This is a genomic window from Paraburkholderia caledonica NBRC 102488, assembly GCF_000685095.1.
Lineage (GTDB): Bacteria > Pseudomonadota > Gammaproteobacteria > Burkholderiales > Burkholderiaceae > Paraburkholderia > Paraburkholderia caledonica.
On record NZ_BAYE01000012.1, the window covers coordinates 113,228 to 223,340 of the forward strand.

Sequence of the window (110,113 nt, forward strand, 5' to 3'; positions counted from 1 at the left end):
CTGCACCATCGAAATCTGAGAGAGCGCCTTGACATGACCGGATGCGTATCCGATCATTCGATCACAAACAGAGCAATTGATCGCGCAATGAGCGTTCGCTCACTGCGCCTCCAAAAAGCGAAACGAATCGGAGACAAAGCGTGTCGGCACGATTGCAAGACAAGGTGGCCATCCTGACAGGCGCAGCAAGCGGAATCGGCGAAGCCGTGGCGCGGCGCTATCTGGACGAAGGCGCGCAATGCGTGCTGGTGGACGTGAAGGCGGCTGACAGTTTCGGCGACACGCTGCGCGCCGCCTACGGCGAGCGCGTGCTCACGGTCAGTGCGGATGTCACTCGCCGCGAGGACATCGAGCGCATCGTGGCGAGCACGCTGGAGCGCTTCGGTCACGTGGATATCCTGTTCAACAATGCGGCGCTGTTCGATATGCGCCCGATCCTCGAAGAATCGTGGGACGTGTTCGACCGCCTCTTTGCGGTCAACGTGAAGGGCATGTTCTTCCTCATGCAAGCCGTCGCACGGCAGATGGTCGAGCAAGGCCGCGGCGGCAAGATCATCAATATGTCGTCGCAAGCGGGGCGGCGCGGAGAAGCGCTCGTGTCGCATTACTGCGCGACGAAGGCGGCCGTCCTCAGCTACACGCAATCTGCTGCATTGGCGCTCGCGCCGCACAAGATCAACGTGAACGGCATCGCGCCGGGTGTCGTCGATACGCCGATGTGGAAAGAAGTGGACGCGCTTTTCGCCCGCTATGAGAACCGGCCGCTTGGCGAGAAGAAGCGCCTCGTCGGCGAAGCGGTGCCGCTTGGGCGCATGGGCGTTCCCGACGATCTGACCGGAGCGGCACTGTTCCTCGCATCCGCGGATGCAGACTACATCACTGCGCAAACCCTGAACGTCGACGGCGGGAACTGGATGAGTTGAGCGGCTGAACCCGCGTTATCCAGCGTCATTTTCGTAGAACAAACGCAGCATCACATAACGCACGAGAAAGGAGACAACACATGAAACCAGCCCTCAAATCCGCGCTCAAGGCGGTTAGCGCAGGCGCCGCTGCATGCTTCGCGCTGAGTGCGTCGGCGGCCACGGTGACGATCGCGACGCTGAACAATCCGGACATGATCGAGCTGAAGAAGCTGTCGCCCGAATTCGAAAAGGCGAATCCGGACATCAAGCTGAACTGGGTGATTCTCGAAGAAAACGTGCTGCGTCAGCGCGCCACGACGGACATCACGACCGGCAGCGGCCAGTTCGACGTGATGACGATCGGCGCGTATGAAACGCCGCAGTGGGGCAAGCGCGGCTGGCTCACGCCGCTCACGAACCTGCCCGCTGATTACGATCTGAACGACGTCGTGAAGACGGCCCGCGACGGCCTCTCTGCCGGCGGCCAGTTGTATGCGCTGCCGTTTTACGTCGAAAGCTCGATGACGTATTACCGCAAGGACCTGTTTGCGGCGAAGGGCCTGAAAATGCCTGATCAGCCGACTTACGATCAGATTGCGCAGTTCGCCGAGAAGCTCACCGACAAAGCCAACGGCATGTACGGCATCTGCTTGCGCGGCAAGGCGGGCTGGGGCGAAAACATGGCGTATGGCACGACCGTGGTGAACACGTTCGGCGGCCGCTGGTTCGACGAAAAGTGGCACGCGCAACTCACTTCGCCGGAATGGAAGAAAGCGATCACGTTCTATGTGGATCTGTTGAAGAAGAACGGCCCGCCGGGAGCGAGTTCGAACGGCTTCAACGAAAACCTGACGCTGATGTCCTCGGGCAAGTGCGCAATGTGGATCGACGCGACGGTGGCGGCGGGCATGCTGTACAACAAACAGCAGTCGCAGATCGCGGACAAGGTCGGTTTTGCCGCGGCGCCCATTGCGGTTACGCCGAAGGGTTCGCACTGGCTGTGGGCGTGGGCGCTCGCGATTCCGAAGTCCTCCAAACAGGCTGACGCAGCGAAGAAGTTCATTACGTGGGCCACGTCGAAGCAGTACATCGAGCTCGTCGCGAAAGATGAAGGCTGGGCATCGGTGCCACCAGGAACGCGCCAATCGACGTATGCACGTCCCGAGTACAAGCAGGCCGCGCCGTTCGGCGACTTCGTGCTCAAGGCGATCGAAACGGCCGATCCGGAGCATCCGACGGCGAAGCCCGTGCCGTACACCGGTGTGCAATTCGTTGGGATACCTGAATTCCAGTCGTTCGGCACCGTGGTCGGTCAAAGCATCTCTGGCGCAATTGCCGGTCAGATGACGGTCGACCAGGCGCTGGCAGCAGGCCAGGCCACCGCGGATCGCGCGGTGAAGCAGGCCGGGTATCAGAAGTAACGAAGAGTAGATCGGAAAGCTCGCCACTGGAGTTACGTGGCGCGTGCCGGCTGACGCCCGTCAGCCGGCTCACGCAGCACAGCGGGCCGTCACGGCCGCGCATACGCCGCAACGCCGCCTCGTCTTCATAGCGATATGGCGATTCATGCGGTTCGTGCCGCCCGCGCATTACCGAACAGGTGGTCAATCATGCGTCCTCTGCGCCTGCCTCTCATGCATGCCCATCCCCAGACAGAAAAAGAACGCGAAGTCCGCAAAGCCAATTCCGCGCGCTGGCTCGTGTCGCCGTCGGTCGCGGTGCTGTTGCTGTGGATGACGATTCCGCTCGCGATGACGATCTGGTTCTCGTTCTCGCGCTACAACCTGCTGAATCCCGACCTGAAGGGTTTCGCCGGTTTCGACAACTACCAGTTCCTTGCCAGCGATCCGTCGTTCGGCCCGTCGATCGGCCATACGTTGCAACTGATCGTGTCGGTGCTGGTGATCACGGTGGTTGGCGGCGTGCTGATGGCGATCCTGTTCGACCGCAAGTTCTACGGGCAGGGCGTCGCGCGGCTGCTGGCCATCGCGCCGTTCTTCGTGATGCCTACGGTGAGCGCGCTGATCTGGAAGAACATGATCCTGCATCCGGTCTACGGCCTCGTCGCAAGCGGCATGCGCGCAATCGGCATGCAGCCGATCGACTGGTTCGCCGAGTATCCGTTGACTGCGGTCATCATGATCGTCGCGTGGCAATGGCTGCCGTTCGCGTTTCTGATTCTCTTCACGGCGATCCAGTCGCTCGATCAGGAGCAGAAGGAGGCGGCGCGGATCGACGGAGCGGGTCCATTCTCCATGTTCTTCTACATCACGCTGCCGCACCTGAAACGCGCGATTGCCGTGGTGGTGATGATGGAGACGATTTTCCTGCTGTCCATCTTCGCGGAAATCTATACGACGACCGGCGGCGGTCCCGGCACCGCGACCACCAACCTGTCGTACCTGATCTATTCGCTCGGCCTGCAACAGTTCGACGTCGGTCTCGCCTCGGCGGGCGGCATTCTCGCTGTCGTGCTGGCCAATATCGTGTCGTTCTTCCTCGTGCGGATGCTCGCGAAGAACCTCAAAGGGGAGTACGAAAAATGAGCCAGGTTGCCTCTACTCCGGCGTCGACCACGGCGCCCATGACCGTGCCGGCGAAGTCGCCGTTCGCCGCGATCCGTCGCGGCATTCCCGGCGTGCTCGCCTGGTTTGTCGCGCTGCTATTGTTCTTCCCGATCTTCTGGATGACGATCACCGCATTCAAGACGGAACAGCAGGCGTACTCGTCGTCGCTATTTTTTACGCCGACGTTCGACAGTTTTCGCGAAGTATTCGCGCGCAGCAATTACTTTTCGTTCGCGTGGAATTCGATCCTGATCTCGGTCGGCGTGACGGTGCTATGCCTGATTCTCGCCGTGCCGGCCGCATACGCAATGGCGTTTTTTCCGACACGTCGCACGCAAAAAGTGCTGCTGTGGATGTTGTCGACCAAGATGATGCCCTCGGTCGGTGTTCTCGTGCCGATCTATCTGCTGTGGAAAAACAGCGGCTTGCTCGATACGGTTTCCGGTCTCGTGATCGTCTACACGCTGATCAACCTGCCGATTGCGGTGTGGATGTCTTTCACGTACTTCGCGGAAATTCCACGCGACATTCTGGAAGCTGGCCGTATCGACGGCGCGGCGACCTGGCAGGAAATCGTCTATCTGCTGATGCCGATGGCGCTGCCGGGGCTCGCTTCCACCGCGCTACTGCTCGTGATCCTTTCGTGGAACGAAGCATTCTGGAGCATCAACCTGTCGAGTTCCAACGCAGCGCCGCTCACGGTTTTCATCGCGTCGTACTCCAGTCCTGAGGGCCTGTTCTGGGCCAAGCTGTCCGCGGCTTCGCTGCTTGCGGTGGCGCCAATCCTGATCGTCGGCTGGCTTTCGCAGAAGCAACTCGTGCGAGGCCTCACGTTCGGGGCGGTCAAATGACGGCAGGCACCAGTGCAGGAAATTTCGCGCTGATCTGCGATTGCGACGGTGTATTGATCGACAGCGAGGCGGTGGCTGCGCGCATGCTAGTGCATGAGCTTGAAGCGCGCTGGCCAGGCGCGGATATCGAACCGGTCGTGCTGCCGTTACTTGGATTGCGCATCGAAAAAGTGCTGGAAGGCACGGCGATGCAACTCGGCAAAAGCCTCGGTCTGGACGACATCGACGCGATCCGCCGGTCAGTGGAGGCGGCGGCGATGCAGGCGCCGGCAGTGCAGGGCATCGAGCAGGCGCTGGCGCAGGTCCCGCTCATCAAAGGCTGCGCGAGCAATAGTTTTCGGCCTTACGTGCAGACCGTTCTTGCGCGTACGGGGCTCGTGAGGTTTTTCGGCGACCGTCTGTTTTGCGCCGACAGCGTGCCCAATCCGAAGCCCGCACCCGACGTCTATCTGGCAGCGGCGAAAGGTTTGCGGCTCGCGCCGTCTGGATGCCTCGTGGTCGAGGACAGCGTGACCGGCGTCACCGCGGCGAGCGCTGCGGGAATGACGGTGCTGGGCTTCATCGGCGGCGGTCATGCGAGCGACGCGCAGATCGACAAATTGCATGCGGCCGGTGCCCGGCATGTATTCGACGACATGCATCAGCTGCCGGAACTGGTCGCGCAGTGGACGTTGAGCGCGACGGCCGCGGCGCCGTAAGCGCGGGCGGCTCGGCGCACGACGAACGTGCGACCAGCACAGCCGCAACGCGCAAATGCAACGCAAGCGCAAACGCAACGTGGCAACACACAAGCAACACACAGCATTACACGGAGACACATCATGGCAAGCGTAACTCTGCGCAATATCCGGAAGGCCTACGACGACACCGAAGTGATGCGCGACATCAACCTCGACATCGCGGACGGCGAATTCGTCGTGTTCGTAGGTCCGAGCGGTTGCGGTAAATCGACGCTGATGCGGATGATCGCCGGCCTCGAAGATATCAGCGGTGGCGACCTCACCATCGACGGCATGCGCATGAACGATGTGCCGCCCGCGAAGCGCGGCATTGCGATGGTGTTCCAGTCGTATGCGCTATATCCGCACATGACGCTGTACGACAACATGGCGTTCGGCCTGAAGCTCGCCGGCACGAAGAAGCCGGAGATCGACGCGGCCGTGCGCAACGCGGCAAAGATCCTGCATATCGATCATCTATTGGACCGTAAGCCCAAGCAGCTATCGGGCGGTCAGCGCCAGCGCGTCGCAATCGGCCGCGCGATCACCCGCAAGCCGAAAGTGTTTCTGTTCGACGAACCGCTGTCGAATCTCGACGCCGCATTGCGCGTGAAAATGCGGCTGGAATTTGCGCGCCTGCATGACGAGCTGAAGACCACGATGATCTACGTGACGCACGATCAGGTCGAAGCGATGACCCTCGCCGACAAGATCGTCGTGCTGTCTGCGGGCAATCTCGAACAGGTCGGCAGTCCGACCATGTTGTATCACGCGCCGGCCAATCGTTTCGTCGCGGGTTTCATCGGCTCGCCCAAAATGAACTTCATGGAAGGCGTCGTGCAATCGGTCACGCACGACGGCGTGACGGTGCGCTATGAAACCGGCGAGACACAGCGCGTCGCGGTAGAGCCTGGCTCGGTCAAGCAGGGCGACAAAGTGACCGTGGGCATCCGCCCCGAGCACTTGCATGTCGGTATGACGGACGACGGTGTATCGGCCCGCACGATGGCCGTCGAATCGCTCGGCGACGCAGCGTATCTGTATGCGGAGTCGAGCGTCGCGCCGGACGGTCTGATTGCACGCATCCCGCCGCTTGAACGTCATGCGAAGGGTGAGACGCAAAAGCTCGGCGCGACGCCCGAGCATTGCCATCTGTTCGATAGCGAAGGCAAGGCGTTCCAACGCAAGATCGTCGAAGTATTGGCGGCTTGACGTGGCGGGAAGGCGCGAGTGCGACCTTCCCGCTGTTCGTTTCAATGACGCAGTGGCCTGCTCGTGTGGGGCCGCGGTGAGCGAGCCCCTCGCTTAAATACGTCGGGCGCTCTTTAAGCTTCGAGAGCAGCCCGCGCGCACAGTTCGTCGGTAACGAGCCCCGACAGCCAGCCACCCTTGAGCACTGCGATCAGTGCTTCACGCTTGCGCTTGCCGCCCGCGAAACCAATGGTCGGCCGCAGCGGGGGCGAATCGATTTCGATGCTGGTCACGCGCCGGCCCGTCGGCGATTCAACGCGGGCACCGGCTGCGTCGATGGGCAGTCCGAGCATTTCGGCCACCGCGCCGTTCTGCACCAGTTCCTTCACTTCCGCCGACGTAATGAAGCCGTCCTCGTGCAGCGGGCATTTCGGCCCAATATTGCCGATGCCGACGAACGCGACGTCCGCCTGCGCCGACAGCGACTCGACGATCCGATAGAGCCGGTGATTGCACCACTGCGCGCGTTCGGCCTCGCTATCGGCAATCAACGGCGCGGGCAGCAGAAAATGCTTGCCTCCGGTTTTCTCCGATATGTGCAGCGCGACGTCATAGCGGTTCGAGGAGCCGTCCTGAGCGATGGCCCCGACCATCGATACCAGCCGGTGCTGCGGACGGTCTAGCTGCGCGATCTGATCGACCGCGGCTTTGAGTGTCCGGCCGCTGCTCACCGCGACCACCATCGGCTTTTCTTCGGCGAGGTAACGTTCCATGACCTGCGCGCCCGCGACCGCGAGCTTGCGATCGACTTCATCGGGCGTGTCGCTGTCGATCGGCACCACCTCGCACATGGCGAGACCGTAGCGTTTCGACAGCTGATCGGCGAGCGACAAACAGTCCGCCAACTGGTGATCGACACGCACGCGGATCAGATTTTTTTCCACCGCGAACGCGACGAGCCGTTGCGCGACCGGGCGCGACACCTGCAGCTTCTCGGCGATCTCGTTCTGGGTATTGCCCGCGACGTAGTAGAGCCACGCGGCGCGAGTAGCAAGATCTAGTTTTTCTGTGGACTTGGGCACGGTGACGATTCGCTTGAAGGGCGCCGATAGTGGCAGCCGGCGCTCGCCATCAGGCGCCGCCGGTTGCGGATTGCGCTGTTGCCATGGGTTCAGGCGAGCCGCTCGCGCGCGGGGTCGAATAGCGGCCGCACATGACGGTACAGCGCACGATATGCGTCGAGCCGCGTCCGCAATTCAGCGTGACGGCGCGGGTTCGGCGTGAACTCCTTTTCGATCGGCGGTTTGCTGAGTACGGTGGCCGGATCGCCGCCCGCCGCGAGCCAGCCGAGACGCGCCGCGCCGAGCGCCGCACCGGTCTCGCCGCCGCCGTGCTTGCGCGTGGCGGTGTCGAGCGCGTCGGCGAGCAACTGTGCCCAGTAATCGCTGCGTGCGCCGCCGCCGAGCAGCGACAGTGCCTTTGCTTCGGTGCCGGCTGCGCGCAGCGCGTCGAGACCGTCGGTGAGTGCGAGCGTCACACCTTCGAGCACCGCGTAGCCGAGCAGCGCACGATCCGTTGCGTGATTCATACCGAAGAACACGCCCTGCGCATACGGGTCGTTGTGCGGCGTGCGCTCGCCGGACAAGTACGGCAAGAAGAGCGGTGCGGTGGTAAGTGCGTCTGCGGGCAGTGCTTCTATTTCAGCGAGCAGCGTGGGTTCGTCGGTCGAGGTGAGCTTGCAGACCCAACGCAAACAGCTTGCCGCCGACAAGACCACGCTCATCTGATGCCAGCGGTCTGGAATCGCGTGGCAGAACGCGTGCACAGCGGAAGCAGGATTCGGCCGGAAGCTGTCGCCGACCACGCACAACACGCCGGACGTGCCGAGCGACACGAAGCCGTCACCCGGCTGCGTCGCGCCGATGCCGATCGCGCTGGTTGCGTTGTCGCCGCCGCCAGCCGCGACGATCACGCCGTCGGCGAGACCATATTGGCGCGCGAGTTCCGGCAACAACGTGCCGGACGGCGCACTGCCTTCGGCGAGGCTCGGCATCTGCTTGCGCGTCATGTTGCAGGCCGCAAGCAGCGAATCGGACCAGTCGCGTTTTGCGACGTCGAGCCACAGCGTGCCGGCCGCATCCGACGGGTCCGAGACCTTGCCGCCCGTCAGCTGCAAACGCAGGTAGTCTTTCGGCAGGAGCACACAGGCAGTGCGCGCAAAGATGTCGGGTTCGTGACGCGCGACCCACAACAGTTTCGGCGCGGTGAAGCCCGGCATGGCGAGATTGCCCGCGACGCTATGCAGGTCTGGCGCGCGCTCCGTGAGTTCGGCGCACTCCTTGTCGCTGCGCATGTCGTTCCAGAGAATCGCGGGCCGCAACACGCGGTCTTCGGCATCCAGCAGCACGGCGCCGTGCATCTGCCCGGAGAGGCCGATGCCGCGAATCTGCGCGAACTCGTCCGGATGTTTCGCGCGCAATGCGGCGAGCGCACTCTGCGTGCCGGCCCACCAGTCTTCGGGATTCTGTTCCGCCCAGCGCTGATGCGGACGGGAAACCGTGAACGGAGAGCCCGCGGTGCCGATCACGCGTCCGTTGGAGGCGAGCAGCAGGACTTTCACTTCGGACGTGCCGAGGTCGATGCCGAGATACATGGGCGGAAAACCTTCGTCGTTAGAGATGCGCTACTTTAGCCGCACACGACGCGCGGTGCCATGCGCATTAAGCCTGGCACCGCGCGTGAAATCGAACGTGGATGTACGGTGTTTCTTACGCGTGCGCACGTTTGGCGAGCCACACGTCGACACGCGCCAATGCCCCGGCCAAAGCGGATTCCAGCTCCGGCGTCTGCGCCATACTGCCCCACAGCAGACGGTCCGCCGCGAATGCCTGCAAAGGATCGGGCGCGGCGAAGAAGCCGCGCGCGACGCGCTCGTCCATCACGCCGTCCTGATACGTGTAAGGCAGCGTGCCTGCCTGCCAGCGTTCCAGGAAGCGAAAGAACAGAGCCGGCAGCATCGCGGTGGCTGCGGGCGTTACGCCGCGCTCGAAACATTCGGCGAGCGTCGGCGCGATGAAGCCAGGCAGTTTGGAAAAGCCGTCGGCGGCGACGCGCTGGTTGGTGTCCTGGATATAAGGATTGCCGAAGCGTTCGAGCACGACATCGCGATAACGCTCCAGGTCGAGCGGACTCGGCGACAGGCAGGGGATCACGTCTTCGGTCACGTAGTCGAACGCGAACTTGCGAATGTCTGCGTCTTGTGTGCCTTCGTGGATGTAGTCCAGGCCCACCAGCGTCCCCGCCCACGCGATACAGCTATGCGTCGCGTTGAGTATGCGGATCTTCGCTTCTTCGTACGGCAGTACCGAGTCGACCAGTTCCGCACCGACTTTCTCCCATGCCGGACGGCCCGCTATGAAGCGCTCTTCGATTACCCATTGAATGAACGCTTCGCCCATTACCGGGCACGCGTCGTCCACGCCCGTCGCGGCCTTCACACGTTCGCTCACGTCAGGTGTCGGTCGCGGCGTGATGCGGTCGACCATCGAGCTTGGACACGCGGTATTGTCGTCGAACCATCGCGCCAGTTCGCCCGCGCCGCGCAGTTCGAGAAATGCGCTCATGCCCGCATGAAAACGCTCGCCGTTGCGTCGCAGGTTGTCGCAGGTTTGCAGCGTGACCGGACCCGCGCCGTTTTTCATGCGCGCATCGAGAATCGCCGCGAGCGCGCCGTAGATAGTGGTATGTCCGCCTTTGAGGTCGGTCGAGAGATCGGGGTTGGCCGTGTCGAGCTGGTCATGTTCGTCGAGGTAGTAGCCGCCTTCGGTCACCGTGAACGAGATGATCTTGCAGGCCGGATCGGCGCCGGCTTCGATCAGCGCGTCGAGGCTTTCTGTCCACGGCACGACGCGCTCAATCGAGCGGATTGTCTCGTACGCGCGTTCGCCCTGAGGCGTGACGGTCTCGAGCGTATAGACGCCATCTTGGGCTGCGAGCGCTTCGAGCACCGCGTTCATGTCGCTGCGGATATTGCCCACGGTGAGTGACCAGTGCGGTTCGCCCGGCAACTTCGCTTCGTTCAACCTGTGGAGATACCACGCCTGATGCGCGCGATGAAACGATCCCGCGCCGATATGCAGGATTACGTGTGCGGCCGCGCCGCTATCTTGCCCGCTGCTCATGTGCGTCTCCATGTATCTGGCTCGCGCGGCTTGTCGCGCGCGTCTTTTCTTCAGTTAGAGCATTTGCTCTGTATGTGAGCGAATGATCGTACCCGGCGAAATGAAAGTCAAGGCGGCTGCACAGGGTTTTCGTGGCGCAGCGCGGCGGCGCGTGGTGGCCTGACACGTTGAATGACCGGGCGACGCGCTTCGTCGCACGTTTTTGCATTGCATCATTCTTGACGTTGAAGCCGCCAGGACTTACCCGAATGCAAAAAAGTATCGGTCCGCAGTCTCATTTTTAGTGGTGGCTTACGCGTTTGGAGGCTACTTTTCGCTGTACACGAAGAAGACGAGCGGCATCCTTGTGAGCCGCATCATGGAGGCAGACAGTGCAACCCGATCTGGAGATCGTGGCCGTACGCCGCGACGAGTCGTTCAAAGTGTGGTCGCACGGCTATCCGTATCGCACGGTACGCTGGCACTTTCACCCGGAGTACGAGATTCATCTGATCGTGGCGACCACCGGCAAGATGTTCGTCGGCGATCACATCAGCAGCTTCGCGCCGGGCAACCTCGTGTTGATGGGCCCGAACTTGCCGCACAACTGGGTGAGCGACGTGCCCGAAGGCGAGAGCATCGCGCAGCGCAATCTCGTCGTGCAGTTCGGCCAGGAGTTCGTGTCGAGCTGCCTCGAAAGTTTCCCCGAGTGGCGTCAGGTCGAGGCGCTGCTCGCCGACTCGCGCCGAGGCGTGTCGTTCGGCGCCCGCACGAGCGCCGCGATCCAGCCGCTCTTCCTTGAATTGCTGGCGGCGCGCGGACTCCGCCGTCTCGTGCTCTTCATGTCGATGCTCGAAATCCTGATGAGCGCCGAAGACCGCGAGACGCTCGCGAGTCCCGCGTATCAGGCCGACTCAACGGGCTTTGCATCGACGCGCATCAATCATGTGCTCTCGTATATCGGCAAGAACCTCGCAAACGAGTTGCGGGAATCGGATCTCGCACAACTGGCCGGTCAGAGCGTGAGCGCCTTTTCGCGCTATTTTCGCCGGCATACGGGCTTGCCCTTCGTGCAATACGTGAACCGCATGCGCATCAATCTTGCATGCCAGTTGCTCACCGATAGCGAACTCAGCGTCACCGACATCTGCTTCAAAGCGGGCTTTAACAACCTGTCGAATTTCAACCGGCAGTTTCTCGCGGTGAAAGGCATGGCGCCTTCGAGATTCCGCCGCTATCAGCAACTGAACGACGCGAGCCGCGATGCATCGGAAGAAGCTGCGGCACGCGGCGCGGGCATCGACGATGCGCCCGCCATCGTGCTCGCGCCGGGTCTGCCGCGACCAGCAGCCTCTGCGTATCCGCCAACGTAACGCCTACGTTGTTCATACGCCTCGCTTGCCGGCAAGGCGTTCTGCTTCACCTGTGTTTCAACACGTATCGCGCTGTCCGACGGCAGCGTGACGGACGTGCTCACTTCAAGAACGGAGACAACCATGACGCACACCACCTTCAAATACGCATCGTTGAATACTTTCGCGCGGCGCGGCGCGTTGTTCGCGAGCCTCGCATTCAGCCTGTCCGTGATCGCGGCGCCTGCTGCGCAGGCCGCGCCGCTAAGAATCGGCATGACGTTTCAGGAACTGAATAACCCGTACTTCGTGACGATGCAGAAGGCGCTCAACGACGCGGCCGCGTCGACCGGTGCAACGGTGATCGTGACCGATGCGCATCACGACGTGAGCAAACAGGTGAGCGACGTCGAAGACATGCTGCAGAAGAAGATCGACATTCTGCTCGTGAATCCGACCGATTCGACCGGCATTCAATCGGCGGTGACGTCGGCGAAGAAAGCGGGCGTCGTGGTCGTCGCGGTGGATGCGAACGCGAATGGTCCGGTCGACTCGTTCGTCGGCTCGAAGAACTTCGACGCCGGACAGATGGCCTGCGAGTATCTGTCGAAGTCGATCGGCGGCAGCGGCGAAGTGGCGATTCTCGACGGCATTCCGGTCGTGCCGATTCTCGAGCGCGTGCGCGGCTGCAAGGCCGCGCTTGCGAAGTCGCCCGGCGTAAAGCTCGTGGACACGCAGAACGGCAAGCAGGAACGCGCGACGGCGCTCTCGGTGACCGAAAACATGATCCAGGCGCATCCGAATCTGAAGGGCGTGTTCAGCGTGAACGACGGCGGATCGATGGGCGCGTTATCGGCGATCGAGTCGTCGGGTAAAGACATCAAGCTGACGAGCGTCGACGGTGCGCCCGAAGCGATTGCCGCGATCCAGAAGCCGAATTCGAAATTCATCGAGACCTCCGCGCAATTTCCTGCTGACCAGGTGCGTATCGCACTGGGCATCGCGTACGCGAAGAAGTGGGGCGCCAATGTGCCGAAAGCGATTCCCGTCGACGTGAAGATGATCGACAAGAGCAATGCCAAGGGTTTTAGCTGGTAAGCCGAATGCCCGCTGCCGCGCTTCGATTCCTGATGCGCGCGGCGGCGGGCAGTGATGGAGCACCCGATGGACACGATACTCAAGCTCGACAACATCACCAAGAGCTTTCCCGGCGTGAAGGCGTTGCAAGGCATTCACCTCGAGATCGCACGCGGCGAGATTCATGCGCTGCTCGGCGAGAACGGCGCGGGCAAATCGACGTTGATGAAAATCTTGTGCGGCATTTATCAGCCGGACGAAGGCACGATCACGATCGAAGGCGAACCGCGCCACTTCGCGAACTATCACGATGCGGTGGCTGCGGGCGTCGGCATCGTATTTCAGGAATTCAGTCTGATCCCGTATTTGAACGCCGTGGAGAACATGTTCCTGGGCCGCGAAATGAAGAATGGCCTGGGCCTGCTCAATCGAGGCGGGATGCGGCGCGCGGCTGCGGAGATCTTCGGGCGGCTTGGCGTTTCGATTGACCTGTCGGTGCCCGTTCGCGAGCTCTCGGTCGCGCAGCAGCAATTCGTCGAAATCGGCAAGGCGTTGTCGCTCGAAGCGCGCATTCTGATTCTCGATGAACCGACTGCGACGCTCACGCCTGCCGAAGCGGAGCATCTGTTTGCAATCATGCGCGACCTGAAAAAGCAGGGCGTCGCGATGATTTTCATCTCTCACCACCTCGAAGAAATTTTCGAAGTATGCGACCGCATCACGGTGTTGCGCGACGGCCAGTATGTCGGCATGACGGAAGTTGCGCAGTCCGACGTGGGCCGCCTCGTCGAGATGATGGTGGGGCGCCGCATTGAAAGCAGCTTTCCGCCGAAGCCGCCGCTGCGGCCCGACGCGAAAATCGTGCTGGACGTGCAGAAGCTGCAACTGCTGAAAGACAGCCCGATGCTGCAATTCACGCTGCGCGAAGGCGAGATTCTCGGCTTCGCCGGACTGGTCGGTTCGGGCCGCACCGAAACCGCGCTTGCCGTGATCGGCGCAGATCCGGCCTATGTGAAGGAGGTTCGCATCAACGGCGAGGCTGCCAATCTGTCCGATCCGGCCGACGCGCTGCGCGCGGGCGTGGGGATTCTTCCTGAAAGCCGCAAGACGGAAGGGTTGATCACGGACTTCTCGATCAAGCAGAACATCTCGATCAACAACCTCGGCAAGTATCGCTCGCTGCGGTTCTTCATCGATCAACGCAGCGAAGCGCGCGCCACCGCCGACATCATGAAGCGCGTGGGTGTGAAAGCGCCGACCATGCACACCGAAGTCGCCACGCTGTCGGGTGGCAATCAGCAGAAAGTGGTGATTGCGCGTTGGCTGAACCATCACACCAACATCCTGATCTTCGACGAACCGACGCGCGGTATCGACGTCGGCGCGAAGGCGGAGATCTATTTGCTGATGCGCGAACTCACTGCGCGCGGCTATTCGATCATCATGATTTCGTCCGAACTACCGGAGATCGTCGGCATGTGCGACCGCGTCGCCGTGTTCCGCCAGGGGCGCATCGAAGCGCTGCTCGAAGGCGACCAGATCGACTCTAACGCCGTGATGACCTATGCAACCGCCGGCACTCGTGGAGCCCAGCATGAACACGCCTAATCCTTCTTCTTCGCCGAAAACATCGACCGTCAGTAGTGACACGCCCGGCGCGCCGGTGCGCTTCACATGGGCCGCGTTGAAGCGCTCCACGCTGTTCTATCCGTTCATCGGCCTACTCGTTGTCTGCATCGTCATGGTCTTCGCGAGCGACAGCTTCCTCTCCGGCGCGAACATCGAAAACGTGCTGCGTCAGGTGTCGATCAACGCGATTATCGCGGTCGGCATGACATGCGTGATTCTGACTGGCGGCATCGATCTGTCTGTGGGCTCCGTGATGGCTCTGGCCGGCACGCTCGCCGCCGGTTTGATGGTGGCCGGCATGAATGCGCTTGCTGCGTTGGCGGTGGGCGTTGCCGTCGGCCTTGGCTTCGGCGCGGCCAACGGTTTCTTCGTCGCGTTCGCCGGCATGCCGCCGATCATCGTGACGCTCGCCACCATGGGCATCGCGCGCGGTCTGGCGCTGATCTATACAGGCGGTTATCCGATCGACGGTTTGCCCGACTGGGTCAGCTTTTTCGGCAGCGGCAAGATTCTCGGCATTCAGGCGCCGGTCGTGATCATGGCGGTGATCTATGTCATCGCGTGGGTGTTGCTGGAGCGCATGCCGTTTGGCCGGTACGTGTATGCGATCGGCGGCAATGAACAGGCGACGCGTCTATCCGGCGTGCGCGTGGCGCGCGTGAAGCTGATCGTCTACACGATTGCAGGGTTGACGTCCTCGTTCGCCGCCATCGTATTGACCGCACGTTTGATGAGCGGCCAGCCGAATGCGGGCGTGGGTTTCGAACTCGACGCCATTGCCGCCGTGGTAATGGGCGGTACCTCGATTTCCGGCGGACGCGGCTCGATCATCGGCACGTTGATCGGCGCGCTGCTGCTCGGCGTGTTGAACAACGGGCTGAACATGGTCGGCGTGAATCCGTATGTGCAGAACGTGATCAAGGGCGGAATCATTCTGCTCGCGATTTACATCAGCCGTGACCGTAGAAAGTAAGGCTCAATTCCCCATCTGATCTCCACTTCAGGCAGGATTTGCAATGACGAATCAATCCACTTCATCCGACAAGCAGAACATGACCGCGATTGTTTGCCACGCACCGAAAGACTACCGCGTGGAACAGGTAGCGAAACCGCGTGCGGGAGCGCACGAACTGGTGATTCGCATCGCCGCATGCGGGATCTGCGCGAGCGATTGCAAATGCCATTCGGGCGCGAAGATGTTCTGGGGCGGGCCAAGCCCGTGGGTCAAGGCGCCAGTGATTCCAGGCCACGAGTTCTTCGGCTTCGTGCAGGAACTCGGAGACGGCGCGGCCGAGCACTTCGGCGTTAAGGTGGGCGACCGTGTGATCGCGGAACAGATCGTGCCGTGCGCAAAGTGCCGCTATTGCAAGTCGGGCCAATACTGGATGTGCGAAGTGCACAACATCTTCGGGTTCCAGCGCGAAGTCGCGGACGGCGGCATGGCCGAGTACATGCGTATTCCGCCGACTGCAATCGTCCACAAGATTCCCGACGGTATTTCACTGGAAGACGCTGCGATCATCGAGCCGCTCGCGTGCGCGATTCACACCGTCAATCGCGGCGATGTGCAGTTGGACGACGTCGTCGTGATTGCAGGCGCAGGTCCGCTCGGTTTGATGATGACGCAAGTCGCGCATCTGAAAACGCCGAAGAAACTCGTCGTGATCGATCTGGTGGAAGAGCGCCTCGCACTCGCGCGCGAGTATGGCGCGGACGTGACGATCAACCCGAAACAGGACGACGCGCTCGCGATCATCCATTCGCTCACTGACGGCTACGGCTGCGACGTCTATATTGAAACGACCGGCGCGCCAGTCGGCGTCAATCAGGGCATGGATCTGATCCGCAAGCTCGGGCGCTTCGTCGAGTTCTCGGTGTTTGGCGCGGATACTACGCTCGACTGGTCGGTGATCGGCGATCGCAAGGAACTCGACGTGCGCGGCGCGCATCTCGGGCCGTATTGCTATCCGATTGCGATCGATCTGCTCGCGCGCGGGCTCGTTACGTCGAAAGGGATTGTCACGCACGGCTTTTCGCTGGAAGAATGGGATGAGGCGATCAAGATCGCCAATTCGCTCGATTCGATCAAAGTACTCATGAAGCCGCGCGCCTGAGCCTGCGCATGGGCGGAAACCGGAGCGGCATATAAACGGAGACTGTATGGATTACGTCATCGGCGTGGATATCGGCACGCAGAGCACGAAGGCGCTGCTCGTGGATCAGCATGGCGCCATCGTCGCGCACCATGCGTCGAGCTATCAGCCGGATACGCCCAGGCCGCTATGGGCGGAACAGTGGCCCGCCGTGTGGTTCAAGGCGGTCACGGAATGCATTGCCGCGTGCGTTGGCAAGGCAAAGGAAGCGGGCGTCGCGGCAAATTCCATCAAGGCCGTGTGCGTGAGCAGTCTGTATGGCGGCTCGGGCATTCCTGTCGATAGCGATATGCGCCCCCTTTATCCTTGCCTGATATGGATGGACCGGCGTGCGACCGATCAGGTCGAGTGGGTGCGCAACAACGTCGACCTCGATCGGCTTTATACGATCACCGGCAACGGCGTGGACAGCTACTACGGCTACACGAAGATGTTGTGGCTGCGCGATCACGAGCCGGACGTATGGGCGAAAACGCTTTATTTCCTCCCGCCGAATGCGTATGTGATCTACATGCTGACCGGCGAGATTGCAGTCGATCACAGTTCCGCGGGCAATATCGGCGGCATTTACGACATTGCGAAGCGCGACTGGTCGGACGAGGCGCTCGACATGCTCGGCATTCCCGCAACGATGATGCCGGAGCGCCTCGTTGAATCGTCCGAAGTCGTGGGCAGCCTGCTATCGCAGTGGACCGAAGAATTGGGGCTCGCCGCAGGCACGGCGATCGTCGCGGGCGGTGTGGACGCGGCCGTCGCAACGTTCGCGGCCGGCGTGAGCCGCGCCGGGCAGCATGTGGCGATGATCGGCACGAGCATGTGCTGGGGATACATCAATCAGACGGTGGACGCCCGCCACGGATTGATCAGCATGCCTCACGTTTTCAATGGCCAGCGCGACATTTATATATTCGGTGGTGCGATTACCGCCGGGGCGTCCGTGACCTGGTATCGCGATCAGTTCTGCCATGCGGAAGTCGAAGCCGCGCGCGCGACGCCTCATGGCGATCCGCATCGGCTGCTTGAAGACAACGCCGCGAAGGTGCCCGCCGGGTCCGATGGCGTGATGTTTTTGCCGTATCTGATGGGCGAACGCAGTCCGGTCTGGGACGCGAAGGCGAGCGGCGCATTCGTTGGCCTGAGTCTGTTCCATACGCGCGCGCATCTTTATCGCGCGGTACTCGAGGGCGTGTCATTCGCGTTGAAGCACAACATAGAGGCGGGCCGCAAAGGCGCGCAGTCGCTGGAAGACAAGCTGGTGGTGGTCGGCGGCGCGGCGCATTCCGACTTGTGGATGCAGATCATCGCCGACATCACCGGCTATCCGGTCTACACCATCGAGCAGGAAGTGGAGGCGGCAATGGGCGCCGCATTGCTCGCGGCGCTGGGCGTCGGACTGATTTCGCAGGAAGCGGCGCAGGGAGGATGGGTCACGCTGGTCGAGCGTGCGCAACCGGACGCCGCGAGAATGGCGCTTTACGAACAGCGTTTCGGCATCTACACGGATCTCTATCCGGCATTGAAGCCGGCCATGCATCGCTTGCAAACATCATGAATGCTACTTTCGATTTTTCCGGCCGCTCGATACTGGTGACGGGCGCTTCGAGCGGAATCGGCCGCGCGACGGTCGAGATGTTGTGCGTTTGCGGCGCGAACGTCGTGGCGGCGGCGCGCGGTGTCAACGAGCTTGCGCGCCTCGCCGAAGAGACCGGTTGCGAGCCGTTGATGCTCGACGTAAGCGATGAAGCTGCAATCGACGATGCGTTTGCGTCGCTCGGTCCTTTCGACGGTCTCGTGAATTGCGCAGGAATCGCGTTGCTCGAGCGAGCAGTGGATACCACCGCCGCGAGTTTCGATCGCGTGATGGCAGTGAATACGCGCGGCGCAGTGCTGGTTGCGAAGCATGTGGCGCGAGGAATGATCGAGGCGAAGCGGGCTGGCAGCATCGTCAACGTGTCGAGTCAGGCGGCGCTCGTGGCGCTCGACGATCACCTGAGCTATTCGGCTTCAAAAGCGGCAATGGATGCGGTGACGCGGGCCTTGTGTATCGAATTGGGACCGTTCGGGATTCGGGCTAACAGCGTTAATCCCACTGTCACGTTGACACCTATGGCGGTGCAGGCCTGGAGCGATCCTGTGAAGCGCGAGCCTGCTCTCAAGGCGATTCCGCTCGGGCGATTCGCCGAGCCCGTCGAAGTGGCTTCGGTTGTGGCGTTCTTGTTGAGTGATGCGGCTTCTATGGTGAGTGGAGTTTCGTTGGCTGTCGATGGGGGATTTACTGCGAGGTGATTTTTTGGGCGTGTGGTGATTGTTGTTCTTCAGCCCTTGGCCTTTCCTTGATGTCACCGTGGTTTATGCGCGCTGCCCCCGTGCGGGGCAGCGCGCAGCAACTACAACACAACTACAACATAGTCCTGACATGCCAAAGCTCAGGAAACAGCACCACGTCGAGCATCTTGCGCAGATACGGCGCTCCACTAGTCCCGCCCGTGCCCTGCTTGAACCCAATGATCCGCTCCACAGTAGTCACATGCCTGAACCGCCACTGCCGGAAAGCATCCTCGAGATCGACCAGTTCTTCGGCCATCTCGTACAACTCCCAGTGCTTCGAAGGATTGCGATAAACCTCCAGCCAGGCCGCTTCAACGGAAGCATCATGAACCGTCGGCTGCGTCCAGTCGCGCGTGAGCCTCGAAGGTGAGATCGCAAACCCGCGACGCGCCAGCAGCTTCACTACTTCATCGTAGAAAGACGGGGACTCGAGAGAAGCCTTCACCTCGGCGAGCACTTCAGCACGGTGCGCATGCGGCTTTAACATCTGCTCGTTCTTGTTGCCAAGCAGAAACTCGATCTGCCGATACTGGTAGGACTGAAACCCCGACGAACCGCCCAGATAAGGACGCATCGACGTGTACTCGGAAGGCGTCATCGTTGCGAGTACGTTCCAGGCTTGCACCAGTTGCTCCATGATCCGCGAGACGCGGGCAAGCATCTTGAACGCCGGAGGCAACTCATCGCGATGCACGGCGCCCAGCGCGGCGCGCAACTCGTAGAGCGCGAGCTTCATCCACAATTCGCTTGTCTGATGCTGAATGATGAACAGCATCTCGTTGTGATCGGGCGACAAGGGATGTTGCGCATCCAGCACGGTGCCGAGCGACAGGTAATCGCCGTAACTCATCGACTCGGAGAAGTCGAGTTGTGCGTCGTGCCAGCCATCGGCTGAAGCAGCGTTTGTAGCCGGCGCGTCAGCGGAAGCGGGCGCAGCGCGCCCATGACCGAACGGGCAACCTTGCGCGGGCTTTTCTTCGGGCAAGCCCGGCGTTTGCATGTGATCGTTCATCGCGCGCTCCTCAGGTCACTGCGCCGCGCGCGGCGAATTCGGGTGCTCGCCAGATCTCGCGCACGAGCACCTCGCGCAACGTTTCCACGGCATCCCATACATCGACGAAGCGCGTATACAGCGGCGTGAAGCCGAAGCGCAATACGTGCGGCTCGCGATAATCGCCGATCACGCCGCGCGCGATCAACGCCTGCATGACCTCGTAGCCATGCGGATGTTCGAAGCTCGCATGCGAGCCGCGCTGTGAATGTGCGCGCGGCGTGACGAGCTTCAACGGAAATTCGCTGCAACGTGTCTCGACCAGTTCGATGAACAGATCGGTCAGCGCGAGCGACTTGCGGCGAATCGCCTGCATGTCGGTCTGCAGGAAAACGTCGACTCCGCATTCGACGAGCGCCATCGAGACCATCGGCTGCGTGCCGCACAGAAAGCGGCCGATGCCGTCGTCGGGCTGATACGCGGGGTCCATCTTGAACGGCGCGCGATGCCCCCACCAGCCGGAAAGCGGTTGCGCAAAATCGTTCTGATGACGCTGCGGCACCCAGACGAATGCGGGCGAGCCCGGGCCGCCGTTCAGGTACTTGTACGTGCAACCCACCGCATAGTCGGCACCCACGCCATTCAGATCGACCGGCACGGCGCCGGCCGAATGCGCGAGATCCCACAGAGCCAGCGCGCCCTTGTCGTGAATCAGTCTGGTCAACGCGGTCATGTCGTGCATGTAGCCGGTGCGGTAGTTGACGTGCGTGATCATCGCGATCGCGGTGTCTTCGCCGATTGCCTCGGGCAACTCGGACGGATCGTCGACGAGTCGAAGTTCATAGCCGCGGTCGAGTTGCTCGATCAAGCCCTGCGCGATGTAGAGGTCCGTCGGAAAGTTAGAACGCTCCGAGACGATCACGCGGCGCTTCGGGTCGCGTGCGTTCGCGAGCCGCAGCGCGGCGGACAACAGCTTGAACAGATTGATCGAAATCGTATCGGTGACGACCACCTCGTTTTCAGCCGCGCCGATCAACGGCGCAAGCTTGTTGCCGAGGCGGCGCGGCAACGCGAACCAGCCCGCGGCGTTCCAGCTGCGGATCAAGCCCTCGCCCCATTCGGCGGCGATCACGGTTTGTGCGCGTTGGGCAGCAGCGGCTGGCGGCACGCCGAGCGAATTGCCGTCGAGGTAAATAGTGGTCGGCGACAACGCGAACTGGTCGCGTAATGTCGCGAGCGGGTCGGCGCTATCGAGCGCCAATGCTTCTTCGCGGTGTTTCATGGTGGTCTCGTTCAGTCGGATGATGCGGATTCAACAATCAGTGCGCGTCCGGGAGCGCGCGGAGCACTGCGCGCACGGGGCTTGCGTCGAGCGTGGTCAGTTTCAGCGGCAGCGCGATCAGTTCGTAGTCGCCGGGAGCGACGTCGTCGAGCACGATGCCTTCAAGAATGGCCATGCCGTGCGCGCGAACGCGGTGATGCGCGTCCATCGTTTTCGATTCCTGTGGATCGAGCGAAGGCGTGTCGATGCCGATCAGCTTCACGCCGTTCGCCGCCAGCAGGTCGATCGTTTCAGGCGCGACGGCGCAGAAGCCGCTGTCCCACGCCGCAGTCGGCGCATTTCTGTAAGTTCGCAGTAAGACTCGCGGTGGCAAGTCGCCCTGCAAACCATCCAGGTGTTGTGGCCTCACAACAGGCGAGGCGCCGATGCAATGAATCACGCGGCATCGTCCGAGGTAGATGTCGAGCGGTACATGGCCAATCGCGGCGCCTGCTGCGTCGTAGTGCAAGGGGGCGTCGGTATGGGCGCCGGTATGCGGCGAGAGAGTCAGCCGTGCGACGTTCACGGGCGACCCGGCCTCGATGCGCCAGACGCGCTCGATGCCCACGGGCGTGTCGCCAGGCCAGACCGGCGTCGCCGTATCGACGGCGGGGGTAATGTCCCAGAGTGTCTGCATGTCTCCATCTGCGGTTGATGTCTATAGGGAATGATAGGTGTCTGACCGCGAAATGTGATTGCGAAAAAATCTCCTTCCGAGCCGTGTCTTGGAACATAATTTGAGACAAATGGGAAAGGGAGACCGAATATGAACGCGATCTCGCTCGACGCCACCGATTGCCGTATTTTGGCGGTGCTCCAGCAAGAAGGACGAATCAGCAATCTCGATCTCGCGGAGCGCATCTCGCTGTCGCCGTCGGCATGCCTGCGGCGGTTGCGTCTACTTGAAGAGCAGGGTGTCATCGAGCACTACCGCGCGTGTCTGAACCGCGAGGTGTTGGGATTCGAACTGGAAGCATTCGTGCAGGTGTCGATGCGCAACGACCAGCAGAACTGGCACGAGCGCTTTGCCGATGCGCTGCGCGATTGGCCGGAAGTGGTCGGCGCCTTTGTCGTGACGGGCGAGACGCATTACCTGCTGCGCGTTCTTGCGCACAACCTCAAGCACTATTCGGATTTCGTGCTGGAGCGTCTCTACAAGGCGCCGGGAGTGATGGATATTCGCTCGAATATCGTGCTGCAGACTTTGAAGGAAGATTCGGGCGTGCCGGTGTCGCTGGTCACGAAAACCGGCGGCCACGGCGCGCCGCACAACGACCGTTGAGGCGCTGCCTCGCGTTGGAGCCGTTGCGGGCGCCAAACACGGTTACAGCGGTTTGAGCCCGTGAAACTGGCCGTTCTGAAACACGAGCGGCGCGATCTCCGCCGCATTCTCATGCACGCCGCAACGCTCCACCTCGCCGACGAAAATCACGTGGTCGCCTTCTTCGTAACGGCTGCGGTTATGGCACTCGAACCAGGCCAGCGCGCCGTCGAGTACGGGCATGCCCGTGTCGCCCGCCGCGTGCGATACGCCTTCGAACCGATCGCCTTTGACCGTGGCAAAGCGCTTGCATAGATCGAGTTGCGACGAGGCCAGCACATTGACGACGTAATGGCTGTTCGTGCGGAACACCGGCATGGACGCCGAGCGCGTTGCCAGGCTCCACAGCACCAGCGGCGGGTCGAGCGAAACCGAATTAAACGAACTGGCGGTGATGCCGATCAACTGCCCGGACGCCGCACGCGTTGTGATCACGGTGACGCCGGTAGCAAACTGGCTGAGCGCCTGCCGGAAGGCGGCCTGGTCGAAATTGGGCGGGCTGGCTTGCTTCATTGAGCGCAGGCCGTGGATGCACGTGAACGGGAAGCCGCGGTAAAGCGCTTGCCCGCACAGCGGGAAACAGATAATTCGAAAGTCATAGTGAAAATCGTCGATTTGCCCCAATTTTAACTGCAATCGCGATGCATCGGCCGGACGCAGAACGGCGCATCGCAAAACCCGCTAAGCTGAGCACTGTGCAGGCGACATAAGCGCTGTGGCGAAGCGGAAGCGGCATAGGCCGATCACGAGCTTGAAGGAGCGAGCAGCATGAGTCAGACAGGCGAAGTCGCCACCTTGGGTGGCGGGTGTTTCTGGTGCCTCGAAGCGGTTTATCTGGGCGTCGAGGGAGTGAACTCCGTGGAGTCGGGCTATGCAGGCGGCGAGACGCAGCGTCCGACGTATGAGCAGGTGTGCGACGGCGCGACGGGCCACGCCGAGGTCGTCAAGGTGGACTTCGATCCGGCAAAGATCGGCTATCGCGAGATTCTGGATATTTTCTTCGCGATCCACGATCCGACGCAGCTGAACCGTCAAGGTAACGACGTCGGCACGCAATACCGTTCAGTGATCTTCACGCACTCCGACGCGCAGCGCGAGACGGCTTTGCAGGCAATCCGCGAAATCGGCGAGCAGGGCATCTACGACGGCCAGATCGTCACGCAGGTACTGCCGCTCGACGGCAACTACTGGCCCGCCGAGGCCTATCATCAGAACTATTTTGCGCAGCATCCGAATCAGGGCTACTGCTCGTTCGTGGTCGCGCCGAAGGTAGCGAAGTTCCGTCAGAAGTTCGCGCACCGCATCAAGGCGAGTTGACGGGAAGGGCGCCGACATCTTCGTGCTCGTGTGCAAGCCGCGCACAGGCTTCGACGATCTCGCGCGCCAGTTCCACACAACTGAGCGGCGCCGAGCCTTCAGCCTTGTTGTTGACCGCGATCATCACCGGCTGGCCGGCAAGCGCATAGCGCGCGGCCAGTTCGGCGAGCGACGCGCGCGTCGCCGGGTCCTGGTCGACGAGCCGGTCGAACGGCTCGTACTTCGCCTTCGCCTGCTCGTACTTGAAGCCGCCATGCAGGCTCCAGCGAACGATTAGCGGCCCGGCCGGTTCGCCGTCCAGCAGCGCGAGCGCCGCCGCCTGCCGCAGAGGGTCGGGCATCCGCGCATGGATGCCCACGCAGTAGCGCACGCCCGCCGCTTTGAGCGTACGAATGAAGCGCGGCGTGAGCAGACTGGCGTCGCGGATTTCGATCGCATAGCAGGTGCCTTGCGGCAGCTTCGGCAACGCCATCAGAAAGTCGCCGAGCCGTTCTATGAACGCGGCCGGCTGCGCGAGCATCCGGTCGGGCAGCGGCGACAGCTGGAACACCAGCGCCCCGGCCTTTTCGCCGAGACCTTCCAGACACGGCGTGACGAAGTCGTCGATCGCCATCTGCGCGTTGAGGAAGCACGGGTTCAGCGACACCGGCTCGCCGCGTTCGGCGCGCACGGTTGCGTCGGTGATCGTCATCGGCGCTTTCACGATAAAGCGGAAATGCTCGGGCACCTGCTGTGCGTAGCGCAGATATTCGGTGACCGTGAGCGCCTGATAGAACGACCGGTCGATGCTGACCGTCTTCAGCAGCGGATGCGCGCCGTAGGCGTTGAGGCCGTCGCGCGAGAGCTTGCTGTTGCTGTACTCATCGCCGTAGACGATGCCGTTCCAGCCGGGAAACGACCATGTCGATGTGCCGAGGTGCACGTGCGGCGGCAGTTGCGCGGCGAGCGCGACTACATCGGGCGAGGGCGGGGCGGCGAGCATTTCCCGCGTGCGGCGCTTTTTTGGCGTATCGGCCGGCGGCGGGGCTGCTGCGGCGGACGCCGGCGCTTCGTCCTGCTGCCCGTCCTGCTGCCAGAGCGACGCGGCGGCGGCTTTCTCGTGCGCACCGCGCCGGCTCGCGGGCTTCGACACGGGCGCGGGGCTGGCGGGCGAGGACTCAGAGGCGGCCTCCTGCGCGTGCGGCAATGGATCGCCGGACACAGTGCGCGAGGGCCCCGCGCGCGCTTCGGTTTCCGCCGATGCAATCGCCGGTTCCACCGGCATTCCGAACAGATCGAACTGTACCGCTTCGCTTTGCACGTCCGTTTGGAGTGGCGCTTCCGGCTCGCCCAGCGCCTGTTCCACTTCGCTTGTCCCGCTCTGGCCCATCGAGATTCGACCTGCTGTTCAGTAGTTTGCGCCGCGGCGGCACGCTAGTGCACGACGCCGCGGCGCTCCCGTCACAGCGGCTTCTCGTACATGTAGCGGCGCGACCACGGCAGGGTTTTTGCGCTGCGGCCGGCCTTCCGGCATACGACCTGATAGATGGAGACGTCGTCGTTTTCGAATGCGTACGCGCAGCCGGCCAGATATACGCGCCAGATGCGGAATTTTTCGTCGTCGACGAGCTTGCGGGCTTCTTCCGCATGCGCCTCGAAATTCTCCGCCCAGATGTCGAGCGTGTGCGCATAGTGACGGCGCAGGCTTTCGACGTCAACCGCTTCGAGCCCGCCGCGCTGCATCGATTCGAGCGCGAGGCTGATGTGCGGCAACTCGCCGTCGGGAAACACATAGCGGTCGATGAACTCGCCGCCGCCAAGCGCGGTTTCGCCACTATCCGAGTCGCTCGACGTGATGCCGTGGTTCATCGCGACGCCGTCGTCGGCGAGCAGGTCGTGCATTTTCCGGAAGTAACCCGGCAGATTTTTGCGGCCGACGTGCTCGAACATGCCCACGCTCGTGATGCGGTCGAATTGTCCCTCGACGTCGCGGTAATCCTGCAGACGAATCTCGATCTGATTTTCGAGGCCCGCAGCTTTCACACGCGCCGTGGCGAGATCGAACTGGTTCTGCGACAGCGTCACGCCCACGCATTGCGCACCGAATTTCTGCGCCGCGCGCAGCACCAGCGCGCCCCAGCCGCAGCCGATGTCGAGCAGGCGCTGCCCCGGCTGCAACTGGATCTTGGTGAGGATGTGGTCGATTTTCTTGATCTGCGCGGTCGCCAGATCTTCGTTGCCGTTCTCGAAGTACGCGCACGAGTACACCATGTTCTCGTCGAGCCACAGCTTGTAGAACTCGTTCGAGACGTCGTAGTGATACTGGATCGCCTTCCGGTCCGACGCTTTCGAATGCTGGAAATAGCGCCGCATGCGCGCGAGTTTGCTCGCACTGGTGACGGTATTGCGCGCGAGCTGATAGCCCACGTTGATGATGTCCGAGAGCTTGCCCTCGATGTCGATCTTGCCCTTGACGTACGCCTCGCCCAGATTGTCGAGGCTCGGTTCGAGCAGGTAAGGCAGCGCCGTCGCGCTTTTCACATGCAACGTGACCTGAGGCGCGGCGAACCGCCCGAAGTCGTGTTGCTGGCCGTCCCACAGCACGAGACGTGCTGGTAAGTCAGCCTTGGTTTTTACTTCTTCCACCCACTGCGCCAGCTTTTTCTCCCAGAACATGCGATCTCTCCGTGTCCGTTGAACTAAAGCGAAGCTTGTGTGGAGCGCAAATCAATGCGGCGCGACTCCCATGCCGCGAGATGCGATCCGTGCGCCGCGCGCTGCTGCGTTGGCTGCGGGCTGGCGGCATTGTTTGTGTCGATTCACGGCGAGAGACGGGAGATCTGCCAGTCGCTGTTCTCGCTTACGCGCGTGTAAAGCAGGCGGTCATGCAGACGCGACGGCCGACCCTGCCAGAATTCGATTGCTTCGGGCACCAAACGATAACCGCCCCAATGCGGCGGACGCGGAGGTTCATCGCCATATTGCAGGCGCATTTCGCGTTCGCGCGTTTCGAGCTGCGAGCGGCTTTCAATCACCTGACTCTGATTCGATGCCCATGCGCCGATTCGTGAACCGGCCGGACGCGACGCGAAATACGCGTCGCTTTCTTCCGCGCTCGTTTTGACGACGCGCCCCTCGATGCGCACCTGGCGCTCGAGCTCGATCCAGTAGAACAGCAGGCTCGCGTAGGGATTGGTGGCTAGCTCGCGGCCTTTGCGGCTTTCGTAGTTGGTGAAGAACACGAAGCCCCGTTCGTCGACGCCCTTGATCAACACGATGCGCGCCGAAGGCCGGCCGCGCGAGTCGACAGTGGCGAGCGTCATCGTATTCGGTTCGGGCAGCTTCGCGTCGACAGCCTGTTGAAACCAGACGTCGAATTGCCGGAACGGGTTGCGATCTACGTCGCCGATGTCCAGAGAACCCAGCGAATAGTTTTTTCGAAGTTCGGCGAGTGAGGTCATGTTGTTATGCGAACGCTACAGTCAGGGCAGTATAGCTAAGGCATTAATTTTTTGCGCGCGACTGGATCAAGCGCGACGCAGGCCCGGCGTGCATGATCGGGTAATGCCCCGGAGCGCGACAGGGTGATTGCGGCGGCAATGCTCATTCAGGCGTTCAGGCAAAATACGGCTGCGCGAACTAAAAGCGCGTCCGTTTCCTGCCTGTTCAATGAGTCCCATCATGTCGACCACCGCGCAATCCGATCTTACTACCAGCCTCGACGGGAGTGAAACCGCCGACCGTGCGCGGCGCTTCGGCGGCATTGCGCGTCTTTACGGCGCACCGGCGCTCGCCGCTTTCGAAAGCGCGCATGTCGCGGTGATCGGCATCGGCGGAGTCGGGTCGTGGGTGGCCGAGGCGTTGGCGCGCAGCGCTGTCGGCACACTGACGCTGATCGATCTCGACAATGTCGCCGAGAGCAACACGAACCGGCAGATTCACGCACTCGACGGCAACTACGGAAAACCGAAAGTCGAAGCAATGGCCGAGCGCATCGCGGCAATCAATCCTTTCTGCGACGTGCGCCTCGTGGAAGACTTCGTCGAGCCCGACAATTTCGCGGCGACGCTCGGCGGCGGCTTCGACTATGTGATCGACGCTATCGACAGCGTGCGCACCAAAACCGCGCTGATCGCGTGGTGCGTCGAGCGCAAGCAGCCGTTGATCACGATTGGCGGCGCGGGCGGCCAACTGGATCCGACGCGCATTCGCATCGACGATCTTGCGTTGACGATTCAGGACCCGTTGCTGTCAAAGGTGCGGGGGCAGTTGCGGAAGCAGCACGGGTTTCCGCGCGGGCCGAAAGCGAAATTCAAGGTGAGCGCGGTGTATTCGGACGAGCCGCTCATTTACCCGGAGGCGGCGGTCTGCGATATCGATGCCGAAGCGGAGCACGTCACCACGTCGCCCGGTCATACGGGGCCGATCGGCCTGAACTGTGCGGGCTTCGGTTCGAGCGTTTGCGTGACGGCGAGTTTTGGTTTCGCCGCCGCCGCGCATGTGCTGCGCGCTTTGGCGAAACAGGCGGGGTGATGCGTTTCTGGCGCGGCAAGCGGCGTGCGGGACGAGCCGGAATTCAGCCCGACGCCGCACGCGAGGTGCGGGTGCCTAGACTCGCTTCAGTACAGCGCCGCGCTTAGCTTGCGCCGCCATTGCGACACCAGTTCCGGCTGATGCGCGGCGAGATCGAACACGGAGAGCATGGTCTTACGGCCAATGTCGTCGCGGAACGTGCGGTCGCGCTGCACGATGCCCAGCAGATGTTCCAGCGCGCCCTCGTATTTGCGGCGTGCGATCAGCGCGCTTGCCAGATCGAAACGCGCCTCCAGATCGTCCGGATGACTTGCGACGCGCGCTTCCAGTGCGTCGGTGGGCGGCAGGTCGGCGGCGGCATCCACGGCGTCGAGCCGCGTCTTGATCGCGTTGAAGCGCGCGTCGATGCCTTGCGTGGTTTTCGGCGACAGCAGATCGACTTCGTTGCGCGCCTCGTCGATGCGGTTGTCGTCGAGCAGCATCTCGATGCGATCCATGCGTGCTTCGTCGAAGCCCGGGTCGTAGGCGAGCGCGGATTCCAGCGCATCGTAAGCGTCTTCGCGGCGACCTTCCTCGAGCGCGGTCTGCGCCTCGAGACGCGCGGCATCCGCGCCTTGCGGCAAGAGCCGCTCGATGAATTCGCGCAGCTGGCCCTCAGGCAGCACGCCGATGAACTGATCCACCGGTTGGCCGTCGGCAAACGCCATGACGTGCGGGATGCTGCGCACCTGGAAGTGCGCGGCGAGTTCCTGATTCTCGTCTACGTTCACCTTGACGAGCTTCCATTTGCCGGCGGCTTCGGCTTCGAGCTTTTCCAGCATCGGGCCAAGCGTCTTGCAGGGGCCGCACCACGGCGCCCAGAAATCGACCAGCACAGGGGCCAGTGTCGACGCCGTGATGACGTCCTTTTCAAATGTGGCCAAAGTGGTGTCCATTGCGTCCTCGTCGATAAAAACGGTTTGTCTGCTAGTTGGGGCCGAACGGCGTGGATTCAATGTTCAATGCGCGCCGCGCTGTCGCCGGGACTGGCCGTCATTGCTTTTGCGGCAGCGGAATCCATTCGGTTTCGCCCGGCACTTTGCCCATCTCCTGATTGGTCCATGCCACTTTCGCGGCTTCGATCTTCTCGCGCGAACTCGCGACGAAATTCCATTCGATAAAGCGTTCACCGTCGAGTTTCTCGCCGCCCAACACCATCACGCGCGCACCGTGCGTGCTCGCGAGGGTGACGGTCTCGTCGAGCGCGAGCACTGCCATCTGGCCGACTTCGAGCGGCGTGCCGTCGATTTCCAGATCGCCGTCGACAAGATACACGCCGCGTTCCTCATGCTCCGGTTCCAGCGCGAAGGCGCTGCCCGGCGCGAACTCGCCGGCGACATAGAGCGTGCCGGAAAACGTCGTGACAGGCGAGGTTTCGCCGAAGGCCGTGCCGGCGATCACGCGCAGCGTGACGCCGTTGCGCTCGACCACGGGCAGCGTGTCGGCGGCGTGATGCGCGAACGACGGCTCCGCCTCTTCGTCTTCGAGCGGCAGCGCGACCCACGTCTGAATGCCGTGGATGGTCTGGCCGTTCGCGCGGTCCTCGGCGGGCGTGCGCTCGGAGTGGACGATGCCGCGCCCGGCCGTCATCCAGTTGACGTCGCCAGGGATGATTTTCTGCTCGGAGCCGAGACTGTCGCGATGCATGATCGCGCCTTCGAACAGGAAGGTCACCGTGGCAAGGCCGATATGCGGATGCGGACGAACGTCGAGGCCGACGCCCGGTTCCAGCGTCGCCGGTCCCATGTGGTCGAAAAAGATGAACGGTCCAATCAGCCGTGCGGCCATTGCAGGCAGCACGCGCCGCACAGTCAGACTGCCGACATCGCGCAGATGCGGTTTGAGAACTGCTTTGATCGAAGAGGACATGGGCGGGCTCGGCTGAATAAGGAAGGAGAAATTTCTCAATGGACGATTCTACTGCGGAGGGCGCAACGACGACGTTTCGCAGCACAGTCCTGCTCCGAAAATCCGTAGCACGAACAATCACGTGCCCTGCCACCCTCCGCTAAACTGGCAGGTTCAATAATCAATTGGAGACTGGGATGTCACCCAGGGACCTGCTGCTCGCACTGATCGTGGTGATCGCGTGGGGCGTCAATTTCGTTGTGATCAAGGTGGGCTTGCATGGCGTGCCGCCCATGCTGCTAGGCGCGCTGCGCTTCATGCTCGCCGCGTTTCCGGCGGTATTTTTCGTCAAGCGTCCGCAATTGCCTTGGCGCTGGCTGCTGGCATACGGCGTGACGATCTCCTTGGGGCAGTTCGCCTTCCTGTTTTCGGCCATGTACGTCGGCATGCCTGCGGGGCTCGCGTCGCTCGTATTGCAGGCGCAGGCTTTTTTCACGCTGATCTTTGCGGCGTTTTTTCTGCACGAACGCTTCCGCTTGCCGAACGTCGCCGGTTTGCTGATTGCAGCCGCCGGGCTCGCCGTCATAGGCATGCAAGGCGGTCACGCCATGACGCTCGCCGGTTTCCTTCTCACGCTGTGCGCCGCGTGTTCGTGGGCGCTCGGCAACATCGTCACGAAGAAAGTCGGCAAGGTGGATCTGGTCGGCCTCGTGGTGTGGGGCAGTCTGATTCCGCCGCTGCCGTTCCTGGCGCTGTCGTATGCGTTTGAGGGTCCGCAGCGAATCGCTGCAGCGCTGTCGGGTATCAGCGCGATGTCGATCTTCGCGATCGTTTATCTCGCGTTCATCGCCACGCTGATCGGCTACGGTTTGTGGAGCCGTCTGCTGTCGCGCTATCCGGCGAGCCAGGTCGCACCGTTTTCGCTGCTCGTGCCGATCGTCGGCCTGGCGTCTGCATCTCTCTTTCTCGACGAGCAGCTTTCCGGCGCGCAGGTCGCCGGGGCGGTACTGGTGATGGCCGGGCTCGCGGTCAACGTGTTCGGCGGATGGGTCGCTCAGCGCCTGTCACCGGCGCGTTGAATCGCGCTACTGAACGAAAAGGGAAGGAAAAACGGCCGCATTGCTGCGGCCGTTTTTTGCATCGTCGTATGCGTCGTCGTATGACAACGCGCTATACGCGCATTACGTCATGCGGTTCTTCGCGAGCGGCGGGTTCGCCGCGAAGTAACGCTTGATGCCCGTCATGATGGCGTCCGCCATCTTGTCGCGGTACGCGTCGTCGTTCAGGCGGCGTTCTTCGTCCGGGTTGCTGATGAACGCAGTTTCCACGAGGATCGACGGAATATCCGGCGCCTTCAGCACCGCAAACCCCGCCTGTTCGACCGAGCCCTTGTGCAGCTTGTTGATTCCGCCAATCTCCTTCAGCACGAAGTTGCCGTAGCGCATAGAGTCCCGAATCTGCGCGGTGGTGGACATGTCGAACAGTGCGCGGTTGACGGTCGCGTCGGCGGACTTGATGTTGATGCCGCCAATCTGATCCGACGAGTTCTCCTTGTTCGCCATCCAGCGCGCAGCGGCGCTCGACGCGCCGTGCTCCGACAGCGCAAACACCGACGAGCCCCGCGCCTCGGGCGTGGTGAACGCGTCCGCGTGGATCGACACGAACAGGTCTGCGCCAACGCGCCGCGCCTTTTGCACGCGCACGTTGAGCGGCACGAAGAAGTCGGCGTCGCGAGTCATCATGGAGCGCATGTTCGGCTGCGCGTCGATCTTCGCGCGCAGCTTCTTCGCGATGTCGAGCGCGACGTGCTTTTCATAAGTGCCCGAGCCGCCGATTGCGCCCGGATCTTCGCCGCCATGCCCTGGATCGATCGCGACCGTGAGAAGGCGGACCGTGTTGCTCTTGCCTGGCTTCGGCGTGGTGAACGCGTAGGTGTCGTCGCTCGCGTCGTCGTCGTTGCCCAGGCTGTTAGCGTTATTGCCACCGTTACTACCGCTGCCTTTATTGCGCGCGATTGCGCTGGGCGGCGACGCGGGAGCGCCCGGTGTCGCCGGCTTTGCGATGATCGGCGGGATCGGCGGCAGTGGCGTGGGTGCGCCGTGCGCGGGCGGACGTGGCACGCTCGGCGCCGACCCGCTGCCGCCGTTTTGCGCATAACGCTCGAAGAACGCTTCGCTGTTGTCGGCGACCGGCGGCGTCGTGCCCGGGCCGCTCAATGTGGCCGGCGGCGCGCTGTTTTCTTCGTTCAGCGTTTGCTGCTTGCGCTCGCTCTGCGCGAGCAGTTCCATCAGCGGATCGGGTGCGACGGCGGGGTACAGGTCGAACACCAGCCGGTACTTGTATGCGCCGACAGGCGGCAGTGCGAACACCTGCGGCTTCACCGAGCCCTTCAGGTCGAACACCATACGCACGACGTGCGGCTGAAACTGGCCGACTCGCACCGACTGAATCTGCGGATCGTTCGGCGTGATCTTAGAGACGAGGTCCTTCAGCGCCTGGTCGAGATCGAGGCCGCTGAGATCGACCACGAGCCGGTCCGGACCTTGAAGCAACTGCTGCGCATTTTGCAGCGGCTGATCGGATTCGATCGTCACCCGTGTGTAGTCGCGCGCGGGCCACACACGCACGCCGAGCACCGAGCTGGCGAGTGCAAGACGCGGTGCGACGAGACCGAGCACAAGCGTGGATGCGCCCGCGCACAGAATCTGCCGGCGCCGCCAGTTATGCGTTGCGGTGGCCGCCGATTCGATCGAGCGGAACGGTTTGATCAACATCTTTCGAGACATGCCTTTCCTGTTTCGCTGTATGCCCGTGCGACGAGTACGCGGCCGTCGCCCTCGCTATCCAGGTCGAGCGAGAAGACGAGATCCGGCACGCCGAGAAGACGCCCCGCGCGCTGTGGCCATTCGACGAGGCAGACCGCGCCGCTGTCGAAATACTCGCGAAAGCCGGCGTCGGCCCATTCGGCCGGATCGGTGAATCTGTACAGATCGAAGTGATAAAGCGCAAGTTCCCCGGTGGGTCGCTCAAGCACATAGGGCTCGACGAGCGTGTACGTGGGACTGCGCACGCGGCCCGTGTGACCGAGGCCGCGCAACGTGGCGCGCACGAGTGTGGTTTTGCCGGCGCCGAGATCGCCGACCAGTTGTACTTGTAGACCGTGGAATGCCTGAGCACCTTGGCCGCTGCCCTGGCCTTGTGCTGCGACGGCGACGCTTTCGATGGCCCGTGCGAAGCGCTCGCCGAATGCGAGCGTGGCGGCTTCGTCCGCGAACGTGAAGGCGCGTTCGAGCAGGACTTCGGCGGGCGGCGCGATCGCGCGATCGGGATGGTCAGGCATTCTCGTAAAATGGCGTGATGAACCGAAGTCCGGAGTCTCCCGTGTCCCCTGCGCCCAATGCGCCAACGTCTTCCGACGAGGCGCGCGCCGAGCGTCAATTCGATGAAGCGGCGCTGCATGCGCTCGCGCGAAACATCAAGACGTGGGGCCGTGAACTGGGTTTCGGGGCGATCGGCATTAGCGATACCGATCTCTCCGCTGCCGAAGCGCCGCTTGCAGCATGGCTGGAAGCGGGGTGCCACGGCGAGATGGATTATATGGCGAAACACGGTATGAAACGCGCGCGGCCTGCCGAGCTTGTGGCCGGCACGCTACGTGTGATTACCGCTCGCATCGCCTATTTGCCCGCCCATGCAATGAGCGGAAAGCCAGGCGAAAGCGAACCGCAGGAAGCGCCGCCCAGCGAGGACTGGCGGGCTGTCGAGCATGCGCGCCTGGCCGATCCGTCGGCCGCGGTGGTGTCGATTTATGCACGCGGCCGCGACTATCACAAGGTGATGCGTAACCGTCTGCAACATCTGTCAGAGAAAATTCAGGCGGAGATCGGCGCGTTCGGTTATCGCGTGTTCACCGACTCCGCGCCGGTGCTCGAAGTGGAGCTTGCGCAAAAGGCCGGCATCGGCTGGCGCGGCAAACATACGCTGCTGCTGCAACGCGATGCGGGTTCGCTGTTCTTCCTTGGCGAAATATATGTCGACGTGCCTTTGCCGACCGACGCGGAGACGTCGCCCGAGCGCGCGCCCGAAACACCGGGCTCGCATTGCGGCAGTTGCGCGCGCTGCATCGGCGCGTGTCCGACAGGCGCGATCGTCGCGCCTTACAAGGTGGATGCCCGTTTGTGCATCTCTTATCTGACCATCGAACTGAAGGGCAGCATTCCCGTCGACATGCGTCCGCTGATCGGCAATCGCGTTTACGGCTGCGACGATTGCCAGCTCGTGTGTCCGTGGAACAAGTTTGCGCAGGCTGCGCCGGTCGCCGATTTCGACGTGCGGCACGGGCTTGATCGCGCGTCGCTGGTGGAACTGTTCGGCTGGAGCGCGGACGAGTTCGACACGCGCATGCAGGGCAGTGCGATCCGCCGTATCGGCTACGAAAGCTGGCTGCGCAATCTTGCCGTCGGCATGGGCAATGCGCTGCGTGCGCCGCGCGAGAGTTTGAGTGCGGACGCCCGCAAGGCGATTGTAGAGGCGCTCGAGCGCCGCGCCGACGACTCTTCTCACGTGGTCCGGGAGCACGTGCAATGGGCGCTCGAAGCGGCATGAAAAGCGGCGTAAAGTATCGGCAATCCGCGAGTCTGTTGTATGTCTCGAATCATCGTCGCGCGAGTCAGGAGGCGCCATGTTCAACGCAGTGATCGACGCGCCGTTCGGCAAGGTCGGCATTCGCCTGGAAGGCGAGGCCGTGCGCGAGATCGTCTATTTGCCCGAGTCGATGCAGAACGTCGCGCCTGACACGCCGTTGGCGCGACAGGCGGTCGAGCAGATCGAGCGGTATTTCAGCGAGGCGTCGGCGACATTCGAACTGCCGCTCGCGCCGGTCGGCACCGCTTTCCAGCGGCGCGTGTGGCAAGCAATCTGCGAGATTCCGCCGGGTGCCGTGCTGACCTACGGCCAGCTCGCCCGGCAGCTTGGCAGCGTGCCGCGCGCGGTCGGTCAGGCGTGCGGCGCCAATTACTTTCCCATTGTCATTCCGTGTCATCGGGTGGTGAGTTCGAGCGGCATCGGCGGATTCGCGCATCACGCCGAAGACGGTTTCTTTCGCAACGTCAAGCGTTGGCTGCTGACGCATGAAGGCCTTCCCTACGCATGAGCGATACCCTGGTTGAAGACGCGAGCGCGCAATCGCCTCCGCCGTCGCCGCTATCGTCGCCTTTGTTCGCGACGAGTTCCGCGTCGATCGACGCATTCTGCGACGCGCTCTGGCTCGAACACGGTCTGTCGCGCAACACGCTCGACGCATACCGCCGCGACCTGCGTCTCTTTAGCGAATGGCTCGCGCAAACGCGCAACGCATCGCTCGACACCGTTAGCGAGGCCGATCTGAACGCATACAGCGCCGCGCGTCAGAAAGACAAATCGACGTCCGCGAATCGGCGCCTCTCGGTGTTTCGCCGCTACTACGGTTGGGCCGTGCGCGAGCATCGCGCGAAAGTCGATCCGACGTTGCGCATCCGTTCGGCTAAGCAACCGCCGCGTTTTCCGTCGACGCTCAGCGAAGCGCAAGTCGAGGCGTTGCTCGGCGCGCCCGACATCGAGACCGCCCTGGGTCTGCGCGATCGCACGATGCTCGAACTCATGTACGCGAGCGGCCTGCGTGTTACCGAACTCGTCACGCTGAAGACGGTGGAAGTCGGTCTGAACGAAGGCGTGGTTCGCGTAATGGGTAAGGGCTCGAAAGAGCGGCTGATTCCTTTCGGCGAAGAGGCGCACGGCTGGATCGAGCGCTACTTGCGCGAAGCACGCCCGGCGCTGCTCGGCGCGCGCGCGGCAGACGCGCTGTTTGTCACGAGCCGTGCCGAGGGTATGACGCGCCAGCAGTTCTGGAACATCATCAAGCGACATGCGGCGGTGGCCGGCGTGCACGCGCCGTTGTCGCCGCACACATTGCGGCATGCGTTCGCAACGCATCTGCTCAATCACGGCGCCGACTTGCGCGTGGTGCAATTGCTGCTTGGGCACACCGATATTTCGACCACGCAAATCTACACGCACGTGGCGCGCGAGCGGCTGAAGTCGCTGCATGCGCAGCATCATCCGCGTGGGTGAACGTGGTTTATGAGCTAACCGCTGTCGCTGTCGTCATGTTGCGGCTTCAGAGGAATTCGCGCAGCCGGTGCTTGAGAATCTTTCCCGTCGATGCAGCGGGTAACGCGGCAAGCACCTTCACTTCCGCGGGCCGCTTGTAGGGCGCGAGGCGCTCGACGCACCAGGCAACCAGTTCGGCCGGCGTCACGCTTGCATTAGCCGCCAGCTCGACGAACGCGATAACCTCTTCGTTGCCCTCGACGGGGCGTCCAATCACCGCCGACTGAACGACCTGCGGATGCGCGTTGAGCACGTGCTCGACCTCGGCGGGATACACGTTGAAGCCGGAGCGAATGATCAGATCCTTGCTGCGTCCGACGATATGCAGCGCGCCGTCGGCGTCTTGCCTCGCCAGGTCGCCGGTTTTCAGCCAGCCGTCCTGGGTCACGGCGGCGCGCGTTTGCTGCGGGTTGCGATAGTAGCCGAGCATCACGTTCGGGCCGCGCACCCATAGCTCGCCGGTCTCGCCGACCGCGACATCGGCGCCGTCCAGGCCGACGAAACGCACTTCGACGCCCGGAATAACTTCGCCCACCGAGCAGTCGCGGCGCGGCGCGTCGAGCATGGTCTGGGAAACCGTGGGACTGCTCTCCGTCATGCCATAGCCGTTATGCAGCGGCAGACCGTAGACGCTTTCGACGTGCGCTTTCAGCGCGGCGTCGAGCGGCGAGCCCCCCGAATAGATGAAGCGCAGATGCGGCGCGCGCCACGGATGCCCGCGCGTCTGCAAATGTTCGATCAATTTCGCGTGCATGGCCGGCACGCCCTGAAAAATCGACACGCGTTCGTCGGCGAGCGCGCGCCGCACTCCTTCCGGCGCGAAGCGCGGCGCGAGGCGCAAGGTCGCACCAGCGTACAGGCTGCCGAGACACACAGACGCAAAGCCGTAGACATGCGAGATCGGCAGCACGGCGTAGACGACATCGTCAGGACGGACCTGGCGCAGACGGCTCGATGCCGCGGCGATGAACAGCAGATTGCGATGCGACAGCATCACGCCCTTTGGCGCGCCGGTCGTGCCGGTCGTGTAAATGAGCGCCGCGCATTGTCGGTCGTTCGCAGCTTCCACCGGTTCGGCTTGCGCGGACGTGTCCACCGTGTAGGACCACGCGCCGATACCCGGCGCGACGTCTGGCGCTGTGCTCGCTCGATGACGCTGCGCGTGCTGACCGGCATCGACTGAGCTTTCGACCGCGTAGGCCGTCACGCGCGGCTGTGCGTGCGCGCGAATCGCATCAAGCTCGGACGCCGACAGGCGCGCATTCGACACGAGAGCCCAGGCGTCGAGCCGCGCGGTCGCGAAGAGCAGCACGATCTGCGCGATGCTGTTTTCCGCCACGATCATGACCCGGTCGCCGCCACGCACGCCCCAATCGTGAAGCAACGCAGCGGTGGCCTCGACGGCCTGAACCAGTTGGGCGTTGGTGAGACGGCGTCCGTCTTCGATCAACGCGACGTGTTGCGGATCGCGTCCGGCCGCTAGCGCGGGAATATCGGAGATGCGCGCGGGCAGGGCGGCCAGCAGCGCGGGAACGTCGATCGTGGAGCGTAAAGGCGAAGCGGTGCTCAAGAGCGTCTCCTGAATGCGATTGCGTGCCCGGCGTGCATCGCGCCGGAAGATTTTCGAACGATCGTGCCACAATGCATCGAGCCGCACAATTGACCATTCGGCAAATAGCCGTTGCGCAAACTCGCCATTACAATGCGCCGATGAGCAAATCCAGACACGTATCCGAAACGCCGGCCACGCAGTTCCTGCGCCGTCATGGCGTCGTTTTCGGCGAGCATCCATACGATTATGTCGAGCATGGCGGCACGGGCGAATCGGCGCGCCAGCTGGGTGTGGACGAACATCATGTGGTGAAGACGCTCGTCATGGAAGACGAGCATGCCAAGCCACTCATCGTCCTCATGCATGGCGACCGTACTGTCAGTACCAAGAACCTCGCACGGCAGATTGGCGCGAAGCGCGTCGAGCCTTGCAAGCCCGACGTGGCGAATCGTCATTCCGGCTATCTGATCGGCGGAACCTCGCCGTTCGGCACGCGCAAGCAGATGCCGGTGTACGTGGAGTCGAGCATTCTCGAGATGGACAGAATCTGGCTGAACGGCGGCCGGCGCGGCTTTCTCGTCAGCATCGAGCCGAAGGTGCTCACCGACCTGCTGGCAGCGAAGCCGGTGCAGTGCGCGAGCGTCGATTGACGTTTGCTTGAATGTTCGTAGCAGGCGCGCGTTCGGTAGAATGTGCGCCGCTCGGTCCGCCTCTGTGCCCCGCCGCATTGCGTCGCGTTCCGTTGCGATTTTCGTTCCCCGAGCGGTTGAGGTATCCAGTTGCAGACCGCCGATCCTTTTAAGAGTCACAGATGCAAAACCTGATCGTTGCTGTCGTTGCCTACCTGATCGGTTCGGTGTCGTTCGCCGTGATCGTGAGCGCCGCGATGGGGCTCGACGACCCGCGCTCCTACGGCTCGGGCAACCCCGGTGCGACGAATGTGTTGCGCAGCGGCAGCAAGAAGGCCGCGATCCTGACGTTGATCGGCGACGCCTTCAAGGGCTGGCTGCCGGTGTGGTTCGTCGTGCATTTCGGCGCCCATTACGGGCTCGACGATACGTCGGTGGCGATTGCGTGCGTCGCCGTGTTTCTGGGCCACCTGTACCCGGTGTTCTTCCGCTTCAAGGGCGGCAAGGGCGTGGCAACGGCGGCCGGTGTGCTGCTCGCGATCAACCCGATCCTCGGTGTGGCGACGTTGCTGACGTGGCTGATCGTGGCGTTCTTCACGCGCTATTCGTCGCTCGCCGCGTTGGCGGCGGCAGTATTCGCGCCGATCTTCGACGGCTTCCTGTTCGGGCCGCACATCATTGCGCTGGCCATCGTCGTGATGAGCTCGCTGCTCGTGTGGCGTCATCGCGGCAACATCGCCAAGCTGATGCGCGGCGAGGAAAGCCGCATCGGCGACAAGAAAAAGGCGGCTGCGGCCGCGAGCGCGGGGGCAGGCGAGGATCGTTGAGCGGCTGGGTTCCGGCCGCGTGCGGCTGCATGCTGCGGCCGCCATGCCTTTGGAACTGTTGCTTGCGTTTGCAATTGCGCTCGCCGCAGCAGGGCCCGTCATGGCTTACGCGCTGTAACGCTTGAGCAAACGCTCAGTCGCGGAAGTTGTTGAAGTCTAGCGGCGTGTCGGTCACATCCTTGCGCAGCATCGCAATCACGCTTTGCAAATCGTCGCGCTTTGTTCCGGTGACGCGAACCGCGTCGCCCTGGATGCTCGCCTGAACCTTGATCTTGCTGTCTTTCACGAGTCGCACGATTTTCTTCGACAGATCGCCGGACACGCCTTTCTTGATCTTGATGACCTGCTTCACCTTGTCGCCGCCGATCTTCTCGATCTTGCCGTAGTCGAGAAAGCGTACGTCCACGTTGCGCTTCGCCATTTTCGACAGCAGCACGTCTTTCACCTGGCCGAGCTTGAAGTCATCGTCGGCGTAGGCGGTGATTTCGTTTTCCTTGTGTTCGACGCGCGCGTCGGACCCTTTGAAGTCGAAGCGGGTTGAGATTTCCTTGTTGGACTGCTCGATCGCGTTCTTGACTTCGATCATGTTCGCTTCGCAGACGACGTCAAACGATGGCATTGCATTCTCCCAATAGTGCGGCGGTGCGTGACGCAGCCGGTCGGCTCGTCGTGAGGCACTCGCTATAATCACGGACCGGTGTCATTTTACCGACGCCGCCCCCATTTGCCTAAGGCCGCCGCGCGGCCGCAGCCCGAAGCCGTTTTGGCTCGTCGCCCGATAGTTCTCATCCAATGTCTCACACCGATTCCGCCGAGTTCGTTGCCGGCTATCCGCTCAAGGCCCACAACACTTTCGGCTTCGATGTCCGCTCGCAGTGGGCTTGCCGCATTGAGCGCGAAGCGCAATTGCTCGCCGCGGTGCGCGATCCGCGCGCGGCCGGCTTGCCGCGTCTCGTGCTCGGCGGCGGCAGCAATGTCGTGCTGACAGGCGACTTCGCTGGACTGGTGTTGCTCGTGGCCTTGCGCGGGCGTCGGATCGTGCGCGAAGACGCCGACGCCGTGTATGTCGAAGCGGCCGCGGGCGAACCGTGGCACGACTTCGTTGCGTGGACTCTCGCTCAAGGGCTACCCGGTCTCGAAAATCTTGCGCTGATTCCCGGGACGGTGGGCGCGGCGCCGATCCAGAACATCGGCGCGTACGGCCTCGAGATGTGCGAGCGCTTCGCGTCGCTGCGGGCCGTCGAGCTTGCGTCCGGTAAGACGGTCGAGTTCGATGCGCACGCTTGCGCGTTCGGCTACCGCGACAGCTTTTTCAAGCGCGAAGGGCGCGATCGTTTCGTGATCACGTCGGTCGTTTTCCGTTTGCCGAAGGCGTGGCAACCGCGCGCGGGTTATGCGGACCTGGCGCGTGAACTCGCCGCGAACGGCTATGCCGCCAATGGCGGGCAGCCCGACGCGCAGGCGATCTTCGACGCCGTCGTCGCTGTGCGGCGCGCCAAATTGCCCGATCCGCTTGAACTGGGTAACGCGGGGAGCTTCTTCAAGAATCCGGTGATAGACGCCGCGCAGTTCGAAGCGCTGAAAAGCCGCGAGCCGGACGTGATTTCGTACGCGCAGCCCGATGGAAGCGTGAAACTTGCGGCAGGCTGGCTGATCGACCGTTGCGGGTGGAAGGGCCGTGCGCTGGGCGCCGCCGGCGTTCACGAGCGCCAGGCGCTGGTGCTGGTCAATCGTGGCGGTGCGAGCGGGGCTGATGTGCTGGCGCTTGCACGAGCAATTCAACGCGATGTGCAGGCGAGATTTGGCGTCGAACTGGAAGCCGAGCCCGTTTGCGTGTGATTACAGGCGGCGCGTCGCCGAACCTAAGTGGCCGCCGTGAGCCGGTCTGACAAGCCGCTGACTGTCTGACGGTAAGGAAAAAATAAAGGCGCCGGGGCTTTTTGGCCCCGGCGCCTTTTTGTATGCCTGCGTTGCGGCGTCAGCCGCGCTTTCGGCGCATCACGCGTCGGTCGCGGCTCAGGTCGTCGCCGTCCGCTACCGTGCGCCGCGCCGAGTGCATGTGTCGGCGCAGAACTTCACACGGCGCGAAGTGGCCCTCGCCGAAGCTTCTGGCTTAGCCACGCTGACGGCGGGCGTTCTCCGCGATGCGCATACGCAAAGCGTTCAGCTTGATGAAGCCGCCGGCGTCGGCCTGGTTGTAGGCGCCGCCGTCGTCGTCGAACGTTGCAATGGTCTTGTCGAACAGCGTTTCCTTGGAATCGCGAGCGACCACCGACACGCTGCCCTTGTACAGCTTCACGCGCACCCAGCCGTTGACTTTCTCCTGCGTGTGGTCGATCAGCACCTGAATCGCGCGACGCTCCGGGCTCCACCAGTAGCCGTTATAAATCAGCGACGCGTAGCGGGCCATCAGATCGTCTTTCAGGTGCGCGACTTCACGGTCGAGCGTAATCGACTCGATGCCGCGGTGCGCCTTCAACATGATCGTGCCGCCCGGCGTTTCATAGCAGCCGCGCGACTTCATGCCTACATAGCGGTTTTCCACCAGGTCGAGACGGCCGATGCCGTGCTTGCCGCCAAGACGGTTCAACTCGGTGAGCATTTCCGCTGCCGAGAGGCGCTTGCCGTTCAGCGCGACCGGGTCGCCGTGCTCGTATTCGATATCGACGTATTCGGCCTGATCCGGCGCCTGTTCGGGCGACACGGTCCAACGCCACATGTCGGCTTCGGCTTCCGCTTTCGGGTCTTCCAGATGACGGCCTTCGAACGAGATGTGCAACAGGTTCGCGTCCATCGAATACGGCGCGCCGCCTTGCTTGTGCTTCATCTCGATCGGAATGCCAGCTTTTTCCGCATAGGCGAGCAGCTTTTCGCGTGACAACAGATCCCATTCACGCCACGGCGCGATCACCTTGATGCCCGGCTCGAGCGCGTAATAGCCAAGTTCGAACCGAACCTGGTCGTTGCCCTTTCCAGTTGCGCCGTGCGACACCGCCTCCGCGCCGGTAGCGCGCGCGATTTCGATCTGACGCTTGGCAATCAGCGGACGCGCGATCGACGTGCCCAGCAGGTACTCGCCTTCGTAAATCGTGTTGGCGCGGAACATCGGGAACACGAAGTCGCGCACGAATTCTTCGCGCAGGTCTTCAATGAAGATGTTTTCCTGCTTGATGCCGAGTTGCAGTGCCTTCTTGCGCGCCGGTTCCAGCTCCTCGCCCTGGCCGATGTCGGCCGTGAACGTGACGACTTCGGCGTCGTAGTTGTCCTGCAACCACTTCAGGATGACGGAGGTGTCGAGGCCGCCCGAATAGGCGAGCACGACTTTCTTGATATCGCTCATGGTGAACTCGTAGCTGGAAAAAGCGGGAAAACAAGGCGCGCCGGCGGGTCCCGGAGCGCGGAAAACAACTATTTTGACACTAAACGGCAGTGTGGCCGCATTTTGCGGCTTCTGCGACCGGGTGACGGCGCATTTGCGCGCTCACTTGCGGCCCGATTGTCGACTGGAAGTGCAGCGGCGCATTGGGTGCTGTGCGAGGCCCCGGCGCCGATGCCTTGCCGCTCAGTCGACGCCCGGCCGCGCCTCACGCAGTGGCTGCAAAGCGGTCGGCTCAGTGATTGAGCTTGCCCAGCAGCAGATATTCCATCAACGCCTTCTGCACGTGGAGACGGTTTTCGGCCTCGTCCCACACGACGCTTTGCGGGCCGTCGATCACTTCCGCGCTCACCTCTTCGCCGCGGTGGGCTGGCAGGCAGTGCATGAAGAGGGCGTCCGCATTGGCGCGCGACATCATCTCCGCGTCGACGCACCAGTCGGCAAAGGCCTTCTTGCGCGCTTCGTTTTCCGCTTCGAAGCCCATGCTGGTCCACACGTCGGTGGTGACGAGATCGGCGCCTGCACAAGCTTCGTTCGGATCGTCGAACTCCTCGAAGAACGGCGCGCTCTCCGCTGCGACCAACGCGCGGTCGAGCTTGTAGCCTGGCGGCGTGGACAGGCGCAGCCTGAAGCCGAGAATCTGCGCGGCTTCAATCCATGTGTACAGCATGTTATTGGCGTCCCCGACCCACGCAACCGCTTTTCCGCGAATCGGACCGCGATGCTCGAAGTACGTGAAAATGTCGGCCAGCACCTGGCACGGGTGATACTCGTTTGTGAGGCCGTTGATGACCGGCACGCGCGAATTTTCGGCAAAGCGCTGAATAATGTCCTGTCCGAAGGTGCGGATCATGATGATGTCGACCATGCGCGAGATCACCTGCGCTGCGTCTTCGATCGGTTCGCCGCGACCCAATTGCGTGTCGCGCGTGCTCATGAAGACGGCATGGCCGCCCAACTGGAAAATACCGGCTTCGAACGAGAGGCGTGTGCGCGTCGAATTCTTTTCGAAGATCATCGCCAGCGTGCGGTCGTGCAGCGGATGGTAAGTCTCGTAGTTCTTGAACTTGCGCTTCAGAATTCGCGCGCGCTCCAGCACGTACTCGTAGTCGTCTAGCGAGAAATCCTTGAACTGCAGATAGTGGCGAATTTTCTTGGCGGTCATGAAACAAATACGGCGGTCTCACCCGGCAGGATTGCCGGACGGCGCCGCCGTCGTTATGTGGTAACTCAATGCAGCATAAAGGATTTCGCCTCATTTGACGAGTCGGCGAAAAGGCCGGAAAAGCGCTTTGAAAGCCTCGTTGTGCGGTCGAACCGAGCTTGTGTGCAGTGCGGAAAAAGGCCTGCTGCGCTATAATCTGCGGGTTATTCCAAGGCCCAGCAGGCCGGTGCTTCGCTTCGGCGGGGGCACGGCTCGTATGGCTCGCGCGGTTCGGAAGGGCAGTTCGCGGTGCGCCGTCTCCACGTGCGTCACAGCGGCTCAGCCCGCCTCACGGTCTCCGTCGGCGCGGCGCTCTGGAGCGGCTCACACGCGACGCTCAGGGTTTCGAAATCCGTTTTATCGCTTGCTGTCGCCGTCGTCCGCTGGGCAGTCACACAGGTATTCCTACATGGCCGAAGCAGCTCCAACCGAATATTTCATTCAGGGCATCACGTCGACGGGAAAGAAATTCCGGCCGAGCGACTGGTCGGAGCGGCTCGCGGGTGTGATGTCATCTTTCGGGCCGGGTGCGCGGAGAGGTCCGCACGCCTACATGCAGTACTCGGTGTACGTCCGGCCAACCATGATTGGCGACCTCAAGTGCGTGATTCTCGATTCGCGCTTGCGGGACATCGAGCCGATGGCGTTCGACTTCGTCATGAACTTCGCGAAAGACAACGACCTTGTGGTGACCGAAGCGTGCGAACTCGAACTCGAGCATGCTCCGCCGCCGCAAGCTAAACGACACATCATTTAAGGCGCGCTGCGCTGGACTTTCAGAATGAAAAAAACCCGCTGATCGCGGGTTTTTTTGTGCCGGCGTGGCGGCGGATCGGCGAGCCACTTCTCAAGTCTTACGCAGAAAACAAAAAAGCCCGCCAAAGCGGGCTTTCATGCGCAGCGGAAACAGGAGGCAGCCCGCCGAAGCGGGCTGACCGGAATTACTGTGCTGCGGACGCCTGCAGACCCTTGATGGCTGCGGCGAGGCGGCTCTTATGGCGAGCTGCCTTGTTTTTGTGAACGATTTTCTTGTCGGCGATGATGTCGATGGTCTTCGACGATGCCTGGAAGATTTCAGCGGCCTTAGCCTTGTCGCCGGCGTCGATCGCCTTGCGCACTGCCTTGATAGCCGTGCGGAACTTCGAGCGCAGTGCCGAGTTGTGCGAGTTTGCCTTGGCGGCCTGGCGGGCGCGCTTGCGTGCTTGTGCGGAGTTAGCCATGACGGTTCCTTATCCTGTTCCTGTTTCCAGTACCTGACCTTCAAGTGGTGAGGCGCTGCTTTTAGATCCGAACTCTTGGAAGCGATTGCCCAAGAGCGCAAAAGTGTCGAAAAACGATCGAACTACGCGAAGGCGGGCCCGTGTTTGCGGCGCCATGTTCCGGCGTATTGCAGACCGGCGGCAGGCAACCTGGTGCCAGCCTCAGCCCTATCCGGAAGCCGTCCGAGAACTGAGCGAGCTTCGAAACCGGCGATTATAGCAACAAAATCATGGGCGTGGCAACGGGAATGCGCTGCCGGCGTGCCGCGTCTGGTCGACGGGAATCTCCTCACCTGAGGGGCCAACGCTGTCCGCGGACGCAAGTCATCTTCAACCGTCCGTGCGCGAGGCAACAAAAACGACGCAATTCGCCAACGCGCCGCGAACGTCTGCCGGGTAAATCGGTCCGAATCGCTTCCGGCTCGTCGTCCGCATCTGCGTCACCTTTATAATAAGCGCCCCATGAATCTATTCCGAGCCCTGCTGACGGTCAGCGGCTTCACGCTGTTGTCGCGCGTGACCGGACTGGCCCGCGAAACGCTGATCGCCCGCGCGTTCGGCGCCAGTCAATACACCGACGCGTTTTACGTCGCCTTCCGAATTCCGAATCTGCTGCGCCGCATTTCCGCGGAAGGCGCATTCTCCCAGGCCTTCGTGCCGATCCTCGCCGAGTTCAAAAACCAGCAGGGGCACGACGCCACCAAGGCGCTCGTCGACGCCACTTCGACGGTGCTCGCCTGGGCTCTCGCGGTGCTGTCGCTGATCGGCGTCCTGGGCGCGTCGGGCGTGGTGTTCGTGGTTGCCTCGGGTCTCGCCCACGAAGGCCAGGCCTACGCGCTCGCGGTCACGATGACCCGCATCATGTTCCCGTACATCATCTTCATTTCGCTCACGTCTCTCGCGTCGAGCGTTCTGAACACGTACAAGAACTTTTCGCTGCCCGCGTTCGCGCCGGTTTTGCTCAACGTCGCGTTCATCGTCGCCGCGGTGTTCTTTGCGCCGCGAATGCACACGCCGGTCTATGCGCTCGCGTGGGCCGTGATCGTGGGCGGCCTGTTGCAGTTCCTCGTGCAACTGCCGGGTCTGAAGAAGATCGACATGGTGCCGCGCATCGGCCTCAATCCGGTTCGCGCGCTCGCGCATCGCGGCGTGAAGCGCGTGCTTTCGAAGATGGTGCCGGCTATGTTCGCCGTGTCCGTCGCGCAAATCAGCCTCATCATCAACACGAACATCGCGTCGCGCATCGGGCCGGGCGCTGTGTCGTGGATCAACTACGCCGACCGGCTGATGGAGTTCCCGACCGCGTTGCTCGGGGTGGCGCTTGGCACGATCCTGCTGCCGAGTCTCTCGAAGGCGCATGTCGACGCCGACCCTCACGAATATTCGTCGCTGCTCGACTGGGGCTTGCGCGTCACGTTCCTGCTGGCCGCGCCAAGCGCAGTCGCGCTCTTCTTTTTCGCCGAGCCGTTGACGGCCACGCTGTTTCACTATGGCAAGTTCGACGGCCACTCGGTCGTCATGGTGGGGCGTGCGCTCGCCGCCTACGGCGTCGGCCTGATTGGCCTGATTCTGATCAAGATTCTCGCCCCGGGCTTTTACGCGAAGCAGGACATCAAGACGCCGGTGAAAATCGGCATCGGCGTGCTCGTCCTCACGCAGTTGAGCAACTACGTGTTCGTGCCGATCTTCGCGCATGCGGGGCTCACGCTGAGTGTCGGGCTCGGGGCTTGCGGCAACGCGCTGTTGCTGTTTCTCGGGTTGCGCAAGCGCGGTATCTATACGCCGTCGAGCGGCTGGCTCAAGTTTTTCGTGCAGTTGCTTGGTGCGTGCCTCGTGCTGGCCGGCCTGATGCATTGGCTCGCTCAGAGCTTCGACTGGATCGGCATGCATGACCGGCCGATTGACCGTATCGCGCTGCTGGGCGCCTGCCTCGTGCTGTTCGCCGCGCTATATTTCGGTATGCTTTGGCTGATGGGCTTCAAATACGCGTATTTCAAAAGGCGAGTGAAGTGATTACGATGACGCGGGTTCTCGACTATTTCAGCACGCTCGTCGCCGAAGACGAAAGCTTGCCGCTGACCGAGGCGGCGCTCTCGCTCGCGCAAGATGCTTACCCCGACCTCGACTTGCAAGGCACGCTGGCCGAGATCGACGAACTGGTGGTGCGCCTGCAGCGCCGTATGCCGGAGGACGCCGACATCCGTCAGAAGGTCGGCGTGCTCAACCGGTTTTTCTTCCGCGAGCTCGGATTCGCGAGCAATCTGAACGACTATTACGACCCGGACAACAGCCACCTGAACGCGGTGCTCAAGCGTCGCCGCGGCATTCCGATTTCTCTTGCCGTCCTGTATCTGGAGATGGCGGAGCAGGTTGGCATCCCGGCGCGCGGCGTGTCGTTTCCCGGACACTTCCTGTTACGCGTAACCACACCTGACGGCGACGTGATGCTCGATCCGACTAGCGGACATTCGCTGTCGGAGTCGGAAATGGTCGACATGCTGGAGCCGTATGTCGCGTCGGCTGGAGAATCGGTGAGCAGGGCGCTGCGCATGCTGCTGCAGCCGGCCACGCGACGCGAAATCATCGCGCGTATGTTACGCAATCTGAAGTCCACGTATCTGCAGACGGAGCGCTGGCAGCGCCTGCTTGCCGTCCAGCAGCGCCTCGCAATATTGCTCCCCGAGAGTATCGAAGAGATTCGCGACCGCGGATTCGCGTACGCCCGCCTCGACTATCTGCGCCCGGCGCTCGAAGACCTCGAACGCTATCTGGGCGAGCGTCCGGATGCCGAAGACGCGACGGTCGTCGAGTCGCAGTTGCAGGAACTGCGTCAGCGCACGCAGCATAACGATCGCGACTAGCAGCTAGCGAATAGCGAACGGCGCTCGCGAGCGCTTCAAAATAAAACGCCTGCACATGTGTCATGTGCAGGCGTTTTTCGTTGTCGCCGCCGGAATTCGCGGCGCGGGCGGTTGTTACTTCGGCTGCATGCGAATGGCGCCGTCAAGACGGATCACTTCGCCATTGAGCATCGGATTATCGAAAATCTGCTTGGCAAGCATTGCGTATTCCGCCGGCTTTCCGAGGCGCGGCGGGAACGGCACCATTGCGCCGAGCGCGTCTTGCACCTCTTGCGGCATGCCGAGCAGCATCGGGGTTTCGAAGATGCCCGGCGCGATCGTCATGACGCGGATTGCATTGCGCGACAGGTCGCGCGCGATAGGCAAGGTCATGCCGACCACGCCGCCCTTCGACGCCGCGTAAGCCGCCTGGCCGATCTGACCGTCGTATGCGGCGACCGAGGCGGTATTGATGATCACGCCGCGTTCGCCGTTCGCGTTCGGCTCGTTCTTCGACATGGCCGTAGCCGCGAGCCGGATCATGTTGAACGTGCCGATCAGGTTGATCGAGATCGTGCGCGTGAACGAGTCGAGCGGATGCGGGCCATCTTTGCCGACCGTTTTGACGGCGGGCGCAACGCCCGCGCAATTCACGAGGCCGCGCAGCGTGCCCAGCTTCGTTGCAGCGGCAACTGCTTGCGTCGCGTCGTCTTCGCGGCTCACGTCGCATTTGACGAAAATGCCGCCGAGTTCTTTGGCAAGTGCGTCGCCGGCATCCTGGTTGAGGTCGGCCAGCACGACCTTGCCGCCGTTCTCCGCGAGAAGGCGCGCGGTGGCGGCCCCGAGACCCGATGCACCGCCGGTGATCAGGAATACGTTGTCGCGAATCTCCATGTTTCCTCCTTTGCTCGATATGGTAGGTAAGTCAGATTGAATCGGCTTTCAATTATTGATAATCCCACAACGCAATGGGCGGAGATCAAATAAAAACGTCCGTGCGGAAACGCAATAAAAAACCCGCCGAAAAGGGCGGGTTTTTCTTGTCAGCGAATGCTAAGGGGCCGATTACTTCAGCGCGTCGAACACGCGGTCGCGGATTTCCTCGACCGTGCCGAGGCCCGAAATGCGACGGTATTGCGGCGCCCGCAGCGGCGTGGTGACATCGCCGTTTTTCGCCCAACCGTTGTAATAGTCGATCAACGGCTTGGTCTGCGCTTCATACACTTGCAGACGCTTCTTGACCGTTTCTTCCTTGTCGTCCTCGCGCTGGATCAGCGGCTCGCCGGTGACGTCGTCGATTCCTTCGACCTTCGGCGGGTTGAACTTGACATGATATGTACGGCCCGACGCCGCGTGCGAGCGGCGGCCGCTCATACGTACGATGATCTCGTCGAACGGCACGTCGATTTCCAGCACGTAGTCGATCGCGACGCCCGCCTGCTTCATCGCCTCAGCTTGCGGAATGGTGCGCGGAAAACCGTCGAACAGATAGCCGTTGGCGCAGTCCGGTTGTTGCAGACGCTCTTTCACCAGGTTGATGATCAGTTCGTCTGTGACCAGTTCACCAGCGTCCATGAAGCGCTTTGCTTCCAGGCCGAGCGGCGTGCCAGCTTTGACGGCCGCGCGCAGCATGTCACCGGTGGAAATTTGCGGAATGCCGAATTTTTCCTTGATGAAGTTTGCCTGAGTGCCTTTACCCGCGCCGGGCGCACCCAAAAGGATCAAACGCATGTGTATCTCCAGATCTATGTGAATTCTTTGGGGCGCTGCAGGCATCCCACGAGGGCGAGGGACCCGCGTCGGCTACCGTCTGGTCTCGCGCTGCACGTCGAATACGGCGCTTCAAGACACACACGGCGCGACCGGGCAAACCCAGGCTCTCGCGAATAACGGGAGGCGCGCACAAGCGTCCGATTATGCCATGGGTTTTTGGGCTCAAGACCCGAATAAAGCCCGCACGCGCGCCAGATCTGCGGGCGTGTCCACGCCCGGAAGCGGCACCTCGCGCGTGATCAGGACCGCGATACGCTCGCCGTGCCACATCGCGCGCAATTGCTCGAGCGCTTCGACCTGTTCGATAGGCGAGATCGCGAGATCGGGATACGTGCGCAGGAACTTGGCGCGATAAGCATACAGCCCGATGTGCCGATGAACCACCGCGGGCGCGGGCGGCACGGGCATCGACGCGACGTCGGGCCAGTGCGGCTGATACGCGTCGCGCGCCCAGGGAATCGGCGCGCGTGAGAAATACAGTGCCACGCCGCGCGCATCGAGCACGACCTTGACCACGTTTGGATTGAAAATCTCCGCCGCGTCGACGATCGGATGCGCGGCAGTAGCGATCGCGCAGTCGTTTCTTGCGGCGAGGTGCGACGCGACGCCGCACACGAGAGCCGGATCGATCAGCGGTTCATCGCCTTGCACATTGACGACGATCGTCTCGTCGCTCCAGCCGAATTGCGACGCAACCTCGGCAAGGCGGTCCGTGCCCGACGGATGGTCGGCGCGCGTCAACACGGAGTCGAACCCATGCTCGCTGGCCGCATCGAGCACCGACTGCGCGTCCGACGCGATCAACACCTGCTGCGCGCCCGACTCGCGTGCGCGTTCGGCGACCCGCACCACCATCGGCTTACCACCAATATCGGCGAGCGGCTTGTTGGGTAATCGGCTCGACGCCAGACGCGCGGGCACGACGGCGATGAACGGGGGCGTGGCGGGGTTGGTGTGATTCATCGGAGAGATGCGCGCAAGGTGGAGAGGACGGGAGCAGGGACGCGGTGGGAGTGAGCCAGCAAACGCGGCTTGTGAAGGAGATAAAGCCCAAGACAAGGCCGATAACGCGTAGTCGACATCGCCGGCGGCAGATCAACAATGCAACGGGCACAGAGACCAGCCCGCCATGCATCCGCAGTCACGACGCGGTTTGCGCTACCTGCTGCCTGGCATTACCCGAAAACGCGGTCTGCGTGATATGCCCTGCGCTAGCCTGACCCGCGTTAGGCGACCGAACCCGGATTCAGGTCGACCGGCGTGCCTTCGACAGTTTGACGCGCCTCGTCGACCAGCATCACGGGGATGCCGTCGCGGATCGGATACGCGAGCTTGTCGGCGTTGCAGATCAGTTCCTGCGCGGCACGGTCGTAGCTGAGCGGGCCCTTGCAGATCGGGCAGACGAGAATTTCAAGCAGGCGAGCGTCCACGGACTTTCTCCACAACTAATGCAATGAGGCGATGATCGAGCGCGGCTTCCACGGGAACGACCCAGATGCGCGCGTCGCGCCAGGACCCTAATTTTACCGCATCCTTTTCGGTTATCAGGATGGCATCGGCGTCAGCGTCGGTAAAAGGATTGCGCTCGAAAGCATAGTGATCCGGCAGCGCGCGAGTTTCAGGCGCAAGGCCCGCGGCGCGCAGCGTAGCGAAGAAACGTTCCGGCGCACCGATGCCCGCGGCGGCCAGCACCCGCTCGCCGCTGAACTGCGCGAGCGGCCGGCGCAGCGCGGGATTCTCGAGATGCCACGCGTCGGCGGGTGCGAGTTGCAGCGAGAAGGTGTTCGGCCACGCAGGCAGCGTTTTCGCGTACGGGTCGTTGATTAGCGTAGCGTCGCGACGACGCGAGAGCGGCTCGCGCAGTGGCCCTGCCGGCAGAAGAAAACCGTTGCCGCCGAGCCGGTGATCGAATACGACCAGTTCGGCGTCGCGTGCGAGACGGTAGTGCTGGAGGCCGTCGTCGCTGACAATCACGTCGACGTCCCGGTGCGCCGCGCACAGCGCCTGTGCAGCCGCCACGCGGTCCGGGCACACCCAGACCGGCGCGCCGGTGCGGCGCGAGATCAGCACTGGCTCGTCGCCGCCGACACTTGCTGCCGATGCAGGCGTCACCGGCGTCGGCGTCTTCACGCGTGCGCCGTAACCGCGCGACACGACACCAGGATTGAAGCCGACGCCGCGCAACGCTTCGACCAGCGCAATCACGGTCGGCGTCTTGCCGGTGCCGCCGACGGTCACGTTGCCGACCACCACTACGGGCACACCCACGCGCACCGACTTCAGCCAGCCGAGCGAGAATGCGGCGCGGCGCATCGCGGCGACTGCGCCGAACAGGCAGGCAAGAGGCGTCAGCGACCATGCGAGCGGTCCGCGGTGTTGCCACTCGCGGGCAACTCGCGTTTCCAGGCGATCGAGAATTCCGCTCATCGGCAAAGCGGGCGAGCGAGCGGCGCACCGCTCGCGGGTCGGTTCAGGTGCAGCGGCGTGGAGGCGCCAGGGGCAATGCGCGGGACAGGCATGAACGCGATTCTCCGGACGATCGAAGTGTGGAGCACGAGTTGAGCACAGGTTGAGCACGAAAGGGCGCAGGCGGGTCGACATCGCGCCCAAGCGCCGCTCGGCTTTGCTGTGCTGTGCAACCCGCCACTCTAGCGCGCACGCGTCCCGGCCCGCAAGTCGCGGGCACTACATCCTATGCCTCGGTTTGGTTTCGCCGGTTATTTGCGGCCTGTGGATAACTTTGTGGAGAACTGCCCCGCCATTGTGCCGCGAGGGCCGGTGCAAGCGCTTCGCATCGGCAATCATTCTCATTGCCCATCACTAAAATTCATATAAATCAACGAGATGGTTCGGATTTCCGTACCGCTGCGGCCTCTTTGGCGGCATCGGCCTGGTAAGTCCCGACATGTGGACACTTTTGACAATTTGCGCGGCCTGCTGGACGCCGATGGCTGCTCGGTCTATCGTCTGTCCGGCCAGTCCCAACAGGTTTCCTTGCATGAATTCCGATAGTTCTTTCAATTCGCCGACGCTGCCCGGCGGCGAAGTCGTCGTTCCGGTTTCCGCTTTGAACCGAGCGATCGGCAGCATGCTCGAACGCTCGTTTCCGCTCGTGTGGGTCGCGGGAGAGGTGTCGAATTTCACACGGGCTGCGAGCGGTCACTGGTACTTTTCAATCAAGGACGCGCAGGCGCAAATGCGTTGTGTGATGTTCCGCGGCCGTGCGCAGTACGCGGAGTTCATGCCAAAGGAGGGTGACCGTATCGAAGTGCGGGCCCTCGTCACGATGTACGAGCCGCGCGGCGAGTTGCAGCTCAATGTGGAAGCGGTTCGGCGGACCGGGCAGGGGCGTCTTTACGAAGCGTTTTTGCGGCTCAAGGCGCAGCTGGAGGCCGAAGGACTCTTCGCCGCAGAGCGCAAGCGCGCGTTGCCTTCGCATCCGCGTGCAATAGGCATTGTCACTTCGTTGCAGGCGGCGGCGCTGCGCGATGTCCTTACAACGCTGTTACGTCGCGCGCCGCATATTCCGGTGATCGTCTATCCGGCACCGGTGCAAGGCGTGGGCGCGAGCGCAAAACTGGCGGCGATGGTCGATGCGGCCAGCGCGCGGCGCGAGGTGGACGTGTTGATCGTATGCCGTGGCGGCGGTTCGATAGAAGATCTCTGGGCCTTCAACGAAGAAGTGCTGGCTCGCGCGATTGCGGAAAGCGCGGTGCCGGTGGTCAGTGGCGTCGGTCACGAGACCGATTTCACGATTGCCGATTTCGCCGCCGATATGCGTGCGCCGACACCCACGGGCGCCGCCGAACTGGTAAGCCCGCAACGCGTGCTGTTGTTGCGCGAACTCGATCATCGGCACGCCGCGCTCGCTCGCGGCTTCGGCCGGATGATGGAGCGGCGCGCCCAGCAACTCGACTGGCTCGCGCGCCGGCTCGTGTCGCCGGCCGAGCGTCTTGCGCGGCAACGCATGCACCTTCAGCAGTTGAGCGCGCGGCTCTCGTCGGCGGGTGCGCGACCAGTGCGTGACGCTCGAGCGCGTTTTTCGTTGCTGCAGATGCGTTGGCAGCGCTGGCGTCCCGACCTTGCCGCGCATCAGGCGAAACTCGACAATCTCACGCAACGACTCGATGCCGCGCTGTTACGCCAGCATGAGCGTCAGGCCGCGCGCATCTCGACCCTGGCCGCCCGGCTCGAAGTGCTGAGTCCGCAGCGCACGCTCGAACGCGGCTATGCCGCGGTGCTCGATGCGCAAACCGGTCGTGCGGTGCGTGCGCCATCGTCGTTAAAACCGGGCCGCCGCCTGACCGTGCATCTCGCAGAAGGCGCCGCTGACGTCGCGCTCGCGGATGTGCAACCACGTCTTGCGGACGGTTTCTGACATTGCGCTGACACCATGCCGTGCGCGTACTTTTGACTGTGCGTTGTAGCGGATTCAGGTCGAACGCGAGCAGTAATTACGCGGTTTTTGCGGGCAATTCGCCGATGCCGGACATAAAGTCCGTTCGTTTGCGGGGTTATTCCAAGTCGCCTACAATCGAGTGCTCTGAAGCGTTATCCGCAGACTCCCCACAACAGATACAGACTGAAGGAAAGCACCATGGAACATACGCTCCCGCCGCTGCCGTTCGCGAAAAACGCACTCGCTCCGCACATGTCGGAAGAGACGCTCGAGTTTCACTATGGCAAGCACCACCAGACCTATGTGACCAACCTGAACAATCTGATCAAGGGCACGGAGTTCGAGAACCTGTCGCTCGAAGAAATCGTGAAGAAGTCGTCGGGCGGCGTGTTCAATAACGCGGCTCAAGTGTGGAATCACACGTTCTTCTGGAACAGCCTGTCGCCGCAAGGTGGCGGCGCTCCGACCGGCGCGCTGGCCGACGCGATCAACGCCAAGTGGGGTTCGTTCGACAAATTCAAGGAAGAGTTCGCGAAGACCGCTATCGGCACGTTCGGCTCCGGCTGGGCATGGCTCGTGAAGAAGGCAGACGGTTCGCTCGACCTCGTCTCGACAAGCAACGCAGCTACGCCGCTGACCACGGACGCTAAAGCGCTGATCACGATCGACGTGTGGGAACACGCGTACTACATCGACTACCGCAACGCACGTCCGAAGTTCGTTGAAGCTTACTGGAACATCGTCAACTGGGAATTCGCGTCAAAGAACTTCGCGTGAGTCGACGGTGAGCCTAGCAACGATCCCGCGGCTTAGTTAATGAACGGCGGTGTCGTTGTGCTCAGGCTCTGAGCTGGTTGCGATTTGAGCCTTAAGCGTAAGCAGAAATAGAAGCCCTCCATGTGAGGGCTTTTGTTTTTTTCGCGTTAGCTGATATTTACGGCTCGCTTGCTTACAGCAACTTTGTCACCGTTCGTAACCGCGCGAATATTAAAGGGGCGCTGCTTAGGCCGCTTGCGCGGCTTTGTGTGTTAGCGCAAAACATACGGTAACTGTTCGGTAAACATAGCGTGCGCCGATTGGTCTAACGTGTGTTCTCCCAATTCCCTGCTACTCGCGCCATCATGATTTCAAGTCTAAAACCGGTGCGCGCCGCGCTGCCTCTCGGGGCCGTTGCGCTCGCGCTGCTGGGCGGCTGCGCCGTTGTGCCGCCGAGCGGTCCCTCGGTGGTGGCTCTGCCGCGCAGTGGCGAGCCGCTCAGTCAGTTCCAGCAAGACGATTACACTTGCCGTGACTATGCGTTCCATTCGTCCGATGTAGCCGGCGCCTCGCAGAGCGCAACCACGAGCAGTGTCAACAGCGCAGCGGTCGGCACGTTCGGCGGCGCGGCAGTCGGCGCGCTTTTGGGCGCGGCGGCGGGCAACCCCGGCGCGGGCGCGGCCATCGGCGCGGGCAGCGGTTTGCTGATCGGCGGTGCTGCTGGCGCGAATGGCGCACAGTACTCGGCGAACAGCCTCCAGGCACGGTATGACGCAGCCTACGCGCAGTGCATGACATCGAAAGGCAACACCATCTCGCAGCCGCAAGTGCCGGTCTACGCGCCGCAGCCCGTGTATGCGCCGCAGCCTGTCTATGTCGCTCCGCCGCCGCGTTATTACGGGCCGCCGCCGGTCATGTACTCTCCTTATCCGTACTACTGACTGTACGTCATTCATACGCGCGCATGAGCCACGTCCGGCACATGCGCAGATGGATGAATGGCGCGACCTATTCGGCGTCGCTGCCTCCCGCCGTCTTGCGCGGCCGGCGGTTGCGTGACGACGCTGTCTTTCGTGTGGCTCTCTTCTTTGGGGCCGGCGTTTGCTCCGCGACGGCTGACGATTCTGCAACTGGCGCCGCAGTTTCCGCGGCGCTGTCCGATTTTTGTGCTGCAGTCTTTCTCGCTTTCTTCGCGGCTGGTTTGCGCGGTTCGCGCGGCCTACGACGTTGAGTCTGCGTGTCGTCTGCCTGCTCCGCCTCGGCACTCGCGACTGCGTCAGCTTCACTAGTCGTCACGTTCTCGGGGTGCGCGGCAGGTGCCTGAAGCAACTCCGACGAAAAATCCGCGGGTGCCTGCCTCAATCCAGTGTCCGGATCGCTTTGACTGGCCGCGCCGTAGTCGTCTTGTCGATCGGCGGTTCCGGCGGATTCGTATGGGCTTTCCTGGGCGACTTCGCGAGTGACTTGCTGGCTCGCACCTCCTTTCCGATTGCCACGGCCCCGACGACGCTGATCATGCTTACCGCCTGTCTCGGCTGCCACCGTTTCAGCCGCTTTAGGCTCAACAAGCTGTTCAGCTACCTGTGCGGTATCGGCACGTTCGCTCGCATGTTCGGTCGCCTGCTCGCCCGCACTTTCTCCGAGCACGTTCGAGACCGTGCTCCGGTACACATAGGCGCCTGACTTCTCGTCGCGGCCGAATTCCAGCAGTCCGCGCGCGTGCGCCTCCTCGAGCAGATTGCCGAACGCGCGAAAGCCATAATAGGTCTCGTTGAAATCAGGCTTACGACGCTTGATGGCGTTTTTCAACACTGACGCCCAGATTTTTCCGCTGTCGCCGCGCTCGGAAGCGAGCGCGTCGAACGTTTGCACTGCAATCTCGACGGCTTTAGTGCGACGCTTTTCGAGGTCTTCCTTGCTGCGGCTTTTATCTTCTTCCTGCGATGGCTTGCCGGTCGGCTGAGTCGCCTTCTGCGGCCGCGACGACTCCCGCTTCGCAACCGTCCGTTGACTTTCCCGGACGAGGTCGTCGTAAAAAAAGAACTCGTCGCAGTTTGCGATTAGGAGGTCTGACGTGGATTGCTGCACGCCGACGCCAATCACCTGTTTCGCGTTTTCGCGCAGTTTCGACACAAGCGGTGAAAAGTCCGAGTCGCCGCTGATGATCACAAACGTATTGACGTGTGATTTGGTGTAGCAAAGGTCGAGCGCGTCGACGACCAGCCGGATATCCGCGGAGTTCTTACCCGATTGGCGCACGTGCGGAATTTCGATCAATTCGAAGTTGGCCTCGTGCATTGCCCCTTTGAAACTCTTATAGCGATCCCAGTCGCAATACGCTTTCTTTACGACGATGCTGCCCTTGAGTAGCAGACGTTCGAGCACCAGCTTGATATCGAACTTGTCGTACTTCGCGTCGCGCACGCCCAGCGCGACATTTTCGAAGTCGCAGAAGAGCGCCATGCTGACGGTTTCATTGGATGACGCCATGTAAATCTCCATTGAAGCGCTCGTCGATGTCGACGAATCGCGACCATGATAGCGATTCCAGCGAAGCTGATCAGCTTTTGTCGAGACAACGCAGTTCAACGCGCCGACCTACAGATCGTGACGCTTGTCTGGCGCGGCAGGAAACGGGCTTAGTGCCGCCCGCGTTTCCAATACCTCGTCCACTAGGCCATAGGTTTTTGCCGCGAGGGCTGACATGAAATTGTCGCGGTCTGTGTCGCGCGCGATTTCCTCGATGCTTCGCCCCGTCCGTTCGGCCATCATCGCGTTCAGGCGTTCGCGCAGATAGAGCACTTCCTTAGCCTGAATGTCTATATCTGCCGCCGTGCCTTGGCTACCACCCGAGGGCTGATGGATCATGATGCGTGCGTTAGGCAACGCGTACCGTTTGCCGCGTTGGCCGGCGCACAGCAGGAACGTGCCCATGCTTGCAGCAAAGCCGGTGCATAACGTCGACACCTCCGGCTTGATGAACTGCATGGTGTCGTAAATGGCGAGGCCGTCGTAAACCGAGCCGCCCGGCGAATTGATGTAAAACGAAATATCCTTGTCGGGGTTCTCAGATTCGAGGAATAGCAGTTGCGCCACGATAAGACTGGCCGACTGCTCGTTCACGGGCCCCACTAGAAACACGATGCGCTCGCGCAACAAACGAGAATAGATGTCGTAGGCGCGCTCACCGCGACCGGACTGCTCTATGACGGTTGGGACAAGCCCGAGACCCGTGACGGATGGGTAATTGGAATGCATTTTTGCCTCGCGGAAGTGGGCTGCTGTCCCTATGACGATCCCGCTGTCGGCCGCGTGACATAAATATTTTTTTGCGCGCCTGTCACGCAACGGATTGCCCAAGCGTCAAGCTGCAATGGATGGCTTTTGCGGTGCGCCGCCGGAGCATCCTGCATATCAGCGCACGCGCTTTTCATCACGCACGATCTGGAGGTCAACGCATGACAGAACACGAAATCGACAAGGCATCCAGCTTCGGTGCGGTGCGCGCCCGGCTTATCGCGTTGGCGTACCGCATGCTGGGCAGTCGCGCGGAGGCAGAAGACATCGTGCAGGACGTTTGGCTGAAGTGGCATCTTGCCGACACGCGTGAAGTGCAAACGCCGGCGGCCTGGCTGACCACACTGACCACGCGCACGGCGATCGACCGTCTGAGAAATGTGCAGCGCGAGCGGGAATCGCAGGCCACCGGCTGGTTGCCGGAGCCTTGGCTGGACGAAGTCGCGCCATCGGCCGAAGAACTCGCCTTACGCGCCGCGGAAATGTCGTATGGCGTGATGCTGTTGCTTGAGCGTCTCAAACCGGATGAGCGCGCGGCGTTCGTGCTGCACGAAGCGTTTGATTGTGACTATGCCGAGATCGGCAAGATCCTGGAGCGTACGCCTGCAAGTTGCAGGCAGATAGTCCATCGAGCAAGAGTTCGTTTGCAGCGTGCGGGCGCGCCGTTGCAAAGGCCCGACGCCCAGGCTCACGCGCGGATCGTCGAGCGTTTGCGCAGCGCGTTGGAGGCGCAAGACCGGGCAAGCTTGCTCGACCTGTTTAGCGACACGCCGGTAGTAGTTAGCGACGAGCCGGAGTTCGGGGCGCTGAATGTTGTGGCAAGTTCGCCCGCACCTTTGGTTACACCCTTAGTCGCACCTTCAGTCACACCTTCAGTCACACGTGGCGGTGCGGAAGCGGTAACAAACTTGCCGGGAATACGGGCACAGGCGGTTGCCCAAGCAACTGCCTGCGAGCACGAATCTACATTTGGCTCTACATTCGGCAATTGGATCGACAAGGTGACGTCGCTGGCGGGGCAGGCGAGCCATGTCGAACTGGTGTCGGTGGGCGGAGCGCCGTCCATCGCTTTCCTTATCGAAGGCGAGGTCGTCGCGTTGATCGACGTCTCTACAGAAGGCCCGTACAACCGCCTCACAAGCGGCCAGAAGCGCAGTCGGACACACGGCCCGGTCTGCAACGCGGCCAACGGCGCTCAGAAGATCGTTTCGTTGCGAGCGGTAACGAGCGCTTCGCGGCTTCAGGCCGCCAACCGCGCTTTTGGCCGCGCAGCGGTCACTGAGTTGCTGGCGCGGATTACGCGCAACCCGGCGCAGTCAGTTGCGATGAGCCGCGACTTCCCAGTTGATGTCTACGCATAGCACTTGTGTACCCCTCGGCGTATGCGCGGCGATTGAGGCAGTCACACACAAATGCGCTTCGTTGATCGAAAGATAGGGGGGGGTTAGATGCACCTGACCCGGCACACGCATTGCCTGGATGAAATACGGCCGCCGCTCCCAGCTTGCGCCCTCGGAATGCAACAGTGGTCGGAAGCGCTTGGCGCGTTGCGAGGCGCGCCCCGGAGGCAGCACGTTGTCGCCGATCTGCCGTCCAGAGCCGTCCAGAATGAAGCAGCGTGCTGTCTCGCCGAGTTTCAGCAGCGGGGCAGTCGCCTCGGCAGCAGGCCGCCCGGCTACAAGTTCTGCGGCTGCCGTTTGGAGCGCAGTCACGTACGGCGCCAGCCGCGTCGCCTGCGCGCGCTCACGCGCTGCAACCCGCTCACGCAACGCCGCCGAAAGGGAGTCCATCAAACCAGCAGCGGTTTGTGGCTTGACCGCATCGACGCTCGGACCTGCAAAGAAGGCGCCCTGCACGAAATCGACGTTGCATTCGAGAGCGATCAGCGCATCGCGTTCAGTAGTGAGGCCACCCATCAGCACTAATTGGCCGGACTCATGCAGCAGCGAGACGAGGCCGGGCAGCACGCGTTCAATGTGCGAATGCTCGCTGGCTTGCGCGAGAATGCAGCGATCGAGCGTGACAATGTCGGGGCGCAGGTTCCAGACGCGGTCAATGTTCGAATGCTTGGCGCCAAAGCCAGCGAGCGCAATCAGGAAGCCGGACTTGCGGAGTGCGTCGATGATCTCCGCAAAACGGGTTGTTTCGCCGCCCGCCTGTTCGGACACTTCCAGGACCACGCGTTGTGGCGGCAAACCCAACGCCTTGAGGCCGGCCAGGAGTGCGTCGCCATAACTGGTGTCCATCAGTGCGGCCGGGTGAAGGCTTAGGAAGAGCCATTCATCGTGACTGTCGAACGCGTTGAAGTTGCCAAGGTGAAGTGATTCGGCCAGCCGACCCAGTTCCAGCAAGTCGCCGCGCCGCGCGGCCTGGGTGAAGACCTCGTGCGAGGGCACTTGCGCCGCGTGCTCGTCGTGGGCGCGCAGCGACGCGTGATAACCGATTGCGCGCCGGTGCGATACCGAGAAAACCGGCTGGAACACGCTGAAGACGGTGTAGCCGCCGTAAAGAACGGTGCGCCGGGAGCCTTCGTCGCCGGCCATCGGGCGGGGAGGCTGGAAACCGGGGGGATCGAGTTCGATCATGCTCATCATGTCAGTCTTGTGAAGGGCGGCGCGATCGCATGCTCGATGTGAGTGTGCATGCGCGATACGTAAGTTTACAGGATAGAAGAGCAAGATCTATGCACGTGCAGAGATGCTGCGTGCGCTCGCGATTGCCACGAGGGATCGCGAACATTGTGCGCCAACCCGGGCGCTCGCGCGGTCATTCGCACTTTGCTGGTGCGGGCAGCGCCCTGCGGCAGAGCCAAAGTTTGCAGCCACGCTGCCGCGGAGAGAGCAATGGCAGGCGCTCTGCGTGGAGTTGTGTCCGGTGCTCGGACTGCTGCCGACGACTAACAGCTAACGTCCTTGACTAGCGTCCACTATCGCCCCGACGACAGCCAACGCCCGGACCACGCCTGGACGAACGTCCGACCAACACCCAACCCCACCCACACCGCCGCAATTCAACCTAAAAAACTCACGTACGCTCAGAAGGATCGGTCTTTTTCGCGGGCGTCCGGATATCAGGTGACAACTGCGCGAAGATCCACGCCGACCCTGCGGTGATAATGCCGACGCACAGGAAAGTCGCATGAAACGCAGGCAATGAGTTTGCGGCCGTCACGCGTGGCAAGAGGCCCGTGAACGTGGCGAGCAAGGCGCCGGCCACCGTCACGCCGAGGCTCATCGACAGCATCTGGACAAGGGAGAACAAACTGTTGCCGCTGCTTGCGCCGCCGGTCCCGAGGTCCTTGAGCGTCAAGGTATTCATCGCGGTGAATTGCATCGAGTTGACTGCACCGAACAATGCCAGTTGCACAAGCCTCAACCATAACGGCTGGCCCGCGCTGGTGAGCGAGAAGCTCGCCATCGTCAAGCCGACAAGAATCGTGTTGGTCATTAATACGCGGCGATAGCTGTACTTAATGATCAGCGTGGTCACGAGGCGCTTGGACGCCATGCCCGCAGCCGCGACGGGCAGCATCATCATGCCGGCTTCAAACGCGCTATAGCCGAGGCTCACCTGCAATAGCAAAGGAATCAGATACGGCATCGCGCCGCTGCCTATCCGCGCGAATAGATTGCCGAGCAGTCCAACGCTGAAAGTGTGGATCTTGAACAGATCGAGCGGAAAAATAGGCGACGGCTCACGCACCGCGTGCAAACCGTAGGCGACAAAACACGCGAGGCTCAGGATCAGCAGCACGAGCACGGTCGCGTGTTGAATGCCGAATTCGGTACGCCCGTCGAGCGCGGACGAAATAGCCACCATGCCGGCCACGAGCAGAAGGTAGCCTTTGACGTCGAACTTGCCGACCTGTTCATTACGGCTATCCGGCATGAATATGAATGTGGCGATGCATCCGGCGATGCCCACGGGCACGTTGATCAGAAAGATCCAGTGCCAGGATGCGATCTTCACCAGCCAGCCGCCAAGCGTCGGGCCAATCAACGGACCGATCAGTCCGGGGATGGCGACGAATGACAGCGCCGGCAAATAGCGCTCGGCCGGAAACGTCCGCAGCACGGCGAGCCGCCCGACCGGCAGCAGCATCGCGCCGCCCACGCCCTGCACGATGCGGAACACCACCAGTTGGTTCAGCGTTTGAGCGTTCGCGCATAGCAACGAGCCGACCGCGAAGACCAGGATTGCGCTGAAGAACACGCGCCGCGTGCCCAGTTTGTCGGCGAGCCAGCCGGACACGGGAATCATCACGGCCATCGTCAGTGAATAGGCGATGACGACCGACTGCATGCGCAACGGGAGTTCGCCGAGGCTCGTTGCCATCGCTGGCAGGGCGGTGTTGACGATCGTCGAATCGAGCGTCTGCATGAAGAAGCCGGTCGCGACGAGCCACAGCATCACCGTCAGTGAGCGGGCGGAAGGGGTGCTGGCTGCGACGGTTGCCGAGGCAGGCGGAGTTGGCGGCGTGGACATGAAGTAGCGGCTAGGCGCAAGGACGGCAAGGACCCGCTATTCTAGGGAAAAGCAGCCGACGACGCAGGAAGGGCAAAGCCCGAGCCAGGCAAGGAAGACAGGTCATGATGTGCTGATGTGCGCGTCGGGCTTACGTCGCAAGGCGGTACGGCCGCGAAGCCGGGCGCGACAGAATCACGCCAACGAACCCCAACCCCGCAACCGCCCCCTCTACCCCCGCAACGCCGCCGCCGCTCGAAAAAACGCTTGCGCCCTCGGCTCGTTTCCGAACGCGGCGTGAATCCGGATCCACGGACTCTGTTCCATCCCCGGCCGGAAATAGCTGCCCGGCGCAACGGTCACGCCCAAAGGCGCACCGCACTCCACCAGCCGCTCCGCATTGTCCACATGCGGCACGCGAGCCCACAGAAATTTGCCTCCGACCGGTTTCTCGAACACCTCCCAGCCGGCATCTTCGAGCGTTTGTATCGTAGAGCCCAGCGCATCGCGCATACGACGCCGCAGTCGCTCGAGATATTTGCGGTATGCGCCGCGCTCGAGTAGCGATGCCGTCACCGTCTCCGCAAAGAGCGACCCGCCGATGCTAGTCAGCATCTTGATATCGACGAGATCCTTGATGATCGCGTGGCTCGCCACGACACAGCCAATGCGCAACGACGACGACAGTGTCTTCGACAATCCGCCGATATAAATCACATGTTCCAACTGATCGAGCGTCGCGAGGCGGTCCGTGATGTCGGCCTGAAAGTCGGCGTAAATGTCGTCTTCGATAATCGTGAAGTTGTGCTCGCGCGCGAGTTGCAGCAGACGGAACGCCACCGGCGGGGCAACGGTCGTCCCGGTCGGATTGTGGAATACGGTGTTGATGAAGAATAGCTTCGGTCTGTGCCGCTTCAACTGCGCCTGCATGACGTCGAGGTCCGGGCCGCTCCGCGTGCGTGGAATGCCGATCAGCCGGACGCCGTGCAACTTCAGGAGGCCATACAGGTTGTAGTAGCCGGGATCCTCGACGAAGATCGTGTCGCCCGCCTTCAGCATGTAGCGCATCAGCAGATCGAACGCCTGGCTTGCGCCGTTCGTAATGAGAATCTGCGAAGTGTCCGCCCGGATACCCAGTTGCGCGATTCGTGCCTGCAAGTGCTCCCGCAAGCTCAAGTTGCCAAGCGGCGTTGCGTAGTCGACCATGCTGGCCGGATCGGTGCGCAACACATGCCGTATCGCCTGGGCGATGTTGTCGGTGTCCCGCCACGGTTCGGGAATGAAGCCGCTGCCAAGCTTCAGCGTTTCGCCGGGATGGTTGAACTGCTGGAGCAGGTGGTCGGACTCGTCCTCGGCGCGGCGCGGGTCCGACGTGCCGTCGCACTGCGCGCCGCCCGGCGGCCGGTCGGCCACGTAGAAGCCCGAGCCGTGGCGCGAGTCGACGTAACCGAGCGACACGAGCCGGTCATAAGCCTCGATCACCGGAAAGCGGCTCACGCCATAGTCGGCTGCGAACTGGCGGATCGACGGCAATTTCGAGCCGGGATGCGCGGCGCGCGAGCGGATCCACGCGGTAACGCCCGCGACGATCTGCTCGGTCAGCGGCACACCATTGTCTCTGTCCAGCTGAATTTCGAGTCGCATACGGTTTCCTTCACGAACGCGTTGGGCGGGCCAACGCGGCCTTCGCGCGCCAACTGTTCGGTTTTTCAACTGCACAGTTCCGACGAAAGTGTTCGGAACTGTGCATGGGTATTCGATCATCGCACGTCAATAATCGATACAACAGAAAAGCCCTTTTGAAGGAGAACGGCAATGCGTGAAGTGCGGATTTTCGAACTGGAACATGAAGAGCCGGCCGCGGCCTGGCATGTCGCGCGCCCGTCTACTTTCAAGGTGATCTCGGGTGAGATCTGGCTGACGGTCGAAGGCGACAGTGAAGACTACTGGCTTGCCACGGGTGAATCGATCGAGTTGCCGCGCCGGGCCGTGGCGTGGATCAGCGCCGGGCGTGATGGTGCGCGCTTCGCGCTCGCAAGCGGATCGGAGCGCGGAACCATCAAGCCGATGCTCGGCTTGCCGACACCGAACTGGCTGCCGCGCTGGCTCGGCGCTGCCTGACAGAAGGACCGGCACAAATACCGGCAGGAGTATCGGCGCGAGCGGCGGCTGCCCGCCGCTCAAGCCTCGAGCTCGCCAACGTAACGTGCTCGCGGCCGGATCAGACTGCCGTCGCGCGCCTGTTCCATTGCATGCGCAATCCACCCGACCACTCGCCCCACTGCGAAGAGCGTGAAGGCGGCGCCGGTCGGCAAGCCGAGCACACGCTCGATGGCCGCAAGCGCGAAGTCGACGGTCGGCTCCGCGCCAGTCGTATCGCGCACCGCGCGCGCGAGCGCCAGCACCTGAGGGAGCGGCGAGCGGGCCGGCGCACAGTCCTGCAACAACTCCAGCAGAAGCCGCGCGCGCGGGTCGCCTTCCGGATAAAGCGGATGCCCGAAGCCCGACAGCACCGGCCCTTGCGTGCCTTGCTCGTGCCGCGACAAACGGGTAGCCAGGTAACGATCGAGATCGGCGGCGCGTGAGGCTTCTTCGAATAGTGCGGCAATGCGCACGGTTTCTCCGCCGTGACGCGGGCCCGCAAGTGCGGCGAGACCACCCGCAACCGCGCCGAACAGATGAGTTCCCGTCGACGTGATGCAGCGAACCGTGAACGTCGAGGCGTTCAGTTCGTGATCCGCGCACGCGACAAGCGCCGCGCGCAGCAGCCCCGCTTGCGGGCGGCTGCGCACTTGCCAGGCCGATGCCAGTTGCCGATGCAGCGGCGCATTCGACGGCGGCGCGGAGATTATCGCGGCGGCCAGCAGCCGCATCACGGCGCAGGCGCTGTCCAGTTGCGCATCGCGACCGAGCGCCCACACCCGCGGCATTTGCGCCGCCGCCGCAGGCAACAGAACCAGCGCGCGATCGAGCGGCGTATTGTCGCCCCACAGCTTCAGCCACGCGGCCCATTGAGCGGCGGCGATCGGCACGGCCGGCGCATCCGCAATTCGCGCCGCGCTGCACTCCCACAACAACGCGGCGACGTCTTCCAGCGATTCGGTGCGCGCGAGCGCCGTCGCATCATGCCCGCGATACAGCAGGCGGCCTTGTGCGACCAGCGTGATCGACGATTCGAGCACCGGCACGCCCCAGTCCAACACTTTCTGCGCGACTTTGCCCGCGCGTTTGCCGTCTTCCTTGCGCCGCGCGAGCCGCCGCACCTCGCGCGCGTCGTAGCGACGACGCTTGCCTTGTGCATCCGGCGACGAGCTCAGCAAGCCCCGGCTCACATACGCATAAAGCGTGGCAAGGCTGATGCCCAGTTCGGCGGCGGCTTCGCGGGCGGTCAACGAGTCGGGCAAAGGCATAGGAATGCGCGGCAAAGTAAAGGTCAAGCAAAGAAATCAATATATGTTGATTATCATAATCAAGATTGATTAACGCAAGGCGCGATTCTAGACTCGATCGCATCCCCGTTACTCGAATGTGAACAACATGACGCCCGAACTCGCGCTCGACCAAATCTGGAGCCTCGCGAACTGCGAGCCAGCCGCGCTTCGTTCCGTACATTTCACCGGCTCGGAGCCGGGCTTGCCGTCGGTATTCCGCGTCGGGGCGCTGGCGTCCGCGACCATCGCAGCGGTGGGTTTGGCGGCGGCTGAGTACCATCGGTTGCGCACGAGGCACGGGCAGCGAGTGACAGTGGACATGCGGCGCGCGCTGGCTTCGTTTCGCAGCGAACGTTACCTGCGCGTCGACGACGGGCTGCCGCCTGCGCTGCGCGATCCGGTAACGGGTTTCTACGAGACGGGAGATGGCCGCTGGATCCAGCTGCATACGAATTTCGTGCATCACCTGAACGGCGTGTTGAAGGTGCTCGGTTGCCAGAACGATCGTGCCGCGGTCGCGGCGGCAATTCGCGGCTGGGACGGCGCCACGCTCGATCAGACTCTCGCCGATGCGGGCCTGTGCGCCGCGCTGATCCGCACACCCGGCGAATGGGCCGCGCTCGACCAGGCGAAAGCAATCGCGAGTTTGCCGCTCTTTGAAATAGAGCGCATCGGCGATGCGCCGCCAGCACTGCCCAAGTCCCCGTTGTCGTTCGAGCCGTCATCGCGCAATACTGGAAGCCGGCCGCTGTCCGGCGTGCGGGTGCTAGACCTGTCGCGCATCATTGCGGGACCAGTCGCCGGGCGAGCGCTTGCGCAGCATGGCGCTCAGGTGCTGATGATCAACGGGCCGCATCTGCCGAACATTGCGCCGCTCGTCATCGACAACGGGCGCGGCAAACGCTCGGCCGTGGTCGATCTGCGCGACGCGGCGGGGCGCGAGACTTTGCGCGGTTTGACGCGCGATGCCGACGTATTTCTACAGGCGTATCGGCCCGGAACGCTGGCTGCGCGCGGATTCGGTCCCGAGGACTTGGCGCGCTTGCGGCCCGGCATTGTCTATGTGTCGGTGTGCGCGTATGGATACGAGGGACCATGGGCCCCGCGACGCGGTTTCGATAGCCTCGTGCAGTCCGCGAGCGGCATCGCGATGACCGAGCAATCCGCAGCCGGATCGACCGAGCCGAGACATCTGCCGTGTCAGGCGCTCGATCACGCGACTGGCTATCTCGCCGCTTTTGGCGCCATGGCTGCGCTGGCGCGACGCGCCACCGAAGGCGGAAGCTGGCACGTCAAAGTTTCACTCGCGCAGACGGGCCAGTGGCTGCAATCGTTCGGCGAGATCGCCGACGGGTGGCAAGCACCCGATGTGTCGCTCGACGACGTGCGTGACTGCCTCGTCACAGTGGACTCCGATTTCGGTCGCGTACAGGCCGTGCAACCGGCCGAACAACTGGAAGAGACGCCGGCTTTCCTCGGGCTGCCGCCGTCGCCTATCGGCGCACATGACGCGAAGTGGCTGTAACGGAACTGCGTCGCTGCTTCGGACCGCCCTTGAGAGAACCGCCTATTTGCGCAGTTCAGCGACGAAATCGTAGTAGTCGTTGCGGCAATACGTGTCGGTCAATTCGATAGCGCGCTGGTCGGCCGTATAACCGACGCGCGTAATCAGCAGGAGCGCTTCGTTCGGCGCAATGCTCATTTGCTGCGCGATCTCCTCGCTCGCATTCACCGCGCGGAAATGCTGCAGTGCGCGCACGATCGTCAGTCCGCGATTCTCGAGGTAGGTGTAAAGCGAATCGCCAATCGCCTTTGGATCGGGAATCACCGCAGCGGGGAAGGTGGAATTCTCGACCGCCATCACAATGCCGTCGGCGAGACGCAAACGCCGCAGCCGCGTCACGGCCGCAGCCGGCGAAAGCCCGAGTTGGATTACCTCTTCGCGATTGGCTGGCAGAATTTCGCGCGACAGCCATTTTGAACTCGGCGTAAAACCTCGCCGCCGCAACATTTCGCTAAAGCTCGACAGACGCGACAGCGGATCTTCATACCGTGGTGTGATGAAACTGCCGGCGCCTTGCGTGCGTCGAATCAATCCCTGCTCGACGAGTAGCGCGATCGCCTTGCGTGAAGTGATTCGCGAGACGCCGAGCGCCTCCGAAAGCACGCGCTCCGACGGCAGTGCCTCGCCGGCGTTCCAGCGGTTCTCGTGAATGGCCGTGCCAAGCTTGCGGGCAAGTTGAAGATAAAGCGGTGTGTCGTTTTCCGGGTCCGGGCGCAGATCGCGCCAGCGGTCTTCCGAGGCAGAGGTCATGGGGCTTACGCTAGAAGGGCGAGGAGCAATTCTAAGACATCGGCGCGCTACGTTATAGCGGGCTTTTGCCTGATGGCCTGTCGGCCGGTCCTGCAACCGCTAAACTCGTCGATACGCTTTCTCGCAGCACCGCCGCGTGTTGGTTCGGCGCCGGCGCGTGGTTACATATTCGGCCACAGTCCACACTTAGTCACTTCAGGAGTCAGCATGACGACCGATATCGCAAGCGTGAGCCTGCCGGACGGCGAGCGCATCCCCAAACTCGGGCAAGGCACGTGGGAAATGGGCGAGCAGCCGGCGCGCCGCGCGGCCGAGATCGACGCGATCCGCCTGGGCGTCGAGCTTGGCATGACGCTCGTCGATACCGCGGAAATGTACGGCGACGGCGCGACCGAACTGTTGCTGGGCGAAGCGCTGGCGGGGTTGCGCGATCAGGTGTTCCTCGTTAGCAAGGTCTATCCGCATAACGCAAGCCGGCGCGGCGTGATCGCTGCTTGCGAGCAGAGCCTCAAACGTCTGAAGACCGATCGGCTCGATCTGTACCTGCTGCATTGGCGCGGCTCGATCCCGCTCGAAGAAACGGTCGCCGGGTTCGAAGCGCTACGCGACACGGGGAAGATCCGCCACTGGGGGGTGAGCAACTTCGATACCGAGGACATGGAAGAACTCATCGCTACGCCCGGCGCCACGGCGTGCGCGACCAACCAGATTCTCTACAACGTTGCGCGGCGCGGGCCCGAATTCGATCTGCTGCCGTGGCTCGCCGAGCGCAATATGCCGGCAATGGCCTACAGTCCAGTCGACCACGCACGTCTGCCGAAACGCTCGCCGCTCGACGACATCGCTAGCGCGCGCGGCGTCTCCGTGTTTCAGGTGGCGCTCGCGTGGGTGCTGCAGCAGCCGGGCGTGTTCGCCATTCCGAAGACGGGCCGCGTCGAGCACGTGCGCGACAACCATCGTGCGCTGCAACTGCGGCTCGACGCTCAGGAACTCGCGGCCATCGACAGCTATTTCAAGCCGCCGCGCGGCAAGCGCCCGCTTGAAATGCTCTGAGCCAGGCGCGCGCCGCGGAGGTATCGCGGGGCTGTGAGCGCCCCGGCGGCGTTCAGAGCATTCGTGGCGCGCCGCGTACAACGGACACAAAGTCGCGACAGGAAATCCGCCGTGCGCGACGCTGCTCAGTGTCGTCAATTGCAATTGTGATGCAGGTGCACAGAGCCCAGCACCGCGACTTCGGCGGGCGTGTGCTTGAGCGAATCTTCGTTGACCTGACCCGCGTCCGCGACGAATTCGTCGACGATCGAAGAAACCGGTGTATTGCGCAGACACAGCGATACGCGCTGGGTTTCGTTGGCCGGCAAAGACGCGCGCTGGCCGAGGAACAGCACACCGTACTGATAACCGTGGATGATGCCGCGGATCGCGCCGACGCATTGACCGTGCGCGACGTTGTCGTTCTTCTGCTTGCAGGCTTGCGCGAGCGAGTATGCGGAGAAGCTGGGGTCCACAGGCGGCGCGGCTTGCGACATCGTGGGCGACAGCGGTTGCGCCGTCGGTGCCGGACTTTGCACGCCGGTCTGCGCATTGGCGAGCGAGGCGAAGCTCAGAGCAGCGGCCGCTGCGAGGCCGACGACCGCGCGTGCCGCGGAGCATGGGACGTTTCGTTGCATATTGTGGTGCCCTCGTATCGAACGTTGAATCTGATATGAGGCAATTGCCGCGCTTTGGTTCCGGGCGTATGCGCCGCGCCGGCTCGTGACATTTGTCGCGCATGCCGACGTGCAGGCGAGAAAGCGGAAGTGGCACTAGCGCATTCGCCGCGGTGCGTTACTTCGGAAGCAAACGCAGAAAGCCTCGATACGTGAGCTTCGACACTGGGTCGCACCACGGCCGCAAAAAACGTTTGTGAAGTAGCGCTATGAGTCGCGTCCGGCACCGTTGGCGGGACTCGCGGGCTTGTCACGGGCAACGTCGCTCGCTTCGTCGCTTGCCTGGTCGCGCGCTGCGGTTTGCAGCGCACGCAGTTCGTCGGCCGGAATGTGGCAGCGGATCAGATGCTTGCGGCCGATGCCGTTCGCAGCCTCGCGGGCTGAACCGGTCGCTTGGGACACATATGCTGCATCGGCTGCCTCGACAAACGGCGGGTCTTGCTGTTCGCAGATCGCGCCGAGCTTGCGTGGACAACGCGTGTGAAACACGCAGCCGGACGGCGGCGACGCGGCGCTCGGCAGATCGCCCGACAGGCGGACTCGGGCCACGCTCGCGTGGCCGTCGAGTGTCGGCACGGAAGACAGCAGTGCTTCCGTATAAGGATGCTGCGGCCCGTCGAATACCGCCGCGGCCGGTCCGATTTCCAGCAGTCTGCCGAGATAGAGTACGGCGATGCGATCGGACAAATATCGTACGACGTGCAGATCGTGCGAGATGAATACGTAGCTCACGCCACGCTCGCGCTGCAGATCGGCAAGCAGATTGAGGATCGCCGCCTGCACGGAGACGTCGAGCGCGGAAGTCGGTTCGTCGCACACCACCACGCGCGGCTCGCCGGCGAACGCGCGCGCAATGGCCACGCGTTGCTTGAGTCCGCCGGAAAGCTGGCGCGTGCGCGAGCCGAGATAACGCTCCGGCAAACGCACGGCGGCCGTCAACGTGGCAAGCCGTTCGTCGATGGCCGCACCGCGCAGCGCCGCAAGACGCGACAACGCGCGGCCGATCAGCCGCTTCACAGAATGCGCGCGGTTAAGCGCCGAGTCGGGATTCTGAAACACGATCTGCAGCGACTTGACCTGCTCGTCGTTGCGCCGTGTGACGCGTGCGGCGAGCGGCGCGCCGTCGAGTTCGAGCACGCTGCCTGCGTCCGGCGCGAGAAGGCCGAGCATCAGTTTCGCGAGCGTCGTCTTGCCGCTGCCCGATTCGCCGACGAGACCCAGCGTTTCGCCGGCCGCGAGGTCGAGCGAAACCTTGTCGACGGCGCGCAGTGCCGTGCCGGACACATGGAAAGTCTTCGATAGATTCTCGGCGCGCAAGACGAGTTCTCGCGGCTTTTTGTCCGCATTCGCAAGGCTATGCTCGGGCAATGCTTGCGCGAGCGCGCGCGGCAAATCGATCGCGCGTTCATGATAGTGACAGCGCGACATATGATCGCCATGCGCCGCGCTGACGCGGTACGGCGGCGGCGCTTCGCGGCGGCACCGGTCGTCGGCGAGACGACAGCGCTCCGCGTAGATGCAGCCTTGAGTCACCGAGCCAGGCGAGGGCAGGCCGCCTGCAATGGTATCGAGCCGCTCGGTATCCTTGCTGCGTCCCACGGTGGGCAGACAGCGCAACAGTCCCACGGTGTACGGATGACGCGGCCGCGTGAAAACGTCTTGCGTCGCGCCCTCCTCGACAAGCTTGCCCGCGTAAAGCACGCCGACGCGCTCACACATTCGGCCGATCACCGCGAGGTTGTGACTGATGAACAGCACGGCGGTGCCGAGTTCCGCGCGCAGTTGCGCGACCAGGTCGAGCACTTCCGCCTCGACGGTGGCGTCGAGCCCGGTGGTCGGCTCATCGAGAATCAGCAGCGCCGGGTTCGACGCGAGCGCCATCGCGATTACCACGCGTTGCTGCATGCCGCCCGACAATTGATGAGGATAGCTGTCCATCACCCGTTCCGGCGATGCAATGCGCACGCGCTGCAGCATCTCGAGCGAGCGTCGCAATGCTTCACCGGGCGCGACGCCGGCGGCTTCGAACGCTTCGGACACTTGCCGCGCGATGGTCAACGACGGATTCAGCGCGCGCGCCGGGTCCTGATAGACCATTGAAATGGTGTTGGCGCGCATCGTGCGCAAAGCGTCGGCGTCGAGCTTGTTGACATCGGCGCCGGCGATGACGATCTTGCCCGCCTTCACCTTGCCGTTGCGCGGCAGATAGCGCAGCGCCGCCATCGCGACGGTCGACTTGCCGCAGCCCGATTCGCCGACGAGCCCGTATGCTTCGCCGCGACGCACACGAAACGATACGTCCTGCAAGACTTCGCGATCGCGACCGCGCATCCGGTATGTGACCGTCAAGCCGACGACGGTCAGCGCATCCGTGCGGTCGCTCTTCGACACGTCGAAGGCGGGGAACGAGGAGGGCGGAGGTCCGTTCATCGGTCGAGCACACCTTGTACGCCGTCGGCAATGAGATTCACACCGACGACTAGCGTGGCAATTGCGCCGGCCGCGAATACGACGGTCCACCACGCGCCGCCCGCCATCAGCGTGTACGACTCGGAAAGCGCGAGGCCCCAGTCGGCTGACGGCGGTTGAATGCCGAAGCCAAGAAACGACAGCGTGGCGACCGCGAAGATTGCATAACCGAGCCGCACGGTCGCCTCGACGATGATAGGCGGCAGCACGTTCGGCAGAATTTCCGCGAACATGATGTAGGGCGCGCGTTCGCCACGCAGTTGCGCGGCGGCGACGTAGTCGAGATGCCGCTCGGCGAACACGGCGGCGCGCACGGTGCGCGCGGTAATCGGCGTGAACGTGATGCCGATCACGAGTATCACGGTCAAGTTCGACGCGCCCACCGCAGCAAGCGCGAGCAGCGCGACGATCACGAGCGGCAGCGCGAGTACCGCGTCGATCGCGCGGCCCACCGCGTTATCGACCCAGCCGTCGAAGTAACCGACGACGAGCCCTAGCGACGTACCCGCCACCGTGCCGAGTAGTGTCGCGAGCGGCGCAATCGTGAGAATGTCGCGCGCGCCGACGATCACGCGCGAGAACACATCGCGGCCCAACTGGTCAGTGCCGAACCAGTGCGCGCGGTCGGGCGGCATGAGCGAATTGAGCGGGTCGGACGCATACGGATCGACAGGCACGAACCATTGGCCGGCAATCGCGCATACGATCCACCACACGACGATGAGCACGCCCACCACGAACGTCGGCGAGCGCAGCAACACACGCAACTGATCGAAGCGCGGCTCGCTCGCTGCGCGCTGCGCGGCCGGCGGAACAATGGTGCTCATTCGGCGCTCCTTACGCGCAGGCGCGGATTGAGCAGCACGTGCAACGCATCCGCGACGAGATTGGCGACGGTATAGACCACGCCGACGGTCAGTACACCTGCCTCCAGCATCGGGAAGTCCTTCGCCTTCGCGGCGTTGTAGATCAGCGAGCCGATGCCCTGATAGTGAAACAACGTCTCGACCACCACGAGGCCGCCAATCATGTAGCCGAGTTGGGTCGCGGCCACGGTAATGGTCGGCAGCAGCGCGTTGCGTAACACGTGCCGCCAGATCACGGTGTGACGCGGCAAGCCCTTGAGGATCGCGGTGCGCGTGTAGTCTGCGTCGAGCGCTTCGACGGTGCCGGCGCGCGCCATCCGCGCGATGTAGCCGAAGAACACGAGCACCAGCGGCAGCACCGGCAGGATCAGATGACGCAGTTGTTCGAGCGCGCCGGCGTCGGGCGCATACGCAGCTTCGATAGGCAGCCAGCGCAGCCATACGCCGAACACGAGAATCAGCACGATCGACGACACGAATTCCGGCACGACGGTCGCCGACAAACCCGCAATGCTGATCGTACGATCCAGCCAGCGTCCTGCGTGCATCGCGGACCACACGCCGCCCGCAATGCCCAGTGGCACCACGACGATGAACGCGAGCAGGCCGAGCTTCGCGGAATGCGCAAGTGCATCGGCGATAAACGGTCTCACCGGCTCGCGATAAGCGTACGAAAGTCCCATGTCGCCTCGCACGAAGTGCGAAATCCACTCGACGTATTGCGTCATTAGCGGACGGTCGGCGCCGAGTTGATGATTGAGCGCCGCCACCGCGCGCGCGTCGGCGAGCGGCCCGAGTACCGCACGACCGATATCGCCGGGCAGCAATTGCCCGCCGGCGAACACGATCACGGACAACAGCCATAGTGTGATCAGCGACAGCCCCACGCGCGTCGCAAGGAAACGCACGACGCGGCCGGCGTTGCGCTTCGGGGCCGAGGCGGGAGAACTCGCTGTGGTCGACATCGTGAACGCTTGCCGAAGTATTGCGCGCCGATGCGAGACGCTTACGCGCTCAACACTGCGCGGTCGAAGTAGAGCTGCGCGAGCGCGGTGAAGCGCACGCCGTTCACGCCCTTGCGCATCGCGATCAGCTGATCGTAGAAGAACGGGATGATGATCGGCGTTTCATCGAGCAGCAGAGTCTGGATCTGGCCGGAGATTTTTTTCTGCGATGCGAGGTCGACGGCCGCGACGAATTGCGCGACCAGTTGATCGTATTGCGGGTTCTTGAAGTGCGCGGCATTCCACGTGCCGCCGCTCGTGAGCGGCGCATTCAGGAACACGTTCGGCACGCCGCGATGACCGTAGTCGGTGATGCCGAGCGGCGAGTCGAGCCAGTCTGATTTGCCCGGCGTGCCAGCGCCGTAATACAGCGACTGGCTCTCCACCTTCAGATTGATGCGCACGCCGATCGCCTTCGCCGCGTTCTGCACCACGACCGCGAGGTCGGGAATCTCCATGTACTTTTCAGTGGTCAGCGTCACGTCGAAACCGTTGGGCACGCCCGCTTGCGCGAGCAGTTGCTTCGCTTTCGCTACGTCGATTTTGCGCTGCGCAACACCCGCATCGGACGACGGAAACACCGGCGCAAAGGGACTGTCGTTGCCGAGTTGCGCGCGGCGCTTGAAGAGGCCTCGCACCAGCACCTCGCGATCGATCGACAGCGCAAGCGCCTGACGCACGCGCTTGTCTTTGAAGAGCGGGTTGTCGTTGCGCATGTGAATCTGCCGATGCGCACTCGACTTTACTCCGATTGCCTTGTAGTCGGGATTGTTCAGAATGGCCGCACCGCCTTGCACGGTGAAGGTGCCCATCACGTCGGCCTGATGGCCTTGCAATGCGAGCAGTTGCGCCTGCTGGTCCGCATAAAAGGAGAACTGTACGCGTTGCGGTAACGCTTTCTCGCCCCAGTAGTCGGGGTTGCGCACGAACGATGCGCCGACCTTCGGCTGATACTTTTCGAACTTGAACGGACCGGTGCCGATGAAGCTCTTTTCATAGCCGCCCGCGTAGTTCGCGGGCAAGATCACGGCGTTGTAATTGTCCGAGGAAACGTAGTACGGGAAATTGCCGTTCGGTGCATCGAGGTGGAACGCGACGGTGTGCTCGTCGACCACCTTCGCGCCTCCCTTGGACAACACGCCCTTCAACACCGAGAGCGCCGCCGAGCCGGTCGCAGGATCGGCGAGACGGTCGAATGTCGCGACCACGTCTTTCGCTGTAAAGGGTTGGCCGTCGTGGAATTTGACGTTCTCGCGCAGCTTGAAGGTCCACACGTCGCCCTTGTCGTTCGGCTTCCAGGACAGCGCGAGGGCCGGCTTCAGCACGAGCTTTTCGCCGTCGTCGTCGATCAGGAATTCGCCAGTCTGATTCAGCAGCGCGAGACTCGCGGCATCGGTCACGGTCAAAGGGTCGACGGCGCCCGCAGGCGTCAGATGCGCGACTCGAATCGTCTGGTTCGATGCACCGCCCGCGCTTGCCTGACCTTGTGCGTGCGCTGCCGGAAGATTCAGCACGCCGCCGCCAACGAGCGACAAACCGATCACGCTCGCGTAGCGCAGCAGATCGCGGCGAGTGATACGGCCGGCGAGAAATTCGTCGATTGCGTGATTGCCGTACGCGTCGGCGGTGCTGCGGGCGAGGTCGAGAGCGGGGAATCGGTCAGCGGGAGTCTTCATCGATGGAATGTCCAGTCCGTTCGGTTGCCGGTTCTGAGAAGCCGCGCCGCATGCGCGACAGTCAGGCTGCGAGGCGGCACGATTGCGGCTATGCTTGCGGCGATACAAGGCGGCTTCAGTTTAAGCGATTGCTCGCGGAATGGAGCGCTTGCGGCGGTGTCGTGTTGGCGATCCGTGAATAAAAGGGCCGGTGTGTGTCGTCATCACAACGGTCGGCGCGGCATTGCTGTGGCACGTTCGGCACCTCTCGTGCGGCGCGCTTGCCGCTCGATGTAGACGCAATTACCGCGCCGCGATGGCTGGACGCTTCCAGCGATGAAACAGCACCGAGCCGATCCAGCACGCCATGAACGCCGCGACGATGCCGTAGCCGAGCAAGCCGAACTGCTCATTGGCGTTCGTCACCGCATCCCATATTCCTCCGTTCAGACCGAGCTTGTCGGACAGCAGTCCCAATGCCTCCACGCCGCCGATCACGATCGCGACGACCGCCGACACGAAGGTAATGCTCGCGTTGTAGTAGAGCTTGCGTTTGGGGTCGTCCATGGCCCAGCCGTATGCATGGACCATCAGCACGTTATCAGTCGAATCGACGAGCGTCATGCCTGCTGTGAAAAGCGCGGGAAACACCAGGATCGAATACAACGGCAAGCCCTTGCCGGCTTCGGACGCGGCAATTGCAAGCAAGCCGATCTCGGTTGCCGTGTCGAAGCCCAGCCCGAACAGCACGCCAACCGGGTACATATGCCAGCTTTTAGTCACGAGCCGGAACAGCGGCCGCAACGCGCGCGACAACAGACCTCCGGGACCGGCTGCGTGGTCAGTGTCCAACGCAGCAGCAGCCAGTTCGCCGTCACGTTGGACATGACGATAACGCCGCCACACGTCGCGCAGAATCACGAGGTTCACGGCCGCAAGCGTGAGCAGGAATGTTGCCGAAACAAGGGTACCGATGGTGCCGCCCACGGCCTTGAACGTCTCGAAGCGGCCGTGCAGCGAATGCGCGGTCCACGCGATGCCGAGCGTCGCGAGAATCACGATGCTCGAATGTCCGAGCGAGAACGACAGGCCCACGCCGAGCGGCCGCTTGCCGGTCTGCATCAGTTTGCGCGTGACGGCGTCGATAGCGGCAATGTGGTCGGCGTCGACTGCATGGCGCAGACCGAAACCGTACGCGAGCAGCGCCGTACCGAGCAGTAGCGGATAGTGGCGAAACGCAATCAGCGCCCATGCCCATGCGCCCAGGTTGGCCGCGATCAGAACCGCATACAGCGTGAGAAGGCGAGGGCGCAGCGAAGCAGTCGGCGTCATGAGTCGCGTGAAAGTGATTAGTGATCGTGCGGATGTTTGTGAATCGGATCGACCCAGTACACCGCTTCCGGTTGTTCGACGGCGTCGATATTCAGATTGACTACGACCGCTTCGTTGTCGCTGCGCACGAGCACGCATTCGAGCGGATCGTCGGTGCTCGCATTGATTTCCTGATGCGGCACATACGGCGGCACGAAGATGAAGTCGCCAGGTCCGGCTTCGGCGGTGAACTCCAGATGCTCACCCCAACGCATCCGCGCCTGGCCGCGCACCACGTAGATCACGCTTTCGAGCGCGCCGTGATGGTGAGCGCCGGTCTTCGCATTCGGATGGATCGTCACCGTGCCGGCCCAGATTTTCTGCGCGCCGACGCGTGCGGCATTGATCGCGGCCGCGCGATTCATGCCTGGCGTTTGCGCGGTGTTGGTGTCGAGTTGATCGCCCCGAATCACCTTGACGCCGTGCTCGCGCCAATCGACGGGTGCGCGCTCCTGCTTGTCGCGCTCGTCGTTGTAATGCGGATGTTCGTGATCCTGGCTCATCGCATGTCTCCTCGTGGCTTGCGTTTGACATTCGTCGTGGAAAGGGCCGCGGCGCCGTTCGGCATTTTTACACGTTAAAAAAACGCCCGTGGGGCGAGTGACCGCCCGCGTCTTCATGGACGAAAAAAAAGCCCGTCCATGAAGGACGGGCTTTGGCCGGTCAGCCCGAGTGGCCATGCTGCGGCACGCAGGCTTGGTTCATTAGCGCAAGCGCCTACTTGTGCTTCGCGTTGATCACGGCTTCGGCGACGTTGGTCGGGGTTTCAGCATAGTGCTTGAACTCCATCGTGTAGGTAGCGCGACCTTGCGTGGCCGAGCGCAGCGACGTGGAGTAGCCGAACATTTCCGCGAGCGGCACTTCGGCGCGCACCAGCTTGCCGCCGCCGCCCGCAATGTCTTCCATGCCTTGCACGAGGCCGCGGCGGCTGGACAGATCGCCCATCACGTTGCCCATGAAGTCTTCGGGCGTTTCCACCTCGACGGCCATCATCGGCTCGAGCAGCACGGGCTTCGCCTTGCGCATTGCTTCCTTGAACGCCATCGAGCCGGCCATGCGGAACGCGTTTTCGTTCGAGTCGACGTCGTGGTACGAACCGAAGGTCAGCGTCACTTTCACGTCGACCACCGGATAGCCCGCGAGCACGCCGGCCTTCAGCGTTTCCTGGATGCCCTTGTCCACCGCCGGAATGTATTCGCGCGGAATCACGCCGCCCTTGATCGCGTCGACGAATTCGTAGCCCTTGCCCTGCGGCGCCGGCTCGAGCGTCACCACCGCGTGGCCGTACTGACCGCGGCCACCCGATTGCTTGACGAACTTGCCCTCGACGTCCTCGACTTTGTTGCGCACCGTTTCGCGGTAGGCGACCTGCGGCTTGCCGACGGTCGCTTCAACGCCGAACTCGCGCTTCATACGATCGACGAGAATTTCGAGGTGCAGCTCACCCATGCCGGAAATAATCGTCTGGCCGGATTCTTCGTCTGTTTGCACGCGGAACGAAGGATCTTCCTGCGCAAGACGATTGAGCGCGACGCCCATCTTTTCCTGGTCGACCTTGGTCTTCGGCTCCACGGCCTGCGAGATCACGGGCTCAGGGAAGATCATCTTTTCGAGGATGATCACGTTGTTCGGATCGCACAGCGTGTCGCCGGTAGTCGCTTCCTTCAGGCCGACTGCCGCAGCGATGTCGCCCGCGTAGACCTCCTTGATTTCCTTGCGCTCGTTCGCATGCATCTGCAGGATCCGGCCGAGGCGCTCTTTCTTTTCCTTGATCGCGTTGTACACCGTGTCGCCCGAATTCACGACGCCCGAATACACGCGGAAGAAAATCAGCTGGCCGACGAACGGGTCGGTCATGATCTTGAAGGCGAGTGCCGAGAACGGATCGGTGTCGTTCGGATGGCGCTCGATTTCCTTGTCGTGTTCGTCGTGACCGGTAATCGCGGGCACGTCGACCGGCGACGGCAGATAGTCGATCACCGCGTCGAGCATTGCCTGCACGCCCTTGTTCTTGAACGCGCTGCCGCACAGCATCGGCACGATTTCGTTGGCGATGCAGCGCGCCCGAATGCCATGCTTGATTTCCTCTTCGGTCAGCGTTTCGCCGCCCAGGTACTTATCGAGCAGTTCTTCGTTCGCCTCGGCGGCGGCCTCGACCATCTTGTCGTGCCATTCCTTTGCGGTGTCAGCGAGCTCCGCCGGAATGTCGCGGTATTCGAACTTGATGCCCTGGTTCTCTTCGTCCCAGAAAATCGCCTTCATCTTGACGAGATCGACCACGCCCTGGAAGTGTTCTTCCGCGCCGATTGGAATCTGGATCGGCACCGCGACGCCCTTCAGCCGCTCGCCGATCTGCCGCTGTACGCGGAAAAAGTCTGCACCGACGCGGTCCATCTTGTTGACGAACGCGATGCGCGGCACCTTGTACTTGTTCGCCTGACGCCAGACGGTTTCAGATTGCGGCTGCACGCCGCCCACCGAGTCGTAGACCATGCAGGCGCCATCGAGCACGCGCATGGAGCGCTCGACTTCAATCGTGAAGTCGACGTGCCCCGGCGTGTCGATGATGTTGATCCGATGCTCGGGGTAGTTGCCGGCCATACCTTTCCAGAAGGCGGTGGTGGCTGCCGACGTAATCGTGATGCCGCGCTCCTGCTCCTGTTCCATCCAGTCCATCGTCGCCGCACCGTCGTGAACCTCACCGATCTTGTGGGTCACGCCGGTGTAGAACAGGATGCGTTCGGTGGTGGTGGTTTTGCCGGCATCGATGTGAGCGCTGATGCCGATATTCCGGTAGCGCTCGATGGGAGTCTTGCGGGGCACGTGAACCTCCTTGGAATAGCGCGCCTGAAACGGTTGGCGGGCGGCAGTCTGTGCCGCCCGGACCGCGGGATGCTGCATTGCTAAGAATACTAGGATAGCGCGTCGGCCCGTCTTTTGCAGGAATCTTGCCAGGCGAGGGCTGGCCGGGCGGGGCGGGGCGCGGCGGTGCCGTGACGCAAGAATGACAGGCAGCGCGCGGCAAGAATGACAAAAGCCGCCGCCTTTGGAAGGGCGACGGCTTTGCGGTGGTGGATCTGACGAAGCGGCTGGCTTTTCAGGCGCGCTGCCGCTGCGAAACGGGGCGGTGTTTGCGGCGGAGCACTGAGCGATGATCGACCCACGAACCGCCGCGCAAACTCTTGCGCCAGTTGCGCTAGTTACTGCGCAGCCGGCAGCCCCTGAATCTTCATTCCTGGCTTGATACCCTTCGACGTGAACCAGCCCTTGCTCATCTCGAGCGCGTAGGCGCCGTTATTTTTCGGGCAGTGGTTGTTGGTCGTCTCCGCCTGCATTTCGTCGATGTCAGTCACGGTCCCGTCGGCCCTGATGAATGCAATCGACAACGGGATCAGCGTGTTCTTCATCCAGAAGCAATGCACGGCATTCTCGTTGAAGACGAACAGCATGCCTTCGTTCGGCGCCAGGTTCGTGCGGTACATCAGGCCTTGCTCGCGATCCGCGTCGTTGGCGGCGACGGCCGCGTCGATCACGAACATGCCGGCGGTGAGCTTCGCGCGCGGAAATTCGCCAGGCTGTTTCGCCCCGGCCGGCATTTGCTGCGCATGAGCGGGGGCCGCATTGAGAGCGGCAAAAGACACCGCCGACACCGCCGCGAACGGCAGGATTGCGGCAACGGCGAAACGCGCCACCAACGAGCGCATGGAAAATCGCACGGCATGACTCCTTGCTGAGATTAACCGGGGAATGTTACGCGAGCGCGTCAAAAACAAAAAGGCAGATCGCCTTGCGGTGATCTGCCTTTCAACGCCGTAAGAACGGCAATGAAGCTAGTTCTTGACTGCGTCTTTACAACAAACTTACTCCGAAGCGCCCGAAGCTGCAGCAGCTGCTGCTGCCTTCTTGTGCGACTTCTTGTGAGCGTGCTTCGTGGTCTTCTTAGCCGACGAAGCAGCAGCTGCCGGAGCTGCCGAAGCTGCTGCCGGTGCCGAAGCTTGTGCGAATGCTGCCGTTGCGAAGAGGCCAGCGACCAGAGCGGCGATCAGTTTGTTCATTTTGCAAATCCTCAGCTTTAGTTAATTAACCAAATGACCCGGTTATGTTTGAGTCATGTCGGTAAACGTGCCATCCACCTTTCGGTTGACAGGTGCATCGAACAAATTTTCGACGCGCCCGCCTAGCGCTCAGACTGCCCGCACGGACCGCGCATGCGGCTTGTACAAAGGCTCTTAAGGCTGAATGCCGGACGGCTTAGAGCGGCATCTGCGTCGAATAACGCGTGAGCTTGCGCACCGGTTGACGTGAATTTTCCGGAAAGTTTCGATGTGGGACGTTGAGGTGAACCAGGCTTTCGACGAGTTGCGCGAATGCCGGTGTTTCACGGGTTTTCGTCCGCGAGTTTCACGCGCCGTTTTGCTCACGCAGACAATGACTTAGCGATTCAGGCGCAGCCTTCCCAAGGTGCTTTCAGCGGCAGATCGAGGCTTTCTCCTGGCTGCAGACCAAGCGAAAAAATATCGAGCGCGCCGATGCCGACGCGCACGAGACGCAGCGTCGGAAAGCCGACCGCGGCCGTCATGCGGCGCACCTGGCGATTCTTGCCTTCGGTGATCGACAACTCGATCCACGTGGTGGGAATCGAGGCGCGATAGCGGATCGGCGGCGTGCGGGTCCAAAGCGTATCGGTTGGCTCGACATAGTCGGCGCGGCAGGGCTGCGTCACGTAGTCGCCCAGATCGACGCCGCGCGCGAGCTTTTTCAACGCGATGGAATCGACGGCGCCTTCCACTTGCGCCCAATAGCGCTTGACAAGCTTATGACGCGGTTCGGCGATACGCGCTTGCAGCGCGCCGTCGTCGGTGAGAAGCAGAAGCCCCTCGCTGTCCGAGTCGAGACGCCCGGCTGGATAGACGCCGGGCACCTTTACCCAGTCGGCCAGCGAAGCACGCGTCTCGTGCGCGGAAAACTGGCAGATCGTGCCAAACGGCTTGTTCAGGGCGAGAAGGCGCATAAGAAATGATGGAGTCGTGCGACGCCCGTCGCGGCGTGAAGCGCCGATGCGCAAACAGAACGCGCCCGGGCCTGTGGTCGATGGCGCGATCATAAAGCATAGCGCGTGTCCGAAAGCGCTGAGTCCTATGTAAGACACGACGCTCGGCTGTGGCGGTCATGGGCGCTTCATGTTGGAAAACCCCGAGCCGCTCTCGCCTCGGTGCAGCGCCCGCGTGGGCTAGAATAACGGCCAGGCCGCTTGCGGGCGTCCGGCATTGCGCGTAGCGAGGAGCGCCCATTTTCGCAGTCTCCCATCAGCTTTCAGCACAGCCTTCACTGGAGTCCGATCATGCCGTATCAGCACATCAAGGTTCCGACCGGTGGTGACAAGATCACCGTCAATGCGGATTTCTCGCTCAACGTTTCCGACCAGCCGATCATTCCGTTTATCGAAGGCGACGGCACCGGTCTCGACATCACGCCGGTCATGATCAAGGTAGTGGACGCCGCAGTGGAAAAAGCCTACGCGGGCAAAAGGAAAATCCACTGGATGGAAATCTACGCGGGCGAGAAGTCGACCAAGGTCTACGGTCCGGACGTATGGCTGCCGGAAGAAACGCTTCAGGTGCTGAAGGAATATGTCGTGTCGATCAAGGGGCCGCTCACCACGCCCGTCGGCGGCGGCATCCGCTCGCTGAACGTCGCGCTGCGTCAGGAACTCGACCTGTATGTGTGCTTGCGTCCGGTTCAGTACTTCAAGGGCGTGCCTTCGCCCGTGCGCGAGCCGGAGAAAACCAACATGGTGATCTTCCGCGAGAACTCGGAAGACATCTACGCGGGTATCGAATGGCCGGCCGAATCTGAAGAGGCGAAAAAGGTCATCAAATTCCTGAGGGAAGAGATGGGCGTGAAGAAGATCCGCTTCCCCGACACATCGGGAATCGGTATCAAGCCGGTGTCGCGCGAGGGCACGGAGCGCCTCGTGCGCAAGGCGATTCAGTATGCAATCGACAACGATCGCCGCTCGGTCACGCTCGTGCACAAAGGCAACATCATGAAGTACACGGAAGGCGCATTCCGTGACTACGGCTATGCGCTCGCGCAGAAGGAGTTCAACGCCGAGCTGATCGACGGCGGTCCGTGGATGAAGGTCAAGAACCCGAAAACGGGCGGCGACATCGTCGTGAAGGACGTGATCGCCGACGCGTTCCTGCAGCAGATCCTGTTGCGTCCCGCCGAATACGACGTGATCGCGACGCTCAATCTGAACGGCGACTACGTGTCGGACGCGCTGGCCGCGCAGGTTGGCGGGATTGGCATCGCGCCGGGCGCGAACATGTCGGATTCGGTCGCGATGTTCGAGGCCACCCACGGCACGGCGCCCAAATACGCGGGCAAGGACTACGTGAATCCGGGCTCGGAGATTCTTTCCGCGGAAATGATGCTGCGCCACCTCGGCTGGCTGGAAGCGGCGGATCTGATCATCAAGTCGATGGAAACGTCCATTCTGCAAAAGCGGGTCACTTACGACTTCGCGCGTCTGATGGAAGGCGCGACGCAGGTCTCGTGCTCGGGTTTCGGCCAGGTGATGATCGAAAACATGTAAGCGGCGCGTGGCGTGCCGCCTGGCCGGCATTGCGAGGAAACCCGGTTGCGCTTCAGAGGCGGCCGGGTTTTTTTACGCGAGCTGGGCGGTATGAGGTCTCGTTACTGACGCGTACCGGCTGAAACCGGAGTGCGCGATGACGCGAGACGAGGCACAGTGGGGGCTTGCATGTCCCTTTGCCCGTTATTTGGGACGTCGATGTATTTGCAACGGACTTCGGATTAAACAGAACGAGGCCAAAAAGAAACCCGGCGCGAAGCCGGGTTTCAAAAGGACGGGTACCGAACAGGTGTCAGGCGGGTGCCTGGATGTTCGATGCCTGCTTGCCTTTCGGGCCTTGCACGACCTCGAAGGTCACTTTTTGGCCTTCCTTGAGGGTCTTGAACCCATTCATCTGGATGGCCGAGAAGTGTGCAAACAGATCCTCACCACCTTCGTCAGGCGTGATGAATCCGAAACCTTTTGCGTCATTGAACCATTTGACCGTACCAGTTGCCATTCCAACTTCCCCTGTAACTCATGTCACTACCACGAGCCCTCGAAAAGCTCGACGACCGCGCGATGCAGCCGCTCCCTCCTCACAAGCTCACCATCGGCATTTTTTCGAATTTGGCGCAGTGAAAAAAGTGCCAGCTTGATTGTTGAGGCTCTTTATTCGAGTGTCAAGAAAATTTTGAGACGGCGTTACACGCGTTGCCAACAGGCGGTTTCCAGGGTTTTTCCCTCTTTTGTTATGTGCGGTTGCGCAAGCGGGGCGTCTTGAAAAGTCGCATAATCGACTCACTTGCTGTTCTGCGGGCCGCTCGCCGCGAGATGGGCGAACGAGTGCCGGTCAGCTAGCTCCGGCAGGTTGTGCGATACTCGATCCGACTGCGGCGCAGCACGGCCGCGACGCATGATCTGGATAGGGGGCCGGCTCCGCAATCGGCTCGTCGAATGGCGCATGCAGGCGGTGAGTTTCCGCCGGCGGCGGCGTTCGGGTGAACCGGCCGGTTTGCCGGGTTTTGACAGGATTGCGGGCCTGTCCTAGATGTTTAGAATGGGTGTATGGCGATTATCCCGGACAAGCAGGACGGCACCGTACTGGAGCGGCAGGAGAAAAAGCTCAAGCCGCCATCCATGTACAAGGTGGTGCTGCTGAATGACGACTTCACGCCAATGGAATTTGTCGTGATGATCGTGCAGGAATATTTCAATAAAGATCGTGAAACCGCAACACAGGTCATGTTGAAGGTGCATCGCGAGGGCAGGGGAGTTTGTGGGGTCTATACGCGGGACATCGCGTCGACCAAAGTCGAGCAAGTCGTTACCCACGCACGGCAGGCCGGGCATCCGCTGCAGTGTGTGATGGAGGAAGCATGATTGCCCAGGAACTGGAAGTCAGCCTGCACATGGCGTTCATGGAAGCACGCCAGGCGCGGCACGAGTTCATAACGGTCGAACATCTTTTGCTGGCACTGTTGGACAATCCGACAGCGGCGGAAGTGTTGCGTGCATGCGCGGCCAATATCGAGGATCTGCGCCAGAACCTGCGCAACTTCATTCATGACAACACGCCTACCGTGCCCGGCACGGATGACGTCGACACGCAGCCCACGCTGGGTTTCCAGCGTGTGATTCAGCGCGCCATCATGCATGTTCAGTCCACCTCGAATGGCAAGAAGGAAGTGACCGGCGCGAACGTGCTGGTTGCGATCTTCGGCGAGAAGGACTCGCATGCGGTCTACTACCTGCAACAGCAGGGCGTGACGCGTCTGGACGTGGTCAATTTCATCTCGCACGGCATCGCCAAGACGAGCAGCACCGACGCCGCGAAAGCGAGCGACGCGAATGCCGAGTCTGACGAAGCCGCCGCGCAGAAAGAAACTCCGCTCGCCCAGTTCACGCAGAATCTGAACCAGATGGCGAAAGACGGCCGCATCGATCCGCTGATCGGGCGCGAGTCGGAAGTCGAGCGCGTGGTCCAGGTGCTGTGCCGCCGCCGCAAGAACAATCCGCTGCTGGTCGGCGAGGCGGGGGTCGGCAAGACGGCGATCGCCGAGGGTCTGGCGTGGCGAATCACGCGCGGCGAAGTGCCGGATATTCTGGCCGACGCTCAGGTGTATTCGCTCGACATGGGCGCGCTGCTGGCCGGTACCAAGTATCGCGGCGATTTCGAGCAACGCCTGAAGACGGTCCTCAAGGAATTGAAGGAACGCCCGCACGCGATTCTTTTCATTGACGAAATTCATACGCTGATCGGCGCTGGCGCCGCGTCGGGCGGCACGCTGGACGCGTCCAACCTGCTGAAGCCGGCGTTGTCGTCGGGTACGCTCAAGTGCATCGGCGCGACCACGTTCACCGAATACCGCGGCATCTTCGAAAAAGACGCGGCATTGTCGCGCCGTTTCCAGAAGGTCGACGTGACTGAACCGTCCGTCGAACAGACGGTGGCGATTCTGCGCGGCCTGAAGTCGCGTTTCGAAGAGCATCACGGCGTGAAGTATTCGTCGGGCGCGCTGTCGGCGGCAGCGGAGTTGTCGGCACGCTTCATCACGGATCGTCATTTACCGGACAAGGCGATCGACGTGATCGACGAAGCGGGTGCGGCGCAACGCATCCTGCCGAAGTCGAAGCAGAAGAAGACGATCGGCAAGAACGAGATCGAGGAAATCATCTCGAAGATCGCCCGCGTCCCGCCGCAAAGCGTGTCGCAAGACGATCGGAGCAAGCTGCAAACGCTGGATCGCGATCTGAAGAGCGTGGTGTTCGGGCAAGACCCGGCTATCGACGCGCTGTCGGCCGCAATCAAGATGGCGCGTGCGGGTCTCGGCAAGCTCGACAAGCCGATCGGCGCATTCCTGTTCTCCGGCCCCACGGGCGTCGGCAAGACAGAAGTGGCCAAGCAGCTGGCGTTCACGCTCGGTATCGAGTTGATCCGCTTTGACATGTCCGAGTACATGGAACGTCATGCGGTCAGCCGTTTGATCGGTGCGCCTCCGGGCTATGTCGGCTTCGACCAGGGCGGCTTGCTGACCGAGGCTGTCACCAAGAAGCCGCACTGTGTGCTGCTGCTCGACGAAATCGAGAAGGCGCATCCGGACATTTATAACGTGCTGCTGCAGGTCATGGACCACGGCACGCTGACGGACAACAACGGCCGCAAGGCGGATTTCCGTAATGTCATCATCATCATGACGACGAATGCGGGCGCCGAGGCAATGGGCAAGTCGGTGATCGGCTTCACGAATCGTCGGGAAACCGGCGACGAAATGGTCGACATCAAGCGCATGTTCACGCCTGAGTTCCGTAACCGTCTGGACGCGACAATCAGTTTCCGTGCGCTCGATGAAGAAATCATCATGCGCGTGGTCGACAAGTTCCTGATGCAACTGGAAGATCAGTTGCATGAGAAGAAGGTCGATGCGCTCTTCACCGACGCGTTGCGCAAGCACCTCGCGAAGCACGGTTTCGATCCGTTGATGGGCGCGCGGCCAATGCAGCGTCTGATTCAGGACACGATTCGCCGCGCGCTGGCCGACGAACTGCTGTTCGGCAAGCTGATGAGCGGCGGCCGTGTTTCGGTCGACGTCGATGCGGAAGACAAGGTCCAGTTGACCTTCGACGAGCATCCGGCACCGCGCAATCCGAACCCGGAAGCGATCGAAGTCGAGTAAGCGTCGAGCGTACTCGCCACAGAAAAAACGGCGTGGACCGCAAGGTCCACGCCGTTTTCATTTGCGTTGTTCAGTTCAGTGCTTGCCGGTGCTGCCGAAGCCGCCTGCGCCGCGCTCGCTTTGCTCGAACTCATCGACGATATTGAATTCGGCCTGCACGACCGGCACGATCACGAGTTGCGCGAGACGCTCCATCGGATTGAGTACGAATGTGGTCTCTCCGCGGTTCCATGTCGAGATCATCAGTTCGCCTTGATAATCGGAATCGATCAGGCCGACCAGATTGCCGAGCACGATTCCGTGCTTATGTCCCAGACCCGAGCGCGGCAGGATCAGCGCGGCATAGCCGGGGTCACCTACGTGTATCGCAAGCCCTGTCGGAACGAGTGCGGTTTCGCCGGGTTTGAGCGTCAACGGCTCTTTGAGACACGCGCGCAAATCGAGTCCCGCGCTACCGCTCGTCGCGTAGGCAGGAAGCTGGTCGCGCATGCGCGCATCGAGAATCTTCAGGTCGAGTTTCATGCAGGTTCGAAGGTTTAAGAAGTTGAAGCCGGGCGCCCTAGATCGAACGCTTCGGCAAGGAGTTCATAGGAACGCAAGCGCGCGCGATAGCTGCCTGCGACGGTGAGCACGATGAGCTCGTCAGCCTGGAATTGTTCCTGCAATGCATGGAGGCGCTCGGTCACGACTTCTGGCGTGCCGATGATACTGCGCGGCTTCTCGCGGTCTATCACCAGTCTTTCGCGCTCGCCATACTCCTGCGCGACGCCCTGTTCGATAGTCGGAATCGGTTCGTTCAAACCATAAGCCATTTGCACGCGACGCAGATCGACGGCTTTCGCCAGATCAGCGGCTTCCTGTTCGGTGTCCGCGCAAATCACGAACACGGCGGCGGCCAGATACGATTGCTGCGTTTCCTCGCTTGGCTTGAAACGCTCGCGATACGCATGCGCGACCTGATGCCCGAAATGGGCGTTGATGAAATGCGCGAATGCGAAGCGGATTCCGAGCTGCGCTGCGAGCAACCCGCCGAATTCGCTTGAACCGAGCATCCACAGCTGCGGACGCGTGGCAACTTGCGGTTGCAGCAGTACGCCTCGCGCGACGTGATCGGCTGGCAGCGTGCCGTGCATCAGGCCGAGCAGATCGGCCACCTGTTGCGGGAAGATTTCGCCGCGGTTGTAGTCGCCCGCGGCAACCGCCTGGGCGGTGCGCATGTCGCCGCCGGGCGCGCGTCCCACGCCGAGATCGATGCGGTTAGGGAACAGCGCCTCCAGCATCATGAATTGCTCGGCGACTTTGAACGGGCTGTAGTACGGCAGCATGATGCCGCCGGAGCCCAGCCGGATGCGCCGCGTGACGCTGCCGAGGCGCGCGAGCATCACTTCGGGACACGGGTTCGACACGCCACGCAAGCCGTGATGCTCAGCGCACCAGTAGCGCGTGTAGCCGAGATCGTCGGCGAGTTGCGCCAGTTCTACCGTGGCGGCAATCGCGTCCGCCACCGAGTGCCCTGAAATGACGGGCGTTTGATCGAGCACGGAAAGTAGCGTCATGTCAGTGTGCTCCAGATGGGTCATTCGCTTCGCCGCGTTGCTTCCGGCGACTGCATGCCAGGGCCGGATCGCCGGCTCAGCGAATCAAATTTGTGTCGGGCAGACGCTTCGCGATCTCCGCGATCAGCGCGCGCGCGAGCGTCTGCTTGTCGGCGCGGGGCAGCCTGGTAGCGCCGCCTGCTTCGAACAGGATGACCTCGTTATCGTCCATGCCGAATGTGAGCGGCCCGAGATTACCGATTAAAAGCGGCACGTTTTTGCGCACGCGTTTTTCCTCGCCATGCACTTCGAGATCGCCGCTTTCGGCGGCGAAGCCGACGGTGAACGGCGGATGCGGCAACTTCGCGACCGAGGCCAGAATGTCCGGATTCTCGACGAACGAAAAAGTGGGCAGCGCGCGATCCGCGCTTTTCTTGATCTTGTGGTCGCTCGGGTGATCGACACGCCAGTCAGCGACCGCGGCTACGCCGATGAAAATGTCCGCATCTGCCACCGCGCGCATCACGGCATCGTGCATTTGCTGGGCGGTTTCCACGTCTTCTCGGAACACGCCCCACGGTGTTTCGAGCGCGACAGGACCGGCCACGAGGTGCACGTCGGCGCCCGCCTGTTGCGCGGCGCGGGCCAGCGCGAACCCCATCTTGCCACTCGACCGGTTGGTAATGCCGCGCACCGGATCCAGCGGTTCGAACGTCGGCCCGGCTGTCAGCAACACGCGCCGGCCGGAAAGAATTTTGGGCGCGAAGAACGATGCGATCGCCTCATAGGTTGCCGCGGCTTCGAGCATGCGGCCGTCGCCGATTTCGCCGCAAGCCTGCGGACCGGAGTCCGGCCCCAGCACTTCGATCCCGTCCGCGCGCAGCTGTGCGACGTTGCGTTGCGTGGCCGGGTTTTGCCACATCTGCCGGTTCATCGCGGGCACGACGAGCAGCGGACAATCACGCGCGACGCATAGCGTAGCGAGCAGATCATCGGCCATGCCGTGTACGAGTTTGGCGAGGAAGTCGGTGGAGGCGGGCGCGATCACGATCGCGTCGGCTTCGCGCGACAGATCGATATGCGCCATGTTGTTCGCAATACGCGCGTCCCACTGGCTCGTGTAGACGGGCCGGCCCGACAGCGCCTGCATGGTCACCGGGGTGATGAACTGCGTGGCCGCTTCGGTCATGACGACCTGCACGGTTGCGCCGGCCTTGGTCAGCAGGCGCGTGAGTTCGGCGATCTTGTAGCAGGCAATGCCGCCCGTCATGCCGAGGACGAGGTGTTTCCCTGCGAGTTCTGCGGTTGCCAACGAAAGCCTCCGACAAAGCGTGGTGGCCGAGCGCGGCGCGCTTGCACCGTTGCCGGCCGTCAAAGCGGACTTCTGGCGCGAGGCGAGCGGTCGAAAGCCGACCACGGCCTCGCGCTGTGAGGCGACCGCGGGTGAGGCGACGCGCGACCTTGACGCGACGTTATCGCGACCTTAACGCGAGCCGCGTACGCGCCGCAACTCGTCGATTACGAGCAGAATCGCGCCGACCGTAATCGCGCTGTCCGCCAGGTTGAACGCCGGCCAGTGCCACGCGCGCACGTGGAAATCCAGAAAGTCGATCACGTGGCCGTACGCGAGCCGGTCGATCACGTTGCCGAGCGCGCCGCCGAGTATCAGCGCAAGCGCGGTGCAGAACATTTTTTGCCCGCCGTGGCGCTTGAGCAGATAGCAGATCACCAGCGCGGCGACCACGCCGAGCGCGGTGAACGCCCAGCGTTGCCAGCCGCCAGCCATTGCGAGGAAGCTGAATGCCGCGCCGCGGTTGTACACGAGAATCAGGTTGAAGAACGACGTGACCTCATGCGCGACGCCGTAGGCAAACACCTTTTGCACCGCGATTTTCGTCAACTGATCGAACAGGATCACGATCAGCGCGACGCCCAGCCAGGGCGCCAGCGAACTGTTTCCGGCGGAAGCTTTCGATGTGGTTTTCGCCATGGTTCTCGCCATTATGCCGCGCTCCTCGCTTCACCGTTGCCGAACAGATTGCTGACACAGCGGCCGCACAGCGTGGGGTGTTCCGCGTCTGCGCCCACGTCCGCGCGATAGTGCCAGCAGCGCTCGCATTTCAGATACTTCGACGTGATGACTTCGACGCCTTCTTCCGCTTCGCTCTCGACCTTGACGACGCTCGCAGCCGACGTGATCAGCACGAACTTCAGGTCGTCGCCGAGGCTTGTGAGCGCGTCGTAACGTGCGCCGCTCGCCCGGATTTCCACTTCCGCCTGCAGCGACGAGCCGATCAGGTTCGCAACGCGCGCTTCTTCCAGCGCTTTCGTTACGTCGCCGCGGGCAGCGCGCAACAGCGTCCATTTGTCGAGCAGCGCGCCGGCGTCCGGCACCGCCGGGAATGCGTGGTACGTCTCGGTGAAAATGGTCTCGCTGTTCGGCTGGAACACCTTCCAGGCTTCTTCGGCTGTGAACGACAGGAACGGCGCCATCAGACGCAGCAGGCCTTGCGCGATGTGATACAGCGCGGTTTGAGCCGAGCGGCGGGCGACGGAATCTGCAGCCGTGGTGTACAGGCGGTCCTTCAGCACGTCCAGATAGAAGCCGCCGAGGTCTTCGGAGCAGAACGTTTGCAGCTTGGCGACGACCGGGTGGAACTCGTACTTGTCGTAATGCGAGAGGATGTCGTTTTGCAGATTCGCCGACAGCGCCACCGCGTAGCGGTCGATCTCGAGCCAGTCTTCGACCGGGCGCGCGTTCTTCTCGAAGTCGAAGTCCGACAGATTCGCGAGCAGGAAGCGCAGCGTGTTGCGAATGCGGCGATAGCCTTCGGTCACACGCTTCAGGATTTCTTCGGAGATGGCGAGCTCGCCCGAGTAATCGGTCGACGCGATCCACAAACGGATGATTTCTGCGCCGAGCCGGTTCGCCACTTCGTGCGGATCGATACCGTTGCCGAGCGACTTGCTCATCTTGCGGCCTTCGCCGTCGACGGTGAAGCCGTGCGTGAGCAGCGCGTTGTACGGCGGACGGCCGTCCAGCATCGACGCGGTCAAAAGCGACGAATGGAACCAGCCGCGATGCTGGTCCGAGCCTTCCAGATACAGGTCGGCCGGGAATTGCAGCTCGTCTTTATGCGAGCCGCGCAGCACGTGCCAATGCGTGGTGCCGGAATCGAACCACACGTCGAGCGTGTCGCGGTTCTTTTCGTACATGTTGGCGTCGTCGCCGATCAATTCGCGCGGGTCGAGCGTTTGCCAGGCTTCGATACCGGCCTCTTCGACGCGCTTCGCGACTTCCTCGAGCAACTCCAGCGTGCGAGGATGCAACTCGCCGGTTTCCTTGTGCACGAAGAAGGCCATCGGCACGCCCCATTGGCGCTGGCGCGACAGTGTCCAGTCGGGGCGGTTCGCGATCATGCTGAAGAGGCGCTGCTTGCCCCACGACGGATAAAACGCCGTGTTTTCGATGCCTTCGAGTGCGGTTTCGCGCAGAGTCTTGTCGGTATCGTTCGGCTTCACGTCCATGCCGGCGAACCATTGCGATGTGGCGCGGTAGATGATCGGCGTCTTGTGGCGCCAGCAGTGCATGTAGCTGTGCGTGTACTTCTCGGTGCGCAACAGCGATCCGGCGCCTTGCAGCGCTTCGACGATCTGCGGATTGGCCGCCCAGATCGACAGGCCGCCGAACAGCGCGAGCGATTCGATGTAACGGCCGTCGCCCATCACCGGATTGATGATGTCCGAATCGGCCATGCCGTGTGCCTTGCAGGACACGAAGTCTTCCACGCCATACGCCGGCGACGAGTGCACGACGCCCGTGCCGGTTTCGGTCGTGACGTAGTCGCCCAGGTACACCGGTGACGTCCGCTTGTAGCCGGGATGAGCGGACGCGAGCGGATGGTTGAAGCGCAGATTGACGAGCTTCGCGCCGGGCGTGGTCGCGACGACCGAGCCTTCCAGACCGTATGCGTTCAGACATGCTTCGACGCGTTCTTCGGCGAGGATCAGCAGGCCGCGCGGCGTGTCGACGAGCGCGTAGACGATTTCCGGATGCAGGTTCAGCGCCTGGTTCGCCGGGATCGTCCACGGCGTGGTGGTCCAGATCACGATGCCGCCTTCGTTGCGCGGCAGCGCGGCGAGACCGAACGCCTGTGCGGTCTTTTCCGGCTCGGCAAAGCTGAACAGCACGTCGATGGTCGGATCTGTCTTGTCCTTGTACTCGACTTCTGCCTCAGCGAGCGCCGAGCCGCAGTCGAAACACCAGTTGACCGGCTTCAGGCCGCGGAACACGTAGCCCTTTTCCATGATCTTCGCGAGTGCGCGGATTTCTCCCGCTTCATTTGCGAAGTTCATCGTCTTGTACGGGTTGTCCCACTCACCGAGCACGCCCAGACGACGGAAGCCGACCTTCTGCTTTTCGATCTGCTCGGTCGCGTAGGCACGCGCCTTCTGCATCACTTCGGCGGCGGGCAGCGACTTGCCGAACTGCTTTTCGATCTGGATTTCGATCGGCATGCCGTGGCAGTCCCAGCCAGGCACGTACACCGCGTCGAAGCCCGCCATGTTGCGTGCCTTGACGATCATGTCCTTCAGAATCTTGTTCACCGCGTGCCCGAGGTGAATGTCGCCGTTCGCGTACGGAGGGCCATCGTGCAAGATGAATTTCTTGCGGCCCTTGCTGGCGGCGCGGATCTTCTCGTAGATCTTGCGTTCCTGCCATTCCTTGACCCATTGCGGCTCGCGCTTGGGCAGATCGCCGCGCATCGGGAACGGCGTGTCGAGCAGGTTCACGGGATAACGTGACGGCGGTTTCGAATCGGCTTTCTTGTTGCTCATGATTTGGTCGCGGTGAATTCTTTATAAGCGCAGCGGGGCGCGGGTTGCGCACGATGCGCGAGAGCGTGGGGCGCGCCCGGCAGGCATGTCGCGCGATGCACGGACGCCTTTCGATGCGCGAGAGCGGCGGTCCTTGCGACAATCAGCGCGCGCGGACCGCGGCGGCTATCTAATTCGGTCGGTGGCCGACGTGGCGAAACCGGTGGAACGGCTGCCTGGCGAGCCCGCGCCGACGGCCGCGAACCATGCGCGCGCGTTGGCGACGTCGCGCGCAATGGCGGCCGTGAGCGTTTCGAGGTCGACGTACTTTTCCTCGTCACGCAGCTTCTTCAGGAATTCGACGCGCACGAGCTTGCCGTATGCGTCGCCGTGCCAGTCGAGCAGATGCACTTCGAGCAGCACGCGGCCGGAATCGTCGACGGTTGGACGCAGGCCGAGGCTCGCGACGCCCGGCAGCGGTTCGTCCGCCACGCCATGCACGCGCACGACGAAAATGCCCGCGAGCGCCGGACGCTTGTGCGCGATCGGCAGGTTTAGCGTGGGAAAGCCGAGATCGCGGCCGAGCTTCATGCCGTGCACGACGTGACCGCTGATCAGATAATCGCGGCCCAGCGCGGCGCGCGCCGCGTCGAGATCGCCGGCCACCAGCGCGGCGCGTACCCCTGAACTGGATATACGCGCGCCGGACGGATCGGCGACCGTTGCCATTTGTTCGACTTCGAAACCGTAGTGCTGCCCTGCGGCTTTCAGCGACGCGAAGTCGCCCGCGCGCTTTGCGCCGTAGCGGAAGTCGTCGCCGATCATCACCCAGCGCGCGTGCAGCCCGTTGACGATGATCCGTTCGACGAACGCATCCGGCGACTGGCTCGCGAATGTGTGATTGAAGTGCTCTACGACGACGCGGTCCACACCGTTGGTGCGCAGCGCCTCCAGCTTGTCGCGCAGCATCGCGATGCGCGGCGGTGCGCTGGCGGGATTGAAGAACTCGCGCGGGTGCGGCTCGAAGGTCATCACGCAGACGGGCAGGCCGCGCGCGTCGGCCGCCGCGCGCACGTGCGCGAGCAAAGCCTGATGGCCGCGGTGGACACCGTCGAAGTTGCCGATGGTCAGTGCGCAGGGCGCACGGCTTTCAGCATTGGGAAGACCGCGGAAGACTCTCACGATAGCGCGTCGGGATAGAGCGGGCGAGGTGCCGCAAAACAAACGATTATAAACGCTCGGCGCATGGGACGGCGGCGCGTCGCGGTTTGGGTGCCCTCGAATGATAAAATCCGCGCATGAAAAAACTCGTCATCCTGATTTCAGGGCGGGGAAGCAACATGGAAGCTATCGTTCGAGCCTGCTCGGACGAACGCTGGCCGGCGCAGGTCGCTGCCGTGATTGCCAACCGTCCGGATGCCGCGGGCCTTGCGTTCGCGGCGTCGCACGGCATTGCCACGGCGGTGGTCGATCACCGCCAGTTTCCCGATCGCGACAGCTTCGACTCCGCGCTCGCCGAACAAATCGATCGTTTCTCGCCCGATCTGGTAGCGCTCGCAGGCTTTATGCGCGTGCTGACAGACGGTTTCGTCGACCGTTATGTGGGGCGCATGTTGAACGTGCACCCGTCGCTGCTGCCGAGCTTTCCGGGACTGAAAACGCATCAGCAGGCGCTCGACGCCGGCGTGCGCCTGCACGGCGCGTCGGTGCATTTCGTTACTTCGCAGCTCGATCACGGGCCCATCGTCGCGCAGTCGGCGGTGCCCGTCGAGGCCGGCGATACGCCCGCCACGCTCGCCGAGCGCGTGCTTGCGACTGAACACATTATTTATCCACGCGCGGTGCGCTGGTTCGTCGAAGGGCGTCTCGCTCTGGACGGCCTGCGCGTCACGCTTACGCCGCCGGAGCCGCAATGGCTCTTTGCCGGTCACACCGCCGGAGAGGGCGCATGAGATTACATGGTTTTCTGATTGGACAAACTGAGACTTTGCTGGCCGAAGTCCTTCGACTGAACGGTCCTGCCGACGCTACCACGAGCCGTTTCTTTCGGGCGCATCCGAAGCTCGGGCACGGCGAGCGCGGCGTAATTGCCGAGGCGGTTTTCGCGGTGCTGCGTCGCCGGATGGAGTTTGCGCACCTTGCCGAAAGCGGCGCGGGCAGCCCGGCCCGCCGCATGGCCTTGCTCGGCCTGATGCAGACGGCCGGCCGCACGGCGCTCAAGCCGTTCGTGTCCGACTCGGAGTCGAAATGGCTCGAACACGTCGCGATGATCGATCCGGAAAGCTTGCCGCTGCGGATTCGCCTGAACCTGCCCGACTGGATCTATCAGGCGCTCGCGAAGCGTTTTGAAGCAGCCGAACTGGCTCAACTGGCCGCCGCGTTGAACTACCCAGCGCCGTTGGATCTGCGCGCGAACCCGATCAAGGCGAGCCGCGACGACGTACTGAACGCGCTGTCGAAAGCCGGTATCGAAGCCGGCGCAACGCCGTTCGCGCCGTTCGGCGTGCGGGTGGTGGGCAAGCCGCCGCTCACCAAGCTCGACGCGTTCCAGCAGGGTTGGGTCGAGGTGCAGGACGAAGGCAGCCAGTTGCTGTGCTCGCTGGTTGCGCCCAAGCGCGGCGAGATGATCGTCGACTTCTGCGCAGGCGCGGGCGGCAAGACTCTGGCGCTGGGCGCGGCGATGCGCTCGACCGGGCGTCTGTATGCGTTCGACATCTCCGAGCGGCGTCTCGCCAGGCTCAAGCCGCGACTTGCGCGCAGCGGTTTGTCGAACGTGAATCCGGTACTGATCGACAGTGAACACGACGCCAAGATCAAGCGGCTCGCCGGTAAGATCGACCGGGTGCTGGTCGACGCGCCCTGCAGCGGTTTGGGTACGCTGCGCCGCAACCCGGACCTGAAATGGCGCCAGTCGCCGGAGTCGGTCGCCGAACTCGCGCCCAAGCAGGCGTCGATTCTGGCGAGCGCGGCGCGTCTGGTGAAGAAGGGCGGTCGCCTCGTGTATGCGACCTGCTCGATCCTGGAAGCGGAAAACGAAGCGGTCGTGCAGCAGTTCCTTGCAGATCATCCGGACTTTGCGCTCGTCCCCGCGCGCGAGGTGCTGGCGGAGCAGCGCATCGATCTCGAAATGGGCGATTATCTGTCGCTCTGGCCGCACCGCCACGCGACCGACGGCTTTTTCGCCGCCGTTCTCGAACGCCAGAGCTGAGCCCGCAATAGGCCAGCCGGCTCGCGGATCGATCACCCGAACCGCGAGCCGAACCATGAGCCGGACATTCCGGCGACATCATGCAAAACCGTATCTTTTCTCATCTGTTCGGCGATCTCGCGCGCGACTTCGGCCAGCCCGTCATGCTTTGGCAAGTCGGGGTGCTAATCGCCACGCTCGCGCTCGCCTGGTTGCTCGCCTGGCTGTTGCGCCGGGCGCTCGATCTGCGTCGTCAGACCCGCTATCAGACGCTGCGCTTCGGCGCGGAAAGCCTGAACCGCGCGTTTTTCCCGCTGATCGGCGCAGTGCTGGTGTGGATCGCACGGGCGATCGCCGGGCGGTTCATCCACACGTCGCTGCTCGATCTCGCGTTGGTGCCGCTCTTCGGCATCGGCTTGATTTACATCGTGTTTTTCTTCGCGCGGCGCGTCTTCAGCCATGACGGGGAGACGCACCCGTGGCTTTTCCTCGTCGAAAAGATCGTTTCTCTGGGCGTGTGGGTCGCCATGGTGCTCACCGTGATGGGCATTCAGGACGACGTGATCGCGTGGATGGCGAGCGTGCACTTTCGTGTCGCGAATGCGCACATGACGCTGCTCTCGCTCGTCACGGGCCTGCTGTGGGTCTGCGTGACGATGATCGTCGCAATGTGGCTCGGCTCGGCGTTCGAAGACCGTCTGATGCGCGCCGCGACGCTCGACGCGAATCTGAAAGTCGTGGTGGCGCGTGTCGGCCGCGCGGCGTTTGTACTGGCGGCGGTGTTGATCAGCTTGTCGCTGGTTGGCATCGACATCACCGTGCTCGGCGTATTTGGCGGTGCTCTGGGCGTGGGGCTGGGGTTTGGCTTGCAGAAAATCGCCAGCAACTACGTGTCGGGCTTCATCATCCTGATCGACCGGTCGCTGCGAATCGGCGACACGATCAACGTGAGCGGCCTGCAAGGCATGGTCACGCAGATCCGCACCCGATATACGGTCGTGCGCGGTCTTGACGGTATCGAAACGCTGATTCCCAACGAAAAACTGATTACCGACGTCGTGCAGAATCAGTCGTCGTATCTGACGCGTGGCTATGCGAAGGCGGCCGTGCAGATCGCCTACACCGCCGATGTCGAGCAGGCCATGGCACTTCTCGCGCAAGCAGCGGACGGCGTGCCCCGCGTACTGACGGACCCGGCGCCCACGCCTTATCTCGTAGGTTTTGGCGCCGATGGCATCAACCTGGAGCTAGGCTTCTGGATTGCAGACGCGGCAACTGGCACATCAGCCGTCCGCTCGGCGGTCAATCGCAACATCTGGCAGCTTTTTTCCGCACACGGCATCTCCATTCCTTTCGCGCAACGCGAAGTTCGCATTGTCGGGAATGCGGCTGAGGTAGCAAATGTCGGAGGCATGTTGTCAAAATCGGCAACTGTGACCGACGGGACGGCTAATCAGGCGGGCAACGCTATTTAGCGGGCACTCGCGCGGCACTGATGAGTCTAACGGGCTTGCTGCGGGGCTGTGTGCGTTGATGCTGCACAAAAAATCCCTATTTGTTACAAACACTTGGAACGCTTCCAGTAGAATGTCGTCCAATCCCGCTGTATGCTTTCACTTTCTTGACACGCGCAGTTCGCGGGTGTCTCGTGTCTCTCGTTCCACAGGTAAATTGCCTTGTTGAATTCTTTGCTCGATTTCCTTGCCCACGGTCTGATGCGCTTCTCGTGGTGGCAACTTGTTCTGTACACGCTCGCCGTGACACACGTCACGATCATCGGTGTGACGGTTTATCTGCATCGCTGCCAGGCGCACCGCGCGCTCGAGTTGCATCCTGTCGTCAGTCATTTTTTCCGATTCTGGCTGTGGATGACCACGGGCATGCTGACCGGTCAATGGGCGGCTATCCACCGTAAGCACCACGCCAAGTGCGAGACGGAAGAAGATCCGCATAGCCCGCAAACGCGCGGCATCTGGAAGGTGCTGCTCGAAGGCGCGGAACTCTATCGCACGGAAGCGAAAAACGAAGAGACGATGCGCAAGTTCAGTCACGGCACGCCGAACGACTGGATGGAACGCAACGTCTACACCAAGTACCCGATTCTCGGCGTCAGCCTGATGATGGTGCTGAATGTCGCGCTGTTCGGCGTGGTCGGCCTGACCATCTGGGCGGTGCAGATGGTGTGGATTCCGTTCTGGGCAGCCGGCGTGGTGAACGGTCTCGCGCACTTCTGGGGTTATCGCAACTTCAACTCGTCGGACGCCAGCACCAACATTTTCCCGTGGGGCATCATCATCGGCGGTGAAGAGCTGCACAACAATCACCACACGTACGCTACCTCGGCGAAGCTGTCGAACAAGTGGTACGAGTTCGACATCGGCTGGATGTACATCCGCATCATGTCGGCTTTCCGCCTTGCCAAGGTGAAGAAGGTCGCGCCCACGCCGCGTCTGACCACGGGCAAGATGGTGCTCGATCAGGACACGTTGCAGGCCGTGCTGGCTAACCGTTACGAAGTGATGGCGCGTTACGGCAAGGCGCTCAAGCGCGCGTATCGTCAGGAACTCGCGCATCTGAAGGAAGTGGGCGCGCGCGAGAAATATCAGGTCATGCGCGGGGCGCGCAGCTGGTTCCACAAGGAAGAAGCGGGGCTCGACGAGCCGCAGAAGCGTCTGTTGCCGCAAATCTTCGCGAACAGCCAGAAGTTGAAGACCTACATCGACATGCGTAACGAACTTGCGTCAATGTGGGAGCGCTCGAACGCGTCGCGCGATCAGTTGCTGGTGCAGTTGCAGGACTGGTGCCATCGCGCTGAAGCGAGCGGCATCAAGGCGCTGCAGGAGTTCGCAATGCGACTGCGCCGTTATGCTTAACCACGAAATCCATTAAAATTTCGTTACGTCACAAAACCCCGCGTTGGCGGGGTTTTGCATTTTGGGCCGCGGAATTTGCATGACGCGATGGGTATTCCACGGCGGCAAAGCGAGGGCAGAAGAGATCATGGATCAGCAGGCGATCAGGGCCGTGGAATACGACCGGCCGCAGGCGCAGGGGACATCCTGCGGGATCGGGCAGGCGTGGGCGAAGGTGCCCGAGGTGCCGTCGGCGCAGGAAAAAGTGGCGCTGAAAGAGCGCATTCGCGCATTGCTCAAGCGCGAGAAGGCCGTGCTCGTCGCCCACTACTATGTCGACGCCGAATTGCAGGAGCTGGCCGACGAAACAGGCGGCTGCGTGGCCGATTCACTTGAAATGGCCCGCTTCGGGCGCGATCACGAGGCCCAGACTCTCGTGGTGGCGGGGGTGCGGTTCATGGGCGAGACGGCCAAGATTCTCAGCCCGGACAAGCGCATTCTGATGCCGGATCTCGACGCAACATGTTCGCTGGACCTCGGCTGTCCGGTAGATGAATTTTCGGCTTTCTGCGACGCACATCCGGACCGCACGGTGGTCGTCTATGCGAATACGAGCGCGGCCGTTAAAGCCCGCGCAGACTGGATGGTGACATCGTCGATCGGACTGGAGATCGTGGCCGACCTTCACGCGCGCGGCGAAAAGATCATTTGGGCGCCCGACCGGCACCTGGGCGGTTACATCCAGAACAAGACCGGCGCGGACATGCTGATGTGGCAGGGTTCGTGTGTCGTACACGACGAATTCAAGGGCATTGAACTCGATTTGCTGCGCGCCGAATATCCGGGCGCGAAAGTCCTGGTTCATCCGGAGTCTCCGGCCAACGTGGTGGCCCAGGCGGATGTCGTCGGCTCTACCACACAGTTGATCGATGCCGCGCAGAAGTTGGATGCGACGCACTTCATCGTGGCAACGGACCTCGGCATCCTCCATAAGATGCAGCTCGCTGCGCCTGGCAAGACGTTGATCGCGGCGCCTACTGCCGGCAACAGCGCGACATGCAAGAGTTGCGCGCACTGCCCGTGGATGGCTATGAACGGTCTCGCGAATCTCGCCGACGTCCTCGAACGCGGTCATAACGAGATTTTCGTCGAACGCGCGGTTGGCGAGCGGGCGCGTGTGCCGATCGACCGTATGTTGGACTTTGCGGCGCGTCATAAGAAGCGCGTGCAGGCGAGCGGCGATCTGGCGCGCGACGCGCAGTTGTATTCGAACGTGGGAGCCGCCTGATGAACGCGGCAGCGCAGAGTTCAGCAGTGCCCCGTTCGGCGCCATACAGTCACGCCGAAGCCGTCTCGCCACTCTTCGCCGAGATCCATGCGCAATACGGCGCGGCGTTCGACGCAGCGCTCGCGCGCAACGTCGCCGACGCACTTGCGGAAGACGTCGGCACGGGTGACCAGACCGGCCGCCTCGTCCCCGCCGATGACGTGCGCCGCGCGCGTGTCGTTGTCCGTGAGAATGCGGTGTTGTGCGGCGTGTCCTGGTTCAACGCGGTTTTGCGGCAAGTGGACTCACGGATCGAGGTGCAGTGGCTTTACCGCGAAGGTGACCGGATGACAGCGGACACTCCCGTGTGCGAACTGCGTGGACCGGTCCGTGCGCTGCTCACTGCCGAGCGCAACGCGCTTAACTTCCTTCAGCTTTTATCAGGCGTGGCGACCGCCACGCGCCGGTATGTGGATGCGGTCGCTCATACGCGTACCCGCATTCTCGATACGCGCAAGACGTTGCCCGGCTTGCGGCTCGCGCAGAAATACGCGGTGCGCGTGGGAGGCGGAGCGAATCAACGGCTCGCGTTGTATGACGGCATCCTGATCAAGGAAAACCACATTGCCGCTGCCGGCGGAGTGGGGGCGGCCATGGACGCGGCGCTGGCTCTCAACGCGGGCGTCTCAATCCAGATCGAGGTCGAGACGCTCGAGCAGCTGGAAACGGCATTGGCGCATCGCGCGCAGTCCGTCCTGCTCGACAACTTTTCGTTCGATTCGATGCGGGAAGCCGTGCGGATCACCGCGGGGCGCGCCGTACTGGAAGTGTCGGGTGGAGTGAACTTCGAAACAGTGAGGACTATCGCGGAAACGGGCGTCGACCGTGTGTCGATCGGCGCTCTGACGAAAGACGTGCGAGCGACCGATTACTCTTTGCGTATCGTCTGACGGAAGTTCTTGCTTATAAAGCGCCATCGCCGGCTCGGAGCCGGCGGTGGCGCTTTGCCTTAGATCACACGTTGCGGTTTCGGACGTGCTCGGGCGATAGCACAGTTGGCAGCGCTTTCGGCAAGGTTGCTGGCCAGTCGCGGCTGAAATGCAGGCCACGGCTTTCGCGCCGGGAACGCGCGCCGTCCACGATCAACGAGGCTACGTCCACCAGATTGCGCAACTCGAGCAAATCGCGGCTCACCTTGAAGTTCGCGTAATACTCGTGAATCTCGTCGCGCAATAGCGCCAGCCGGTGTTTGGCTCGCGCGAGGCGTTTGTCCGTGCGCACGATGCCGACGTAGTTCCACATGAGCCGGCGGAGCTCGTCCCAATTGTGTGCGACGACCACTTCTTCGTCGGGGTCCGAAACACGGCTCTCGTCCCAGTCTGGCAAAGGCGCGTGGACGGCGGCGCAAAATCCCTCTTCTTCGATCGCGCGTGCCGCCGAGCGGCCAAGCACGAGGCACTCGAGCAGCGAATTGCTGGCAAGGCGGTTCGCGCCGTGCAATCCAGTGCAAGATGTTTCGCCGACTGCATAGAGCCCTGCGAGATCGGTGCGGCCGGCCAGGTCCGTTACGACGCCACCACACGTGTAGTGTGCCGCCGGGACCACGGGGATCGGTTGCTTCGTAATGTCGATACCGAATTCGAGGCACCTAGCGAGGATCGTCGGAAAATGCTCGCGGAGAAAGTCAGCCGGCTGATGGCTGATATCGAGATACACACAATCTATGCCGCGTTTCTTCATCTCGAAGTCAATCGCGCGCGCCACGATGTCGCGCGGCGCGAGTTCAGCGCGTTCATCGTGATTCGGCATGAACCGCGTGCCGTCCGGCAGCTTCAGGACGCCACCCTCGCCGCGCACCGCTTCGGAGATCAGGAACGACTTTGCGTACGGGTGGAAGAGGCAGGTGGGATGGAACTGGATGAACTCCATATTCGAGACCCGGCAGCCGGCGCGCCATGCCATCGCGATGCCGTCGCCCGTCGCGGTATCGGGATTCGTCGTGTACAGATAGACCTTGCCGGCGCCCCCGGTGGCAAGCACCGTATGCGGCGCCTCGATCGTGACGGTGCGTCCGCTTTCTACATCGAGCGCGTACAGGCCATGGCAACGGCGGCCCGGCAGGCCGAGCCGGTCGGACGTGATCAGGTCGATTGCGTAGTGATCTTCCAGCAGCGTGATGTTCGGATGCTGTCGCACACGCTCGCTCAACGTGGCCACTACCGCGTGGCCCGTCGCATCCGCCGCATGAATGATCCGCCGATGGCTATGGCCGCCTTCGCGAGTCAGATGGAAGCCGAGTTCCGCGGAGTCGTCTTTGGTGAACGGCACGCCTTGTTCGATCAGCCATTCGATAGCAGCGCGTCCGTTCTCGACGATGAAGCGCGTTGCGGCTTCATCACACAGGCCGGCGCCTGCAACGAGCGTGTCGCGCACGTGATTTTCGATGCTGTCCGCCGAATCGAGCACCGCGGCAATGCCGCCTTGCGCCCAATCGCTCGCACCCTCGGTTATCGACCGTTTGGCGATCACCGCGACGCGCCGCGTCTGCGCGAGGTTGAGCGCGACGCTCAGTCCCGCGAGACCGCTACCGACAATCGCCACATCGAATTCCATTGCTCGCATCTCCGTCTTTCGTTTTGCTGTAGCAGCGTGCGATTTACGCGCTGCTAAAACGGGAAAGGATACGCGCCGCGACGGTCGAGGGAAAGCTGGCTGAACGTTATAAGACTATGTATCGCCGACGATGTCGACCCAAGGTCGGCTGGTTCGGTTAGTACAAAACAAAAAAGCCTCGCACGAATGCGAGGCTTTTTATGTATGTCTTGCCGTCGTCAGGCGGCAGGAGCCAAGATTTATTTAATCTTGGTTTCCTTGTACTCAACATGCTTACGGACGACCGGATCAAATTTCTTGATCAGCATCTTTTCCGGCATGTTGCGTTTGTTTTTCGTCGTCGTGTAGAAGTGACCCGTGCCTGCGGTCGATTCCAGCTTGATCTTGTCGCGTGCGCCTTTTGCCATCATTTACTCCTTAGGCTTCACCGCGTGCACGCAGATCTGCGAGCACAGCGTCGATACCGTTCTTGTCGATCAGGCGCAGGCCGGCGTTCGAAATACGCAGACGCACCCAACGGTTTTCGCTTTCCACCCAAATGCGGCGGCTTTGCAGGTTCGGCAGGAACCGGCGCTTGGTTTTGTTGTTCGCGTGGGAAACATTGTTGCCGCTCATCGGCGCTTTCCCAGTTACTTGGCATACGCGTGCCATGAGAGCACTCCTAATACGCTAATTCTGAGTTCGAACGCCGTGAAAGTTTCCCGAAAAGAGTCGCGCTGAAATTCAGGCACGTATCCTTTCCGGAACGCCTTGGTGGCTTCGGAACAGGGGGTTGGAAACAGGCAAACCGGGATTCTAGCAGAAAAAAAGCCGCAAAATCAAACCTTATTTGCGGCAGCAAGACACGGCGCAGGGCCTTTTCCTTTGCCGTTCGTGCTTTTTCCGTACCGTTTCGGGCAAGCTGCAGGCGCCGACGCATGGTCCAACGTCAGGGCCAGCCGTCGCGGGCAAAGGAGTATACGCGGTCGGAGCCGATCACCAGATGATCGACCAGTTGAACGTCGATTAGCGCAAGCGCTTCGCGCAGTGCGCGCGTCAGACTGCAGTCGCTCGCGCTCGGCCGCACAGCGCCAGACGGATGATTATGCGCGACGATCAGGCTCGCGGCATTGAGCGTCAACGCACGCCGCACGATCTCACGCGGATACACCGCCATCCGCGTGAGCGTGCCGCGCGCGCTTTCCTCGCTGCGGATAAGCCGGTGCCGGGCGTCCAGAAACAGCGACACGAACACTTCGTGCGGACGGCCGCCTATGAGCAGGCGCAGATAATTTTCAACGGCTTCCGGAGAATTCATGAGCGACCGGCGGCGCATTTTGTCGACAAGCGAGCGGCGCGCCATTTCCATGATCGCGAGCAATTGCGCTTTTTTCGCGGGCCCGATGCCGCGCAGCCCGTCGAAGTCCGTGTAAGTGGCATCGAGCATTGCCCGCAGTGACCCGAAACGGTCGAGCAGCTCGTGAGCCACGCTGAAAACATCGTGGCCCGGCAAGCCGGAGCCCAGTACTAGCACGACCATTTCAGTGTCTGACAGTACGCTAGGGCCCTGGTCAATCAGCCGCTCACGCGGCATGTCACGTTTAGGCCATTTGCGTCTGCGACGCAATCTGTCCGCCGGAGGAGCCGGAGCACCCTGCGGCGAACGAGCGAAATCCAACATTGGTTCGTCGATCGTCGACGCATAATCAGACATATACAGACAATTCCTCCGCTTGGATTCGGGCCCGGTGCGCGCGATGGACGCAAGCCGAGGCCAGCCATGTGGCTTACAATAGACGCTTTGCGCACGGCACGCCGACGGTTTGCCGCACGCGTCAGCTGCGCCCCGCGGCGCACGCGTGAGAGCGCGCTTCGACTGAGCGAGCATTGCATGAGCATCATCGACATTTCCGAAGTGAAGGCCGGTTCACACGTGACGCTTCACTACCGGCTTTCCCTTGCCGATGGCGCCGAAGTCATCAATACCTTCAACGACAAGCCCGCCACGCTGCTGCTCGGTGCGGGACAACTCGCACCGCCGCTGGAAGACATTCTGATGGGTTTGAAGGTCGGCCACCATTCGACCTTTCAGCTAGCCCCCGGGGCCGCATTCGGTCCCCGCAATCCCGAGTTGATCCAGCGCGTGTCTCTGGCCACGCTGCGGGAAAACAGCATGATCGGCGAGGATTTTTCGCCAGGCGACCTGGTCGAATTCAACGCGCCGGGCGGCGGCCGCTACGCTGGCGTTCTGAAAGAAGTGAACGAAACGTCGGCCCTGTTCGATTTCAACCACCCGCTTGCCGGCCAGGCGCTGGCATTCGAAGTGAAAATCATCGGGATTCTTTAAACATGATCATCGCGGATACGACCCTTGCCGAAACGGAGATCCTGCTGGCTCAACCGCGCGGGTTCTGTGCCGGCGTCGATCGGGCTATCGAGATCGTCGAGCGGGCCATCAAGCTGCACGGCTCGCCGATCTACGTGCGCCACGAAATCGTCCATAACGCCTACGTCGTCGAAGATCTGCGCAAGAAGGGCGCTATTTTCATCGAGCGTCTGGAAGAGGTGCCCTCCGGCAATACGGTCATTTTCAGCGCGCACGGTGTCTCGAAAGCGGTGCGCAGCGAGGCCGAATCGCGCGGGCTGCGCGTCTACGACGCCACCTGCCCGCTCGTCACCAAGGTGCATATCGAAGTGGCGAAGATGCGGCAAGACGGCTTCGACATCGTCATGATCGGTCACAAGGGCCATCCAGAGGTGGAAGGCACGATGGGCCAGGCGGGCGAGGGCATGTACCTCGTCGAAGACATCGAAGACGTGCAGGCGCTGCAGCTGGCCCACCCAGATCGGATTGCGTTCGTCACCCAGACCACGCTTTCGGTCGACGACGCAGCGGAGATCATCGGCGCGCTCAAGGCGAAATATCCGTCCATTCGCGAGCCGAAGAAGCAGGATATCTGTTACGCCACGCAGAACCGCCAGGACGCCGTGAAATTCATGGCGCCGCAGTGCGACCTGGTGATCGTGGTCGGCAGCCCCAACAGTTCGAACTCCAACCGGTTGCGCGAACTCGCCGAAAAGCTCGGCGTGCCTTCCTATATGGTGGATTCGCCCGACCAGATCGATCCGGCCTGGGTCGAGGGCAAGCGCCGGATCGGCGTGACTGCCGGTGCTTCGGCTCCCGAGGTGCTTGCGCAGGCCGTGATTGCTCGCTTGCGCGAGCTTGGCGTGCGCAACGTGCGCGCGCTTGAGGGCATTGAGGAAAACATCGCGTTCCCGTTGCCGCGTGGCTTGGGTCTGCCAGCCTGACCTTTGTGCAATAGTCAAAAAGCGCGCCCTCGGGCGCGCTTTTTTTTGCCCGTGGCCAGCGAGTGCGACCCGTAATTGGTGCCGTATGGCTCAAGGCGCTCACTTTTCGCTTCCATTTTCGATATTTTTTCGCGAATCCGATCCGGCGTTTATTGAAATTTGATGACTATGGCCCCGTTTTGTGAGGCGCGATCAGGCCGCAAACTATTTTGACGCACTAACATGGTGCCGAGACAGAGACGGCGCCGTTTAAATATGATTTAAGCGAAAGCGCGCTGCGGCCGGACCTTGCACAACGTGCCTGCAACACTTGATGCGAAGCGATCCCACGGTGCAACTGATGCACGAAAATCAGTCGCAACCGGGTTGCGCCTTCGGTCTCGGTGCGGTCTTGAGAAGCGGTTGCAATGCAGGAAAACCCTGCCGGTTCAACAATATTGCCCGTCGCAAAATTGGAGTTACAATGCGCGCGTTCTCAAGGCCTTAGGGTCCCGAACAATAGATTTTGCAAGGCGCGGGAGACCTATTTAATGCGAGTCAAGTTTGCTTACGCCGTGTCCATCGCGGCCGCGGTTGCGATGCTGACCGCGTGCGGCAAAAAACAGGATGGCGAGGCGGGAGCAGGAGCATCGGCGGCAGTGGCGGCAGCCGCTGCGCCAGCGAGCGAAGCAATCGTTGTGAAGATCGGCCATGCAGCCCCGCTGACGGGCGGCATAGCGCATCTGGGCAAGGACAATGAAAACGGCGCGCGTCTCGCGGTCGAGGAAATCAATGCACAAGGACTGACGATCGACGGCCACAAGATCGACTTGCAGCTCGATGCGCAAGACGACGCGGCGGATCCGAAGGCCGGTACGGCGGTCGCGCAGAAGCTCGTAGACGATCACGTGGTGGCCGTGGTCGGGCATCTGAATTCGGGTGTCTCGATTCCGGCTTCGAAGATTTATAGCGACGCAAGCACCGTGCAGATCTCGCCTTCGTCGACGAACCCGGCGTACACGCAGCAAGGATTCAAGACGACCTATCGCGTCGTCGCGACCGACGCGCAGCAAGGTCCGGCGCTCGCCAATTACGCCACGAAGGCGTTGGGCGCCAAACGCATCGCCGTGGTGGACGATGCAACCGCCTACGGTAAGGGGCTCGCGGACGAATTCGCGAAGACCGTCGAGGCGAGCGGAGCGAAGATCGTCGCGCGGGAAGCCACGAACGACCGGGCCACGGACTTCCGGGCCATCCTCACAAAGATCAAAAGTGTTCATCCGGACGCCATCATGTTCGGCGGCATGGACGCGACGGGCGGGCCGTTTGCCAAACAGGCGGCGGCGCTCGGTATCAGAGCAAAAATCCTTGGCGGCGACGGCGTGTGTACCGACAAGGTGGGGGAGCTGGCGGGAACCGCCGTGCAAAACCTGGTCTGTTCGGAAGCGGGACTCGCGCTTTCGAAAATGGACAGGGGAGCGGACTTCGAGAAGAAGTACGTGGACCGCTTCCACACGCCGGTGCAGATTTACGCACCGTTCACGTATGACGCTGTGTACGTGATTGTCGATGCAATGAAGCGCGCTAATTCGATCGAGGCGCCCAAGGTGCTGGCTGCGATGCCCTCCACCGATTACAACGGGGTAATCGGCCGCATCGCGTTCGACGACAAGGGTGATTTGAAAGAGGGCGCCATTACGCTTTACGACTTCAAGGACGGCAAGAAAGCGGTTCTCGACGTCGTGAAGATGTGATGACGGGACGTTCAGCCTGACGGCACCGAACCACCCAACGGTGCCGTTTTTGCATCCGCTGAAGGCGAGCCTGCGACTGTGACCCAGTCGTCTGGGCAAACCGGCGGCGGATAAACCCTTACCGGTCTTTTACATCAGTACCCGCAGTGCCGTTGAGATTCCGTGACGCATCACCGCCCACCGGCTGATGAAGAGCGCGAATCCAGTCGCACGGGCTAAGGAGCATTAAATGGATATCTTCATCCAGCAGATCCTAAACGGACTGGTGCTGGGCAGCGTTTATGCCATCATCGCACTGGGCTATACGATGGTTTACGGCATTCTTGGCATCATCAACTTCGCTCACGGCGATGTGTTGATGGTGGGCGCGATGGTCGCGCTCTCCGCCATAGGCGTGCTGCAAAACCACTTCCCTGGCCTCGGCAATGTGCCGACTCTGTGCATCGCGCTGGCAATCGCCGCCGTGGTTTGCGCGGTGGTGGGCTACACGATCGAGCGCGTGGCTTACCGGCCGCTGCGCAAGGCGCCGCGTCTCGCTCCGCTTATCACCGCGATCGGCGTGTCGATCCTGCTGCAAACGCTCGCCATGATGATCTGGTCGCGCAACCCGCTGCCTTTCCCGCAGCTTCTGCCCACCGATCCGCTGAACGTGATCAAGGCCACCGATACGACGCCCGGCGCCGTGATCTCGATGACTGAAATCGTGATCATCGTCGTCGCGTTCCTCGTTATGGCAGGCCTGCTGCTGCTCGTCCACAAGACCAAGCTCGGCCGCGCGATGCGCGCCATCGCCGAGAACCCGGGCGTCGCCTCGCTGATGGGCGTGAACCCGAACTTCGTGATCTCGGCCACCTTCATGATCGGCTCGGCGCTCGCCGCGCTCGCCGGCGTGATGATCGCCTCCGAATACGGCAACGCGCACTTCTACATGGGCTTCATCCCC

Annotated in this window: 100 protein-coding genes; 46 read left to right on the top strand and 54 right to left on the bottom strand. The window is 62.3% G+C overall.

The window, feature by feature from the left end; translation table 11 throughout:
- Nucleotides 1-140 precede the first annotated feature (140 nt).
- The 6 genes from BCA01S_RS22790 to BCA01S_RS22815 all read left to right on the top strand — a co-directional run bounded on the left by BCA01S_RS22790 (nucleotide 141) and on the right by BCA01S_RS22815 (nucleotide 6,254).
- On the top strand, nucleotides 141-923 hold the full coding sequence (locus BCA01S_RS22790; RefSeq protein ID WP_027778906.1) for an L-iditol 2-dehydrogenase: 783 nt from the start codon (nucleotides 141-143) through the stop codon (nucleotides 921-923).
- 80 nt (nucleotides 924-1,003) lie between these two features.
- Nucleotides 1,004-2,326, top strand: a complete 1,323-nt coding sequence (locus BCA01S_RS22795; RefSeq protein WP_027778907.1) for an ABC transporter substrate-binding protein — start codon at nucleotides 1,004-1,006, stop codon at nucleotides 2,324-2,326.
- A gap of 189 nt (nucleotides 2,327-2,515) precedes the next feature.
- Nucleotides 2,516-3,451 (top strand): carbohydrate ABC transporter permease, encoded by a 936-nt coding sequence (locus tag BCA01S_RS22800; RefSeq protein WP_027778908.1) that lies wholly within the window; start codon nucleotides 2,516-2,518, stop codon nucleotides 3,449-3,451.
- Nucleotides 3,452-3,489: 38 nt separating this feature from the next.
- A complete protein-coding gene (locus tag BCA01S_RS22805) occupies nucleotides 3,490-4,323 on the top strand; it encodes a carbohydrate ABC transporter permease (RefSeq protein ID WP_020069197.1) in 834 nt (277 codons plus the stop codon).
- Nucleotides 4,320-5,021 (top strand): HAD family hydrolase, encoded by a 702-nt coding sequence (locus tag BCA01S_RS22810; RefSeq protein WP_027778909.1) that lies wholly within the window; start codon nucleotides 4,320-4,322, stop codon nucleotides 5,019-5,021. The genes BCA01S_RS22805 and BCA01S_RS22810 overlap by 4 nt, the downstream gene beginning before the upstream one ends.
- A 123-nt stretch (nucleotides 5,022-5,144) precedes the next feature.
- Nucleotides 5,145-6,254, top strand: coding sequence for an ABC transporter ATP-binding protein (locus BCA01S_RS22815; RefSeq protein WP_027778910.1), 1,110 nt, complete (start codon nucleotides 5,145-5,147; stop codon nucleotides 6,252-6,254).
- Between the two features lie 113 nt (nucleotides 6,255-6,367).
- Here the strand turns inward: BCA01S_RS22815 and BCA01S_RS22820 are convergent, their stop codons facing one another.
- From BCA01S_RS22820 to dalD, 3 genes are all read right to left on the bottom strand, one after another.
- Nucleotides 6,368-7,315: a sugar-binding transcriptional regulator gene (locus BCA01S_RS22820; protein ID WP_027778911.1), complete on the bottom strand. Its 948-nt coding sequence runs from the start codon at nucleotides 7,313-7,315 to the stop codon at nucleotides 6,368-6,370.
- A gap of 89 nt (nucleotides 7,316-7,404) precedes the next feature.
- Nucleotides 7,405-8,886: a xylulokinase gene (xylB, locus tag BCA01S_RS22825; RefSeq protein WP_027778912.1), complete on the bottom strand. Its 1,482-nt coding sequence runs from the start codon at nucleotides 8,884-8,886 to the stop codon at nucleotides 7,405-7,407.
- Nucleotides 8,887-9,001: 115 nt separating this feature from the next.
- Nucleotides 9,002-10,414, bottom strand: a complete 1,413-nt coding sequence (dalD, locus tag BCA01S_RS22830; RefSeq protein ID WP_027778913.1) for a D-arabinitol 4-dehydrogenase — start codon at nucleotides 10,412-10,414, stop codon at nucleotides 9,002-9,004.
- Between the two features lie 371 nt (nucleotides 10,415-10,785).
- Between dalD and BCA01S_RS22835 the strand changes: the two genes are divergently transcribed.
- The 7 genes from BCA01S_RS22835 (at nucleotide 10,786) to BCA01S_RS22865 (ending at nucleotide 18,890) form a co-directional block, all read left to right on the top strand.
- Entirely contained in the window at nucleotides 10,786-11,766 is a 981-nt protein-coding gene (locus BCA01S_RS22835) for an AraC family transcriptional regulator (protein WP_027778914.1), read from the top strand.
- Nucleotides 11,767-11,889: 123 nt separating this feature from the next.
- On the top strand, nucleotides 11,890-12,843 hold the full coding sequence (locus BCA01S_RS22840; RefSeq protein WP_027778915.1) for an ABC transporter substrate-binding protein: 954 nt from the start codon (nucleotides 11,890-11,892) through the stop codon (nucleotides 12,841-12,843).
- A 66-nt stretch (nucleotides 12,844-12,909) separates the two neighbouring features.
- Nucleotides 12,910-14,430: a sugar ABC transporter ATP-binding protein gene (locus tag BCA01S_RS22845; RefSeq protein WP_027778916.1), complete on the top strand. Its 1,521-nt coding sequence runs from the start codon at nucleotides 12,910-12,912 to the stop codon at nucleotides 14,428-14,430.
- Nucleotides 14,417-15,424, top strand: a complete 1,008-nt coding sequence (locus BCA01S_RS22850) for an ABC transporter permease (RefSeq protein ID WP_020069188.1) — start codon at nucleotides 14,417-14,419, stop codon at nucleotides 15,422-15,424. The genes BCA01S_RS22845 and BCA01S_RS22850 overlap by 14 nt, the downstream gene beginning before the upstream one ends.
- A gap of 43 nt (nucleotides 15,425-15,467) precedes the next feature.
- Nucleotides 15,468-16,565: an alcohol dehydrogenase catalytic domain-containing protein gene (locus BCA01S_RS22855; protein WP_027778917.1), complete on the top strand. Its 1,098-nt coding sequence runs from the start codon at nucleotides 15,468-15,470 to the stop codon at nucleotides 16,563-16,565.
- A gap of 46 nt (nucleotides 16,566-16,611) precedes the next feature.
- Entirely contained in the window at nucleotides 16,612-18,156 is a 1,545-nt protein-coding gene (locus BCA01S_RS22860) for an FGGY-family carbohydrate kinase (protein WP_027778918.1), read from the top strand.
- Nucleotides 18,153-18,890 (top strand): SDR family oxidoreductase, encoded by a 738-nt coding sequence (locus BCA01S_RS22865; protein ID WP_027778919.1) that lies wholly within the window; start codon nucleotides 18,153-18,155, stop codon nucleotides 18,888-18,890. Before BCA01S_RS22860 ends, BCA01S_RS22865 begins: the two co-directional genes overlap by 4 nt.
- Before the next feature lie 112 nt (nucleotides 18,891-19,002).
- Here BCA01S_RS22865 and kynA read toward each other — a convergent pair whose 3' ends face one another.
- From kynA to kynB, 3 genes are read right to left on the bottom strand one after another with little or no spacing between them, the layout of a single operon-like run.
- Nucleotides 19,003-19,944 (bottom strand): tryptophan 2,3-dioxygenase, encoded by a 942-nt coding sequence (gene kynA / locus BCA01S_RS22870; protein WP_027778920.1) that lies wholly within the window; start codon nucleotides 19,942-19,944, stop codon nucleotides 19,003-19,005.
- A 10-nt stretch (nucleotides 19,945-19,954) separates the two neighbouring features.
- Nucleotides 19,955-21,205: a kynureninase gene (gene kynU, locus BCA01S_RS22875; protein WP_027778921.1), complete on the bottom strand. Its 1,251-nt coding sequence runs from the start codon at nucleotides 21,203-21,205 to the stop codon at nucleotides 19,955-19,957.
- A 37-nt stretch (nucleotides 21,206-21,242) separates the two neighbouring features.
- Nucleotides 21,243-21,881: an arylformamidase gene (gene kynB, locus BCA01S_RS22880; RefSeq protein ID WP_027778922.1), complete on the bottom strand. Its 639-nt coding sequence runs from the start codon at nucleotides 21,879-21,881 to the stop codon at nucleotides 21,243-21,245.
- Between the two features lie 129 nt (nucleotides 21,882-22,010).
- On the opposite strand from kynB, the gene BCA01S_RS22885 reads away from it, so the two are divergent.
- Nucleotides 22,011-22,526 (top strand): Lrp/AsnC family transcriptional regulator, encoded by a 516-nt coding sequence (locus tag BCA01S_RS22885; protein ID WP_020069181.1) that lies wholly within the window; start codon nucleotides 22,011-22,013, stop codon nucleotides 22,524-22,526.
- Between the two features lie 42 nt (nucleotides 22,527-22,568).
- On the opposite strand, the gene BCA01S_RS22890 is transcribed toward BCA01S_RS22885, so the two are convergent.
- Nucleotides 22,569-23,078: a flavin reductase family protein gene (locus tag BCA01S_RS22890; protein WP_027778923.1), complete on the bottom strand. Its 510-nt coding sequence runs from the start codon at nucleotides 23,076-23,078 to the stop codon at nucleotides 22,569-22,571.
- A 255-nt stretch (nucleotides 23,079-23,333) separates the two neighbouring features.
- Between BCA01S_RS22890 and msrA the strand changes: the two genes are divergently transcribed.
- Nucleotides 23,334-23,882 (top strand): peptide-methionine (S)-S-oxide reductase MsrA, encoded by a 549-nt coding sequence (msrA, locus tag BCA01S_RS22895; RefSeq protein WP_020069179.1) that lies wholly within the window; start codon nucleotides 23,334-23,336, stop codon nucleotides 23,880-23,882.
- Here msrA and BCA01S_RS22900 read toward each other — a convergent pair.
- The 3 genes from BCA01S_RS22900 to pdxH all read right to left on the bottom strand — a co-directional run bounded on the left by BCA01S_RS22900 (nucleotide 23,869) and on the right by pdxH (nucleotide 27,322).
- Nucleotides 23,869-25,251, bottom strand: a complete 1,383-nt coding sequence (locus BCA01S_RS22900) for a DUF72 domain-containing protein (RefSeq protein ID WP_027778924.1) — start codon at nucleotides 25,249-25,251, stop codon at nucleotides 23,869-23,871. The genes msrA and BCA01S_RS22900 overlap by 14 nt on opposite strands.
- A gap of 71 nt (nucleotides 25,252-25,322) precedes the next feature.
- Nucleotides 25,323-26,537: a class I SAM-dependent methyltransferase gene (locus BCA01S_RS22905; RefSeq protein ID WP_020069177.1), complete on the bottom strand. Its 1,215-nt coding sequence runs from the start codon at nucleotides 26,535-26,537 to the stop codon at nucleotides 25,323-25,325.
- Between the two features lie 143 nt (nucleotides 26,538-26,680).
- Nucleotides 26,681-27,322 (bottom strand): pyridoxamine 5'-phosphate oxidase, encoded by a 642-nt coding sequence (gene pdxH / locus BCA01S_RS22910; RefSeq protein WP_027778925.1) that lies wholly within the window; start codon nucleotides 27,320-27,322, stop codon nucleotides 26,681-26,683.
- 220 nt (nucleotides 27,323-27,542) lie between these two features.
- Between pdxH and tcdA the strand changes: the two genes are divergently transcribed.
- Nucleotides 27,543-28,394, top strand: coding sequence for a tRNA cyclic N6-threonylcarbamoyladenosine(37) synthase TcdA (tcdA, locus tag BCA01S_RS22915; RefSeq protein WP_020069175.1), 852 nt, complete (start codon nucleotides 27,543-27,545; stop codon nucleotides 28,392-28,394).
- Nucleotides 28,395-28,480: 86 nt separating this feature from the next.
- Here the strand turns inward: tcdA and trxA are convergent, their stop codons facing one another.
- Entirely contained in the window at nucleotides 28,481-29,329 is an 849-nt protein-coding gene (gene trxA / locus BCA01S_RS22920; protein WP_027778926.1) for a thioredoxin, read from the bottom strand.
- A 97-nt stretch (nucleotides 29,330-29,426) separates the two neighbouring features.
- Complete coding sequence (locus BCA01S_RS22925; RefSeq protein ID WP_027778927.1) at nucleotides 29,427-30,302, bottom strand: pirin family protein; 876 nt, start codon at nucleotides 30,300-30,302, stop codon at nucleotides 29,427-29,429.
- Nucleotides 30,303-30,478: 176 nt separating this feature from the next.
- On the opposite strand from BCA01S_RS22925, the gene BCA01S_RS22930 reads away from it, so the two are divergent.
- Entirely contained in the window at nucleotides 30,479-31,360 is an 882-nt protein-coding gene (locus BCA01S_RS22930; protein ID WP_027778928.1) for an EamA family transporter, read from the top strand.
- Between the two features lie 102 nt (nucleotides 31,361-31,462).
- On the opposite strand, the gene BCA01S_RS22935 is transcribed toward BCA01S_RS22930, so the two are convergent.
- Both BCA01S_RS22935 and tsaE read right to left on the bottom strand, forming a co-directional pair.
- Nucleotides 31,463-33,067 (bottom strand): N-acetylmuramoyl-L-alanine amidase, encoded by a 1,605-nt coding sequence (locus tag BCA01S_RS22935; RefSeq protein ID WP_027778929.1) that lies wholly within the window; start codon nucleotides 33,065-33,067, stop codon nucleotides 31,463-31,465.
- Nucleotides 33,049-33,621, bottom strand: coding sequence for a tRNA (adenosine(37)-N6)-threonylcarbamoyltransferase complex ATPase subunit type 1 TsaE (gene tsaE, locus BCA01S_RS22940; RefSeq protein ID WP_027778930.1), 573 nt, complete (start codon nucleotides 33,619-33,621; stop codon nucleotides 33,049-33,051). Before tsaE ends, BCA01S_RS22935 begins: the two co-directional genes overlap by 19 nt.
- A gap of 17 nt (nucleotides 33,622-33,638) precedes the next feature.
- Here tsaE and queG point away from each other — a divergent pair, with 17 nt between their 5' ends.
- The 3 genes from queG to xerD all read left to right on the top strand — a co-directional run bounded on the left by queG (nucleotide 33,639) and on the right by xerD (nucleotide 36,389).
- Complete coding sequence (queG, locus tag BCA01S_RS22945) at nucleotides 33,639-34,886, top strand: tRNA epoxyqueuosine(34) reductase QueG (RefSeq protein ID WP_027778931.1); 1,248 nt, start codon at nucleotides 33,639-33,641, stop codon at nucleotides 34,884-34,886.
- Between the two features lie 76 nt (nucleotides 34,887-34,962).
- Nucleotides 34,963-35,433 (top strand): methylated-DNA--[protein]-cysteine S-methyltransferase, encoded by a 471-nt coding sequence (locus tag BCA01S_RS22950; protein ID WP_027778932.1) that lies wholly within the window; start codon nucleotides 34,963-34,965, stop codon nucleotides 35,431-35,433.
- Nucleotides 35,430-36,389 (top strand): site-specific tyrosine recombinase XerD, encoded by a 960-nt coding sequence (xerD, locus tag BCA01S_RS22955; protein ID WP_027778933.1) that lies wholly within the window; start codon nucleotides 35,430-35,432, stop codon nucleotides 36,387-36,389. The genes BCA01S_RS22950 and xerD overlap by 4 nt, the downstream gene beginning before the upstream one ends.
- A 46-nt stretch (nucleotides 36,390-36,435) precedes the next feature.
- Here xerD and BCA01S_RS22960 read toward each other — a convergent pair whose 3' ends face one another.
- Nucleotides 36,436-37,998 (bottom strand): class I adenylate-forming enzyme family protein, encoded by a 1,563-nt coding sequence (locus BCA01S_RS22960; protein WP_027778934.1) that lies wholly within the window; start codon nucleotides 37,996-37,998, stop codon nucleotides 36,436-36,438.
- Nucleotides 37,999-38,138: 140 nt separating this feature from the next.
- Between BCA01S_RS22960 and ybaK the strand changes: the two genes are divergently transcribed.
- Together ybaK and plsY are read left to right on the top strand one after the other, a co-directional pair.
- Nucleotides 38,139-38,630, top strand: coding sequence for a Cys-tRNA(Pro) deacylase (gene ybaK / locus BCA01S_RS22965; RefSeq protein ID WP_027778935.1), 492 nt, complete (start codon nucleotides 38,139-38,141; stop codon nucleotides 38,628-38,630).
- Nucleotides 38,631-38,791: 161 nt separating this feature from the next.
- Nucleotides 38,792-39,436: a glycerol-3-phosphate 1-O-acyltransferase PlsY gene (gene plsY / locus BCA01S_RS22970; protein ID WP_027778936.1), complete on the top strand. Its 645-nt coding sequence runs from the start codon at nucleotides 38,792-38,794 to the stop codon at nucleotides 39,434-39,436.
- A 133-nt stretch (nucleotides 39,437-39,569) separates the two neighbouring features.
- Here the strand turns inward: plsY and BCA01S_RS22980 are convergent, their stop codons facing one another.
- Nucleotides 39,570-40,055 carry a YajQ family cyclic di-GMP-binding protein gene (locus BCA01S_RS22980; RefSeq protein WP_020069163.1) on the bottom strand — a complete coding sequence of 162 codons (486 nt, stop codon included), beginning with the start codon at nucleotides 40,053-40,055 and terminating at the stop codon, nucleotides 39,570-39,572.
- Nucleotides 40,056-40,228: 173 nt separating this feature from the next.
- Between BCA01S_RS22980 and murB the strand changes: the two genes are divergently transcribed.
- Nucleotides 40,229-41,275 (top strand): UDP-N-acetylmuramate dehydrogenase, encoded by a 1,047-nt coding sequence (gene murB, locus BCA01S_RS22985; protein ID WP_027778937.1) that lies wholly within the window; start codon nucleotides 40,229-40,231, stop codon nucleotides 41,273-41,275.
- A gap of 274 nt (nucleotides 41,276-41,549) precedes the next feature.
- On the opposite strand, the gene BCA01S_RS22995 is transcribed toward murB, so the two are convergent.
- Both BCA01S_RS22995 and argF read right to left on the bottom strand, forming a co-directional pair.
- Nucleotides 41,550-42,776, bottom strand: coding sequence for an argininosuccinate synthase (locus BCA01S_RS22995; RefSeq protein WP_027778938.1), 1,227 nt, complete (start codon nucleotides 42,774-42,776; stop codon nucleotides 41,550-41,552).
- A gap of 271 nt (nucleotides 42,777-43,047) precedes the next feature.
- Nucleotides 43,048-43,977 (bottom strand): ornithine carbamoyltransferase, encoded by a 930-nt coding sequence (gene argF / locus BCA01S_RS23000; protein ID WP_027778939.1) that lies wholly within the window; start codon nucleotides 43,975-43,977, stop codon nucleotides 43,048-43,050.
- A gap of 448 nt (nucleotides 43,978-44,425) precedes the next feature.
- On the opposite strand from argF, the gene BCA01S_RS23005 reads away from it, so the two are divergent.
- Nucleotides 44,426-44,773, top strand: a complete 348-nt coding sequence (locus BCA01S_RS23005) for a DUF3579 domain-containing protein (protein ID WP_027778940.1) — start codon at nucleotides 44,426-44,428, stop codon at nucleotides 44,771-44,773.
- A gap of 184 nt (nucleotides 44,774-44,957) precedes the next feature.
- On the opposite strand, the gene rpsT is transcribed toward BCA01S_RS23005, so the two are convergent.
- The gene (rpsT, locus tag BCA01S_RS23010; RefSeq protein WP_020069158.1) at nucleotides 44,958-45,236 is read right to left on the bottom strand and encodes a 30S ribosomal protein S20; all 279 of its coding nucleotides are present in this window, start codon (nucleotides 45,234-45,236) and stop codon (nucleotides 44,958-44,960) included.
- Nucleotides 45,237-45,737: 501 nt separating this feature from the next.
- On the opposite strand from rpsT, the gene murJ reads away from it, so the two are divergent.
- Both murJ and BCA01S_RS23020 read left to right on the top strand, forming a co-directional pair.
- Complete coding sequence (gene murJ / locus BCA01S_RS23015) at nucleotides 45,738-47,288, top strand: murein biosynthesis integral membrane protein MurJ (RefSeq protein ID WP_027778941.1); 1,551 nt, start codon at nucleotides 45,738-45,740, stop codon at nucleotides 47,286-47,288.
- A 5-nt stretch (nucleotides 47,289-47,293) separates the two neighbouring features.
- A complete protein-coding gene (locus BCA01S_RS23020) occupies nucleotides 47,294-48,136 on the top strand; it encodes a SirB1 family protein (protein ID WP_027778942.1) in 843 nt (280 codons plus the stop codon).
- A gap of 114 nt (nucleotides 48,137-48,250) precedes the next feature.
- On the opposite strand, the gene BCA01S_RS23025 is transcribed toward BCA01S_RS23020, so the two are convergent.
- The 6 genes from BCA01S_RS23025 to BCA01S_RS38595 form a co-directional block, all read right to left on the bottom strand.
- Nucleotides 48,251-49,009, bottom strand: a complete 759-nt coding sequence (locus BCA01S_RS23025; protein ID WP_027778943.1) for a 3-hydroxyacyl-CoA dehydrogenase — start codon at nucleotides 49,007-49,009, stop codon at nucleotides 48,251-48,253.
- 171 nt (nucleotides 49,010-49,180) lie between these two features.
- Nucleotides 49,181-49,846 (bottom strand): adenylate kinase, encoded by a 666-nt coding sequence (gene adk / locus BCA01S_RS23030; protein WP_027778944.1) that lies wholly within the window; start codon nucleotides 49,844-49,846, stop codon nucleotides 49,181-49,183.
- A 204-nt stretch (nucleotides 49,847-50,050) separates the two neighbouring features.
- Entirely contained in the window at nucleotides 50,051-50,851 is an 801-nt protein-coding gene (gene kdsB / locus BCA01S_RS23035; protein WP_027778945.1) for a 3-deoxy-manno-octulosonate cytidylyltransferase, read from the bottom strand.
- A gap of 263 nt (nucleotides 50,852-51,114) precedes the next feature.
- Entirely contained in the window at nucleotides 51,115-51,318 is a 204-nt protein-coding gene (locus BCA01S_RS23040) for a Trm112 family protein (RefSeq protein ID WP_007180583.1), read from the bottom strand.
- The gene (gene lpxK, locus BCA01S_RS23045; RefSeq protein ID WP_027778946.1) at nucleotides 51,299-52,315 is read right to left on the bottom strand and encodes a tetraacyldisaccharide 4'-kinase; all 1,017 of its coding nucleotides are present in this window, start codon (nucleotides 52,313-52,315) and stop codon (nucleotides 51,299-51,301) included. The genes BCA01S_RS23040 and lpxK overlap by 20 nt, the downstream gene beginning before the upstream one ends.
- A gap of 393 nt (nucleotides 52,316-52,708) precedes the next feature.
- A complete protein-coding gene (locus BCA01S_RS38595; protein WP_167455717.1) occupies nucleotides 52,709-52,978 on the bottom strand; it encodes a hypothetical protein in 270 nt (89 codons plus the stop codon).
- On the opposite strand from BCA01S_RS38595, the gene xseA reads away from it, so the two are divergent.
- From xseA to BCA01S_RS23060, 3 genes are all read left to right on the top strand, one after another.
- A complete protein-coding gene (gene xseA, locus BCA01S_RS23050) occupies nucleotides 52,887-54,266 on the top strand; it encodes an exodeoxyribonuclease VII large subunit (protein ID WP_027778947.1) in 1,380 nt (459 codons plus the stop codon). The genes BCA01S_RS38595 and xseA overlap by 92 nt on opposite strands.
- Before the next feature lie 219 nt (nucleotides 54,267-54,485).
- Nucleotides 54,486-55,064 carry a superoxide dismutase [Fe] gene (sodB, locus tag BCA01S_RS23055; protein WP_006050063.1) on the top strand — a complete coding sequence of 193 codons (579 nt, stop codon included), beginning with the start codon at nucleotides 54,486-54,488 and terminating at the stop codon, nucleotides 55,062-55,064.
- Nucleotides 55,065-55,408: 344 nt separating this feature from the next.
- Entirely contained in the window at nucleotides 55,409-55,984 is a 576-nt protein-coding gene (locus BCA01S_RS23060; protein ID WP_027778948.1) for a glycine zipper family protein, read from the top strand.
- Between the two features lie 67 nt (nucleotides 55,985-56,051).
- Here BCA01S_RS23060 and BCA01S_RS23065 read toward each other — a convergent pair whose 3' ends face one another.
- Entirely contained in the window at nucleotides 56,052-57,533 is a 1,482-nt protein-coding gene (locus BCA01S_RS23065; protein WP_027778949.1) for an NYN domain-containing protein, read from the bottom strand.
- Nucleotides 57,534-57,641: 108 nt separating this feature from the next.
- A complete protein-coding gene (clpP, locus tag BCA01S_RS23070) occupies nucleotides 57,642-58,301 on the bottom strand; it encodes an ATP-dependent Clp endopeptidase proteolytic subunit ClpP (protein ID WP_027778950.1) in 660 nt (219 codons plus the stop codon).
- A gap of 200 nt (nucleotides 58,302-58,501) precedes the next feature.
- Here clpP and BCA01S_RS23075 point away from each other — a divergent pair, with 200 nt between their 5' ends.
- Nucleotides 58,502-59,701: a sigma-70 family RNA polymerase sigma factor gene (locus BCA01S_RS23075; protein ID WP_027778951.1), complete on the top strand. Its 1,200-nt coding sequence runs from the start codon at nucleotides 58,502-58,504 to the stop codon at nucleotides 59,699-59,701.
- On the opposite strand, the gene BCA01S_RS23080 is transcribed toward BCA01S_RS23075, so the two are convergent.
- The 3 genes from BCA01S_RS23080 to BCA01S_RS23090 form a co-directional block, all read right to left on the bottom strand.
- Entirely contained in the window at nucleotides 59,657-60,931 is a 1,275-nt protein-coding gene (locus BCA01S_RS23080) for an EAL domain-containing protein (protein WP_027778952.1), read from the bottom strand. The two genes, BCA01S_RS23075 and BCA01S_RS23080, sit on opposite strands and share 45 nt — an antisense overlap.
- Nucleotides 60,932-61,364: 433 nt before the next feature.
- On the bottom strand, nucleotides 61,365-62,825 hold the full coding sequence (gene mdtD / locus BCA01S_RS23085) for a multidrug transporter subunit MdtD (RefSeq protein WP_027778953.1): 1,461 nt from the start codon (nucleotides 62,823-62,825) through the stop codon (nucleotides 61,365-61,367).
- 210 nt (nucleotides 62,826-63,035) lie between these two features.
- Nucleotides 63,036-64,448, bottom strand: coding sequence for an aminotransferase-like domain-containing protein (locus BCA01S_RS23090; RefSeq protein WP_027778954.1), 1,413 nt, complete (start codon nucleotides 64,446-64,448; stop codon nucleotides 63,036-63,038).
- Nucleotides 64,449-64,619: 171 nt separating this feature from the next.
- On the opposite strand from BCA01S_RS23090, the gene BCA01S_RS23095 reads away from it, so the two are divergent.
- Nucleotides 64,620-64,925 (top strand): DUF2917 domain-containing protein, encoded by a 306-nt coding sequence (locus tag BCA01S_RS23095; protein WP_027778955.1) that lies wholly within the window; start codon nucleotides 64,620-64,622, stop codon nucleotides 64,923-64,925.
- Nucleotides 64,926-64,984: 59 nt separating this feature from the next.
- On the opposite strand, the gene BCA01S_RS23100 is transcribed toward BCA01S_RS23095, so the two are convergent.
- Nucleotides 64,985-66,214, bottom strand: coding sequence for a citrate/2-methylcitrate synthase (locus BCA01S_RS23100; protein WP_027778956.1), 1,230 nt, complete (start codon nucleotides 66,212-66,214; stop codon nucleotides 64,985-64,987).
- Between the two features lie 127 nt (nucleotides 66,215-66,341).
- On the opposite strand from BCA01S_RS23100, the gene BCA01S_RS23105 reads away from it, so the two are divergent.
- Nucleotides 66,342-67,760 (top strand): CoA transferase, encoded by a 1,419-nt coding sequence (locus BCA01S_RS23105; protein WP_027778957.1) that lies wholly within the window; start codon nucleotides 66,342-66,344, stop codon nucleotides 67,758-67,760.
- Between the two features lie 42 nt (nucleotides 67,761-67,802).
- Here BCA01S_RS23105 and BCA01S_RS23110 read toward each other — a convergent pair whose 3' ends face one another.
- Nucleotides 67,803-68,549 carry a GntR family transcriptional regulator gene (locus BCA01S_RS23110; protein ID WP_027778958.1) on the bottom strand — a complete coding sequence of 249 codons (747 nt, stop codon included), beginning with the start codon at nucleotides 68,547-68,549 and terminating at the stop codon, nucleotides 67,803-67,805.
- Nucleotides 68,550-68,756: 207 nt separating this feature from the next.
- Here BCA01S_RS23110 and BCA01S_RS23115 point away from each other — a divergent pair, with 207 nt between their 5' ends.
- Entirely contained in the window at nucleotides 68,757-69,602 is an 846-nt protein-coding gene (locus tag BCA01S_RS23115) for an aldo/keto reductase (protein WP_027778959.1), read from the top strand.
- A 134-nt stretch (nucleotides 69,603-69,736) separates the two neighbouring features.
- Here the strand turns inward: BCA01S_RS23115 and BCA01S_RS23120 are convergent, their stop codons facing one another.
- The 11 genes from BCA01S_RS23120 to BCA01S_RS23170 all read right to left on the bottom strand — a co-directional run bounded on the left by BCA01S_RS23120 (nucleotide 69,737) and on the right by BCA01S_RS23170 (nucleotide 82,634).
- Nucleotides 69,737-70,219 (bottom strand): hypothetical protein, encoded by a 483-nt coding sequence (locus BCA01S_RS23120; RefSeq protein ID WP_027778960.1) that lies wholly within the window; start codon nucleotides 70,217-70,219, stop codon nucleotides 69,737-69,739.
- A gap of 246 nt (nucleotides 70,220-70,465) precedes the next feature.
- Nucleotides 70,466-72,688 carry an ABC transporter ATP-binding protein gene (locus BCA01S_RS23125; protein WP_027778961.1) on the bottom strand — a complete coding sequence of 741 codons (2,223 nt, stop codon included), beginning with the start codon at nucleotides 72,686-72,688 and terminating at the stop codon, nucleotides 70,466-70,468.
- Complete coding sequence (locus BCA01S_RS23130; RefSeq protein ID WP_027778962.1) at nucleotides 72,685-73,554, bottom strand: ABC transporter permease; 870 nt, start codon at nucleotides 73,552-73,554, stop codon at nucleotides 72,685-72,687. Before BCA01S_RS23130 ends, BCA01S_RS23125 begins: the two co-directional genes overlap by 4 nt.
- On the bottom strand, nucleotides 73,551-74,558 hold the full coding sequence (locus BCA01S_RS23135; RefSeq protein WP_027778963.1) for an ABC transporter permease: 1,008 nt from the start codon (nucleotides 74,556-74,558) through the stop codon (nucleotides 73,551-73,553). Before BCA01S_RS23135 ends, BCA01S_RS23130 begins: the two co-directional genes overlap by 4 nt.
- Before the next feature lie 41 nt (nucleotides 74,559-74,599).
- Nucleotides 74,600-76,273, bottom strand: a complete 1,674-nt coding sequence (locus BCA01S_RS23140) for an ABC transporter substrate-binding protein (RefSeq protein ID WP_027778964.1) — start codon at nucleotides 76,271-76,273, stop codon at nucleotides 74,600-74,602.
- 282 nt (nucleotides 76,274-76,555) lie between these two features.
- Nucleotides 76,556-77,584: a HoxN/HupN/NixA family nickel/cobalt transporter gene (locus BCA01S_RS23145; protein WP_027778965.1), complete on the bottom strand. Its 1,029-nt coding sequence runs from the start codon at nucleotides 77,582-77,584 to the stop codon at nucleotides 76,556-76,558.
- A gap of 17 nt (nucleotides 77,585-77,601) precedes the next feature.
- The gene (locus BCA01S_RS23150) at nucleotides 77,602-78,126 is read right to left on the bottom strand and encodes a cupin domain-containing protein (protein ID WP_027778966.1); all 525 of its coding nucleotides are present in this window, start codon (nucleotides 78,124-78,126) and stop codon (nucleotides 77,602-77,604) included.
- A gap of 214 nt (nucleotides 78,127-78,340) precedes the next feature.
- Nucleotides 78,341-80,446, bottom strand: coding sequence for an elongation factor G (fusA, locus tag BCA01S_RS23155; protein ID WP_027778967.1), 2,106 nt, complete (start codon nucleotides 80,444-80,446; stop codon nucleotides 78,341-78,343).
- 377 nt (nucleotides 80,447-80,823) lie between these two features.
- Nucleotides 80,824-81,339: a DUF192 domain-containing protein gene (locus BCA01S_RS23160; RefSeq protein WP_027778968.1), complete on the bottom strand. Its 516-nt coding sequence runs from the start codon at nucleotides 81,337-81,339 to the stop codon at nucleotides 80,824-80,826.
- A gap of 144 nt (nucleotides 81,340-81,483) precedes the next feature.
- The gene (locus tag BCA01S_RS23165) at nucleotides 81,484-81,678 is read right to left on the bottom strand and encodes a hypothetical protein (protein ID WP_011489640.1); all 195 of its coding nucleotides are present in this window, start codon (nucleotides 81,676-81,678) and stop codon (nucleotides 81,484-81,486) included.
- Nucleotides 81,679-82,064: 386 nt separating this feature from the next.
- Nucleotides 82,065-82,634, bottom strand: a complete 570-nt coding sequence (locus BCA01S_RS23170; protein WP_027778969.1) for a pseudouridine synthase — start codon at nucleotides 82,632-82,634, stop codon at nucleotides 82,065-82,067.
- 330 nt (nucleotides 82,635-82,964) lie between these two features.
- Here BCA01S_RS23170 and icd point away from each other — a divergent pair, with 330 nt between their 5' ends.
- Nucleotides 82,965-84,221 (top strand): NADP-dependent isocitrate dehydrogenase, encoded by a 1,257-nt coding sequence (gene icd / locus BCA01S_RS23175; protein ID WP_027778970.1) that lies wholly within the window; start codon nucleotides 82,965-82,967, stop codon nucleotides 84,219-84,221.
- A gap of 292 nt (nucleotides 84,222-84,513) precedes the next feature.
- Here icd and BCA01S_RS23180 read toward each other — a convergent pair whose 3' ends face one another.
- Nucleotides 84,514-84,720, bottom strand: a complete 207-nt coding sequence (locus tag BCA01S_RS23180) for a cold-shock protein (protein ID WP_007180614.1) — start codon at nucleotides 84,718-84,720, stop codon at nucleotides 84,514-84,516.
- Between the two features lie 548 nt (nucleotides 84,721-85,268).
- Between BCA01S_RS23180 and clpS the strand changes: the two genes are divergently transcribed.
- Together clpS and clpA are read left to right on the top strand one after the other, a co-directional pair.
- Complete coding sequence (gene clpS / locus BCA01S_RS23185) at nucleotides 85,269-85,583, top strand: ATP-dependent Clp protease adapter ClpS (RefSeq protein ID WP_006050100.1); 315 nt, start codon at nucleotides 85,269-85,271, stop codon at nucleotides 85,581-85,583.
- The gene (clpA, locus tag BCA01S_RS23190) at nucleotides 85,580-87,877 is read left to right on the top strand and encodes an ATP-dependent Clp protease ATP-binding subunit ClpA (protein ID WP_027778971.1); all 2,298 of its coding nucleotides are present in this window, start codon (nucleotides 85,580-85,582) and stop codon (nucleotides 87,875-87,877) included. Before clpS ends, clpA begins: the two co-directional genes overlap by 4 nt.
- Nucleotides 87,878-87,952: 75 nt before the next feature.
- Here the strand turns inward: clpA and dut are convergent, their stop codons facing one another.
- From dut to BCA01S_RS23225, 6 genes are all read right to left on the bottom strand, one after another.
- Nucleotides 87,953-88,399 (bottom strand): dUTP diphosphatase, encoded by a 447-nt coding sequence (gene dut / locus BCA01S_RS23195; RefSeq protein WP_020069122.1) that lies wholly within the window; start codon nucleotides 88,397-88,399, stop codon nucleotides 87,953-87,955.
- Between the two features lie 14 nt (nucleotides 88,400-88,413).
- Nucleotides 88,414-89,433: an LLM class flavin-dependent oxidoreductase gene (locus tag BCA01S_RS23200; RefSeq protein WP_027778972.1), complete on the bottom strand. Its 1,020-nt coding sequence runs from the start codon at nucleotides 89,431-89,433 to the stop codon at nucleotides 88,414-88,416.
- Nucleotides 89,434-89,509: 76 nt separating this feature from the next.
- On the bottom strand, nucleotides 89,510-90,724 hold the full coding sequence (gene coaBC / locus BCA01S_RS23205; RefSeq protein WP_027778973.1) for a bifunctional phosphopantothenoylcysteine decarboxylase/phosphopantothenate--cysteine ligase CoaBC: 1,215 nt from the start codon (nucleotides 90,722-90,724) through the stop codon (nucleotides 89,510-89,512).
- 171 nt (nucleotides 90,725-90,895) lie between these two features.
- Nucleotides 90,896-91,402: a signal peptidase II gene (lspA, locus tag BCA01S_RS23215; protein ID WP_020069119.1), complete on the bottom strand. Its 507-nt coding sequence runs from the start codon at nucleotides 91,400-91,402 to the stop codon at nucleotides 90,896-90,898.
- A gap of 11 nt (nucleotides 91,403-91,413) precedes the next feature.
- Nucleotides 91,414-94,251, bottom strand: coding sequence for an isoleucine--tRNA ligase (ileS, locus tag BCA01S_RS23220; protein WP_027778975.1), 2,838 nt, complete (start codon nucleotides 94,249-94,251; stop codon nucleotides 91,414-91,416).
- Between the two features lie 165 nt (nucleotides 94,252-94,416).
- Entirely contained in the window at nucleotides 94,417-95,412 is a 996-nt protein-coding gene (locus BCA01S_RS23225) for a bifunctional riboflavin kinase/FAD synthetase (RefSeq protein ID WP_027778976.1), read from the bottom strand.
- Between the two features lie 116 nt (nucleotides 95,413-95,528).
- On the opposite strand from BCA01S_RS23225, the gene purN reads away from it, so the two are divergent.
- The 6 genes from purN (at nucleotide 95,529) to nadC (ending at nucleotide 102,486) form a co-directional block, all read left to right on the top strand.
- Nucleotides 95,529-96,182, top strand: a complete 654-nt coding sequence (purN, locus tag BCA01S_RS23230; RefSeq protein ID WP_027778977.1) for a phosphoribosylglycinamide formyltransferase — start codon at nucleotides 95,529-95,531, stop codon at nucleotides 96,180-96,182.
- Nucleotides 96,179-97,438, top strand: coding sequence for an RsmB/NOP family class I SAM-dependent RNA methyltransferase (locus BCA01S_RS23235; protein WP_027778978.1), 1,260 nt, complete (start codon nucleotides 96,179-96,181; stop codon nucleotides 97,436-97,438). The genes purN and BCA01S_RS23235 overlap by 4 nt, the downstream gene beginning before the upstream one ends.
- A gap of 80 nt (nucleotides 97,439-97,518) precedes the next feature.
- Nucleotides 97,519-98,892 carry a mechanosensitive ion channel family protein gene (locus tag BCA01S_RS23240; protein ID WP_027778979.1) on the top strand — a complete coding sequence of 458 codons (1,374 nt, stop codon included), beginning with the start codon at nucleotides 97,519-97,521 and terminating at the stop codon, nucleotides 98,890-98,892.
- A gap of 201 nt (nucleotides 98,893-99,093) precedes the next feature.
- On the top strand, nucleotides 99,094-100,290 hold the full coding sequence (locus tag BCA01S_RS23245; RefSeq protein WP_027778980.1) for a DesA family fatty acid desaturase: 1,197 nt from the start codon (nucleotides 99,094-99,096) through the stop codon (nucleotides 100,288-100,290).
- Between the two features lie 127 nt (nucleotides 100,291-100,417).
- On the top strand, nucleotides 100,418-101,557 hold the full coding sequence (gene nadA, locus BCA01S_RS23250; protein ID WP_027778981.1) for a quinolinate synthase NadA: 1,140 nt from the start codon (nucleotides 100,418-100,420) through the stop codon (nucleotides 101,555-101,557).
- The gene (nadC, locus tag BCA01S_RS23255; RefSeq protein ID WP_042319182.1) at nucleotides 101,557-102,486 is read left to right on the top strand and encodes a carboxylating nicotinate-nucleotide diphosphorylase; all 930 of its coding nucleotides are present in this window, start codon (nucleotides 101,557-101,559) and stop codon (nucleotides 102,484-102,486) included. Before nadA ends, nadC begins: the two co-directional genes overlap by 1 nt.
- A gap of 64 nt (nucleotides 102,487-102,550) precedes the next feature.
- Here nadC and nadB read toward each other — a convergent pair whose 3' ends face one another.
- The 4 genes from nadB to radC all read right to left on the bottom strand — a co-directional run bounded on the left by nadB (nucleotide 102,551) and on the right by radC (nucleotide 105,842).
- A complete protein-coding gene (gene nadB / locus BCA01S_RS23260; RefSeq protein WP_027778983.1) occupies nucleotides 102,551-104,149 on the bottom strand; it encodes an L-aspartate oxidase in 1,599 nt (532 codons plus the stop codon).
- Between the two features lie 239 nt (nucleotides 104,150-104,388).
- The gene (gene rpmG / locus BCA01S_RS23265; protein ID WP_007180630.1) at nucleotides 104,389-104,556 is read right to left on the bottom strand and encodes a 50S ribosomal protein L33; all 168 of its coding nucleotides are present in this window, start codon (nucleotides 104,554-104,556) and stop codon (nucleotides 104,389-104,391) included.
- A 10-nt stretch (nucleotides 104,557-104,566) separates the two neighbouring features.
- Nucleotides 104,567-104,800, bottom strand: coding sequence for a 50S ribosomal protein L28 (gene rpmB, locus BCA01S_RS23270; protein WP_006050117.1), 234 nt, complete (start codon nucleotides 104,798-104,800; stop codon nucleotides 104,567-104,569).
- A gap of 277 nt (nucleotides 104,801-105,077) precedes the next feature.
- On the bottom strand, nucleotides 105,078-105,842 hold the full coding sequence (gene radC, locus BCA01S_RS23275) for a RadC family protein (protein ID WP_027778984.1): 765 nt from the start codon (nucleotides 105,840-105,842) through the stop codon (nucleotides 105,078-105,080).
- 177 nt (nucleotides 105,843-106,019) lie between these two features.
- Between radC and BCA01S_RS23280 the strand changes: the two genes are divergently transcribed.
- The 4 genes from BCA01S_RS23280 to BCA01S_RS23295 all read left to right on the top strand — a co-directional run.
- Nucleotides 106,020-106,475: an FKBP-type peptidyl-prolyl cis-trans isomerase gene (locus tag BCA01S_RS23280; RefSeq protein ID WP_020069108.1), complete on the top strand. Its 456-nt coding sequence runs from the start codon at nucleotides 106,020-106,022 to the stop codon at nucleotides 106,473-106,475.
- Nucleotides 106,476-106,477: 2 nt separating this feature from the next.
- Nucleotides 106,478-107,437 (top strand): 4-hydroxy-3-methylbut-2-enyl diphosphate reductase, encoded by a 960-nt coding sequence (ispH, locus tag BCA01S_RS23285; protein WP_020069107.1) that lies wholly within the window; start codon nucleotides 106,478-106,480, stop codon nucleotides 107,435-107,437.
- Between the two features lie 530 nt (nucleotides 107,438-107,967).
- On the top strand, nucleotides 107,968-109,170 hold the full coding sequence (locus tag BCA01S_RS23290; RefSeq protein ID WP_027778985.1) for a branched-chain amino acid ABC transporter substrate-binding protein: 1,203 nt from the start codon (nucleotides 107,968-107,970) through the stop codon (nucleotides 109,168-109,170).
- A gap of 229 nt (nucleotides 109,171-109,399) precedes the next feature.
- Nucleotides 109,400-110,113 (top strand): branched-chain amino acid ABC transporter permease (locus BCA01S_RS23295; protein ID WP_042319186.1); only part of this gene is annotated, 714 nt, incomplete at its 3' end.

Coding starts and splice junctions, on each gene's coding strand:
- BCA01S_RS22795 (WP_027778907.1), top strand. CDS start 1,004: ATGAAACCAGCCCTCAAATCCGCGCTCAAGGCGGTTAGCGCAGGCGCC.
- BCA01S_RS22800 (WP_027778908.1), top strand. CDS start 2,516: ATGCGTCCTCTGCGCCTGCCTCTCATGCATGCCCATCCCCAGACAGAA.
- BCA01S_RS22805 (WP_020069197.1), top strand. CDS start 3,490: ATGACCGTGCCGGCGAAGTCGCCGTTCGCCGCGATCCGTCGCGGCATT.
- BCA01S_RS22810 (WP_027778909.1), top strand. CDS start 4,320: ATGACGGCAGGCACCAGTGCAGGAAATTTCGCGCTGATCTGCGATTGC.
- BCA01S_RS22815 (WP_027778910.1), top strand. CDS start 5,145: ATGGCAAGCGTAACTCTGCGCAATATCCGGAAGGCCTACGACGACACC.
- xylB (WP_027778912.1), bottom strand. CDS start 8,886: ATGTATCTCGGCATCGACCTCGGCACGTCCGAAGTGAAAGTCCTGCTG.
- dalD (WP_027778913.1), bottom strand. CDS start 10,414: ATGAGCAGCGGGCAAGATAGCGGCGCGGCCGCACACGTAATCCTGCAT.
- BCA01S_RS22840 (WP_027778915.1), top strand. CDS start 11,890: ATGACGCACACCACCTTCAAATACGCATCGTTGAATACTTTCGCGCGG.
- BCA01S_RS22845 (WP_027778916.1), top strand. CDS start 12,910: ATGGACACGATACTCAAGCTCGACAACATCACCAAGAGCTTTCCCGGC.
- BCA01S_RS22850 (WP_020069188.1), top strand. CDS start 14,417: ATGAACACGCCTAATCCTTCTTCTTCGCCGAAAACATCGACCGTCAGT.
- BCA01S_RS22855 (WP_027778917.1), top strand. CDS start 15,468: ATGACGAATCAATCCACTTCATCCGACAAGCAGAACATGACCGCGATT.
- BCA01S_RS22860 (WP_027778918.1), top strand. CDS start 16,612: ATGGATTACGTCATCGGCGTGGATATCGGCACGCAGAGCACGAAGGCG.
- BCA01S_RS22865 (WP_027778919.1), top strand. CDS start 18,153: ATGAATGCTACTTTCGATTTTTCCGGCCGCTCGATACTGGTGACGGGC.
- kynA (WP_027778920.1), bottom strand. CDS start 19,944: ATGAACGATCACATGCAAACGCCGGGCTTGCCCGAAGAAAAGCCCGCG.
- kynU (WP_027778921.1), bottom strand. CDS start 21,205: ATGAAACACCGCGAAGAAGCATTGGCGCTCGATAGCGCCGACCCGCTC.
- kynB (WP_027778922.1), bottom strand. CDS start 21,881: ATGCAGACACTCTGGGACATTACCCCCGCCGTCGATACGGCGACGCCG.
- BCA01S_RS22885 (WP_020069181.1), top strand. CDS start 22,011: ATGAACGCGATCTCGCTCGACGCCACCGATTGCCGTATTTTGGCGGTG.
- BCA01S_RS22890 (WP_027778923.1), bottom strand. CDS start 23,078: ATGAAGCAAGCCAGCCCGCCCAATTTCGACCAGGCCGCCTTCCGGCAG.
- msrA (WP_020069179.1), top strand. CDS start 23,334: ATGAGTCAGACAGGCGAAGTCGCCACCTTGGGTGGCGGGTGTTTCTGG.
- BCA01S_RS22900 (WP_027778924.1), bottom strand. CDS start 25,251: ATGGGCCAGAGCGGGACAAGCGAAGTGGAACAGGCGCTGGGCGAGCCG.
- BCA01S_RS22905 (WP_020069177.1), bottom strand. CDS start 26,537: ATGTTCTGGGAGAAAAAGCTGGCGCAGTGGGTGGAAGAAGTAAAAACC.
- pdxH (WP_027778925.1), bottom strand. CDS start 27,322: ATGACCTCACTCGCCGAACTTCGAAAAAACTATTCGCTGGGTTCTCTG.
- tcdA (WP_020069175.1), top strand. CDS start 27,543: ATGTCGACCACCGCGCAATCCGATCTTACTACCAGCCTCGACGGGAGT.
- trxA (WP_027778926.1), bottom strand. CDS start 29,329: ATGGACACCACTTTGGCCACATTTGAAAAGGACGTCATCACGGCGTCG.
- BCA01S_RS22925 (WP_027778927.1), bottom strand. CDS start 30,302: ATGTCCTCTTCGATCAAAGCAGTTCTCAAACCGCATCTGCGCGATGTC.
- BCA01S_RS22930 (WP_027778928.1), top strand. CDS start 30,479: ATGTCACCCAGGGACCTGCTGCTCGCACTGATCGTGGTGATCGCGTGG.
- BCA01S_RS22935 (WP_027778929.1), bottom strand. CDS start 33,067: ATGTCTCGAAAGATGTTGATCAAACCGTTCCGCTCGATCGAATCGGCG.
- tsaE (WP_027778930.1), bottom strand. CDS start 33,621: ATGCCTGACCATCCCGATCGCGCGATCGCGCCGCCCGCCGAAGTCCTG.
- queG (WP_027778931.1), top strand. CDS start 33,639: ATGAACCGAAGTCCGGAGTCTCCCGTGTCCCCTGCGCCCAATGCGCCA.
- BCA01S_RS22950 (WP_027778932.1), top strand. CDS start 34,963: ATGTTCAACGCAGTGATCGACGCGCCGTTCGGCAAGGTCGGCATTCGC.
- xerD (WP_027778933.1), top strand. CDS start 35,430: ATGAGCGATACCCTGGTTGAAGACGCGAGCGCGCAATCGCCTCCGCCG.
- ybaK (WP_027778935.1), top strand. CDS start 38,139: ATGAGCAAATCCAGACACGTATCCGAAACGCCGGCCACGCAGTTCCTG.
- plsY (WP_027778936.1), top strand. CDS start 38,792: ATGCAAAACCTGATCGTTGCTGTCGTTGCCTACCTGATCGGTTCGGTG.
- BCA01S_RS22980 (WP_020069163.1), bottom strand. CDS start 40,055: ATGCCATCGTTTGACGTCGTCTGCGAAGCGAACATGATCGAAGTCAAG.
- murB (WP_027778937.1), top strand. CDS start 40,229: ATGTCTCACACCGATTCCGCCGAGTTCGTTGCCGGCTATCCGCTCAAG.
- BCA01S_RS22995 (WP_027778938.1), bottom strand. CDS start 42,776: ATGAGCGATATCAAGAAAGTCGTGCTCGCCTATTCGGGCGGCCTCGAC.
- argF (WP_027778939.1), bottom strand. CDS start 43,977: ATGACCGCCAAGAAAATTCGCCACTATCTGCAGTTCAAGGATTTCTCG.
- BCA01S_RS23005 (WP_027778940.1), top strand. CDS start 44,426: ATGGCCGAAGCAGCTCCAACCGAATATTTCATTCAGGGCATCACGTCG.
- rpsT (WP_020069158.1), bottom strand. CDS start 45,236: ATGGCTAACTCCGCACAAGCACGCAAGCGCGCCCGCCAGGCCGCCAAG.
- murJ (WP_027778941.1), top strand. CDS start 45,738: ATGAATCTATTCCGAGCCCTGCTGACGGTCAGCGGCTTCACGCTGTTG.
- BCA01S_RS23020 (WP_027778942.1), top strand. CDS start 47,294: ATGACGCGGGTTCTCGACTATTTCAGCACGCTCGTCGCCGAAGACGAA.
- BCA01S_RS23025 (WP_027778943.1), bottom strand. CDS start 49,009: ATGGAGATTCGCGACAACGTATTCCTGATCACCGGCGGTGCATCGGGT.
- adk (WP_027778944.1), bottom strand. CDS start 49,846: ATGCGTTTGATCCTTTTGGGTGCGCCCGGCGCGGGTAAAGGCACTCAG.
- kdsB (WP_027778945.1), bottom strand. CDS start 50,851: ATGAATCACACCAACCCCGCCACGCCCCCGTTCATCGCCGTCGTGCCC.
- lpxK (WP_027778946.1), bottom strand. CDS start 52,315: ATGAGCGGAATTCTCGATCGCCTGGAAACGCGAGTTGCCCGCGAGTGG.
- xseA (WP_027778947.1), top strand. CDS start 52,887: ATGAATTCCGATAGTTCTTTCAATTCGCCGACGCTGCCCGGCGGCGAA.
- BCA01S_RS38595 (WP_167455717.1), bottom strand. CDS start 52,978: ATGCTGCCGATCGCTCGGTTCAAAGCGGAAACCGGAACGACGACTTCG.
- sodB (WP_006050063.1), top strand. CDS start 54,486: ATGGAACATACGCTCCCGCCGCTGCCGTTCGCGAAAAACGCACTCGCT.
- BCA01S_RS23060 (WP_027778948.1), top strand. CDS start 55,409: ATGATTTCAAGTCTAAAACCGGTGCGCGCCGCGCTGCCTCTCGGGGCC.
- BCA01S_RS23065 (WP_027778949.1), bottom strand. CDS start 57,533: ATGGCGTCATCCAATGAAACCGTCAGCATGGCGCTCTTCTGCGACTTC.
- clpP (WP_027778950.1), bottom strand. CDS start 58,301: ATGCATTCCAATTACCCATCCGTCACGGGTCTCGGGCTTGTCCCAACC.
- BCA01S_RS23075 (WP_027778951.1), top strand. CDS start 58,502: ATGACAGAACACGAAATCGACAAGGCATCCAGCTTCGGTGCGGTGCGC.
- BCA01S_RS23080 (WP_027778952.1), bottom strand. CDS start 60,931: ATGAGCATGATCGAACTCGATCCCCCCGGTTTCCAGCCTCCCCGCCCG.
- mdtD (WP_027778953.1), bottom strand. CDS start 62,825: ATGTCCACGCCGCCAACTCCGCCTGCCTCGGCAACCGTCGCAGCCAGC.
- BCA01S_RS23090 (WP_027778954.1), bottom strand. CDS start 64,448: ATGCGACTCGAAATTCAGCTGGACAGAGACAATGGTGTGCCGCTGACC.
- BCA01S_RS23095 (WP_027778955.1), top strand. CDS start 64,620: ATGCGTGAAGTGCGGATTTTCGAACTGGAACATGAAGAGCCGGCCGCG.
- BCA01S_RS23100 (WP_027778956.1), bottom strand. CDS start 66,214: ATGCCTTTGCCCGACTCGTTGACCGCCCGCGAAGCCGCCGCCGAACTG.
- BCA01S_RS23105 (WP_027778957.1), top strand. CDS start 66,342: ATGACGCCCGAACTCGCGCTCGACCAAATCTGGAGCCTCGCGAACTGC.
- BCA01S_RS23110 (WP_027778958.1), bottom strand. CDS start 68,549: ATGACCTCTGCCTCGGAAGACCGCTGGCGCGATCTGCGCCCGGACCCG.
- BCA01S_RS23115 (WP_027778959.1), top strand. CDS start 68,757: ATGACGACCGATATCGCAAGCGTGAGCCTGCCGGACGGCGAGCGCATC.
- BCA01S_RS23120 (WP_027778960.1), bottom strand. CDS start 70,219: ATGCAACGAAACGTCCCATGCTCCGCGGCACGCGCGGTCGTCGGCCTC.
- BCA01S_RS23125 (WP_027778961.1), bottom strand. CDS start 72,688: ATGAACGGACCTCCGCCCTCCTCGTTCCCCGCCTTCGACGTGTCGAAG.
- BCA01S_RS23130 (WP_027778962.1), bottom strand. CDS start 73,554: ATGAGCACCATTGTTCCGCCGGCCGCGCAGCGCGCAGCGAGCGAGCCG.
- BCA01S_RS23135 (WP_027778963.1), bottom strand. CDS start 74,558: ATGTCGACCACAGCGAGTTCTCCCGCCTCGGCCCCGAAGCGCAACGCC.
- BCA01S_RS23140 (WP_027778964.1), bottom strand. CDS start 76,273: ATGAAGACTCCCGCTGACCGATTCCCCGCTCTCGACCTCGCCCGCAGC.
- BCA01S_RS23145 (WP_027778965.1), bottom strand. CDS start 77,584: ATGACGCCGACTGCTTCGCTGCGCCCTCGCCTTCTCACGCTGTATGCG.
- BCA01S_RS23150 (WP_027778966.1), bottom strand. CDS start 78,126: ATGAGCCAGGATCACGAACATCCGCATTACAACGACGAGCGCGACAAG.
- BCA01S_RS23165 (WP_011489640.1), bottom strand. CDS start 81,678: ATGAACAAACTGATCGCCGCTCTGGTCGCTGGCCTCTTCGCAACGGCA.
- BCA01S_RS23170 (WP_027778969.1), bottom strand. CDS start 82,634: ATGCGCCTTCTCGCCCTGAACAAGCCGTTTGGCACGATCTGCCAGTTT.
- icd (WP_027778970.1), top strand. CDS start 82,965: ATGCCGTATCAGCACATCAAGGTTCCGACCGGTGGTGACAAGATCACC.
- BCA01S_RS23180 (WP_007180614.1), bottom strand. CDS start 84,720: ATGGCAACTGGTACGGTCAAATGGTTCAATGACGCAAAAGGTTTCGGA.
- clpS (WP_006050100.1), top strand. CDS start 85,269: ATGGCGATTATCCCGGACAAGCAGGACGGCACCGTACTGGAGCGGCAG.
- clpA (WP_027778971.1), top strand. CDS start 85,580: ATGATTGCCCAGGAACTGGAAGTCAGCCTGCACATGGCGTTCATGGAA.
- dut (WP_020069122.1), bottom strand. CDS start 88,399: ATGAAACTCGACCTGAAGATTCTCGATGCGCGCATGCGCGACCAGCTT.
- BCA01S_RS23200 (WP_027778972.1), bottom strand. CDS start 89,433: ATGACGCTACTTTCCGTGCTCGATCAAACGCCCGTCATTTCAGGGCAC.
- lspA (WP_020069119.1), bottom strand. CDS start 91,402: ATGGCGAAAACCACATCGAAAGCTTCCGCCGGAAACAGTTCGCTGGCG.
- ileS (WP_027778975.1), bottom strand. CDS start 94,251: ATGAGCAACAAGAAAGCCGATTCGAAACCGCCGTCACGTTATCCCGTG.
- purN (WP_027778977.1), top strand. CDS start 95,529: ATGAAAAAACTCGTCATCCTGATTTCAGGGCGGGGAAGCAACATGGAA.
- BCA01S_RS23235 (WP_027778978.1), top strand. CDS start 96,179: ATGAGATTACATGGTTTTCTGATTGGACAAACTGAGACTTTGCTGGCC.
- BCA01S_RS23240 (WP_027778979.1), top strand. CDS start 97,519: ATGCAAAACCGTATCTTTTCTCATCTGTTCGGCGATCTCGCGCGCGAC.
- nadA (WP_027778981.1), top strand. CDS start 100,418: ATGGATCAGCAGGCGATCAGGGCCGTGGAATACGACCGGCCGCAGGCG.
- nadC (WP_042319182.1), top strand. CDS start 101,557: ATGAACGCGGCAGCGCAGAGTTCAGCAGTGCCCCGTTCGGCGCCATAC.
- nadB (WP_027778983.1), bottom strand. CDS start 104,149: ATGGAATTCGATGTGGCGATTGTCGGTAGCGGTCTCGCGGGACTGAGC.
- rpmG (WP_007180630.1), bottom strand. CDS start 104,556: ATGGCAAAAGGCGCACGCGACAAGATCAAGCTGGAATCGACCGCAGGC.
- rpmB (WP_006050117.1), bottom strand. CDS start 104,800: ATGGCACGCGTATGCCAAGTAACTGGGAAAGCGCCGATGAGCGGCAAC.
- radC (WP_027778984.1), bottom strand. CDS start 105,842: ATGTCTGATTATGCGTCGACGATCGACGAACCAATGTTGGATTTCGCT.
- BCA01S_RS23280 (WP_020069108.1), top strand. CDS start 106,020: ATGAGCATCATCGACATTTCCGAAGTGAAGGCCGGTTCACACGTGACG.
- ispH (WP_020069107.1), top strand. CDS start 106,478: ATGATCATCGCGGATACGACCCTTGCCGAAACGGAGATCCTGCTGGCT.
- BCA01S_RS23290 (WP_027778985.1), top strand. CDS start 107,968: ATGCGAGTCAAGTTTGCTTACGCCGTGTCCATCGCGGCCGCGGTTGCG.